Source organism: Neobacillus rhizophilus, from assembly GCF_018343535.1.
Lineage (GTDB): Bacteria > Bacillota > Bacilli > Bacillales > Cytobacillaceae > Neobacillus > Neobacillus rhizophilus.
This window is the reverse complement of the sequence record NZ_JAGYPF010000002.1, coordinates 664,817-780,159: the sequence shown is the minus strand read 5'-3', so window position 1 is coordinate 780,159 and position 115,343 is coordinate 664,817. Positions and strand designations below refer to the sequence as shown.

Annotated in this window: 103 protein-coding genes and 2 riboswitches (2 of these 105 running past the window's edge); of the genes, 22 read left to right on the top strand and 81 right to left on the bottom strand. The window is 44.1% G+C overall.

What is annotated here, in order from left to right:
- Nucleotides 1-438, top strand: partial view of a glycerol-3-phosphate acyltransferase gene (locus KHA99_RS11570; RefSeq protein ID WP_213117594.1) — the 3' portion only. The gene continues 132 nt to the left of window position 1, outside the view; the window shows 438 of its 570 coding nt (coding positions 133-570); its start codon lies beyond the left edge, outside the window; its stop codon occupies nt 436-438.
- A gap of 1 nt (nt 439) precedes the next feature.
- Here KHA99_RS11570 and KHA99_RS11565 read toward each other — a convergent pair whose 3' ends face one another.
- Nucleotides 440-670: a magnesium chelatase subunit ChlI family protein gene (locus KHA99_RS11565; protein ID WP_213117993.1), complete on the bottom strand. Its 231-nt coding sequence runs from the start codon at nt 668-670 to the stop codon at nt 440-442.
- Nucleotides 671-713: 43 nt separating this feature from the next.
- On the opposite strand from KHA99_RS11565, the gene KHA99_RS11560 reads away from it, so the two are divergent.
- The gene (locus KHA99_RS11560; RefSeq protein ID WP_213117593.1) at nt 714-974 is read left to right on the top strand and encodes a hypothetical protein; all 261 of its coding nucleotides are present in this window, start codon (nt 714-716) and stop codon (nt 972-974) included.
- A 57-nt stretch (nt 975-1,031) separates the two neighbouring features.
- Here KHA99_RS11560 and KHA99_RS11555 read toward each other — a convergent pair whose 3' ends face one another.
- Complete coding sequence (locus KHA99_RS11555) at nt 1,032-1,472, bottom strand: ferritin-like domain-containing protein (RefSeq protein WP_213117592.1); 441 nt, start codon at nt 1,470-1,472, stop codon at nt 1,032-1,034.
- Nucleotides 1,473-1,771: 299 nt separating this feature from the next.
- Here KHA99_RS11555 and KHA99_RS11550 point away from each other — a divergent pair, with 299 nt between their 5' ends.
- Together KHA99_RS11550 and KHA99_RS11545 are read left to right on the top strand one after the other, a co-directional pair.
- Complete coding sequence (locus tag KHA99_RS11550) at nt 1,772-2,377, top strand: DUF3267 domain-containing protein (RefSeq protein WP_213117591.1); 606 nt, start codon at nt 1,772-1,774, stop codon at nt 2,375-2,377.
- A gap of 228 nt (nt 2,378-2,605) precedes the next feature.
- Entirely contained in the window at nt 2,606-4,690 is a 2,085-nt protein-coding gene (locus KHA99_RS11545; RefSeq protein WP_213117992.1) for a molybdopterin-containing oxidoreductase family protein, read from the top strand.
- A gap of 203 nt (nt 4,691-4,893) precedes the next feature.
- Here KHA99_RS11545 and KHA99_RS11540 read toward each other — a convergent pair whose 3' ends face one another.
- Both KHA99_RS11540 and KHA99_RS11535 read right to left on the bottom strand, forming a co-directional pair.
- The gene (locus KHA99_RS11540) at nt 4,894-5,205 is read right to left on the bottom strand and encodes a hypothetical protein (RefSeq protein WP_213117590.1); all 312 of its coding nucleotides are present in this window, start codon (nt 5,203-5,205) and stop codon (nt 4,894-4,896) included.
- Between the two features lie 163 nt (nt 5,206-5,368).
- On the bottom strand, nt 5,369-6,202 hold the full coding sequence (locus KHA99_RS11535) for a YitT family protein (RefSeq protein WP_213117589.1): 834 nt from the start codon (nt 6,200-6,202) through the stop codon (nt 5,369-5,371).
- A gap of 332 nt (nt 6,203-6,534) precedes the next feature.
- Between KHA99_RS11535 and KHA99_RS11530 the strand changes: the two genes are divergently transcribed.
- On the top strand, nt 6,535-10,062 hold the full coding sequence (locus KHA99_RS11530; RefSeq protein WP_213117588.1) for a bifunctional 2',3'-cyclic-nucleotide 2'-phosphodiesterase/3'-nucleotidase: 3,528 nt from the start codon (nt 6,535-6,537) through the stop codon (nt 10,060-10,062).
- A 193-nt stretch (nt 10,063-10,255) separates the two neighbouring features.
- On the opposite strand, the gene KHA99_RS11525 is transcribed toward KHA99_RS11530, so the two are convergent.
- Entirely contained in the window at nt 10,256-12,211 is a 1,956-nt protein-coding gene (locus tag KHA99_RS11525; protein WP_213117587.1) for a bifunctional 2',3'-cyclic-nucleotide 2'-phosphodiesterase/3'-nucleotidase, read from the bottom strand.
- Nucleotides 12,212-12,392: 181 nt separating this feature from the next.
- Between KHA99_RS11525 and KHA99_RS11520 the strand changes: the two genes are divergently transcribed.
- The gene (locus KHA99_RS11520; RefSeq protein ID WP_213117586.1) at nt 12,393-12,812 is read left to right on the top strand and encodes a VanZ family protein; all 420 of its coding nucleotides are present in this window, start codon (nt 12,393-12,395) and stop codon (nt 12,810-12,812) included.
- A 67-nt stretch (nt 12,813-12,879) separates the two neighbouring features.
- Here the strand turns inward: KHA99_RS11520 and KHA99_RS11515 are convergent, their stop codons facing one another.
- From KHA99_RS11515 to KHA99_RS11505, 3 genes are all read right to left on the bottom strand, one after another.
- The gene (locus KHA99_RS11515) at nt 12,880-13,755 is read right to left on the bottom strand and encodes an ADP-ribosylglycohydrolase family protein (protein ID WP_213117585.1); all 876 of its coding nucleotides are present in this window, start codon (nt 13,753-13,755) and stop codon (nt 12,880-12,882) included.
- Between the two features lie 88 nt (nt 13,756-13,843).
- Nucleotides 13,844-14,284, bottom strand: a complete 441-nt coding sequence (locus KHA99_RS11510) for an NUDIX hydrolase (RefSeq protein WP_213117584.1) — start codon at nt 14,282-14,284, stop codon at nt 13,844-13,846.
- A 163-nt stretch (nt 14,285-14,447) separates the two neighbouring features.
- Complete coding sequence (locus KHA99_RS11505; RefSeq protein ID WP_249366598.1) at nt 14,448-14,912, bottom strand: hypothetical protein; 465 nt, start codon at nt 14,910-14,912, stop codon at nt 14,448-14,450.
- Nucleotides 14,913-15,181: 269 nt separating this feature from the next.
- On the opposite strand from KHA99_RS11505, the gene KHA99_RS11500 reads away from it, so the two are divergent.
- Nucleotides 15,182-16,480: an NCS2 family permease gene (locus tag KHA99_RS11500; protein WP_213117583.1), complete on the top strand. Its 1,299-nt coding sequence runs from the start codon at nt 15,182-15,184 to the stop codon at nt 16,478-16,480.
- 142 nt (nt 16,481-16,622) lie between these two features.
- Here KHA99_RS11500 and galE read toward each other — a convergent pair whose 3' ends face one another.
- The gene (gene galE / locus KHA99_RS11495; protein WP_213117582.1) at nt 16,623-17,594 is read right to left on the bottom strand and encodes a UDP-glucose 4-epimerase GalE; all 972 of its coding nucleotides are present in this window, start codon (nt 17,592-17,594) and stop codon (nt 16,623-16,625) included.
- A 221-nt stretch (nt 17,595-17,815) separates the two neighbouring features.
- Between galE and KHA99_RS30780 the strand changes: the two genes are divergently transcribed.
- The gene (locus tag KHA99_RS30780; protein ID WP_249366597.1) at nt 17,816-19,468 is read left to right on the top strand and encodes an N-acetylmuramoyl-L-alanine amidase; all 1,653 of its coding nucleotides are present in this window, start codon (nt 17,816-17,818) and stop codon (nt 19,466-19,468) included.
- On the opposite strand, the gene KHA99_RS11480 is transcribed toward KHA99_RS30780, so the two are convergent.
- On the bottom strand, nt 19,465-19,692 hold the full coding sequence (locus KHA99_RS11480) for a hypothetical protein (RefSeq protein WP_213117581.1): 228 nt from the start codon (nt 19,690-19,692) through the stop codon (nt 19,465-19,467). The genes KHA99_RS30780 and KHA99_RS11480 overlap by 4 nt on opposite strands.
- Nucleotides 19,693-19,821: 129 nt before the next feature.
- On the opposite strand from KHA99_RS11480, the gene KHA99_RS11475 reads away from it, so the two are divergent.
- From KHA99_RS11475 to KHA99_RS11465, 3 genes are all read left to right on the top strand, one after another.
- Entirely contained in the window at nt 19,822-20,631 is an 810-nt protein-coding gene (locus KHA99_RS11475; RefSeq protein WP_213117580.1) for an N-acetylmuramoyl-L-alanine amidase, read from the top strand.
- 315 nt (nt 20,632-20,946) lie between these two features.
- Nucleotides 20,947-21,450 (top strand): Lrp/AsnC family transcriptional regulator, encoded by a 504-nt coding sequence (locus tag KHA99_RS11470; RefSeq protein WP_213117579.1) that lies wholly within the window; start codon nt 20,947-20,949, stop codon nt 21,448-21,450.
- Nucleotides 21,447-22,634 carry an aminotransferase gene (locus KHA99_RS11465; protein WP_213117578.1) on the top strand — a complete coding sequence of 396 codons (1,188 nt, stop codon included), beginning with the start codon at nt 21,447-21,449 and terminating at the stop codon, nt 22,632-22,634. The genes KHA99_RS11470 and KHA99_RS11465 overlap by 4 nt, the downstream gene beginning before the upstream one ends.
- A gap of 247 nt (nt 22,635-22,881) precedes the next feature.
- Here the strand turns inward: KHA99_RS11465 and KHA99_RS11460 are convergent, their stop codons facing one another.
- Nucleotides 22,882-23,874: a zinc-binding dehydrogenase gene (locus KHA99_RS11460; protein ID WP_213117989.1), complete on the bottom strand. Its 993-nt coding sequence runs from the start codon at nt 23,872-23,874 to the stop codon at nt 22,882-22,884.
- Between the two features lie 125 nt (nt 23,875-23,999).
- A complete protein-coding gene (locus KHA99_RS11455; protein ID WP_213117577.1) occupies nt 24,000-24,968 on the bottom strand; it encodes a 2-hydroxyacid dehydrogenase in 969 nt (322 codons plus the stop codon).
- 207 nt (nt 24,969-25,175) lie between these two features.
- Between KHA99_RS11455 and KHA99_RS11450 the strand changes: the two genes are divergently transcribed.
- Both KHA99_RS11450 and srtD read left to right on the top strand, forming a co-directional pair.
- Nucleotides 25,176-25,886, top strand: coding sequence for a cell wall anchor protein (locus tag KHA99_RS11450; protein WP_213117576.1), 711 nt, complete (start codon nt 25,176-25,178; stop codon nt 25,884-25,886).
- Nucleotides 25,887-25,889: 3 nt separating this feature from the next.
- A complete protein-coding gene (gene srtD, locus KHA99_RS11445) occupies nt 25,890-26,525 on the top strand; it encodes a class D sortase, LPxTATN-specific (protein WP_213117575.1) in 636 nt (211 codons plus the stop codon).
- Nucleotides 26,526-26,716: 191 nt separating this feature from the next.
- On the opposite strand, the gene pgaD is transcribed toward srtD, so the two are convergent.
- On the bottom strand, nt 26,717-27,085 hold the full coding sequence (gene pgaD / locus KHA99_RS11440) for a poly-beta-1,6-N-acetyl-D-glucosamine biosynthesis protein PgaD (RefSeq protein ID WP_213117574.1): 369 nt from the start codon (nt 27,083-27,085) through the stop codon (nt 26,717-26,719).
- Nucleotides 27,086-27,103: 18 nt separating this feature from the next.
- The gene (gene pgaC / locus KHA99_RS11435) at nt 27,104-28,342 is read right to left on the bottom strand and encodes a poly-beta-1,6-N-acetyl-D-glucosamine synthase (RefSeq protein ID WP_249366596.1); all 1,239 of its coding nucleotides are present in this window, start codon (nt 28,340-28,342) and stop codon (nt 27,104-27,106) included.
- A gap of 290 nt (nt 28,343-28,632) precedes the next feature.
- Here pgaC and KHA99_RS11430 point away from each other — a divergent pair.
- Nucleotides 28,633-29,795 (top strand): IS3 family transposase gene (locus tag KHA99_RS11430; protein WP_213117572.1). Its coding sequence is split into 2 segments (ribosomal slippage): nt 28,633-28,912 and nt 28,912-29,795, totalling 1,164 coding nucleotides; the frame shifts between segments, so codons are not numbered across the junction.
- An 80-nt stretch (nt 29,796-29,875) separates the two neighbouring features.
- Here the strand turns inward: KHA99_RS11430 and KHA99_RS11425 are convergent.
- From KHA99_RS11425 to KHA99_RS11295, 27 genes are all read right to left on the bottom strand, one after another.
- Nucleotides 29,876-30,214: a PilZ domain-containing protein gene (locus KHA99_RS11425; RefSeq protein WP_213117571.1), complete on the bottom strand. Its 339-nt coding sequence runs from the start codon at nt 30,212-30,214 to the stop codon at nt 29,876-29,878.
- 170 nt (nt 30,215-30,384) lie between these two features.
- On the bottom strand, nt 30,385-31,095 hold the full coding sequence (locus tag KHA99_RS11420) for a FliA/WhiG family RNA polymerase sigma factor (protein ID WP_213117570.1): 711 nt from the start codon (nt 31,093-31,095) through the stop codon (nt 30,385-30,387).
- Between the two features lie 30 nt (nt 31,096-31,125).
- The gene (locus tag KHA99_RS11415) at nt 31,126-32,112 is read right to left on the bottom strand and encodes a MinD/ParA family protein (RefSeq protein WP_307852045.1); all 987 of its coding nucleotides are present in this window, start codon (nt 32,110-32,112) and stop codon (nt 31,126-31,128) included.
- A complete protein-coding gene (locus KHA99_RS11410) occupies nt 32,066-33,205 on the bottom strand; it encodes a flagellar biosynthesis protein FlhF (RefSeq protein ID WP_213117569.1) in 1,140 nt (379 codons plus the stop codon). The genes KHA99_RS11415 and KHA99_RS11410 overlap by 47 nt, the downstream gene beginning before the upstream one ends.
- Nucleotides 33,205-35,253, bottom strand: coding sequence for a flagellar biosynthesis protein FlhA (gene flhA / locus KHA99_RS11405; RefSeq protein ID WP_213117568.1), 2,049 nt, complete (start codon nt 35,251-35,253; stop codon nt 33,205-33,207). The genes KHA99_RS11410 and flhA overlap by 1 nt, the downstream gene beginning before the upstream one ends.
- A 17-nt stretch (nt 35,254-35,270) precedes the next feature.
- Nucleotides 35,271-36,368 (bottom strand): flagellar biosynthesis protein FlhB, encoded by a 1,098-nt coding sequence (gene flhB / locus KHA99_RS11400; protein ID WP_213117567.1) that lies wholly within the window; start codon nt 36,366-36,368, stop codon nt 35,271-35,273.
- A complete protein-coding gene (fliR, locus tag KHA99_RS11395; protein WP_213117566.1) occupies nt 36,365-37,147 on the bottom strand; it encodes a flagellar biosynthetic protein FliR in 783 nt (260 codons plus the stop codon). Before fliR ends, flhB begins: the two co-directional genes overlap by 4 nt.
- A 9-nt stretch (nt 37,148-37,156) precedes the next feature.
- Nucleotides 37,157-37,426 (bottom strand): flagellar biosynthesis protein FliQ, encoded by a 270-nt coding sequence (gene fliQ, locus KHA99_RS11390; protein ID WP_213117565.1) that lies wholly within the window; start codon nt 37,424-37,426, stop codon nt 37,157-37,159.
- 43 nt (nt 37,427-37,469) lie between these two features.
- Nucleotides 37,470-38,222, bottom strand: coding sequence for a flagellar type III secretion system pore protein FliP (gene fliP, locus KHA99_RS11385; protein ID WP_213117564.1), 753 nt, complete (start codon nt 38,220-38,222; stop codon nt 37,470-37,472).
- A 4-nt stretch (nt 38,223-38,226) separates the two neighbouring features.
- Nucleotides 38,227-38,850, bottom strand: coding sequence for a flagellar biosynthetic protein FliO (locus KHA99_RS11380; RefSeq protein ID WP_213117563.1), 624 nt, complete (start codon nt 38,848-38,850; stop codon nt 38,227-38,229).
- A 14-nt stretch (nt 38,851-38,864) separates the two neighbouring features.
- On the bottom strand, nt 38,865-39,206 hold the full coding sequence (gene fliN / locus KHA99_RS11375) for a flagellar motor switch protein FliN (protein ID WP_213117562.1): 342 nt from the start codon (nt 39,204-39,206) through the stop codon (nt 38,865-38,867).
- Between the two features lie 193 nt (nt 39,207-39,399).
- A complete protein-coding gene (gene fliJ, locus KHA99_RS11370) occupies nt 39,400-39,837 on the bottom strand; it encodes a flagellar export protein FliJ (RefSeq protein ID WP_213117561.1) in 438 nt (145 codons plus the stop codon).
- Complete coding sequence (gene fliI, locus KHA99_RS11365; protein WP_213117560.1) at nt 39,834-41,162, bottom strand: flagellar protein export ATPase FliI; 1,329 nt, start codon at nt 41,160-41,162, stop codon at nt 39,834-39,836. Before fliI ends, fliJ begins: the two co-directional genes overlap by 4 nt.
- 11 nt (nt 41,163-41,173) lie before the next feature.
- Nucleotides 41,174-41,956, bottom strand: a complete 783-nt coding sequence (locus tag KHA99_RS11360; RefSeq protein WP_213117559.1) for a FliH/SctL family protein — start codon at nt 41,954-41,956, stop codon at nt 41,174-41,176.
- Entirely contained in the window at nt 41,946-42,944 is a 999-nt protein-coding gene (gene fliG / locus KHA99_RS11355; RefSeq protein ID WP_213117558.1) for a flagellar motor switch protein FliG, read from the bottom strand. Before fliG ends, KHA99_RS11360 begins: the two co-directional genes overlap by 11 nt.
- Nucleotide 42,945: 1 nt before the next feature.
- Nucleotides 42,946-44,559, bottom strand: a complete 1,614-nt coding sequence (gene fliF, locus KHA99_RS11350) for a flagellar basal-body MS-ring/collar protein FliF (protein ID WP_213117557.1) — start codon at nt 44,557-44,559, stop codon at nt 42,946-42,948.
- A gap of 135 nt (nt 44,560-44,694) precedes the next feature.
- On the bottom strand, nt 44,695-44,991 hold the full coding sequence (gene fliE, locus KHA99_RS11345; RefSeq protein ID WP_213117556.1) for a flagellar hook-basal body complex protein FliE: 297 nt from the start codon (nt 44,989-44,991) through the stop codon (nt 44,695-44,697).
- Nucleotides 44,992-45,004: 13 nt separating this feature from the next.
- Nucleotides 45,005-45,451, bottom strand: a complete 447-nt coding sequence (flgC, locus tag KHA99_RS11340) for a flagellar basal body rod protein FlgC (protein WP_213117555.1) — start codon at nt 45,449-45,451, stop codon at nt 45,005-45,007.
- Nucleotides 45,452-45,461: 10 nt separating this feature from the next.
- Nucleotides 45,462-45,851 (bottom strand): flagellar basal body rod protein FlgB, encoded by a 390-nt coding sequence (gene flgB, locus KHA99_RS11335; protein WP_249366595.1) that lies wholly within the window; start codon nt 45,849-45,851, stop codon nt 45,462-45,464.
- A gap of 102 nt (nt 45,852-45,953) precedes the next feature.
- A riboswitch (cyclic di-GMP riboswitch) is annotated at nt 45,954-46,041 on the bottom strand.
- 117 nt (nt 46,042-46,158) lie between these two features.
- On the bottom strand, nt 46,159-46,536 hold the full coding sequence (gene fliS, locus KHA99_RS11330) for a flagellar export chaperone FliS (RefSeq protein WP_213117554.1): 378 nt from the start codon (nt 46,534-46,536) through the stop codon (nt 46,159-46,161).
- A 19-nt stretch (nt 46,537-46,555) separates the two neighbouring features.
- Complete coding sequence (locus KHA99_RS11325) at nt 46,556-46,909, bottom strand: flagellar protein FliT (RefSeq protein ID WP_213117553.1); 354 nt, start codon at nt 46,907-46,909, stop codon at nt 46,556-46,558.
- 3 nt (nt 46,910-46,912) lie between these two features.
- Nucleotides 46,913-48,466: a flagellar filament capping protein FliD gene (fliD, locus tag KHA99_RS11320; RefSeq protein WP_213117552.1), complete on the bottom strand. Its 1,554-nt coding sequence runs from the start codon at nt 48,464-48,466 to the stop codon at nt 46,913-46,915.
- A 238-nt stretch (nt 48,467-48,704) separates the two neighbouring features.
- Entirely contained in the window at nt 48,705-49,076 is a 372-nt protein-coding gene (gene fliN, locus KHA99_RS11315) for a flagellar motor switch protein FliN (protein ID WP_213117551.1), read from the bottom strand.
- 1 nt (nt 49,077) lies between these two features.
- Nucleotides 49,078-49,995, bottom strand: a complete 918-nt coding sequence (gene fliM, locus KHA99_RS11310) for a flagellar motor switch protein FliM (RefSeq protein WP_213117550.1) — start codon at nt 49,993-49,995, stop codon at nt 49,078-49,080.
- 78 nt (nt 49,996-50,073) lie between these two features.
- Nucleotides 50,074-50,892: a flagellar hook-basal body complex protein gene (locus tag KHA99_RS11305; protein ID WP_213117549.1), complete on the bottom strand. Its 819-nt coding sequence runs from the start codon at nt 50,890-50,892 to the stop codon at nt 50,074-50,076.
- A gap of 21 nt (nt 50,893-50,913) precedes the next feature.
- Nucleotides 50,914-51,339: a flagellar hook assembly protein FlgD gene (gene flgD, locus KHA99_RS11300; RefSeq protein ID WP_213117548.1), complete on the bottom strand. Its 426-nt coding sequence runs from the start codon at nt 51,337-51,339 to the stop codon at nt 50,914-50,916.
- A gap of 15 nt (nt 51,340-51,354) precedes the next feature.
- The gene (locus KHA99_RS11295) at nt 51,355-52,473 is read right to left on the bottom strand and encodes a flagellar hook-length control protein FliK (RefSeq protein WP_307852044.1); all 1,119 of its coding nucleotides are present in this window, start codon (nt 52,471-52,473) and stop codon (nt 51,355-51,357) included.
- Between the two features lie 148 nt (nt 52,474-52,621).
- Between KHA99_RS11295 and KHA99_RS11290 the strand changes: the two genes are divergently transcribed.
- Entirely contained in the window at nt 52,622-53,302 is a 681-nt protein-coding gene (locus KHA99_RS11290) for a glucosaminidase domain-containing protein (protein WP_213117547.1), read from the top strand.
- A 62-nt stretch (nt 53,303-53,364) separates the two neighbouring features.
- On the opposite strand, the gene KHA99_RS11285 is transcribed toward KHA99_RS11290, so the two are convergent.
- From KHA99_RS11285 to flgM, 6 genes are all read right to left on the bottom strand, one after another.
- Nucleotides 53,365-57,363, bottom strand: coding sequence for an OmpL47-type beta-barrel domain-containing protein (locus tag KHA99_RS11285; protein ID WP_213117546.1), 3,999 nt, complete (start codon nt 57,361-57,363; stop codon nt 53,365-53,367).
- A gap of 87 nt (nt 57,364-57,450) precedes the next feature.
- The gene (locus tag KHA99_RS31360; RefSeq protein WP_213117545.1) at nt 57,451-59,052 is read right to left on the bottom strand and encodes a flagellin N-terminal helical domain-containing protein; all 1,602 of its coding nucleotides are present in this window, start codon (nt 59,050-59,052) and stop codon (nt 57,451-57,453) included.
- Nucleotides 59,053-59,231: 179 nt separating this feature from the next.
- A complete protein-coding gene (gene flgL / locus KHA99_RS31355; protein WP_213117544.1) occupies nt 59,232-60,110 on the bottom strand; it encodes a flagellar hook-associated protein FlgL in 879 nt (292 codons plus the stop codon).
- Nucleotides 60,111-60,131: 21 nt separating this feature from the next.
- Entirely contained in the window at nt 60,132-61,577 is a 1,446-nt protein-coding gene (gene flgK / locus KHA99_RS11270; protein ID WP_213117543.1) for a flagellar hook-associated protein FlgK, read from the bottom strand.
- A gap of 14 nt (nt 61,578-61,591) precedes the next feature.
- Entirely contained in the window at nt 61,592-62,053 is a 462-nt protein-coding gene (locus KHA99_RS11265; RefSeq protein WP_213117542.1) for a flagellar protein FlgN, read from the bottom strand.
- Complete coding sequence (flgM, locus tag KHA99_RS11260) at nt 62,050-62,313, bottom strand: flagellar biosynthesis anti-sigma factor FlgM (protein ID WP_213117541.1); 264 nt, start codon at nt 62,311-62,313, stop codon at nt 62,050-62,052. Before flgM ends, KHA99_RS11265 begins: the two co-directional genes overlap by 4 nt.
- Nucleotides 62,314-62,503: 190 nt before the next feature.
- On the opposite strand from flgM, the gene KHA99_RS11255 reads away from it, so the two are divergent.
- The gene (locus tag KHA99_RS11255; protein ID WP_213117540.1) at nt 62,504-62,953 is read left to right on the top strand and encodes a PilZ domain-containing protein; all 450 of its coding nucleotides are present in this window, start codon (nt 62,504-62,506) and stop codon (nt 62,951-62,953) included.
- A 40-nt stretch (nt 62,954-62,993) separates the two neighbouring features.
- Here the strand turns inward: KHA99_RS11255 and KHA99_RS11250 are convergent, their stop codons facing one another.
- The 4 genes from KHA99_RS11250 to KHA99_RS11235 all read right to left on the bottom strand — a co-directional run bounded on the left by KHA99_RS11250 (nt 62,994) and on the right by KHA99_RS11235 (nt 65,991).
- Nucleotides 62,994-63,881: a flagellar hook-basal body protein gene (locus KHA99_RS11250; protein ID WP_213117539.1), complete on the bottom strand. Its 888-nt coding sequence runs from the start codon at nt 63,879-63,881 to the stop codon at nt 62,994-62,996.
- Nucleotides 63,882-64,250: 369 nt separating this feature from the next.
- Nucleotides 64,251-65,096: a flagellar hook-basal body protein gene (locus tag KHA99_RS11245; RefSeq protein ID WP_213117538.1), complete on the bottom strand. Its 846-nt coding sequence runs from the start codon at nt 65,094-65,096 to the stop codon at nt 64,251-64,253.
- A 24-nt stretch (nt 65,097-65,120) separates the two neighbouring features.
- Nucleotides 65,121-65,525: a flagellar basal body-associated FliL family protein gene (locus tag KHA99_RS11240; RefSeq protein WP_213117537.1), complete on the bottom strand. Its 405-nt coding sequence runs from the start codon at nt 65,523-65,525 to the stop codon at nt 65,121-65,123.
- A 25-nt stretch (nt 65,526-65,550) separates the two neighbouring features.
- A complete protein-coding gene (locus KHA99_RS11235; RefSeq protein ID WP_213117536.1) occupies nt 65,551-65,991 on the bottom strand; it encodes a YaaR family protein in 441 nt (146 codons plus the stop codon).
- A 103-nt stretch (nt 65,992-66,094) separates the two neighbouring features.
- Between KHA99_RS11235 and motA the strand changes: the two genes are divergently transcribed.
- The 3 genes from motA (at nt 66,095) to KHA99_RS11220 (ending at nt 69,088) form a co-directional block, all read left to right on the top strand.
- A complete protein-coding gene (gene motA / locus KHA99_RS11230) occupies nt 66,095-66,886 on the top strand; it encodes a flagellar motor stator protein MotA (protein WP_213117535.1) in 792 nt (263 codons plus the stop codon).
- 62 nt (nt 66,887-66,948) lie between these two features.
- Nucleotides 66,949-67,674, top strand: a complete 726-nt coding sequence (locus KHA99_RS11225) for an OmpA/MotB family protein (protein WP_213117534.1) — start codon at nt 66,949-66,951, stop codon at nt 67,672-67,674.
- An 80-nt stretch (nt 67,675-67,754) separates the two neighbouring features.
- Nucleotides 67,755-67,852, top strand: a riboswitch (cyclic di-GMP riboswitch).
- A gap of 333 nt (nt 67,853-68,185) precedes the next feature.
- Nucleotides 68,186-69,088: a DMT family transporter gene (locus KHA99_RS11220; RefSeq protein ID WP_213117533.1), complete on the top strand. Its 903-nt coding sequence runs from the start codon at nt 68,186-68,188 to the stop codon at nt 69,086-69,088.
- A gap of 91 nt (nt 69,089-69,179) precedes the next feature.
- Here the strand turns inward: KHA99_RS11220 and KHA99_RS11215 are convergent, their stop codons facing one another.
- The 17 genes from KHA99_RS11215 to KHA99_RS11135 form a co-directional block, all read right to left on the bottom strand.
- Entirely contained in the window at nt 69,180-69,998 is an 819-nt protein-coding gene (locus tag KHA99_RS11215) for a sulfite exporter TauE/SafE family protein (RefSeq protein ID WP_213117532.1), read from the bottom strand.
- A 23-nt stretch (nt 69,999-70,021) separates the two neighbouring features.
- Entirely contained in the window at nt 70,022-71,278 is a 1,257-nt protein-coding gene (locus KHA99_RS11210; protein ID WP_213117531.1) for an anaerobic sulfatase maturase, read from the bottom strand.
- Between the two features lie 40 nt (nt 71,279-71,318).
- The gene (locus KHA99_RS11205; RefSeq protein ID WP_213117530.1) at nt 71,319-72,827 is read right to left on the bottom strand and encodes a sulfatase family protein; all 1,509 of its coding nucleotides are present in this window, start codon (nt 72,825-72,827) and stop codon (nt 71,319-71,321) included.
- A 316-nt stretch (nt 72,828-73,143) separates the two neighbouring features.
- Nucleotides 73,144-75,768 carry a polysaccharide lyase 8 family protein gene (locus KHA99_RS11200; protein WP_213117529.1) on the bottom strand — a complete coding sequence of 875 codons (2,625 nt, stop codon included), beginning with the start codon at nt 75,766-75,768 and terminating at the stop codon, nt 73,144-73,146.
- Between the two features lie 69 nt (nt 75,769-75,837).
- On the bottom strand, nt 75,838-76,614 hold the full coding sequence (gene kduD, locus KHA99_RS11195) for a 2-dehydro-3-deoxy-D-gluconate 5-dehydrogenase KduD (protein WP_213117528.1): 777 nt from the start codon (nt 76,612-76,614) through the stop codon (nt 75,838-75,840).
- 100 nt (nt 76,615-76,714) lie between these two features.
- Nucleotides 76,715-77,545 carry a 5-dehydro-4-deoxy-D-glucuronate isomerase gene (gene kduI, locus KHA99_RS11190; RefSeq protein ID WP_213117527.1) on the bottom strand — a complete coding sequence of 277 codons (831 nt, stop codon included), beginning with the start codon at nt 77,543-77,545 and terminating at the stop codon, nt 76,715-76,717.
- 90 nt (nt 77,546-77,635) lie between these two features.
- Nucleotides 77,636-78,649 carry a sugar kinase gene (locus tag KHA99_RS11185; RefSeq protein ID WP_213117526.1) on the bottom strand — a complete coding sequence of 338 codons (1,014 nt, stop codon included), beginning with the start codon at nt 78,647-78,649 and terminating at the stop codon, nt 77,636-77,638.
- On the bottom strand, nt 78,646-79,299 hold the full coding sequence (locus KHA99_RS11180) for a bifunctional 4-hydroxy-2-oxoglutarate aldolase/2-dehydro-3-deoxy-phosphogluconate aldolase (RefSeq protein WP_213117525.1): 654 nt from the start codon (nt 79,297-79,299) through the stop codon (nt 78,646-78,648). Before KHA99_RS11180 ends, KHA99_RS11185 begins: the two co-directional genes overlap by 4 nt.
- Before the next feature lie 12 nt (nt 79,300-79,311).
- The gene (locus tag KHA99_RS11175) at nt 79,312-81,132 is read right to left on the bottom strand and encodes a heparinase II/III family protein (RefSeq protein ID WP_213117524.1); all 1,821 of its coding nucleotides are present in this window, start codon (nt 81,130-81,132) and stop codon (nt 79,312-79,314) included.
- A gap of 1 nt (nt 81,133) precedes the next feature.
- A complete protein-coding gene (locus KHA99_RS11170; protein ID WP_213117523.1) occupies nt 81,134-81,550 on the bottom strand; it encodes a PTS sugar transporter subunit IIA in 417 nt (138 codons plus the stop codon).
- A 33-nt stretch (nt 81,551-81,583) separates the two neighbouring features.
- Complete coding sequence (locus KHA99_RS11165; protein WP_213117522.1) at nt 81,584-82,195, bottom strand: YesL family protein; 612 nt, start codon at nt 82,193-82,195, stop codon at nt 81,584-81,586.
- Between the two features lie 199 nt (nt 82,196-82,394).
- A complete protein-coding gene (locus tag KHA99_RS11160) occupies nt 82,395-83,594 on the bottom strand; it encodes a glycoside hydrolase family 88 protein (RefSeq protein ID WP_213117521.1) in 1,200 nt (399 codons plus the stop codon).
- Complete coding sequence (locus KHA99_RS11155) at nt 83,591-85,024, bottom strand: sulfatase family protein (RefSeq protein ID WP_213117520.1); 1,434 nt, start codon at nt 85,022-85,024, stop codon at nt 83,591-83,593. Before KHA99_RS11155 ends, KHA99_RS11160 begins: the two co-directional genes overlap by 4 nt.
- Before the next feature lie 25 nt (nt 85,025-85,049).
- Nucleotides 85,050-88,463 (bottom strand): polysaccharide lyase family 8 super-sandwich domain-containing protein, encoded by a 3,414-nt coding sequence (locus tag KHA99_RS11150; RefSeq protein WP_213117519.1) that lies wholly within the window; start codon nt 88,461-88,463, stop codon nt 85,050-85,052.
- Between the two features lie 12 nt (nt 88,464-88,475).
- Nucleotides 88,476-89,348: a carbohydrate ABC transporter permease gene (locus KHA99_RS11145; protein ID WP_213117518.1), complete on the bottom strand. Its 873-nt coding sequence runs from the start codon at nt 89,346-89,348 to the stop codon at nt 88,476-88,478.
- 39 nt (nt 89,349-89,387) lie between these two features.
- Nucleotides 89,388-90,287: a carbohydrate ABC transporter permease gene (locus tag KHA99_RS11140; RefSeq protein ID WP_213117517.1), complete on the bottom strand. Its 900-nt coding sequence runs from the start codon at nt 90,285-90,287 to the stop codon at nt 89,388-89,390.
- A 77-nt stretch (nt 90,288-90,364) separates the two neighbouring features.
- The gene (locus tag KHA99_RS11135) at nt 90,365-91,666 is read right to left on the bottom strand and encodes an ABC transporter substrate-binding protein (RefSeq protein ID WP_213117516.1); all 1,302 of its coding nucleotides are present in this window, start codon (nt 91,664-91,666) and stop codon (nt 90,365-90,367) included.
- 446 nt (nt 91,667-92,112) lie between these two features.
- Between KHA99_RS11135 and KHA99_RS11130 the strand changes: the two genes are divergently transcribed.
- Nucleotides 92,113-93,285 (top strand): sensor histidine kinase, encoded by a 1,173-nt coding sequence (locus KHA99_RS11130; RefSeq protein ID WP_213117515.1) that lies wholly within the window; start codon nt 92,113-92,115, stop codon nt 93,283-93,285.
- Nucleotides 93,286-93,317: 32 nt separating this feature from the next.
- Nucleotides 93,318-94,001: a response regulator transcription factor gene (locus tag KHA99_RS11125; RefSeq protein ID WP_213117514.1), complete on the top strand. Its 684-nt coding sequence runs from the start codon at nt 93,318-93,320 to the stop codon at nt 93,999-94,001.
- Between the two features lie 51 nt (nt 94,002-94,052).
- Here KHA99_RS11125 and KHA99_RS11120 read toward each other — a convergent pair whose 3' ends face one another.
- From KHA99_RS11120 to KHA99_RS11085, 8 genes are all read right to left on the bottom strand, one after another.
- Nucleotides 94,053-97,280, bottom strand: coding sequence for a chondroitinase family polysaccharide lyase (locus KHA99_RS11120; RefSeq protein WP_213117513.1), 3,228 nt, complete (start codon nt 97,278-97,280; stop codon nt 94,053-94,055).
- Nucleotides 97,281-97,456: 176 nt separating this feature from the next.
- A complete protein-coding gene (locus tag KHA99_RS11115; protein WP_213117512.1) occupies nt 97,457-101,851 on the bottom strand; it encodes an endo-alpha-N-acetylgalactosaminidase family protein in 4,395 nt (1,464 codons plus the stop codon).
- 220 nt (nt 101,852-102,071) lie between these two features.
- Nucleotides 102,072-103,577 carry a UDP-glucose--hexose-1-phosphate uridylyltransferase gene (gene galT / locus KHA99_RS11110; protein WP_213117511.1) on the bottom strand — a complete coding sequence of 502 codons (1,506 nt, stop codon included), beginning with the start codon at nt 103,575-103,577 and terminating at the stop codon, nt 102,072-102,074.
- A 100-nt stretch (nt 103,578-103,677) separates the two neighbouring features.
- The gene (locus tag KHA99_RS11105) at nt 103,678-103,845 is read right to left on the bottom strand and encodes a DUF6903 family protein (RefSeq protein WP_213117510.1); all 168 of its coding nucleotides are present in this window, start codon (nt 103,843-103,845) and stop codon (nt 103,678-103,680) included.
- A complete protein-coding gene (gene gnpA, locus KHA99_RS11100) occupies nt 103,835-106,006 on the bottom strand; it encodes a 1,3-beta-galactosyl-N-acetylhexosamine phosphorylase (protein WP_213117509.1) in 2,172 nt (723 codons plus the stop codon). The genes KHA99_RS11105 and gnpA overlap by 11 nt, the downstream gene beginning before the upstream one ends.
- A 17-nt stretch (nt 106,007-106,023) precedes the next feature.
- A complete protein-coding gene (locus KHA99_RS11095) occupies nt 106,024-106,905 on the bottom strand; it encodes a carbohydrate ABC transporter permease (protein WP_249366594.1) in 882 nt (293 codons plus the stop codon).
- Between the two features lie 14 nt (nt 106,906-106,919).
- Nucleotides 106,920-107,810: a carbohydrate ABC transporter permease gene (locus KHA99_RS11090; RefSeq protein ID WP_213117508.1), complete on the bottom strand. Its 891-nt coding sequence runs from the start codon at nt 107,808-107,810 to the stop codon at nt 106,920-106,922.
- Nucleotides 107,811-107,887: 77 nt separating this feature from the next.
- Nucleotides 107,888-109,222 (bottom strand): carbohydrate ABC transporter substrate-binding protein, encoded by a 1,335-nt coding sequence (locus tag KHA99_RS11085; RefSeq protein ID WP_213117507.1) that lies wholly within the window; start codon nt 109,220-109,222, stop codon nt 107,888-107,890.
- A 170-nt stretch (nt 109,223-109,392) separates the two neighbouring features.
- Here KHA99_RS11085 and KHA99_RS11080 point away from each other — a divergent pair, with 170 nt between their 5' ends.
- On the top strand, nt 109,393-110,259 hold the full coding sequence (locus KHA99_RS11080) for an AraC family transcriptional regulator (RefSeq protein WP_213117506.1): 867 nt from the start codon (nt 109,393-109,395) through the stop codon (nt 110,257-110,259).
- Between the two features lie 64 nt (nt 110,260-110,323).
- Here KHA99_RS11080 and lacD read toward each other — a convergent pair whose 3' ends face one another.
- The 5 genes in view from lacD to KHA99_RS11055 are tightly spaced (at most 41 nt apart) and all read right to left on the bottom strand, a layout consistent with a single transcriptional unit that may run on beyond the window.
- Nucleotides 110,324-111,310 (bottom strand): tagatose-bisphosphate aldolase, encoded by a 987-nt coding sequence (lacD, locus tag KHA99_RS11075; protein WP_213117505.1) that lies wholly within the window; start codon nt 111,308-111,310, stop codon nt 110,324-110,326.
- A 12-nt stretch (nt 111,311-111,322) separates the two neighbouring features.
- Entirely contained in the window at nt 111,323-112,261 is a 939-nt protein-coding gene (lacC, locus tag KHA99_RS11070) for a tagatose-6-phosphate kinase (protein ID WP_213117504.1), read from the bottom strand.
- The gene (nagA, locus tag KHA99_RS11065) at nt 112,258-113,436 is read right to left on the bottom strand and encodes an N-acetylglucosamine-6-phosphate deacetylase (protein WP_213117503.1); all 1,179 of its coding nucleotides are present in this window, start codon (nt 113,434-113,436) and stop codon (nt 112,258-112,260) included. Before nagA ends, lacC begins: the two co-directional genes overlap by 4 nt.
- Nucleotides 113,437-113,477: 41 nt before the next feature.
- Nucleotides 113,478-114,647: an SIS domain-containing protein gene (locus KHA99_RS11060; protein ID WP_213117502.1), complete on the bottom strand. Its 1,170-nt coding sequence runs from the start codon at nt 114,645-114,647 to the stop codon at nt 113,478-113,480.
- A 13-nt stretch (nt 114,648-114,660) separates the two neighbouring features.
- Nucleotides 114,661-115,343 carry the 3' portion of an ROK family protein gene (locus tag KHA99_RS11055; RefSeq protein ID WP_213117501.1) on the bottom strand. It continues 220 nt past the right edge of the window, so only the last 683 of its 903 coding nucleotides appear in the window; its start codon lies off the right edge, out of view; it ends in the stop codon at nt 114,661-114,663.

The following is a 115,343-nucleotide window of genomic DNA, read 5'->3' as shown; positions in this document are numbered from 1 at the left end:
GCTGGGCGTGTTTATGGAAAAAAGGCCTTTGTTCTAACTTTTCTGGGAGACGCTTTGAAAGGCGCAGCAGTGGTACTTGCCGGGCGGTATCTGCTGCATTTTTCAGAGATAGTCCAAATGATAGGACTGGTGTTTGTCATTGTTGGTCATCTCAAACCGATTGTCCTTAGGTTTAAAGGCGGCATGGGGATTTCGACCTTTATCGGCGGAATCATTGCGTTCGAGCCGCTGCTAGCATCCGTAATTGTTCTCGCATTTCTCGTACTCTATCCTTTTTTTAAAAGCTTCACATTCGCAGGCTTGGGGTCGTTCCTTTTTATTCCTCTATTCTTGGTAATCAACACGAATAATTGGGTTATCCCTGCCATTGCCTCAGGCATAATATTGCTCCTAATCCTGGCCCATATAGTAAACATTAAGGAGCGGATAAAAAAATAGTTCATCGTTGCAATGTTCCGCTGTTCAAGTGAATGGCCACTAAGATGCTTTGGTCTGTGATACGGTGGCTTCTTTCGAGGTCGGAGATAGTGCGGGCGAGGCGGATGATTTTGATTTGGGCTCGGTTGCTGAGTCCTTTTTTGTTTAATAGATCATTTAGGGTTCGCTGCTGCTCCCCTGTCAGCGGGCTTGGTTTAAAGAGGACCTCATAAGGTTGTAAACTGTTCGTAATACATAAAAAGTCCTACTTGAAAATAATTATTTTATAAGGGGGGATGTTTCTGAAAGCAATAAGATTGCTTCAAAGGCTGGTTGGTGCAGTACTCTTGATTTTGGGTATATACCTTATTTTTGGAACGCAAGAGTTCTTTGGGACCATATTGATTATCTTGGCTTTCTTAATTTTCCCAAGCATTAAGAAAGAAAAATCCTCTGGCCATCATTATGATAGAGACTATTTACATGATACCGCTAATGATAACGATAATTATGGCAGTTCCGACAGTGGAGGCGATTCAGGTGGCGGCAGGGACTAATCATGAACCATCTAGCAAAATGACCCCGGTAAGGATACTGTTTACCGGGATCATTTTTTATTTTCTTTTTGAAAAAAAGTACAAAAACCACACCGCATGATTCTGTTCATCCGCGGCGGCCCTGCGAAAGACCTCCCTAATAAACGGGTCGTTTGCGGTATCGGAAATTTCTAGATAAAAATCGACCGTTTTTTGCTCATCCACCAGGGCAAACTCCAGCCCATTCAGGTAATTTCCGGGACATTCTTCAATAATTTTCGGCTGCGGATGCTGCCCCGTTAGTCTTCGGTATATTTCCACAAACTGCTGATAATGTTTGATTTCATCCTGGCGAATTTCCAGGATTTGATCTCGTTCTCCCTTGTTAGAAGCCAAATTGGCCAGCTTGGCATAACAATCGATGGCACTGTACTCCCCATTGATCGCCCTCTCCACTTCACCTATCAATTTATTGCCTTGCCGGTTTAATGCGTCAAGGTAATTGGAATAAGGATACATAGAAAAACCTCCCACCCATTCTTATTTAATATCCTATGGGTGGAAAGGTGATTGGTGAAAGGATAATAAATTTTTGAGGTTCCCTTCAAAACAGCAAATTCAACAAGATTTCCCGGGAAAACTGCAAAATTCGACTCTAAAAAGGGCCTTATTGATGTAATGGGCGGGGCCCCGACAGTTATTTGAGAGTAAAGAAACCAACTGTTTTCTTTTTGGAAAGGCTATTTTTCCAACAAACGGAAACTTTTCACATCAATAGACGTATATATTTTTAGGACTGTTAATGATGGAGGTATTTCGTGAAAATAAAAACCAAGTTGCCAGAATTTAATGAAGATGTACACCTTGAGCTTATTAACAACAATTGGGTTCCGCTGAAAGAACCTAAACATGTGGTAAGTGCTATTTTTTTGTCTCTTCCATTTATGATGATCAATGGACTTATCTCTAGTGGGATAATAAATCTTTTCTCTCCTATTTCATTGAGGGAATTTGGGCTGCTATCCGATTCTATATCATTAACCATCGACTTTGGAGTCATTTTATTAATAATATTACTTGTAATTTTTCATGAATTGCTTCATTTAATTTTTATCCCCAATTTTATTAACTCAGACAATACATTTATTGGGCTAACATGGTTTGGCGGGTTTGCAGCCACTGAAGAAGTGATGTCAAAATCAAGATTTATCCTGATTACAATAGCACCATTCTTAATCATTTCCGTTGTTTTGCCATTTATATTAGGTTTCTTCGGGCTATTAACTTCGACATTAAAGTTTTTGATTATAGTAAATTCATTGGCTTCATCTGTAGATATGCTGAATCTCCTACTGATAATCAAACAAGTTCCGAATAATAGTATTTTAATAAATAACGGGCACAAGACCTATTGGAATCATTAAACATACGGACTTCAAATTTTGAAGCCTTTTTTAGTTTTTAAAAAAACAGCCCATCCTTGATTTAAATCACATACTTATTTTGTCGCGGTGAGGTTGGCTGGATTTTGAATTTGGCGTTCTAAAACAGATTTCGTATTGGGTGATAGTATTTTTCTCTCCAACCACTCGTGACAATCAAGCACATTCTGCGATAGTATAAATCTATCAAACTCTTTAAGGAGAATGCTTATGCCTTCCTACGAAAGTCTCCCGCGAGATGGAATTTTTCATGCGGTCTGCCCGCTTGACTGTCCGGATCAGTGCGGCCTCCTGTTACACAAAAAAGACGGCAAGATTGTCAAAGTCGATGGCGACCCGGAACACCCCGTGACAAAAGGGCACATTTGCAATAAGGTTCGGAACATGGCGGAACGGATTCATGACGAAAAACGCCTGCAATATCCGCTGAAGCGCATCGGGGCAAAAGGCGAGGGACGGTTTTTGCGGATTAGCTGGGACGAAGCGCTGAGCAACATCACGGATCACTGGAAGCAACTAATTCAAACAGACGGCCCTGAGAGCATCCTTCCCTATAGCTTTTACGGAAATATGGGGCGGCTAGCAGCCGAAGGTATGGACCGCCGCTTTTGGAACAGGCTTGGTGCCTCACGGCTTGACCGGACCATCTGCAACTCGGCCGGGGCAGTCGGATACAAGTATACAATGGGCGGTAGCTTTGGCATTGACCCTGAGGAGACAATTCACACGAAGCTGTTCATTTTCTGGGGCATCAATGCGGTGAGCACGAACATGCACCAAGTGGCTTTGGCGCAAAAGGCCCGCCGCGAAAATGGAGCCAAGATTGTCGTCATCGATGTCCATAAAAACCAAACTGGTAGATTGGCGGATTGGTTTATTCCGATTTTGCCGGGCACGGACAGCGCCTTGGCCCTCGGCATCATGCACATTTTGTTTGACGAAAACATGGTCGATGAAGACTTTTTGAAAAAATATACGGTTGGGCACGAGGAACTGCGAGAGCATGTGAAGCAATATGACCCGGCTACGGTTTCTAAAATTACCGGGGTGCTAGCAGACGATATCTATGGCTTGGCACGAATGTATGGGTCTACGTCGCCTTCTTTTATTCGAATTGGAAATGGCCCGCAGCACCACGATAATGGCGGCATGTTCGTCCGGACAGTTTCCTGCCTGCCAGCGTTGACTGGCCAGTGGCTTGTGAAGGGCGGCGGCGCCATCAAAGGCAATTCGGGATACTTGGCCCATAACGCAGCAAGGCTGCAGCGGCCTGATTTTTTGAAAAATAAAAACACACGCAGTGTGAATATGAATTTGCTCGGCGATGCCTTGTTAACGCTTGATCCGCCTGTGAAGTCAATGTATGTATATGGTTCTAATCCGGCAGTTGTGGCTCCTTCAAGCGGGAAGGTGCGTGAAGGACTTGCACGTGAAGACTTGTTTATTGTGGTGCATGATTTATTTTTAACAGAAACGGCCAAGTACGCGGATATTGTGCTTCCGGCGACATCGTCGGTCGAAAATACCGATTTCTATACTTCGTACTGGCATCATTTTGTGCAGCTGCAGCAGCCGGTCATCGAACCGTTCGGCGTGGCGAAGTCGAATGTCGAGGTATTCCGACTGCTCGCTGAGCGAATGGGCTTTACGGAGACGGCGTTTACGGAGACGGAAGCGGAAATGATTACGTGTGCGCTTGATAACCCGCGAAATCCTTATATGGGAAATGTGAACTACGAGGTGCTGGCAGAGCGCCATTATGTGAAGGCTGATGTTAAGCCGCTGTTCCCGGGCAGGCTGCCGACGCCAAGCGGGAAAATCGAATTATACTCGGAGCGGATGAAGGAGGACGGGTACCCGCCGCTGCCAACCTACGTGCCGTTGGTGGAAGATGACGGTGAGTTCCCGTTTCAATTTGTCCCGGGACCGAATCATAATTTCTTAAACTCGACTTTTTCTAACAACGATAAGCATGTTTCCTTGGAAAAAGAGCCGCGTCTCTTTATGAATTGCAAGGATGCGACACGACTGGAGATTGAGGATGGTGAACATGTCCGGGTCTGGAACCATCGTGGTGAGGTAGAGCTGAAAGCCGCGGTCGGGGACAGCGTTCTTCCGGGAGTGGTTGTGACACAGGGTTTATGGGCTGATGAAGCTAAGAAATCGGGCGCAACCGTAAACACATCAACAAAGTACCTGGTTAACTCCCTCACACCTGACCGAATTGCCGATATGGGCGACGGCGCCACCTTCTTCTCAGGCCGAGTGGCAATCGAAAAACTGAATGGGATGTAAAAACACTCAAAATGTCCACGCACGGTGCCTGACACCATAAATGCCCCATCTTACAACTCTCTGTAAATTATAATAAAAGGAAGTTTTCCAAATTCTAAAGAATGAGGATACTTCCTTTTTTTGAAACGCTGATTTTTTGATAATCATGGGGTTCTCAAATGAATATTTTACTGATTGTATATGCAGATTTTTTATTGAAGGTCTTATAACTGAAGATGTATTTTAAGTTTCGCCAACTCCCGTTCATTTCTAGCTGCCTTTTCCCAAATATGGTCCTGGTCTGCTTGCATGTCGGTTAGCTTTGCATGGATTTCCGCAAATTGTTTTTGGTTTTCGGCACGCATTTCTGAAAGTTCCGCTTTTATCCCTAGCTGTTCACTTCGTAATTCTGACAGTTCTGCTTTTATTCCTTGCTGTTCCCCTCGTAATTCCGACAGTTCCGTTTTAATCCCGCCTACCATTCCAATTAAATTAGAAAGCATTTCTTCTAGCCTGTCAAATCGTTTCCCATCCATCACAATCACCTCCCTTTTCTAAAAAAATTATACTCCTATATACTTTGGATTACTATGCCAAAAACAGTAAACCTGTCGAACTATCACATATCATACAAAATTCTGTCAGTGTCCACCCCACGTGGACAAAACCCAATTTGTCCACGTGCGGCGCCTGACACCTCTACCCTGCTTTGTACCCCTTCCCCATCATTTCGTGGACGTTGTGGACGGTGACATAAGCGTTTGGGTCGATGCATGCAATGGTGTTTTTGAGTTGAACGATTTCTTGTTTGTTGATGACAATGTATAGGACCTCTTTTTTCTGGCCGGTATAGCCGCCGTGTCCTTCGAGGACGGTAAGGCCGCGTGACATTTTCTCGGTAATAGCGGCCAAAACTGCCTCAGGCGAGTTGGAAATGACTAAAACGGCAACCCGTTCATCAAGCCCTTCCACGATGAAATCAATCGCCTTCGCCCCGACGTACACAATCAACAATGTGAACATCGCTTTTTCCAAGCCGATGATGAATATCGATCCTGCGACCACGACAATGTCAATGATGAGCATCGCTTTTCCCATGCTCCATCCAAAAAATTGATTCGCCAGTCTTGCCAAAATGGTCGTGCCCCCAGACGTTCCGCCAGCGCGAAAAATAAAGCCTAAACCTGCTCCCACTAGCAATCCGGCAAACAACGAGGCAAGCAGGGTATCCTCCGTCAGCTTTCTTCCGATATCCTCTGTTAAAAATAAAAACCCTGAACAGGCTGCAAGCGAAACTAGTGTATAAACAAAAGCTCTTTTATCAAAAAATTTATATCCTATTAAAATTAGTACGGCATTTAATACGAAGTTCACAACACCTGGCGACCAGCCAAACAAATAGTGAGCCACAATGGTGATCCCTAAAATGCCGCCTTCGGAGAGATGGTTTGGGATGGTAAAATAATTCACCCCTATCGCAAAAATAAGGGCACCAAGAAAAATATATAGGATGTCCTTTGCCGTTTTTTTCATGAAAATACCGTCCTTCTCTTAAGTTCTATCTATAAGGATACAACATAATATCAAAATTGTTTATAGAGGGGGCGAAATTTCGAACTTAAGTATATTTAGACCTACAACTTTCTTCCCTTACGAAACTTGAAAAAGTTTTTTATGATGAAAAAGCTTGGGTGAAAAATAAGGAAAAACTACCTAAAAAAGGACATAAACCCTCAATTAAGAACGTATTTTTTGAATGATGCTAATTTTGTCCTTCAATAAGAACAAATTGGTACTTAGACTTTTTTTAGGGGGGATTCCATTTTTCCTGAAGTAAAATGATAGATTTTTAGGAGGCGACATGGTTGAAAAAGAGAGAAATAACTAAAGCAAAGAGACTTTTATCCGCAGCACTTGCCGTTTCACTTGTAACCGTTCCATTTTTTCCAACAGGGAAAGCTAATGCAGCCCCGAAAAACAGCAATGCTAATCCAATGGTAGAACTCCGTCTAATGGAAACGACGGATCTGCATACCAATCTACTAAACTATGACTATTACAAGAATGCCGAATACTTAAAGGTTGGACTGGCCAGTACCGCAGCGCTTGTGAAGGATGCCCGTGCAGAAGTAGATAACAGTCTATTGGTTGATAATGGGGACTTGATTCAAGGGACGCCGCTCGGTACCTACTTTGCAAAGGTAGAACCGTTAAAACGCGGCCAGGTTCACCCGGTCTTCAAAGCAATGAACCAAATGGGCTATGATATGGCCACATTGGGGAATCATGAGTTCAATTATGGCCTTGATTTTTTAGAAGAAGCATACAATGACGCGAATTTTCCATTTGTCAATGCGAACGTATACATTGATGACCATGACAATAATCCGGATAATGACGTAAACAAATTTACGCCTTACAGAATCATCAACAAAAAGGTCGTCGATGAGCAAGGCAAGAACCATGTGATCAAAGTTGGCTTCATCGGCTTCGTGCCGCCGCAAATCAACGAGTGGGACAAGGCGAATCTGGACGGCAAGGTTATTACAAAAAATATCGTGGACACAGCTAAAAGGTTTATTCCGCAAATGCGTGAAAAAGGCGCGGATGTCATCATTGCGATGACACACTCCGGATTCAACGGAAACAAGGCCAACACGGAAGATGTCATCTATGCCTTAAGTGAAGTGCCTGGCATCGATGCGATTACGTTCTCACATACGCATAAGTTGTTCCCGGCAAAGGACGTTAATTCTCTCGATGGATTGTTCAAAGGAGCTGACGGCCAACCGCTACCTGGTGTAGATAATGCAAAAGGAACCATTAACGGCGTTCCAGCTGTCCAAGCTGGTTATGGCGGCGGATCGTTGGGGATTATTGACCTTGATCTTGTGAAGGTGAAAGGAAAATGGTCAGTGGCTGATTCTCAGTCTGCCACACGTGAGATTTATTCGCCAACACAGGTAAAGCCGGTTCAATCCATCGTGGATGCGGTGAAGGCGGACCATGAAGCAACAATTAAATACGTTAATACTCCGATTGGAAAAACAACCGATGATATCTACAGCTATTTTGCACTAGTACAGGATGACCCTTCCATCCAAGTCGTCACCGATGCGCAAAAATGGTATGTGGAAAAATATATTGCAGGGAGCAAACCGGAATATAAGGACCTGCCAATCCTTTCAGTTGGTGCACCATTTAAGGCTGGCCGCAACGGAGTGGCCGAGTATACAGAAATTCAAAAAGGCGATTTAACCATTCGCAGTGCCGGCGACTTGTATTTGTACGATAATACGCTGAAGGCCATTAAGGTCAAAGGCTCTGTTGTCAAAGAGTGGATTGAAATGTCAGCAGGGAAGTTTAATACGATTGACCCATCGAAAGCAGGAGATCAACCTCTATTAAACTCAGGGTTTCCGGTTTATAACTTTGACGTTATTGACGGTGTTCAATATCAAATCAATGTAACTGAACCAGCTAGATATGATAAGGATGGAAATCTAGTTAACCCGGATTCAAGCCGTGTTGTCAACCTGACTTATAACGGTCAGCCTGTCGATCCAAATCAAGACTTTATCGTGGTTACGAATAACTATCGTGCCGGCGGCGGCGGTAACTTCCCAGGCGTAAAGGGAAGCGAACTGGTTGTAGATTCAGCAGATGAAAACCGTCAGATTTTGATGGATTATATTACGGAAAAGAAAGAAATTACGCCTACTGCTGATGGAAACTGGTCGATTGCCCCAATCGCCGGAAATGTGAATGTTACCTTTACATCTTCGCCTGAAGGAGCAAAATTCCTTAAGGAAGGCAGCAATATTTCCTATACCGGAAAAACCGACAAGGATGGCTTCGGCATTTATAAATTGAACTTAAGTGTGGAGCCTGTCAAGGTCCAGCTGCTTGGCATGAATGACCTACACGGACAATTGGATACGGATACAACAGTAAACGGCAAACTTGCGGGGAGCATGGAATACACAGCCGCGGCACTTCGAGAGCGTGAAGCAACCAACCCAAACACCCTGCTTGTCCATGCAGGAGATATGATTGGCGGCAGCCCGCTTATCTCTGCTCTTTTTCAAGATGAACCAACCGTCGAGGTCATGGAGTCATTGGGCTTTGATGTCGGCACCCTTGGCAACCACGAATTTGACGAGGGAATCGATGAGCTTCGCCGGATGATTAATGGCGGGGAGCATCCTGACGGAAAAGGAACGGCTGGATACGATGGGATGAATTTCCCGGTTATTGCGGCCAATGCTTATGACAAATCCACTGGCGAGTTAATCACAGCACCATATGCGGTGAAAGAAGTCGGCGGCGTGAAAATTGGCTTTATCGGCGTCATCACCCAAGAAACGCCGGAAATGATTGTCACAAAGGGCAACGAAAACCTACAAATTACCGATGAAGCAGAAGCCATTAACAAATATACGGCAGTGTTAAAAGAACAAGGCATTCGGGCCATCGTCGTTCTCGCACATAATCCAGCGGCACAGACTGGGTATACAGATAAGTTCGATGCTTCAAAAATTGCAGAGACTATTGATGATGAGGTCGATGTGATTTTCGCAGGACATAACCATGTTTATAACAATAGAATTGTAGATAACAAATTAATTGTTCAAGCCTACTCTTACGGTTCTGCTTTTTCCGATGTTGACCTTGAGCTAGATCCTGTATCTGGCGATGTCTTGAAGAAGGAAGCGGAAATCGTAACGGTTTTCCAATCTGATTATACTCCTGACCCTGCTGTGTCATCTATCATGAAAAAGTATGAGGATTTGGTGGCACCGTTAAAGGCCGAGGTGGTAGGCAATTCGTTGACTAGCCTGGTTAAGGGATACCCTTCTGCTGCAGATGTGATTGGTGACAACGGGCTAGGCAACCTGATTGCCGATGGCATGAAAGCAGTGATGAACTCAGACTTCGCCCTGATGAACGGCGGGGGTGTCCGTGCCGATCTTGACGCAGGAGAAGTGACGTTCGGCGATTTATTCGCGATTCAGCCATTCGGGAACGTACTAAATAAGGTTTACTTAAGCGGTGCTGATTTGGAAACAGTTTTGAACAATCAGATTACCGACCGCGGCCTCGACTTCCATATTGCTGGTTTCAAGTACACCTACACTTTTGACCCGGTATCGAAAACTGGAAAAGTTGTCGACCTCTTCCTGCCTGATGGAAGTAAGATTGACCCTAACAAGGAGTATTCGGTTGTCGTGAACAATTACATGTATGGAAATGCGAAATACGGAATTGGTGCTCTATCAACTGGCCTTGAGGTAGGTCCAGAGGATTTAGAGGCAACCGTTGAATTTGTCAAATCCCTTCCGAAACCATTTGAATATAAGGCTGAGGGACGGATTCAAAAAGTGACACAATAATTGTTTTTAGCAAAGCAGTCTTACCTCGGGTTAGACTGCTTTTTTTACGCCTCACTACGTAATTGCGAGGGTTTACTACATAAAATGGATTTCTCACCACAAAATTTTAATTTCTTACTACAAAATCCTTTGCCCTCACGACATTTTTTGGAATTATCATCCAATAAAAACCTTTTTGTCTACATTAAATGAATTAATTTGTTAAATCAATCGAATACTTCGCAAACCCGCCGCCCGATGGACCGATATATTGAATATTTTTGAATAGCTTTGTGTAGTCCTGCGCCCTTGGCGAGGATTCGAATAGAGGGACGACTGTGCCTTGGAATCTCGCAATAGACCAGTTCTGATCCGCAGACGGGTTAATCGTTTTGTTTTCGCGAATATAGTTCGTGATGATTTGGCGATTTTCATCCGGTGACTGAAGAATGACTTCACCCTGGCTAACCCCCGGAAAGGTTTTGCTGGATGCACGGTAATTATTTGTTGCGACAATGAACCTCTGATCCGCGGTAACCGGTTTTCCCTGATAAGTTAGGTTCACGATTCGGCTTGAGTTCGGATTAATCAGTTTCCCGTTATAATCATATTTCGCAGGCTTGGTCACATCCACCTGGTACTGAACACCGTCAATGATATCAAAATTATAGGACCGAAAATCTGGATTGACTAGCTGCTCCTCGCCTCCCGTTGCTGGATTTAACTGATTGAACTGCCCTGCACTCATTTCGAGCCATTCCTTTAGCTGGGCTCCGTTCACCAGTACAGCCTGGAGAGTATTCGGATACAAATACAAGTCAGCGACATTTTTGATAGCCAGTGTTCCTTCTGGGATATCCGTGTAATAGCTGGACCCGCCGCGTCCGCCGGCTTTAAATGGCGCTGTCGCCGAAAGGACCGGAATGCCTGCAAATTTGCTGTAGGTTGGATCCTTCAATTTTTCAACCAAATACTCCGTTTGCGCATTATTGACGATTTGCACGGATGGGTCGTCCTGAACAAGAGCGAAGTAGCTGAAAACCGGTGCGCTAGTCTCGCCAATCGGCTGGTTGACATAATCAATCGTGCCTATATGCTCCGGCAAAATCTCATTCATTAAGGCTTCGTCAGTTTCCACAAGCGAATTGCCTTTTTCATCGACAATCGGCCTAAGTGTACTCGTGCCGCCAGCGACCGCCCATTTTCCACGGATTTTTTGCAACTTAAGGTCAATGACACCCAAATGGCTCCCAAACGAACCCGCCATCGCGACTGGTTTACCGTAGATAGTTCCTTTTTCAAGATTTGTATTTGGCAAATTCGCATAGAGCGGACCCGGGAATAAGTTATGCGAATGACCGGTAAATACGGCGTCGATGCCCCTGATTTGTGTTAAGTAGTAGGCTGCATTTTCCATGTCAGGTGAATAGGGTTCAGCGCTGATTCCCGTGTGGGCAAGCGCCACAATCACGTCAGCCCCCTTCTTTTTCATTTCCGGGACAAGTTTTTTCGCCGATTCTACAATCGACTTGGTGGTAACCTTACCCTCTAAATTAGCTTTATCCCATTCCATGATTTGGGGCGGCACAAAGCCAATCACCCCTACTTTAATGACGTGATTTTGCCCCTCATCATCGATCACTTTTTTATTAAAAATAACATAAGGCTCAAAATAATGTTTACCCGTTGTTGCATCATAAACATTAGCGTTCACTACCGGCATTTTCGCCCCTTCAAAGGCACGGGTTAGAAAGTCCAACCCATAATTAAACTCATGGTTGCCGACAGTAATCGCATCGTATCCCAGCATATTAAAGGCCCTCGTGACTGGATGGACATCACCATCTTTTAGCCCTCTTACCTTTGCGACATAATCCCCCAGCGGATTCCCTTGTATATTATCGCCATTGTCAAAAAGCAATGAGTTTTTAACCTCGTTCCGGGCTTGTTTAATCAAAGAGGACGTCTTCACTAGCCCTACCTTGTTATCTTCTTTTGTCTGGTAATAATCATAGTTTGCTAAAAATACATGCAAATCAGTGGTTTCAAGCAGGCGTAACTGAACCGTAGGATCCTCCCTTACTGCGTTGGCTAATTTCGGAAAAATATGACCTGTGAGCTGCCAGGCTATTAAAAGCAGCAAGACAGCCACAAAAGATATCCTCTTCATTAAAGAAAAATCCTCCCCTTACCTGTCAAAAAATCATACAAACAAAAATAGTATTTGTATAATGTTTTAGAATATGAATTAAAGTGGAGAAATTTAAAGGAAACCTGGGCCATTAACAAGTCTAAGCGGGGTTTAAAATAAATTCCTGAAGACCAAAATGGTGGCTAGAGGAGGCACTTTTATGAGAGTTTTACTAATTCTACTTTGTGCGGGAGCCATTTTTGTTTCTACGTGTACATATAGCTTTGATCAATTAATACGGATTGGGGAGATTCGGTTTGAGTGGGACCTTCATCCAGACCTATCTGTGTTCCTAGAGCCATTGCCAGCCCACCTTAGTGGTGACTTTCTGCTTCAAAAAGCGGGACATTTCAGCGCTTTTTTCATCCTGACAATATTGCTGCAATCACGATTTCAAGCAAAAGGGGCTGCGATGATTCTCGCCATTTCCTACGGGGTATTCACCGAGATTCTACAATTATACTTTACCCGCGATGGAAGACTGTTTGATATTGGGTTTGATTCCGCCGGCGTTTTTATCGCGTTGTTTGTTAGAAGCTGTATACCTAGACAGCAATCCAGAGATATTCACTTTAAATAAAAAAGCTGGCCGCCCCCTAGGGTTTGACCAGCTTCTTTATTCTTGTTTAGATTGGCTCAGCCTATTTCTATTTGGCTAATTCATAGAGCTTTAAACCTAACTCTTCTAGATCTGACTTTACAAGCAATACATCACAGTATCCTCGTGGCAGCTCCTTATAGCCACAGGCTAAGCCCGCCAGTCCACCGGCGATTGCAGCAACTGTATCGGTATCATAACCTTCGTTGGCAGCACCAATCACCACGTCCAAGAAGGATTCGCAGTTGAGGAGCCAGTATAAAACCCAATGCATGGTGTTCACAACGAAACCATCCGGCGGAGGCGTGGGTATTTGCCCATTTAGAGCAGGTTCATAGATGGTTCCCTTGATTTCGGCTTGGATGGCCTCCTTCAGCCCTGCACCATGAAGGACTTGATAGGCGACTCGGTTATAGATGACACAAGCTTCATCGGCTAAGGAGTCGTAGTGCGTCATTTTTGATTGTTCTCTTGTCACCGTTTCTACTTTATCGAGGTCGCGATAGGCTAAGGCAACTGGCAGACAGCGCATTAAGGTGCCATTGCCTGCGGATTTGCCGCCTAGGTATTGGTTGTGTGCTTTTTCGGCAGCAACTGCCCAGCTGCCTTCACCATATGTACTTAATACCGCACGAATGATATTGCCGATATCTTTAGGGTTCGTCGCATACCATTTTAAAAATTCTTCCCCAATCAACTCGATCGGGCTTTCTGGGTTCTTTAGGATCCCCTTTGTAACAGCCACGGTCATCGCCGTATCGTCAGTGGTTTCCCCTTTTGCCAGATTCCAGACCCCGCCGCCGATAATCCCGGTCACCTTCCCATATTTTCTGCGAATTTCTTCCCTTGTTAAAAATTCTGTCGTGCCGCCCATTGCGTCCCCAATGGCCAGACCGAAAAGGGCACCTTTAATTTTGTCTAACATAACTTCACCTCTTCGTTGATCAAAAGATATGGTGCATGAGTGGGGCTCTTACGCCGCGGAAATGATGCATAAGAACCGTCCCCATGCATCATCCAAACTTGTTAATAATGCTAGCTACTAACGGGCTTGTCTTTTCTGGGAGATTTCCGATGTCAAAAAATCCAGCGTCTAATGTTTCATGGCCATCAATTTTGATATTTGCGTTTTTAATATCTTTTGATTTGTATGCAATCGTGATGGGATAGAATTGGTCGCCATTTGGTAGCTCGACAAAATACTGTTTTCCTGAAAAGACCCCGGCCAGCTCGAGTTGGCCAATTTCAACTCCGGTTTCTTCGAATACTTCGCGTCTCGCCGCTTCTTCCGCTGACTCACCTAATTCCAGCAGACCACCAGGCAGCCCCCACATTCCGTTGGGTCTTTTTTGGAGAAGAAGCCTTCCCTGATTATCGAGTGCACCCACACAGGCACCGACCAATATCAGCGGCCGTGTTCCAACAATTTTCCGTAAATCTTCTATGTATCCCATTTAAACCTCCAGTTAATTGTTTATATTTATTGTTATTAATTCGGGAAACATCTATTACATTCCTCCATACTAAAGGACAAACCTAAAAAGCAATACAGGCACAGACGGGACAATTGTCTGCCTGAGGCGGACACCGTCCACGTGCAGTGCCTGACACCCTCTATTACTGACCATTGTAATCCCAAAGAATACACCATTTTTCTTTTTCTTTGACGGCGAAGACCTCTTGTTTGAGTTCGAAGTTGCCGTATTTTCCTTTATAGGTTTGGGTGACCAGGATTTTGTAGATATTTTTGAAAGCAGGCCCTTCTTTCGACATTTCCCATTTATCCAGTTTCTCAGCACCATCAAGTGTATAGGTAAATGTTTCAACCCCGAAATGATTCATGAATACATGCGCGCGATCCTGAATATAGGCGCCTTTGCCAAATCTTTTCTTCATCTCGGAATGGAACAGCGCCCAGGAACTGGCGAAATCTCCCTGCTGCTCATATTGATAAAACTCATTCACCACAGCCACTGCCTGTTGGTCCGATGAAACAAAAACACATCTCACCAGCATCAAAACCGCAGCTATCAACAAAATCCCCATAAACAGCCCTTTTACCGGTACATTTCTTCTCCTCATGATGCACTCCTTTACGATGGAAAAGCCTATATACCAAAGAATATGTCTTAACACGTCCAAATAGTATCACTTTAGACCAGGCGCCGCCGGGACAAGTTTCCACCCTGGGCGGACATTTGTCCACGGCCGGTTACTGACACACTTATTGACAGCCCTATAATAATCATCAAAATGAATGGGAAATATAGAATTACCTATTGCAAGTTTATTTAAATGCGAATAATATTATAAAGTATTTATTCTATCGTTCGTGTTTTGGAGGAACTAAGATGTTTAGACTTACAGAAAATGGTACAAACTGGAGAACAGAAATGATTGCGGGGATAACTACTTTCTTTACGATGGTGTATATCGTCGTGGTAAACCCTGTTATTCTTGCCGATGCGGGTGTTCCGTTTGATCAGGTTTTCACTGCCACTATTTTAGCTACAGTTGTGGGCTGTCTATGGATGGCGCTGTTCGCCAACTACCCTATCGCCATCGCGCCAGGAATGGGGCTGAACGCCTATTTCGCCTATTCCGTCGTCGGTGGTCAGCACATCAGCTACACTACCGCCTTTGCTGCTGTTTTTGTGGCCGGGATTATTTTTGTCATCTTGTCATTAACTCCCCTCAGGGAAAAATTAATTGAAGCCATTCCGGAGAATCTGAAGCATGGAATTACCGCCGGGATTGGCCTTTTTGTCGCTTTTATTGGCCTGCGATTGACCAAAATTATCGTTGCAGACCCAGTTAATCTAGTCCGTCTCGGCAATCTACATTCAGCATCTGCTCTATTAACAATTTTAGGACTAGCCGTTACTCTTATCCTTATGGTTTTAAGAGTGAACGGGGCTTTATTTTTCGGGATGATTATCACTGGAATTGTTGCCTTTTTCACCGGACAGCTTTCCTTTGATAAAGGCTTCCTTTCCTTCCCTTCACTTCCAGAAGGGCTGATGGTCGCCAATCCGATCACAGCGCTTGGCGATGTCGTTCATCACAGCCTTTACGCGGTTGTTTTTTCTTTCATTTTAGTAACGATATTTGACACAACCGGAACGATGGTCGGGGTTGCAAACCAGGCGGGATTAATGAAGGATGACAAGTTGCCGCGGGCACGTCACGCTTTGCTATCGGACTCCGTGGCTACCGCCATCGGCGCAATGTTTGGGACGAGCCCAACCACGGCCTATATTGAGTCAACATCTGGGGTTGCTGCAGGCGGCCGGACTGGCTTGACCACTCTTACGGTTGCCATTCTGTTTATCCTATCCGCTTTCTTTGGACCGGTTGTCGGTGCCGTTTCGGGCATTTCCGCCATCACTTCACCGGCGCTCATTATCGTCGGCAGTCTGATGATGGGCAACATTGCAAAAATTCGCTGGAGCGAGCTTGAAGAATCGTTCCCTGCTTTCTTGACGATTTTGGCTATGCCGCTCACTTCGAGCATTTCAACTGGTATCGCCCTTGGTTTTATCAGCTATCCGCTGTTAAAATTGGTCAAAGGAAAAGGGCGTGACGTACACCCGCTTGTCTATGTTTTTGCGGTGCTGTTCTTTATCCAGCTTTCCTTTTTACAACATTAACAAAACACTTATACCTATATGCAAAAAGTCCAATCCGCAATCGAATGCGAATTGGACTTTTTTAATTTACTATGGGTAAAATTTCCTCATTATAAACGGGTCCTCTTAGAAATGATGCACAAGAACCGTCCCCATGCATCACTTAGTACCGCTGCTCTTGGTGCCAGTTCCAGGCGTCGGCGATGATCCGTTCTAGGTTGCGTTCTGCTTTCCAGCCGAGTTCGTTGTATATCTTATCTGAAGATGCGACGAGTCTTGCCGGGTCGCCGGCACGGCGGTCAGCCATTTCGACATTGGACTTCACACCTGTTACGCGTTCGCATGTTTCTATTACTTCTTTAACAGAGTAACCAAGCCCGTTTCCAAGATTGTAAATCTCGGCCGATTTCTTTTCAGATAACAGCGCCTCTAGAGCAAGAATATGGGCCGAAGCCAAATCGGTGACATGAATGTAATCGCGGATACATGTGCCGTCTTCCGTATCATAATCCGAACCGAACACCGAAATCTTTTCGCGCTGGCCTAACAGTTGCTGAAGAATAATCGGAATCAAGTGCGTTTCCGGATCATGGCTTTCCCCAATCACAGCCGATTCGTGAGCACCCGCCGCATTAAAATAGCGCAGTACAACATAATGTAAATCATAGGCTTTTGAAAAATCAGCCAAAATCTGCTCGATCATCAACTTTGAATGGCCATACGGATTGATTGGTGCCGTTGGCGTTGCTTCATCGATGATGTTCACATTCGGAATCCCGTAAGTAGCCGCTGTGGATGAAAAAATAAAGTTTTTAACATTGTGTTTCATCATAACCTTTAATAAAGTTAAAGTAGAAGCAACGTTATTTTGATAATATTTCATTGGGTCCACGACGGACTCGCCAACGAGGCTGTTTGCCGCAAAATGCATCACTGCTTTTATCGGATAACTATGGAATATCATATCTAAATCTTCTTCATTGCCAAGGTCGCCTTTGACAAAAATCGCCTGGTCGTCAACGGCTTCGCGATGGCCGGTAGACAGGTTGTCCAATACGACGACTTCATCTTTTTCAACTAATTCTTTCACAAGATGGCTGCCAATATAACCTGCGCCGCCTACAACAAGGATCATCATTCATTTCCCCTTATATAAGATTCACGTGACCTAAGTATTATACCATATTAAAAAAATGATGCTCCATTTTCGGTTTCACCGTATTTTTTCCAAAAGCTTTAGAAAAGGCACTTCTCGCCCAAAAGGCCGGATCCATAGGCAGAATGGACTAGGCCCGAACCAATTCCTCGTCTGGCCATAGGATATATATGATTAAATAATGAAATGGAGGAGATGAAATGAAGATTTATTTAGATCCGGGTCATGGCGGAAATGACCCCGGTGCTCAAGGAAATGGTCTGAATGAGAAGGATGTCACCTTGGATATTGCATTGAAGCTGCGCTCCATTTTAGTCAATGATTTTGAAAACGTACAAGTAAAAATGAGCCGTGAAAGTGACATTACAAAAAGTCTGGGTTCCCGGACAAGCGAGGCTAATAGTTGGGGCGCTGACTTTTACCTGTCCATCCACATCAATTCAGCGGGCGCTTCCGCTCAAGGCTATGAGGACTATATTTATAACGGCCTTTCGAGATCCTCAAGAACTGCCCGGATCCAAAGTATTATTCATGCAGAAGTGTTGAAGGTAAACGAGTTAATTGACCGCGGCACGCGGCAGGCCAATTACCATGTGTTGCGTGAGTCCAATATGGAAGCCGTATTAACGGAAAATGGCTTCATTTCTAATGCTCATGATTCTGCGTTAATGAAGCAGGATGCGTGGCGGCAGAAGGTGGCTCAAGGTCATGCGAACGGTCTTGCAGCAGCCTTTAATCTTGTTCGAAAAAACAATCCCGCTCCCGCTCCGCAGCCTTCTCCAGCTCCAACACCGGCTCCTGCACCGCAGCCTGCTCCAGCGCCTGCGCTGTCAAATCCCGGGTCCGGAACCCTTTTTAAAGTCTATTCCGGTTCGTTCAAGTCACGAGAAAATGCGGATGAACGCGTGGCCAAACTGCGGTCGATGGGATTTGATGCCTTTGTGGTAACTACGACAATTTCTAGTGGGACGTGGTACCGCGTTCAGGTTGGAGCATTTGCAAACCGTGAAAATGCCGAACAGCGCTTGAAAGTCGTGCAAATTGCAGGATTTAATGATTCCTTCATTATTATCGAAGGTGGCGGAGGAACTGCTGCAAGCCCGGCAGGAGGAACAAGCAGCACAACGGATAATTCCGAGGCGACTGACAACAATACTGCGGGTAACGCTCCTAGTCCAGATGTCGGCAGCGTCACAAATGAAGCGAGTGAATCTGCCCCATTAGGCACCACTGACCCGAATATCGGCACTTCTTTAGGGAGCGATTCTGAAACAAGCAGCGGCTCTGACACAGTCATTGAAACCCCGAGTCCCCTTGTTCAAGATTCATCTATTAACTCAATTTTTGGACCAACCTTCTTATCGCCAGAGCATATGAACCGATTTGTAAAAACAGTCAATCCAAGCGCCCCTGATTTGGGAAGCCTTTATTTAAAATATGGCGAATATTACGGAATTCGAGGGGATATCGCGTTTGCACAGGCCGTTCACGAGACAAACTTTTTCCGATTCACTGGCGTCGTCAAGCCGGGGCAGGACAACTTCGCCGGCATTGGAGCAACCGGGCCTAACAATCCAGGTGCCAGCTTCCAAACACCTGAAGAAGGGGTAATCGCTCATTTGCAGCACTTGTTCGCCTATGCGACCACGAATCAACTTCCAAACCAATACCCATTAGTGGACCCCCGATTCCACCTTGTCAACAGGGGTTCTGCCGCGACTTGGACCTCCTTAAATGGCAAGTGGGCAGTACCGGGAACCACCTATGGTCAATCTGTTTTAAACCTTTATAAACGGATGGTGAATTTCTCCATTCAAAATCTGGATAGTATTCAAAAGGAGATACAATATTAAGGAGAGTTCCCACTAATTAAACGTTTGGCGAAAAACAAGCAGTAGTTTCCCCTATTTTCATAGTTGGCATTATCTAATTTGGAAGCCATAAGAGTTGATTGATTTACTGATTTTTTCAAAAAAAAGCATATTTCCTCTTCAAACGTTTGATTAGATTTTGCTTTAGCCCTTTTTTTAAAAAGGGCTTTTCTTTTTTTAACTGATTCCAGAATAAATTGTTCCACAGCCTGTCCTTTGGGGGATTTTTTTCATAAATAAAAGGTGGAAAGGGTAAAAAGCTGGCTGACACCAGCCCGAACCTTGTCCACCTTTTTTTCATAAGATATAGGTGAAATAAGAATGGAGGTGATGAAATGAAGATATATCTTGACCCAGGCCACGGCGGCACCGACCCGGGCGCCCAGGGCAATGGCTTGAATGAGAAGGATGTGACGCTCGATATCTCGCTTAGACTGCGCAACATTTTAATCAATCAATATGAAAATGTTGAAGTAAAGATGAGCAGGGAAAGCGACATCTCGAAAAGCTTGAGCGCTCGGACAAATGAGGCAAATGCTTGGGGTGCCGACTATTATTTGTCGATTCACATAAATGCCGCTTCAAGCGCTGCGCAAGGATACGAGGATTATATATATAACGGCCTGTCAGATTCCTCGCAAACGGCAAAGTACCGCGAAATAATCCATGGGGAAGTCGTAAAAATGAACCAACTGATCGACCGCGGAATGAAAAAGGCCAACTTCCATGTGCTCCGCGAATCGACCATGCCGGCAATGCTGTCGGAAAACGGCTTTATTACGAATGCGCATGATGCTGGGCTAATGAAACAGGCAGCGTGGCGCCAGGATGTCGCTCAAGGCCATGCAAACGGGCTTGCCAAGGCTTTTAATTTGCAGCGTAAACCAGCCCCTTCCCCACCGCCTAGCACCGGCACGCTTTACAAAGTAATCGCCGGATCGTTCCAGTCCAAAGAAAATGCGGACAAGCAGGTCGCCCTGCTGAAGTCGAAAGGATTCGAAGCGTTTGTCGATACCGTTGTCATCAGCGGAACAACCTGGTACCGAGCTCAGGCTGGGGCCTTCTCCAGCCGTGAAAATGCCGAAGAGCGGATGAACACCATTAGAAATGCCGGATTTCCGAATGTGTTCATTTCAGTGGAATAAGCCAGTAATTTAATAGGAACAGTCAGCCCGCCTTTTGGAGCGGGTTTTTTTCATCGGTGTTTGCCATCACCAATACTGCCTCCATTGTTGCCTCCTGCATTAGTGTCTTTCCATTATTGCCTTAAATTGGTGCCTGACACCAGCCGTGGACATTTGTCCGCCCCACATGGACACTTTTTATTGTTCCGCAGTTTTTTTGTGCTAGCACAATATATTTGTTGTATAACAGTATTTGGGAGTGACTTTCATGCTGAGAAGGATTAAAATCATAGATAGGATTTTTTTTAGTTTAGCTAGTTTAGGAGGTACTCCGTTATGAAGCTTAATAGTGAAGAAATTGAAATTCTGAAAATCATTGAAGAGAACCACAAAATTTCAGCGGCGACAATCGCGTCCATGGTCATGAGCAACGAGGAAAAGGTCCGTGAAACGATTAAGAAGCTGGAACAACAAAAAATCATCATGAGCTACCCAACTTTGATCAACTGGAGCAAGGTTGAGGGGCAGGAACATACTATTGCCATGATTGAGGTAAAGGTAACACCGAAGCGCGGGGTAGGATTTGACGAAGTGGCTCAAAGAATCTCCCGCTTTCCGGAGGTATCCTCCTTGTATTTGATGTCAGGTGCCTACGATTTATCGATTACCGTTGAAGGAAGAACCATGCACGAAGTTGCTTCCTTTGTTTCTGAAAAATTGTCGCCAATCGAAAGTGTTGTTTCCACCACCACCCATTTCATGCTGAAAAAATACAAGCATGATGGCGTTCGTTTTGACAGCGGCGATGAAAAAGATCGCAGAATGGTGGTCACACCATGACTAATGGCGTTTCGAACTATCTTTCATATACAGCTAAAGAACTTAAGCCGTCACCAATTCGAAAATTTTTCGATTTGGCAGCCAGCATGGAAGGCGTCATTTCGCTAGGTGTTGGGGAACCAGACTTCATCACTCCTTGGAACGTGCGTGAAGCAACGATTCTTTCCATCGAGCAAGGCTTCACATCCTATACGGCAAACGCCGGCTTATTGGAGCTGCGTGAGGAAATTTCAGCCTATCTACAGAGAGGCTTTAACGTGGACTACAATCCCGTTAACCAAATCATCGTCACCGTCGGGGCGAGCGAGGCAATCGACCTTGCCTTTCGGGCGATTGTAAACCCTGGCGATGAAGTCCTTATCGTGGAACCGTCGTTCGTTTCTTACGCTCCATTGGTGGCGTTAGCAGGCGGAACACCGATTCCTGTATCCACTTCACCTGCTAACGGTTTTAAAATTACGGCTGAACAAATCGAAGCAGCCATTACAGAAAAAACAAAAGCCATTTTAATTTGTTCGCCAAACAATCCAACGGGAACTGCGTTAACTCGTAAGGAACTTGAGGAAATTGCTAGAACAGTTGAAAAGCATGATTTAATTGTCGTGATGGATGAAATTTATGCGGAACTGACCTATGATGAGGAGTTTACTAGCTTTGCCGCCATTGATGGCATGTATGATCGGACGATTTTAATTAACGGTTTTTCCAAAGGCTTTGCGATGACAGGCTGGAGGCTGGGATTCTTGGCTGCTCCTGCTGAATTTGTCGGGCATATGCTAAAAATTCACCAATACACTACCATGTGCGCGCCGCATATGCTTCAGCACGGAGCCATTGAGGCACTGCGCAACAGCTACCATGAGGTTGAATCTATGCGTAATAGCTATCGCCGACGCCGGAATTATGTGGTCGATACCCTGAACAATATCGGGCTGGACTGCCATGTTCCTGGTGGAGCCTTTTATGTATTTCCATCGATTAAGGCAACCGGCCTGAGCTCCGAGCAGTTTGCCGAGAAACTGCTGATGGAGGAAAAAGTGGCCGTTGTACCTGGCAATGCCTTCGGGGAAAGCGGCGAAGGGTATATCCGCTGTTCATACGCTACCTCGATGGAACAGCTGCAAGAAGCTTTGAAACGGATGCAGCGGTTTGTGGAGCGCCGAGTCGGTGCTGTCGTGAAATAATTATAAAGGTTCGGGCGGGTTCTCATGGGACCTGCCCTTTTTTGTTGTTGTCGAACTTTAATTTGCCGAAATTAACCAGATATTCGCTGGTTTTCGGAGTTTATTCGCCAAACTGGACAGGATATTCGCCGATTTTTAAAAGTTATTCGCCAAACGCCTTTAGAAGTGTTCACAACAGGTATTATTTTTTCAAAAAAAATGCCCGACACCGCCCTCTAAGGCTGGTATCAGGCACTTTCCCAAAACATTATCCAATATAAAAGCCAATTTTCCCTAACTGTTCTGCTTTTTCCATCCGCTCGAAGGCCGCGCCGAATTCCTCTAATGAGTACATGCGGTCAACCACCGGTTTAATTTCATGCCTCGTAACGAATTCCAGCATTTCCTTGTATTCCTCGCCGCTGCCCAAAGTGGAGCCAAACAATTTGTACTGGCCATAGAAAAAATCGCGCAGGTTGAATTCAACGACATCACCCGCCGAAGCACCAAAAGTCACAATCGTTCCGCCCGGGCGGAGCTGCTTTAATGACTTATTAAAGGTTGCCGCACCGACGCACTCGATGACAAGGTCCATTTTTTCGCCATTAAGCGCCTGCTCCCAGTCTTCGTTGCTGTCAAACGCCTGATCCGCACCAAGTTCGAGGGCCTTCGCACATTTTTCCGAAGAACGGGAAGTCACGTATACAGTCGCGCCTGCCGCTTTGGCAAACTGCAGCAATAAAGTCGCGACGCCGCTGCCGATGCCGGGGATAAGCACCTTCATTCCTTCGTGAACCTGACCCTGTGTAAATAAAGCCCGGTAGGCTGTCAGCGCCGCCAATGATAGCACACCAGCTTCCTCCCAGCTTAAATAGCCAGGTTTCAAAACAACATTATCGGCCGGGACGACCACCTGCTCAGCAAAGGTTCCGTGGAACGGGAGTCCAAGAATTTCAAACCCTGCTGGCGGGGCATCGCTCTTTTCCTTCCAGCCAAGGCTTGGATTGATCAGCACCTCATCGCCCACCTTGACGCCAACAACACCCTCACCGACTCCATCAACCACGCCGGCGCCGTCCGATCCGATGATAAGCGGCGGGTCCGTCGGTTTATGACGCACAAGCACGAACAAATCCCGGTGATTTAGGCCTGCTGTTTTTAGCTTGACCCGAACCTCACCAAATCCCGGCTTCAACTCTTCCATATCACGAACAGCCAGTCCCTCAAAACCAGCCCTAACCGCATGCACAACTGCCTTCATTTTCCTCACTCCAATCCAAATTTTTTTATAAAAATATGTACTAAATCCATAATACTCTGAAAATGATTTTTTTAAAATATTAAGAAAGGGAGGATCTTTAAAACAGCGACCCTCCTTTTTTAAAATTAAATCCCGACAACGTTCGCTTTTCCCACATTCCCATTTAACACATGAATTAAATTGTCAGCCGCCATATGTGCCATTCCCAGGCGTGTCTGGACGCTGGCACTGCCAATGTGCGGGAGCGCTACTACGTTCGGCAGGGTTAACAAAGGGTTATACAGCGAAACCGGCTCCTGCTCAAAAACATCAAGGCCGGCGCCCCAAATGACGCCGTTTTTCAAGGCATCGGACAAGGCATCCTCGTCGACAATCCCACCACGGGCAGTGTTAATGAGAATCGCGTTCTTTTTCATCAGGGCTAATTCTTCCTTACCAATGAGATGATGCACCTCTGCGCTGTATGGAAGCATCAGACAGACATAATCCGACTGCTGCAGCAAGCCTTTGAGGTCTGTGTACTCGATACCAAGCTCTGCCTCTTTTTCCGGCTTTCTCGTTCGGCTATGGTAAAGGACCTTCATATCAAAACCTTTCGCCCTTTTTACGAGGGCTTCGCCAATCCGTCCCAAACCAATAATGCCGATGGTCGCGCCGTATATGTCCTGGCCGGTCATCTGCATGAGTGACCATGACCCCCACTTGCCGTTATGTAATATGTCCGAAGCCTCCACAACCCTTCGCGCAGTGGCCATCAGTAGGGCAAACGTCAAATCGGCAGTCGTTTCCGTAAGAACGCCGGGTGTATAACCCACCTTGACACCCTTTTCAGCCGCAGCCTGGACATCAATGTGGTTATAGCCAACCGAGCAGGTGCTAACCATCTTAAGCTTTTTTGCCCTCTCGAAAACCTCTTTGTCAATTGTGTCCGTGATAAAACAATAAAGGCCATCGACGTCTGCTACTTCCTTCAATAAGATCTCCCTTGGGACAGGGGTTTCTTCTTCTCCCCACATTCTTACCTCATACTGACTTGAAAGCCTTCTATAGAGTTCTTCCGGCAGTTTCTTCGTCACATAAACCGTTTGCTTCAACCTTCACGCCACCTTTCAAGAGAATCGTATTTATTCCATTCTACTTCAAAATAAATTAATAGAACAAATATAAGAGTAGGGGACGGGTTTTCAACACTCATCCGCTGAAATGTTAATTCTTACAAAAAATTAATATAGGACAAATGGATTATTTTGGCGAAATATGTTATTATTTATCATAATGTTTTGTAAAGGAATGATAGGATAATGGTACATAATGTTTGGAAAAAAGGAACAATTGTTGCGGCTTTAGGACTTTCTTTGTCTGCATTTAGCCCTATTGCATTGAACGAAGCATCTGCTGCTACAACAAACTCCGCTCAAAAATTGGTAGATTCATTGAAGGCATTAGGTTTGAATCAAGTAGACTATTTATATGCTTATCTGCAATCTGTTAACCTTACAGACAGCGAATTCAATGATATTGTGAAGAATGCTGAACAAGCTGCAGCAAAATTACAGTCGGTTTCATCACCTGAAAATCTTTCAGATGCTGACCGTGCAGAGGTTGGCCGCTTATTTTTAGACAGCGCCCAAAAAGCCCATTTACAAGTTGCATTTGTTGATAAAAACGGTAACGCCATTGACCTTAGCAAGCTTAGCCTAGAAAATGCCAAGACTTTAAACATTCAGGTTAAAGACCTTAATGGCAACCTATTAGCCGTTATTGATCCAAAATTATCTGATTTCACTGCATCTGCTTTAAACACGAAGCTTGTTGCACTGAAAACAGCAGTCGAAGCGAAGAAAAGCCTTGAAGCGTCTGGAAAGTTTGTTCCAATGCCGGCTTCTCAATTACCAGAAACAGCTACAGATCTTCCACTTGGCATGGCGATTGGCGGTCTCTTAATTGTTTTAGGCGGAATTGCTTTTGTACCTGCTGTGAGAACGATCCGCAGAATGGAGAGTCAAGCTTAAGCCATGAAATCTTCCAGGAAGAAAAAGAAAAATAGAGTGAAATGGATTTTACTTGGAATTCCCGCATTACTCATCATCGCAGGGGCAGCAACGATTGGATTCTTCGGCTGGGAAATGACAAAGGAAACGGCTCTATTAGCTAAAACCGTCATCAAGCCTTACAAGCCTGAGCAAAGCGCCAGGAAATTTAACACTGAGGCGTGGCCAACCCTGCCGGAACCGGGCTCAAAATTAGGAGAACTATCCATTTCTTCTCTTAATTTAAGTTATCCTGTTGTTCAAGGAACACATGACAACGAACTGAAAATGGGGGTTGGCCATATGGCGGGGAGTACTCTTCCTGGCCAGGGCGGCCACGTGATTTTAAGCGGCCACCGGGACACTGTTTTTAGAAAACTGGAAAACTTAAAAGTCGGGGATGACATTACATTCACGACCCCATACGGCGATTTTATCTACGAAACAACCGAGTTTAAAATCGTTGACGCGGCAGATGAAACCATAGCGGTTCCAACCGATTACGAAACACTAACGTTAACGACGTGCTATCCATTTCATTTTATCGGAAACGCACCACAGCGCTTTATCGTTTATACGAAACTAAAAACGAATCCACTTTTACAAAGTGCGCATTCATAGAGAAAAAGACCGTTTCAGCATTGAACGGTCCTTTTCTTTTCTTCAGTTTAAATAAATAAAGCTCTTCTTCGCATTAAGCTTAGCAGAATGGGTCCCAGACCCTCAGTACATTAATGGCAAAAACAGCCTCTCCCTATTTCCATAAGAGCTATATTTGCAGTTTTAGAAATAGCAACTCGATGAAGCTAAAATTAACGAACCTCAACAAACTTATCATTTTGAACCCGTTCAATCTCTTCCTCTGTTAATTGGAAATAGGAAGCAATCTCATGATTACGGGTGGGCTGTGGAAAAGCCCTTCTTCTTAATGAACCATATTTCCGTTTATTATAGGTACTCCACCATAATAATGACAGCGTAATTAATCCACTGTACAAAATGGTAAAGTTAACAATGGCATTAGCATTGGAAATACTCAGCCAATAAAATCTTAAACTAAAATCTGATCCAAGATGGATCACAAAATAATAAAGAAATAACAAAAGAAAAAGCCAGCCAAAAATGGTCAATAGAATATCAAGGCACTCTCTAGCTTTAGACCTATTAAGTTTAATAATCATGGGCTTCTCCTTTCTTTTTTATAAGTGGAGTCCACGATCTGGACTCTCCCAGGTAGCAAACTCATCTTTACTTTCTTTTAAAATTTTGATTCCTTTAGGCAATGCCACGATGACTAACAATGCATTTATATGCCAATAAATGATCGGATACCAAATGCCCCACAACAAATAGAGTAAAATCCCTTTCTCGTACCTGCTTTCAATAAAAAGAGCAACTAGAAATTGCAGCAAACAAATAATCGAGAGATAATTTCCAATCCACATGATAGGAACTAAATTATTTTGCAGAAAAATAGCTTTGTATAAAAAAATAATTGCCGAAATAAACCAAATAACGGACCATAGAATACTTAACACTTGTTCAATATAGATTGGATAAAGCCTTCTCTGCCGCCAGTCTAAAAAGATGTCTCGATGACGCAAAATGACTTCAATTCCACCCTGTGTCCATCTCAATCGTTGCTTACAAATCCCCTTGATTGTCTCAGGGACCAGCATCCAACAAAGAGCCCTTGGTTCATAACGGACATCCCAAAACCTCCTTTGCAGCTTCCAAGTTACCCCTATATCATCAGTGATTAGATCGGTATCCCACATTCCAGCGTCCAACAATGCTTTTTTTCTAAAAACAACAAAAACACCGGAAACAGTCATTACTTTCCCTATTATTCTCTGAGTCCTTTTAATCAGCCCGATAATACTGGAATATTCAACTAGTTGAACTTTAGAAAGCAGACTTGTCCGATTTCTAATACGAGGATTACCAGTTACGGCGCCGACCCTCTCCCCATTATGCGGGGTGATAAAATGAGGGATAATATATTTTAGGGCATCCTTATCCAGGATCGCATCGCTATCAATGGTTGCAATGAGTTCCCCTTTTGAAGCTAGAACTCCCTGTTTTAAGGCATTAGCCTTTCCTTTATTGTCGACAACATTTACGACACGTAATTTTGAATTCAAATGTAATAATGATTTTAAAATTTCAAGTGTTCGATCATTACTGCCATCATTGATGACGATTACCTCATAATGGGGATAATTCAAATGTGAAACGTAGTTTATGGTTTCTTCAATTGTTTTTTCCTCGTTATAAGCAGGGATTAATAAAGACACAAATGGTAATTCCTCATCACGATAATCTGGAAACTCCTGATTTCGCTCTTTCTTTACAAAAAAGATTAAACTGCCAATAATCCACAATACTCCCATAGCTAATGGATAATAAAATAGGAAAAGAACTAGTACCGTTTTCAACGTATCACGCCCTAATGGTAAGTAAAATTCAATAGATATAGTGCCATAGATATAGATAAAGACCCTTTCATATAGTTCTATCGACATATTTCTACTTATTATTATAGAAAATTACCACCATAAGAGCAATTTGCAACTTTCGACACATTTCTACGTTCTCTCTTATTTTTTAGCAAGTTTAACGCAGTAAAGCGCCGGGTTGTTTTGAAGAGACCTAGTTAAATAAGACAAAGGAAAAAGCACCCCCTGGATCGTATTTAAATAATACGTAACTCAGGAGGTGTTTTCTTATGGGGAAGAAAAATGCTTACTCAGAAGAAGTTAAAATGGCTGTTATTGAGATGAAATTAAGTGGTGAGTATTCAAACCGTGAGATTATGGACAAATTTGGAATAACAAATGTTACTCAGGTCAAAAGGTGGATGCAGTGGTATCGTGAAGGACAAAAATATCGTTTGGCACAGGGGATTGGTAAACAGTACAGTTATGGGAAGGGTCCCGAAGAATTATCTGATATGGAAAAATTAAAGAGAGAAAATGAGTATTTAAAGGCACAATTAGAAATTTTAAAAAAGTACCAAGAAATCGAGAGGAGTTGGTTCCAGAAGCTGTAGTTACCTTAGTTGAAAAATTAAAGGAAAAATATTCTGTAACCTTTCTTTGTAGGTGCCTAGGTATCCCGAAATCAACTTACTATAGATGGAGGAATCAAGGTCCAAAAGGTAAAACTGAACTCGAAATACAAATCACTGAAATTTGTAAACGTCATAAATTTTTAATTGGTCATCGGACAGTTAAAGCCTGGTTATTACGTGATTATAAAAGGAAAGTTAACCGAAATACTGTCCAACGTATTATGCAAAAATATAATCTCCAATGCCAGGTGAAGCCTAAACGTAAGAATAATATAGCTGGAGAAATTAAGATAGTAGTCCCTAACCATTTAAATAGAAATTTTACTTCTTCTAAACCAAATGAAAAATGGGTTACAGATATTACTTATCTGCCATTCGGCCAATCTATGTTGTATTTAAGTACAATCATGGATTTATTTAATAATGAAATAATCGCATACCGAATTAGTACCAGCCAAGATGTGTCTTTAGTGGTAAACACATTAAAAGACGCTGTAGAAGGCCGTGATACGAGTGGCTTAATATTACATAGCGATCAGGGAGCTCAGTATACGTCCCATTCATTTCAAAGAATAGCAAAAGAAAAAGGCATTACCACAAGCATGTCCAGGAAAGGCAATTGCTTGGATAATGCCGTTATTGAATCCTTCCACTCCACCATAAAGTCGGAAGAATTCTACTCTCAAGGAAGAGAGTTTCTTACAAATTCTATTGTAATCGAAAGAGTTGAGAAGTTCATCAATCATTATAATCAAACACGACTTCAGGCAAAATTAAACTACCTGTCCCCTATTGAGTTTAGGGAACAGGCAGCATAAATTGGTGCTTTTTCGTTGTCTCATTTTAATAGGTCAGTTCAGTTTTGACCCGGCGCTTTACTGTGTTGATGACTTGGGGCTTAGGCCCCTAGCAGTTTGTTTAGGTAGGTACGCGTAGTTTCTGGTGTGTTGAAGTGGACGCCATATTGGCATAATTCGTTTGACAGTTCTTCTTTCCAAATGACGGTTCCCGGGAGGAGGATTTTGTCTTCTAATACATCTGAGTTAAGGGAGTAAATGACTTCTTGGTCATTCCTTAAGTGTAAGTTTGAAATAAATCTTAAGCCTCCAGGGCCAACGTTCTCGACGATGACGATGACATTTTCCAATTTTGCTTCAACATTAATAAGAGTCAGTTCAGATTCCAACGGAAAATGGATGTTGACCCTGAAATCCTTCTCTTTCATTTTTAAAGCCATTGTAACCTAATCCCCTTACTTACGATTTTTATATAAAAAATTCTATGAATAATACTAATAACGGCTGTTTTCCAATCCCCGTTGAGCCTTTTTTTCTATTTTTTATATAAAAATCGATGCATGGGGACGGTTCTTGTGCCTCAGTGAGGCACAAGAACCGTCCCCATGCATCAGTTATACTCCTTTTCAAAAGCCAGTTTTAGCTTTTTTATTATTCTTAAGTGGAGTTGGGAGATTCGTGATTTGTGCAGGCCGAGGATTCTGCCAACTTCGCTCATGCTTAAGTTTTCTTCGTAAATAAGGGACAGGATTATTTTTTCCTTTTCTGGCAGCTCATCGATGAGGGAGGAGAGGATTTGGCTGCGCTCTTTCTCTTCTACCTGCTTTGCCTGGTCCACAACGGAATTATCGGAAAGAAAATCCCTTTTGAGAACAGTTTCCTCACCGCTCTCGACTGGCTCATCCAATGAGGTTTGTTTTTCAAAGGTGGCCTGGGTAAGAATATCCTTGCACTCTTTCTCACTCATCTTTAAAAATTCGCTGACTTCTTTGAGGGTAGGCTGCCTGAACAACGTTTGTTCTAATGTTTCGAAGGCTTTCATAACTTCTTTTTCTTTTTTCCGCAATGTCCGTGACAGCGGGTCGTTTCGGCGCAGTCCGTCATAAATTTCGCCGCGAATCCGCTGGGTCGCGTAGGTTTCAAACTTGATATTATCACGCTGGCTGTATCTGCGGAAGGCATCCAATAAACCCATCATTCCAAACGAAACAAGCTCGTCCTCCTCAACATGGCGGGGCAGGCTTCTTTTCATAGCTTTGACAATTTTATAAACTAATGGCAGATAGCGATTAAATAACTCTTCTTCATGCTGTTGCTTCAACGGTACCTCCTCCTCTCCCCTAGATACTGTTTATTTTTTTACCACAAATTGAGACATCTTTTGGATAAACCCTTTGATTCCGGTGGATGCTTGGCGGTAACCGCCATCTCCATGCAAATAAATATTCACCATGTCCTTCATCCACTTAGCCGCCTGGGACTTCGGATAGTTCAGGTAAAATGGCGTCTGCTCGAGAACGGATTGAAATACAAGGGAATCATTCGGCATTAACCCAAGAATCTCAATCTCTTTATTTAAAAATCGTTTCGTCACTGTCCGTACCCTGCCGGCAATCGCGATTCCTTCCTTGGAATTGGCGACACGGTTGACCACTAACCGAACGTTGAGACTTGCGTCCTGGTGATGCAGAATTTTAATCACTGAATAAGCGTCGGTAATGGCGGTCGGTTCCGGTGTTGTTACTAGGATAATTTCATCCGCCGCGAGATGGATGCGCTGCGACTCCTTGGAAAGTCCCGCTCCTGTATCAAACAGGATAATATCAGCGTACCCCTGCAGTTTTCCAAGTTCGGCAAATAAATAATTGGCATCATCATCGTTTAAATCCAAAATTCTCTCAAATCCGCTGCCGCCGGAAATCAATTCAAGACCATTTGGGCCTTTTTCAAGGATTTCCCAGATGCCTTTTTTCTCCTTCACTAGATCAATGAGATGGTGTCTTGGAGTCATGCCCAGTAAAATTTCCAGGTTGGCCATGCCAATATCAAAATCAATTAGGACCACCTTTTGTCCGGATTCGCTCAGGCTGAGGGCAAAGTTTAATGCAAAATTGGATTTGCCAACCCCGCCTTTGCCGCTTGTGACGGATATGACCTTTGTTGCTTTTTCGTGTTGTGGAACTGCATCTGTTATTGGTGTTATTTCGCGCCGGGCAAGAATTGCCGCTTCGGAAGCTGCTCCACCACGGGCCTTTATCGCCGCTTCAGCAGCTGGTTCCTGCTCCCTGCCATTAAAACGCTGATACAATTCTCTCAGTCTCTGCGCCTGATCCTGCACGTTCATCTACTCCCATTATCTTTTTCGCCATATATTGCGCCTCTGCAAGCATGATGTCCTCGGGAACCCCCTGTCCCAAACTCAGGAAAGATATAGGATAGGGATAGTGATACACCAGATTTAACGCTGCCCCGAAGCAAGTGCTTTCATCCCACTTCGTCAGGATGACTTTGTCGATCTGCAGTGATTTCATTCTTTCCACAATCTGCTTCATATCTTTCCACCTTGAGGTCATGCTGAGCACAAGGTGATTTTCTTGCTTGGGCGCACTGGAGAGAAGCTCAATCATTTGCTCAATATATTGCTCCTCCAGATAATTCCTGCCTGCCGAGTCCATAAAAATCATCTGGCAATGCTCTAGACGCTCCATTGCAAGCTTCACGTGCTCAGGACTATCAGCGACCTCAATCGGCACATTTAAGATATTTGCGTAGGTCCGGAGCTGCTCCACTGCAGCAATCCGAAACGTATCTGCGGTTAATAGCCCAACTTTTTTGCGCTGATATAACACCTGCCTGGAAGCGAGCTTCGCAATCGTGGTCGTTTTCCCGACGCCCGTTGGGCCTAACAGAGTAATCATGTTGACCTCTGAATCAAGCCCAACAGGTGCGATGCCGTCCTGAAACAGTCGCGTTATGGTATCTTGGACCATTTCCCCCACTTGTTGTTCGCTTAGTTCCTCTAATGAAGGGGATCGGCCGATGATTTTCTTTTCAATAAAACGAATGACTTCCTCGTCAACCTCCTGCTCCTCTAACCGGGCCAACCATTTCTGAAGCTTTTTCCCCGAAGGTTTGGCCGCCATAGGCGCTTCATTTTTTGAAAAGTTCTCCAGCAGCTTCTCCACGTTCTCCAGCCGTTTCAGCACTTCCGATTCCGCTTGCAGCTGTTTTGTCACCGACAGCTCCTCAGCCTTCTCTTTCACCGCCTCCGAAGCCGCAATCACTTCAAACTGCTTTCGTTGAAAAAGACCGAAAATCCCGCCCGTTTTGATTTCCTTTGTGTTTAGAATGACGGCATTCTCGCCCAGCTCCTGGCGAATCAGTTGAATCGCCTGCGGCAGGGAATCAACTATATATCTCTTAATCTTCATTAGGCAACCACTCCAGCATGTTGAAAATGAACGACACCAATATTTTGTACTTCGACATCAGATTCCAGCTCGTTGAACGAGATAACGGGAATATCGGCATTAATCCGCTCGACAATTTGTTTAAGATACATCCGGATCGCCGGCGAAGTCAGGATAATCGGCTGAATCCCTACGTTAACCACCTGTTGTACAGTGTCATTAATGGCATGAACAAGCTGCTGAATTGTTTGTGGATCCAGCGTCAAATACACTCCTTGCTCCGTTTCCTGAACATTCTCGGAAATGACCTTTTCCAAATTGGCATTAACCGTAATGACTTGAATCATTTTATTGACGGCCAATTGGCTGGTAATTTGCCGTGCGAGTCCTTGTCTCACATATTCGGCCAAATAGTCCGGATTTTTTGTAAAAACGGCCCAATCAGCAAGTGTTTCTAGAATAACAGGCAGATTCCGGATCGAGATTTTTTCTTTTAACAGCTTTTGCAAAACCTTTTGAATCTGTCCGACCGATAATAACTGTGGAACCAATTCCTCCACCAAGGATGGGTAATGTTCCTTCGCCTTATCAAGGAGCTGCTTTGTCTCTTCTCTTCCTAAAATTTCATGCGCATACCGCTTGATTGTTTCCGCAAGATGGGTAGTAATAACGGATGAAGCATCGACAACAGTAAATCCAAAAATCTCCGCCTTCTTCTTCATCTCTTCCTGAATCCATAAAGCCGGGAGTCCAAACGTCGGCTCGGTTGTTTCAATTCCGGCAATACCATGATCCTCATCCTCCGGCGCCAGCATCAGGTAATGGTTGAGGAAAATTTCCCCTCTAGCAATCTCGTTTCCTTTTAATTTGATGACATACTCATTCGACTCCAAATTGACATTATCGCGGATCCGGATAATCGGAATGACCAGTCCCAATTCCAAGGCAACCTGTTTTCGAATCGCAATCACGCGGTCCAAAATGTCCCCGCCCTGGGAGGTGTCGGCTAATGGAATCAATCCTAAACCAAACTCAAATTCAAGTGAATCGACATGCAGCAGGTTAAGCACATTCTCTGGGCTATTTTCTTCTGCAGGGGGAGCCTCATTAATCTCCTCCAGTGCCTCTTCCTCTTTTTCTTTTGCCTTTTGCATTTTATAAGCAGCAAACGCGAGCAGACCGGCAATGCTCCAGGTTAATAAGATGCCGATTGGCGTCACCAGCCCAAATAAGGCGATACAGCCAGCGACCACATAGATCAGTTTTGGATAGGCAAATAGCTGCCGGGTCAAGTCGTCGCCGAGGTTGCCGTCGGAGGCTGCGCGGGTCACAATAATACCGGTTGCTGTTGAAATGAGCAGGGCAGGAATTTGGCTGACAAGACCGTCCCCGACAGAAAGCAGGGTAAACGTGCTTGCGGCCTGAGCAAAATCCATCCCCATCATCGTCATCCCGATGATGAAACCGCCAATAACGTTGATAAACAGAATAATGATTCCGGCGATGGCATCGCCTTTAACGAATTTACTCGCACCGTCCATAGCTCCGTAGAAATCCGCTTCCCTGCCGACCTTTTCCCGTCTCGCCCGGGCATCCTTCTCGCTGATGAGTCCGGCGTTTAAATCGGCATCGATACTCATCTGCTTACCAGGCATCGCGTCCAAGGTGAAACGAGCCGCCACCTCTGCGACCCGCTCGGAGCCTTTCGTTATAACGAGGAATTGAATAATAATCAGAATCAAAAAGATGATAAAACCAATGACAGGATTCCCACCGATGACGAATTCCCCAAAGGTCGCTACGACCTGGCCCGCATGACCGTGCGAAAGAATAGCCCTTGTGGTCGATACATTCAACGCCAAGCGAAAAAGAGTCGTGATCAGTAAGAGAGAAGGAAAAATAGAGAAATCTAAAGGCTCTTTTGTATTCATTCCCACCAATAAAATCGTAATCGACAGCGATATATTGATAATCAGCAAAATATCCAACAGAACCGGCGGCAAGGGAATGACCATCATAACGACAATCAGCAATACCGCAAGGAGAACGGAAATATCTTTAAATTTCATCTTTTCACCTTCTTTCTTCAAAATTTTCCTTTTAACCGATATACATAGGCCAAAATCTCTGCCACCGCTTTAAATAAGTCCTCCGGGATTTCCTGGCCGATTTCTACATTTGCATATAACGCTCGCGCCAAAGGCTTATTCTCTGTCATGATGACGCCATTTTCTTTAGCGATTTCTTTGATTTTTTGTGCCATGAAATCCACACCCTTAGCCAAGACTATCGGCGCGGATGATTTGGAAGCATCATAGGAAATGGCAATCGCATAATGAGTCGGATTGGTGATGACGACATCCGCAGTTGGTACGTCCTGAATCATCCGGTTCATCGACATCTCCCGCTGGAGCTCTCTGATTTTCCCTTTTACCAACGGGTCCCCTTCGCTCTTTTTATGCTCATCCTTGATTTCCTTGATCGACATTCGCAGCTTCTTATCATGGTCAAATTTTTGAAAAATAAAATCAGCCACTCCGATGACGACATACAAAACAGAGGTAATCAGTCCCAGTTTGACGATAAAGGTAAACAGGTAGGAAATCATTTGTGCAGCTCCCATTTGTGAAAGCTGCAGGATGGTTCCTATTTCTTTTTTTAAAAGCCAGTAGGAAACGCCACCCATCAAGGTGATTTTCAGGATATTTTTCAGCAGCTCCACCAGCGTGCGCATCGAGAATATCCGTTTCGCCCCTTCGATGGGGTTTAACTTTTTCAGGTTGAATTTAAGGTTTTCTGTTGTAAATAAAAAGCCGATTTGGATGTAGTTTGAAAATAACGCCGCCACGAACGAGACGAGCAAAACCGGCAAGACAATTTTAAAACAGAGCATTGTTAGGTCTGCAAACAGCTTATGGGTACCAGCCGGTGACAGCTCTCCTATTAAATAGGAAGTAAAAAGTTTGCGGAACAGAAAAAGCAGCTGAGTCCCAAGATATTTTCCGTAAATAAGAAGAAATAAGAAAAAGGCAGCAAGCATCAAAGACGAAGAAAGCTCTATACTTTTGGCCACTTGACCCTTATTTCTCGCTTCCCTTCTTTTTTGCGGGGTTGCTTTTTCCGTTTTTTCCTCTGAGAAAAATTGCAAATCTACTGTCAGGTAAAATGAACCCTTGGCCTTCATGATGACGCCCCCATGATGCGAATCATCTGGCTGAGTGATTCCACCATTTCTGAAAACAATGTATTGAGCAATAGGAAAAAGCTCGGCAGTGCGATGAGCAGAACAAGAAAATGAACTCCTATTTTCAAGGAAAACCCGACCACCATCAAATTGATTTGCGGGGACGTTTTCCCGATGATCCCCAACACCAAATCCACCAAAAATAGAGTGAAGACGATGGGGGCCGCCAGTAAAAAGGCAATCACAAACGAGTTTTTGAAAGTTTCCAGCATGAACGTTGAGATTCTTCCGTCCGTAAACGCTGGCACAAGCGCTTCAACCGGAATCCAGCGGTAGCTTTCCAATACTCCTTGGAGCAGCAGGTGATGGCCATTCATCGACAGGAGAAACAGGGTCGCCAGCACATTTTTCAGCCTGCCTGTTAAGTTGGCATTTGTACCCGATTGCGGATCAAAAACCGCGCCCATGGAAAAACCCGCCTGCAGGTCAATAAGAGTGCCTGCCAATTGGATGGCGTAAAAGAGAATCGATGCGATGAAGCCGAGACCCAAACCTACTAAACTTTCTTTTATAAGCAGCACAATATAGCCGCCTGAAAAAGCCAGTGGGGCATGTGACGGTTCCACAGAAATGAATACAATGACCGCCAGGAAAAATGAGAGTCCAATCTTAAAGGGTGCCGGAATTGTTCTCATCATAAACACTGGTACCGTGATGAAAAAACAGCTGACACGTGCCAGGATAAGCAGAAAGTCGGGAATTTGATTCAACCAGTCCATGCTGCTGCACTACCCTGTAAAATGAGACAGATTGCCCAAGATATTTTGCGTAAAGTCTAATAAATGCTGGAGCATCCACGGCCCAAACAGCAGCAACCCGACAAACACAGCGATGATTTTTGGAACAAACACTAGAGTTTGCTCCTGAATCTGGGTTACCGACTGGAAAATGCTAATGACAAGGCCGACTACCAACGCGATTCCCAAAACGGGTGCAGCAACTAATAGAGTGGTATAAACGCTTTGCCTGGATACTTCAAAGACCATTTCCGGTGTCATGATGAAAACCTCTCTTTTTTAAAACTAGCGGGGGGCTGACCCCCTAAAAGCTGGTGAGTAAGGACTTTACGATAAGATGCCAGCCGTCTACTAAGATAAATAACAGAATTTTAAATGGCAATGAAATCAGTACGGGCGGGAGCATCATCATGCCCATCGCCATTAAAATACTGGAAACAATCATATCAATGATTAAAAAAGGCAGAAAGATCATGAAGCCCATTTGAAAGGCTGTTTTTAACTCGCTGATGGCGAACGCCGGCACTAGTACATGCAAGGGAATATCCTGAATCGTTTTCGGTTTTTCCGCTTTTGTATAATCCAAAAAGAGATTCAGATCCTTTTCCCTCGTTTGTTTCGCCATAAATTCCTTCAGCGGCTTGCTGGCGGTTTCGAAGGCCTGCTCCTGCGTGATTTTTCCATCCATCAACGGCTGCAAAGCATGCTGGTTGATGTCCGAAAAAATCGGCCCCATTACAAACATCGTCAGAAACAGCGCCAGACCAACAATGACCTGATTGGGCGGCATTTGCTGCGTTCCCAAGGAGGTCCGGACAAATGACAGCACAATCACAATCCTCGTGAACGACGTCATCAGCAGCAAAATGGCCGGGGCCACCGAAAGAACCGTTAATAAGAGAATTATTTTAATCGACGAGGCCACAGCCCGGGGTTCTGATGATGTATTGATCCCAGGGATGGGGGAATTGAGTGCAGCAAAGCTGACATCTTGAAAAACAAATAAGAAAATAGGTATGAGTACGAGTATTTTTTTTGCCAACTGAATCTCCGCCATTTGTTTAATCTTTTAGTTTGTTAATTGGAATGCTCGTTTGTTTCACTTGATTGATTTGCGAGAGAAGGGTTTGCTCCCAGTCTTCTGTTTTCTGAGTTGACTTTGCGCCATCCCTTTTAAAAATTGTTCTAAAGTTAATGGGCTGTTTTTTGTGTGCTGTCTGTTCAACAAGGGACTGCATGATAAGGTCCTGTTCCTCTCCCGGTTCGATTGTCTGGAGGAGACGGACCTCGTTTCCGATGCCTAAAATGTATAAGGTTTTCCCAATCATGACCATTTGCACGGACTTGCTGCCGCCTAATGGGTATCCGCCAAGCGAATAGATGGGGCCTTTCGATAATATAGGTTTCGATTTCGATTTTAAAAATTTTAAACATAACAGCAGCAAAATGATGATGGCTGCAAATGAAAATATAAATTTTATAAAGGATGGGACAAGGGACGGCTGCTCCGGCATTGAGGCCGAATGGTTCCCTTGCACGGTATTAGTTTGCTGATCCTTGGAATAGGCATCATATACGGTGCCGCTTCCTGCTCCGAACACGACTTGATGACTATTTAATGAAGAAAAGAGGAACACCACTGCAAAGGTAAGGCTGATTTTTTTAAAAAAGGAAACAATTTGCAACGTAGCCACCTCCTCTAATCGTGCATTCTTTCTTCACGTTCCTGCTTAGAAACGATATCGGTAATTCGGATGGCAAACTTCTCATCGACGACCACTACCTCGGCCTCAGCAACAGCGGATCCGTTGATGACTACATCCACATGTTCCCCGGCCAGCTTGTCTACCGGGATAATCACGCCTGGTTTAATCTTCAGGATGTCCTTCACCTTCATATGGGTCTTGCCTAGTTCAACGATGAGCTGCAGGTTTACATCTTCAATCGAATTTAGTTCATTTCCTGTTCCGGAGGACTTTGCTTCATCAAAAAGAGGGGCAAATTGGACTGCTTTGATCTGTTTGATTTGTTTTTCGTTCATTGGATTGCACTCCCTCTTGGTTTATTCGTTGTTTAATAGAGCTGAAACTCTTAATAACGATCTATTCGCAAGGTAAAATTAGAATCTATTGGCGAATTTCTGCTTTCTATTGGCGGATTGAACGGTTCTATTGGCGAATCATCGCTTTCTATTGGCGAATTCAACACTTCTATTGGCGAATCCGAAAAGTCACTCAGACTCGATTGTGAAAATACCGAATAACCGCCATCTCATCTAACATATTTTGCTCGTCCCGTTTGATTTTCTCAGAATATTCATCAAAAGACTTTTCCCGCCAGGTTGACCAAACCTTTTCTTCCTGATTTTTCGATAGCAGCAGCTGGTTTTTCAGATTGAAATCCCTCGTCAAATCCGCTACCTTTCTCTTAACCCGTTCGATTTGCTTATCCAAGAAATATAGGTATTGTTCTCTTTCCAGCATTTCCGTCACTCGAAGTGAAGCCTTCTGCTCGAAATCTTGCAAATAACTTTCTTTCCGCTCCACAAGCTCGAGCAGTTCTCCCTCGGCGATTTCCTTCTTTTTCCGAACCATATTCATCTCATTTAGAGCCGATTCCTTTTCTTTTTCCTTCATATTTAATATCTTTTCAAACCGAAATTGGAAACTCATTTAGCCATTCCTCCAAATTGTTGAATCATCGCCGCGACTGCATCATCTAAATGAGAGGTTTCGTTGACGCCCTGCTTCAAAAAGCCGTCAATCCAAACCTTGTACTTAATGGACAAATCAATTTCGGCATTCGTTCCTTGTTTATAGGCACCGATTTTAATTAAATCCTCTGCTTCTTTATAAATGGCCATATGCTGTTTAAGAATTTCTGCGCTCCGAAGATGCTCCGCGTCCCCGATATCCTTCATCACACGGCTGATACTGTTCAGCACATTAATCGAGGGGAAGTGTCCCTGCTGTGCCAGCTTACGGTCCAGTACAATATGTCCGTCCAAAATTCCTCTTGTCGTATCAGCAATCGGTTCGTTCATGTCATCGCCGTCCACCAGCACCGTGTAAAAAGCGGTAATTTCCCCGCGTGGTCCGGTTCCGGCCCGTTCCAAAAGCTTCGGCAGCATCGCAAAAACCGAAGGGGTATACCCTTTGGTTGTTGGCGGCTCGCCAATTGCCAGTCCGATTTCCCGCTGCGCCATTGCATACCGGGTGACCGAGTCTAGCATCAGGTTGACACTCAAGCCCTGATCCCGGAAAAATTCCGCGATGGTTGTAGCGATGATGGCACCTTTGATTCTGACCAATGCAGGCTGGTCGCTCGTGGCCACAACCACGACTGATTTTTCCAAACCTTCCTTACCAAGGTCCCGTTCGATAAAATCAAGTACCTCCCGGCCGCGTTCGCCGATTAGGCCGATGACATTGACATCTGCACTGGTGTTCCGGGCAATCATCCCGAGCAAAGTACTTTTCCCAACGCCGCTCCCGGCAAAAATGCCGACCCGCTGACCTTTCCCAATTGTGAGCAATCCGTCAATCGCGCGGACCCCGACACTCAAAGGCGTATGTATTCTCGGCCGCTTTAACGGATTTGGAGGATTATTGTTGGTGTCGACCTCGACCAAACCGGACGGAAGCGGACTTTCATCCATCGGCTTGCCTAAACCGTCCAATACCTTGCCCAATAATTCCATGCCCACCTTGACGGTAAGCGGCTTCCCGGTTGAGACCACTTCACAGCCAGGACCGATGGAAACAAGTTCACCCAAAGGCATAAGCAGAACCCGGTTTCCTTTAAAGCCGACGACTTCCGCTTCTAACGGCTTCTCCGCGGAAGAAGGATAAATAAGGCAGACATCGCCAAGTTTCACATCTGGTCCCTGGGATTCAATCGTCAAGCCGATGACCTGTGTGACTTTTCCATTAAACTTGATTGGGTTGATGGTCTGCAGTGTTTGCAAATATTTTTCAATTTTCAAGAGCTTGTTCATTCGAATCATCCCTAAATGTGATCTGCAGCTGCCTGTTCATATGTATCATCCCTCAGCGTTTTTAGCAGTGCCTGTTTGATTTCCTTCAGCTGGACATCAATCCGGGCATCGATGCTTCCGTATGATGTGCGGATCACGCAACCGCCTTCTTCAATGGAATGCTCCGGCAGGATTTTCACCTCTACCTGCCCTTCCACAGATTCGAGAATTTGATTGCGCTGGTTTTGTACAAACTCATAATCATCCGGGCTGACACAAATTGAAATTGACGACCGTTCATTCGAATACAATAAACTCTGCTTAATCAGGTGCAGGAGCACCTCCGGGTTTGCGGCCAATTCCTTTTGAATTACCTTAGCCGCTGTTTGAATGGATAAATCAATGACAAACGGCTCGGACTCCTTAATAATGGCCTTTTTCTCTTCATACGCTTTTTCGAGCACTTCCTGGGCCAGCTCGATTCTCCCGGCATAGTCGTGATGGGCTTGCTGTATGCCTTCTTCATAGCCCTGCTGGAATCCCTGCTGCTTGATTTCCTCCATCTGTGCTGTCACTTTTTCCTGCTCTAATAGCTTCCACTTCTCCAGCTCTTCGGCCGCTTGTTCTTTTTCAATTGCCGCCTTCATTTGGGCTTGGAGGACGATTTCCGCCGCCTGCTGTTCCGCTTCTTGTAAAAGCTCCTCAGCACTTTGATCAGAATGGGGGAAATAAGTATCCTTCCCTTTATGTAGAGATAAGTATTTCGTTTCAATGACGGGCGAGATGAATGTAGCTTTAAAAAGATTAGATGACAATTTCCTCCACCCCTCGCTCTATAATGATGGATCCTTCTTCTTCGAGCCTGCGAATGATGCGGACAATCCGTCCCTGCGCTTCCTCCGCTTCCTTTAAGCGGACAGGACGGTCGAATTGGCTTTGTTCCTCGAGCGCCTCGGCACGTCGTTTGGAGATATTTTTAAAAATAGCTTCTTTGAGGTCTTCGCTGGCAATTTTCAATGCCAAGTATAAATCTTCCCCGTCCACATCTCGTAAAATCCGTTGAATCGAATGATTGTCGAGTAGAGCGATATCTTCAAATACAAACATTTTCCCTTTGATTTCTTCGGCCAGCACCGCATTTTGCCTGCTCAACGATTCTAAAATATGCTTTTCAGTGCTTCGATCCACACCTGTCAGGATATTGACAATGTTGTCAATCCCGTTGTTGACCGAATAATCCTGCGAGGTCGTTGTCGAAAGCTTTTCCTGAAGCACTTCCTCCACCTGCCGGACCACTTCAGGCGAAACTGTGTCCATCAAAGCAATTTTTGTGGCGATTTCCGCTTGCTTTTCCGGTGAAAAAGAAGACAGAATCGCAGAGGCCTTTTTCGGCTCCAAATAAGAAAGAACGAGTGCGATGGTTTGGGAATTTTCATATTGCAAAAGGTTGAGGATTTGAACAGGCTCCGCCTTTTGCGCAAAGTAAAAAGGCTTCTTTCGATTCTTTTCGGAGGAGCGGTTCAGCATCTCCTTCGCCTTTTCTTCGCCAAAGGAGAGTGCGAGCACATCCTTGGCAAAGTGCTCACCGCCTGTCGAAACGACCTTCCGCTCCGATGCCATATGGTAAAATTCATTGAGGACATCTTCCTTCACTTTGGCATCGATCCATTGAAGATGGGCAATCTCCTTTGTAATCAATTCCACTTCGTCCTCCTTCAGCTGTTTCAAAATCGCTGAAGACCCCTCTTTCCCTAAAGCAACCAAAAGAATCGCCACTTTTTGAATTCCCGTTAACTTCCGCATATTATCCCTCCTTTTCTTCCTTTAACCAGTACCGTAATAGGTCGACAAATTCATCCGTATTTTTACCGGCCAATTGATTTAATTCGTTTTGCACTGATTCCTTTTTGTTGATAATAGGCTCGAATTCGGTAAGCTTTTTCATTTCTAAAAATTCTGAGGCTGACTCCATGTCCTCTTTCTTTCTCCTTCTAAGCAGGGCGGCAAGAATCAAACCACCGACCAAAAGGAGACCTAATGCTGCTGCTCCAATCCAGATATAATTCATATAAGTTGCCTTTTGACTTAAATCCGTCTTGGCAGGTGTCAAATCCTTTTTACCGGCAAATTCTCTGGGGAATACGGTGATGCGATTGTTGATATCAGCATCCGTTAGCCCTTTATTGTCCTTAATCGCTGTCCGTACTACGTTGGCAATAATATTTCGGATATTATCCTGTGTATCTGCTGTTAAGGATGCCGGAACTTTCGGATTCGGCGGTTCCACACCGACGTTAATGGTCAAATCGTCAATCGTATACGGACTTTCGACCATTTCCTTTGTAATCCGGTTGAATTCATAGTTGACGCGATTAACTTTTTCCTGGTAGTCATTTTTTCCGCCGCTGCCTTCAGCCGCATAGGCAGGCACATCGCCTTCACCGGTGCCGTCTACACCGCTCGGAACGGCCCCCTCGCCGCTGTAGGATTTCGTGACCTCTTCAACACTGACGGCCATTCCCTTATCTGAATTCGGGAGCGGTTCGACTAAGTTTTGCTGCGTCTTCACCTGGTCGAAATTCAGCTTCACAAAGGTCTGGACCAACACCTTATCCTGCCCGAGCATCGTGCCGAGCATCTGCTGGATGCTGCGCTGAATGTCCGCCTCTACCTTTTGCTTGATCTCCCGTTGGCTTTCATAGCTGTCTACCCCGGCAAAGGCATTATCGCCGGATTGCGGTAAGGACAGAAGCTGGCCATTTTCGTCGGTGATAACGATGTTTTCTTCGGGCAGATTCGGAATGCTCTTCGATGCTAAATGGTAAAGGGCTTTAATCTGCTGTTTTTCCAATTGATAGCCCGGCTCGAGGTCAACGATAATCGAGGCACTTGCTTTCCCTTCCTCCTCCGGTCGAATAAACACGCTGTCCTTCGGAAGAGTAATCATGACCTCGGCATTTTTGACGCCGTTGATTTTCGTCATCAAATTGGCCAGCTGTCCTTGAATGACTTCCCTCTCAATGGCATCAAGTTCCCTGTCGGTGACGCCAAATTTCAAATCCTTTGTCTGTTCTGAAAAACTAATTGGACCGCTTTTGGGATACCCGTCTGCCGCCAGGTTGACGATTAGGTCTGCTGCCTGATCTTTTGGAACGAGAATTTGCGTACCATTATTAGTCACTTCAATATCGGTAGCCCCTTGCTTTTCTAAGACAGCCTTAATCTCCCCAATTTCCTTTTGGCTCAAGCTATTGGCATACAAAGGAACGAGGTTTGGCTTGGAAAAATAAAAAATTCCAATGCTCAGCAGGGCCACTACTAGAATAAACGTACCAATATACAATGTTTTATTTTTCTTGCTCGCGTTTTTCCAAAACTGCGAGAGTTTTTCCTTGAAATCATTTAATTTCTGATTCATAAGCCCTCCGCTATGCTAGCCAAGAATCGGCTGCACCTAAAAACCTGCATTCTTTACATGACTTCCTGATAAGGTGATGCACAAGAACCGTCCCTTTGCTTCTGAAAAGTGATGCACAAGAACCGTCCCTATGCCTCATACTTGCATTCTCATGATTTCTTGGTAGGCTTCGACTACTTTATCCCTTACTTGGGTGGTCAGCTGCAGGGCGATTTGTGCTTTTTGTGCAGCTATGGTGACGTCGTGGATATTTTTTATTTCACCTGTGGCTATTTTTTCGGACATGTTTTCCGATTGGACAATCGTGTCATTTGCTTTCTGTAAGGCCTCGCTTAACGAGTTCGCAAAAGAGGCGCTTGATGCAGCAGGCTGAGTATTTTGCGTTTTTCCCACCAAAGAGGTTTGCGCCGGAAACAGCTGATCAATTCTCATTCTTTAACACTCCTTATCTACCAATATCTAAAGCTTTAAGTGACATACTTTTTCCGACATTAAAGGCTGTGATGTTGGATTCATAAGCGCGGGAGGCACTCATCAGGTCGACCATTTCTTTCGTAATGTCGACATTGGGCATCATCACGTAGCCGTCATTATTAGCGTCCGGATGGGTCGGATCGTAAACCGGCCGAAATGGAGTTTTATCTTCTACAATTCTCGTAACCTTTACCCCATTTGAATTCATTTCATTTTGCAAGAATTGGCGGAACGGGGTTCCTCCCGTCCCAGTCGCTTGCACCTCGACCATCTTCCGCCGGTAAGGCATCCAGACCCCATCCACCAATTGGCCCCGGGTAGTCGTGGCATTGGCGATGTTGGAGGAGATTGTATCCATTTTTAACCGCTGGGCAGTTAGGGCTGAAGAACTAATATTTAAGGGTTGGAACATCGACATTATGAATCACCTACCTGCTCTTAATCGCTGTTTTGAGTAAATTGAATTCTTCGCTTATCTGGTATGATAATGTTTGGTACCAAATCGAGTTTTGGGTCAACTCCGTCATCTCACTATCCATATCCACCCCATTGCCGCTATTTTGCATCACAGTAGGTTCCTGGGTAATCAAAGGCTGGCTCGAAACAGCTAGGCCGATTGGAATATGCTTGGCATTCGTTCTCTTTCCGTCAAAGCCAGCACCGGAAAGTTCTTGTTTTAAAATGTCTTCAAAAATAACTTTTTGGGGTTTATAGTTTGGGGTGTTCACATTGGCGATATTGTTGGAAATGGCATTATGTCTTAACACAGAGGCATCTAAAGCTCGTTGGACGAGATTAATATTTTGAAGCATCGACATGGGTCAGCTCTCCTATCAAATATTCAGAATATTTAAATTTCATATTTTAGGACATAAAAAAGACCATTCCGAAGAATAGTCTAATAGGGTAAACTTTGACTCTTCGGCAACTGGCTGGCGTAATCCCTTCGGATCCTTAGCCCCTATAGCTTTGCGTCGCTGGGTTTCCCCAGGTTTGCTATTATCGGATTGCATTTGTCGATTTTTGGAAATTTTATTGTCGAATTTTTCCTACAAAATAATAATACAATGGTTTTAGTAATCTGACAACAAAATTAATTAAAAAGGCCTACTTAACTTAAATTAGTTAAGCAGGCCGTACTATTTTCAGAGCTTCTTTCCAGGTATCTTGCAGTTCTATTAACATTTTTTCGACTTCAACTAACAGTTGCTCTTCCTTTTTGATATTCGCCTCTATTAACTTTTCCTTCATGTAATCATAAAGTACTATGAAAGATTTTGAGATTTCGATATCCATATTCAAGGTAACCATTAATTCGGTTACAATTTTTTGAGCCCGCTGTATTCGGTCATTAGCCCTTTGCCAGTCTTTTTTTTCCATCGCCATCCTTGCCTGAAGGATAAATTTAATCGCCCCGGTATATAACAAAAGGGGCAGTTCTTCTTTTTTCGCATATAGTACTTGATTATTTTCGTATGATTGATAGGCATTGTTCAGAGCCAAAAGTCTCACACCTTTCCCCTTATTTTCGCTTATCGTAAAAAATCCCGCTTACCGAAGCAGCAACCGGTTCTCCGTACTGCTGTTTAATGGTTTTCTCTTTTTGGAGAGAGCCAATCGCCGCAAGAATCTTTTGCTTGGCACTAGTTAATTTTTCCTGAAGCTTTCGTTCTAACGGCTGAATCCTCATGAGCTCTCCCTTGATGGCTTCGCTCATGAGGATGGCACCGTTTCGTTGATCCAGCTCGGTTACTTTCTCGATACACAGGCCACGTTCTTGAAGCAGCTGTTCAATAAGCTCTACTTCATTTGCTTCTAGAAGATTGATTGTCAGCTGATAGTAATCTTTTAAAAACTGCTCTTTTTGTTTCTCCATCGATTACATTCCACCACCCATTTGCTGCATCAGCCAGCTGCTTTGCGTATTCGATTTCTGGATGGCTTGCTCCATCGCGGTGAACTGCTTCCAGTAATAGCTTTCCTTTGTCTGCAGGCGTTTCTCCCAGGAATCAATTTGCTCATCCAGCTGCTTTAACGCCTTTGAAAGGTAAGTGTCACTCGAATAACCGGCCGTCTTCGTGATGTCCTTCATCGTTTCGTTCAGCTGGTCATACAACCGCCAGGCGACCCCGCTGTTTTGAAACTCTTCGGCATTGTTCACCGTGTTGTTGGATGAAGCCCCTGTGTCGTATTTTTTTGAAAAAAGCTGGGCGACTTGGTCTAGATTATTTTCCAGTGCCGCTTTTAATTTTGTTTCATCAATGACGAGTTTGCCATTATCCCGGTAGTTGGTACTTGAGGTGATACCAATTTCCGCGAGCGTATCGAAGCCGCTGTTCATTTTGGCCGGGTCCTTGTCACTGACTTTGGAATAGAGGATGGACCGCATTTTGTCGAGGGCAGAGGCAATCTTCTGGTCATTTGCCAATAGGCCGCTCTTTGCTTTTTCCTCCCACAATTCAATTTCCTTGTCCTTCATATCCTTCTTCTGGTCATCTAGTAGTGGGGAATAATCCTTATAGCGCTTTTCTCCCAATTTATCGTGAAGAGTTTTGATCGTATCGTTGTATTTATCAACAAAGCCTTTGATTGTGTCAAAAATCGCGTCGACATCCGGTTTCTTCATAATCGTGACATTGCTTCCGGCAGGAAGCTCGGTTTTTAAGTTAAACTGGATGCCATCATAGGTGAATTGATTGCTTTTGATGGTGATGGTTGTACCGTTGATGGTCACCTCGCCGGGTGTTGATGAGACGGGTGAGATTCCGACGGCACCGCTTGCGTTTCCTGTTTGGAAGTCATTCAGGCTTCCGCTTACCGTACCTGCTGCAATCTTTAAAACGTTAGAGCTGTCGGATACATTGGCAATGCTGATATCCTTCTGATCATCTTTTGAGGTAAAAATAATTGCGTTATCGCCGCTGGAATAAGTGGCCGTCACCCCAGTTTTTGCGGATAATGAATTGATTTTTGCAATCGAGCTTTGGATTGTATCCTGTGCAGTAAGGCTGATAGATTCATTGTTTAGGGTAAAACTAAACCCCGATCCTAGTTCGGCTTTATCATTGGCTACTCCTGCCTGTGCGAATTTGACAGAGGATGGCGTACCCGGCTGATAGAGTTTGGCAGAGGAAATTACATATTCGCTTCTGCTTGGGGTACCTGTTAGAGATGCTCCAACTTTAGCATCGTCTGAGGATGACAACTTGCTTTTTTGAAAAGTGGATTCCAGCCTTAGCGCTTCCATCGAAGACCGCAAATCGAGAAATTTGGTATTCACATCGCGATACGCATCCATTTTCCATTCCGTCATTGTCTTTTTTTGGATTACCTTGTTTAAGGGGATTTTTTCCGCGTTCATTAATTTGGTCACAAGCGCCTCAGTATCCATCCCCGATGCCAGACCGGATAAGCGAAAATCATTTGATATCATTTGGAAATCCTCCGTACCATCGTTTCATTGCTTTTAATAAAAATAACGGCAGGTTTTGGGGGAACGTTTAGTTCTTTTTGAAAAACTTTGGAGAGGGGAGGGCCCGGGTACAATAGATTCGTAGATAAATTGGGAAATTCGTAGATATATTTAAAAAATTCGTAGATATAGATAAAAAACTCGCAGATATATTTTTAGAATAAAGAAAAAAAGAAAGGCCGCTTAAGCCTTTCATAGGTTAATTGATCGTTTTATTTAAGATTTCGGTGATTCTAATCCCAAAATAATCGTCGATGACGACCACTTCGCCTTTGGCGACAATTTTTCCGTTGATCAAGACATCAACCGGCTCGCCGGAGACACGGTCCAGTTCGATAATCGAGCCTTGCGTGAGTTCAAGAATTTCGTTAATTTTCTTTTTCGTCCTGCCCAGCTCGACCACAAGCTCCAACGAAATATCCATGAGCAAATCCAAATTAACGGAGTCGTCCGTTTCCCGCTTTTGCGGTTCATCCGGCAAGTCTTGAAAAATAAACGGCTTCGTTTCCTTCTCAGTATCACCTAATAGAGCTTCCAATTCTTCTCTTGAAATTTTCCCCTCGTTACTCATTTTATTTTCCCTCTTTTTCTAAAACAGTTTCGATTTCGGCTGCTAGCCGTGTCTTCTTCACACCAGGTTTGACAAAGAATTTCACTTCTTTGCCTACCTTCGCCTTTAACGGTTCATCATACAATTGATTCAACTGGATGACATCCCCGACGTTTAGCGATAAAAACTCTTCAATCGAAATCTTCGAGCGCCCCAGTTCAACGCTTAAAGGGATTTCCAGTTCTTCAATTTTTGACTTTAACAGCTTGGATTCCTGCGTGCTTTTCGCGTGGCTTCGGGTCGAGAACAATTGATAGGATGATAGCTTTGGTAAAAACGGCTCCAAAATGATATACGGAATACAAATGTGCATTCGTTCCGTCACATCCCCGATTTTAATCGTAAAGGCAATCACAATCACGGTTTCATTCGGGATCGCGACCTGTAAAAACTGTGGATTCGTTTCAATCTCAAACACCTTCAAATCGACGTTCATGAGATCTTTCCACGATTTCCGCAAGTTTTCTACAAAGCCCTCGAACAGCTTATGAAGAATTTTATTCTCAATTTGCGTTAACGTCATTTTATCCTCGGGGGAAGCCGAAAGCTCCCGGCCGCCGAGCAGACGATTGAGGATGGCATAAGCCATTTGCGGCTTTAATTCCATAATCATCCGCCCTTTTTCGGACGTTTCAAAAACGTTTAAAATTGTATAGGCCGGCAGTTCCTTGATGAATTCCTCGTAAAGCATTTGATTGACCGACACCACATCCACCTGCACGATGGTTCTTAATTGAGTCGAAATCGCGGACGCCAGCTGATAAGCGAAATTATCATGGATTCTTGTCAGCACGCGAACCTGCTCCATCGATAGACGAAGCGCTTTTTTAAAATCATAGACTTTGACGTCTTGGCTGTTTTGAATGATTTTTTCTTTCATTGCTTAGGTTCCACCACCATAAAATGATGCGAAGGGAAAGCAGTAATACTTTCCCTCCCTTATAAAAATTCGAAACTATTATCGTTTTAAATTCACTAACTCTTCCAAAATGGAGTCGGACACGGTAATCACCTTGGCGTTCGCCTGGAAACCACGCTGCGCGGTAATCATTTCGGTAATCTCTTCGGACAGGTCCACGTTCGACATTTCCAGCTGACCGGATACAATTTGCCCAGCATGGTTATCTGAACGCTTCGCAATTAGATTATTGATATTGGTTTCTGTATCGGAATTTCCTGTTAATTCATACAGGGAACCGCCCACTTTTTTCAAGCCGCCTGGATTGGAAACGACAACCGTACCTAAAGTGGCAATCTCATCGGCTGTTCCAGCAGGGGTGACCCCTTTAATAACCCCATTATAATCAATGGTGTAGGAAACATAAACATCTGAATCTATCTGGATGGGATTTCCAGTTGAGTCAAGTACCTTGTAGCCTTGAGGATTCACAAGGTTGCCGTCGCCATCCCGGTCAAAGTTACCGGCGCGTGTTAAGTACTTTGCCCCGCTGTCGCTTTGAACCACGAAAAATCCATCCCCATCAATGTATAAGTCAGATGATAGATTTGTAGTCGTTGGACTTCCAGCCATGTGGATTGTATCAATCGACGCCGTTTTCACGCCTAACCCGATTTGCACCGGATTCGTTCCGCCCGATCCGCCAACCGGATCCGGAGACGAGCTGCCGCGGACGGTTTGGCTAAGCACATCCTGAAACATGATGCGGCTTTTCTTATAGCCAACCGTGTTCACGTTGGCAATATTGTTACCAATGACATCTAATTTGTTTTGGAACGCCTTCATACCAGATACACTTGAATTTAAAGAACGAAGCATGTTAACTACCTCCAGAGTTTGTTAGTTTTGAATTTTAGCAGAAATTATAGAGTCGACTGGAATCTCTTGATCATTTAGTTGATAAAAAAATTGGCTGCCTTTTTTGATGACACCATTAACGATGCCGCTATCTTGCTGACCGATTTCAGGATTGAGCCAGGATGCTTCCTTGCCAATCATATGGGAATAGTAGCTGATATCTTTCGTGTTGGAATTGGCAAATTGGGCAAATGCCTGATTCAAGTTGGACATCTGTTCAAGGGTACTAAATTGGGCCAGCTGGGAAATAAATTCCCGGTCCTCCATCGGCTGGGTCGGATCCTGATTCTGCAATTGGGTGGTCAGCAGTTTCAGGAAAGCATCCTTACCTAATGAATTTGTGGCATGGTTTGTCTGTTTGGTACTGAGCGAATTCGAGAATGGTGTGGTTGTATTTACGGATGTCATGTTCCTCATCTCCTTTTATGCAAGAATATTAATCGTCGTATCGGACTCTCTATGCAAATATGTGTCAATCGTGTTATGGCTTTGATAAAACTCATCACGATTCACTTTCTTTTTGGACTGGCGCTGCTGCGATTGGTCCTGCTGCGAGCGGTTGTCCTGCTGGGAAAACTGATTCTGCAACGTTTGCCCGCTTTGAGCGACTTCGATTTTATCCACTTGAAACCCTTGCTGCTGCAAGGAAGCCTTCAACAAGGACATTTGCGAATCTAGCATTTCTTTTCCATGGGCGGTATCCGCCAGAAATTGCGCCGTTACCTGCCCCTTTTGAATAACAATTTTTATATCAATCTCCCCAAGATGCTCCGGCGTCAGTGAAAATTTCGCTTCGATAATGTCAGAGCCCTTATGTAGATGGGTAGGGTTCTTTAATAAGCCCATCACCTCGGCGGCAAGCTGTTCTTTGGTAACCTTCGTTAAGTGGGAGGGTTCATCCTTTACCGCTGTCATGTCTGATTCTCCCGGGCGGTGTAAGGATTGAAAAATCACTTCTTTTCCGTCAAATGGCTGATTTTTGAAATCAACATCGGACTCAAGTTTAGAAGCAGGTCGATTTTGCTGTGTCTCGCCCGCATTCTGTAGCTGGTGAACTTGCTCCCGCACAAATTGGATTGGCTGTTGAAGCGGGTTTTGCACCTGAACTGAGTTTTGATTCGATTTAAGCTGTTCCTGAAATGACTTTATTAATTCTTGAGCTTTCTTCTGGCCAAATATTCCTTCTAGCTCCGTCTGCAGCGCCGGTAATGCTTGCTTCCCTTCGTTGTGGGCATCATCCGCAATCGTCGTTTGAAGAGGAGCAAGTGCAGGATTTGTCTTTTCAAAAAATGAACTGATAAAAGCAAGCAAATCATCTCGAGTTTGCTGTTCGCTGTCTTGGTCCAGTTCCTGATTTGATGCGTCAGGCTGCTCTAAGACCTGGTCAACCATCGAAATGAGATTCTGGGGTGAATCTGTCCCATTTTTCAATGCATTCAACAGCTCCATAAACGAACTTGGCTGTTGATTTTCCGGCTTACTGCTGCTAGCTTTCTCTGATAATTTGTGGCTAGTGGAACTCATCGAAGTGGATGGAATCACAAATTATTCTCCTTTCCGGCGAAAGTAATATAATCATAAACAAAAAAATTTGTATTTTCTATCATTTTAATTTTTATAAAAATAGAGTAATATATATTAAAAACGGTTATTGTTTCCAATTTCCAAATTAATTACAGAGGTATGAATCATGAGTTATAGTCCAGTTTCTTCCGAATGGTTTAAAAACATGGCCTTGCTTTCGATTTCGAAAAGCCTTGCCGGGAAGGGCATCAGCAGTGATGCAAGCCTTTTTCCGACAGGTGATATTTTTACGAACTTGTTGCAGGCTGTCCTAAGCGATCAGACAGAGCAGACGAGCTATGTGCCTGTGAATACAAGCAGCTCCTTGCTATCGAACAACACTGCAATTTTTAATGACATAAAGGATTATTCACATGTACTTGATAGTAATACAACATTAGGTTTTACTGATGTTTCAATCGATAAGTTAAATAGTGTCCTTAAAGGCAAATTAAGCAATATGGGTGAATTTTTTGTTGAAGCAGGGAGAAAGCATAATATCAATCCTAACCTGCTAGCATCCATCGCCGTCCACGAAACAGGCAACGGCAAGTCCCGTGCGGCCAATGATAAAAATAACATTGCCGGCATGATGGGCAAAAATGGCCTCCGCCAGTACGAATCCGTCGCGGAAAGCATTGGTGACATGGCCCGGAACTTAAGGCAAAATTATTTGGACAAGGGCTATGACACCATTGCAAAAATTGGTGCCAAATACGCTCCCGTCGGTGCCGCTAACGACCCAACCGGGTTGAATAATCACTGGGTTAAGGGGGTTAACAACTATTTCTATTCGTTTCTTTCATAAGCAGGTTGAGGATGTCCTAGAAGAAAGCTTCTTGGGACATCCTCTTTTTTATAGCTATTTTTTTAAAATAAAAGCGAGAACAGCGAGTTATTGCCGCAGCTCTTTTTTTGTGGATTAATTACTTCAACGGTTGTACTTCCTTTTACAAGATATCCGCCAACTTTAGCACGGAACACCAACAGCTCTTCTTTCTCGTCCCAAACAAAGTCTTCTCGGTCAAACTTAAATTGGCCATTTTTTGCTTGGTTTTCTAAGCCCTTGCTGCCGCTTAGAGCATGGACGTTGTTGATGGTGACGGTTGATAAGTCTACATTTGCAAAGCTGTATCCTTTAGGTAATGTAGCCCTTACGGTAAATTCGCCTTTGTTGCCGTTGATTACCTTTGGAGTAACTTCAATAGTGGCTTCGATGTATACAGAAACCGTTTTTTCTACGACCGTCTTTAATCCCGCATTATCGATGGCGGTAATTCTAATAGTTTGGTCGCCAGGCTTGTTAAATGTGATTTTTCCTGTTGTGTTCTTGACCCCATTGACTTCAACGATTGTTTCTTTAATGCCTGAGAGGTTGTCTGTTGCTTTATAGTTAAGTTCCAAGCTTGATCCCAGCGCATATTCTGTTGGAAAATCAACTTTTATAGTTGGAGCCGTCTTATCGATTTTAACTGCTTCAGTCTTCGTTCCTTCGACATTGCCTGCATTATCGACGCTATAGAAGGAAATAGTATGGATACCTTCTTTTTCAACAGCAAGGCCAGTACCTTCAGCGAATTCAGAGCCATCAATAGAATAGTTTGTTGACTTGACGCCGCTTAGATTGTCAGTTGCTGTTAACCCTACATTCACAGTGTCTGTATACCATTTATCTTCAACATTACTAACGGTTGTTGGAGCAGTTTTATCTGTTTTCACTTCAACCGTATGACTTTCTTCAACATTTCCAGCATTGTCGACACTATAGAAAGTGATTGTATTGGTTCCTTCTTGATTGAGAACAAGGTTTGTTCCTTCTGTAAAATCAGAGCCATTGATAGAGTAGTAGGTTGCTTTTACTCCGCTTAGATTATCGGTTGCAGTAAGCTCCACATTTACTCCGTCTTTATACCATTTGTCCTCGACGTTGCTCACTGTTGTTGGGGCAGTTTTATCCACTTTAACCTCAACAGTTTGTTTTTCCTCAACGTTTCCGGCATTGTCCACGCTGTAGAAAGCAATTGTGTTGATGCCTTCTTTGTCCACCACAAAGCTTGTTCCTTCTGCAAACTCAGAACCGTTGATAGAGTAATAAGTTGCTTTTACGCCACTTAATTCATCAGTTGCAGTTAATTCTACATTCACGGTGTCTGTATACCATTTATCCTCTACATCGCTTACTGTCGTTGGAGCGGTTTTATCCACCTTTACCTCAACAGTTTGTTTTTCCTCGATGTTTCCGGCATTATCTTCGCTGTAGAAAGTAATCGTGTTGATACCTTCTTTATCAAGCACAAAGTTAGTTCCTTCTGCAAACTCAGAACCATTGATAGAGTAGTAGGTTGCTTTTACTCCGCTTAAATCATCGGTTGCGGTAAGCTCAACATTAACGTCATTTGTAAACCATTTATCTTCGACATTGCTGACTGTTGTTGGGGCGGTTTTATCCACCTTTACCTCAACGGAATGTTTTTCCTCGATGTTTCCAGCGTTGTCTACACTGTAAAAAGTAATCTTGTTGACACCTTCTTTATCAAGCACAATACTGGTGCCTTCCTGGAAGTCGGAACCATTTACGGAATAGTAAGTGGAATGTACGCCGGACAGATTATCAACAGCTGTTAATTCAACTGCGACACCCTGGCTGTACCAGTCGCCAGTTGTATTAGCAGTTGTTTTCGGTGCTTCTTTATCAATCTTGACTTCGACTGTTCTTACGGCCTCAACATTCCCAACCTTATCAACGCTGTAAAAAGAAACGGTGTGGACGCCTTCTTTTTCAAGAGGGAAACTTGTTCCTTCCTTAAATTCGGATCCGTCAACAGAATAATAGGTGGCTTTTACGCCAGACAGATTGTCTGTGGCTGTTAACTCGGCTTGAACGTCCTTGTTATACCAATAAGCGCTAGTATTGATAACGGTTTGCGGTGCCTCTTTATCGACCTTAACCTCTACCGTTTTCACTTTTTCCACATTGCCAGCGTTATCAACGCTGAAGAAAGAAACGGTGTGCACTCCTTCTTTATCAAGAACAACGCTTGTGCCTTCTACATATTCTCCAAGATCAATAGAATAGAAGGTAGTCTTGACACCACTTAGGTCGTCAGTTGCATTAAGGGTTACCTTAACATCATCTTTTGACCAATCTAGATTGGTGTCGGCAGTTGTAACAGGCGGTGTGACATCGGAAGGTTTATCGATGTCTACTGTAACGGTTGCATAATCAATTGATTCCGTTCCATCCGCTGTTACTGGGACGATTTGGTACTCGTGGGTGCCTTGTTCTTCAGGTGTTTCTAGTTTAAAGTTTGAATCTGTAGTCGTTCCAACTAGGACGCGTTCTCCATTAACTACTTCGTAGATGTTGTACTTGTCTGCATCAGGGACTTGGTCCCAGGAGAGGTTTACAGAATCACCATTCACACTTGGTTCGTTCGCTTTAGGAGCTTCTAGTACAGGAGCAACATCGAATGCTACTACATTGGAAAAGGGTGATGAACCAAACCGTTCAGACTTTGCAATGACAGTATATTCATGTTTTCCTTGTTCTAAATTATTTACGTAATGAGAATTACTTTTTGTAGTTTTTATTAAGGTAGGAACACCTTTTATTAATTCATAAACTTCATATTCATTTGCATTCGGGACATCTGGCCACCCGATTAACGCACTATTATAGGTATCCTTTAATAATATAACTTTTGGAGCTTGCATATCCGGATATACAACCGATACATTATATGTCTTAGGTACTGATTCCCCAAACCGATTACTTACAGACACAATTTCAAAAGTGTAATCGCCCTCAGGGAGGTTACTTAAATAGTATGAGCGGCTTTGAGTAGTGGCAAGTAATTTCTTTTGGCCGCCTTCAATTTGATAGACTTTATAACTATCTGCATATTTTATTGATGACCACATCAAAGATAAATCATTTCCATTATAAAAGTAAGAATAGATTTGGTCTGGTGGTAGTATTTGTGGATAAACAATCTTTGCTGTTGTTTTACTTCCTTCTCGTGATTCTCCAAATTTAGAACTATAAGAGGTCACTTCAAAATTTAGTTCGCCTTCTGGTAAATTTGATAAATATTGATTTGTAGTATTTGTAGTAGCAACTAGTTTTCTTTTCCCGTCCACTACTTGATATATATTGTAGGAAGTAGCATAAAGTGCTTTTGCCCAACTCAAGCTAACATTATTAATGTCATCAATATAAGTTGATAGGTTACTAGGTGCTAACATTTCGGGATAAACAACATTTACCGAGATCGTACCCGCTAATGATTCACCGAATTTGGCATTATAAGAGGTTATTTCGTAATCATGTTTTCCTTCTAATACATTGATGAAACTTTGACTTATTTGGGCCGTTGTAGCAAGCAATTCTCTTTGCCCATTTTTTATTTCATAAACCTTATAGGCTGTTGCGAATTCAACTGGATTCCATTTTAGTGATACATCATTACCGTTAACGATGTTGAAGCTTAATCCATTGGGCGGCTGCATATCAGGATAATTAATATCAATTATTAAGGGAGATGATAATACAGACTCTCCCGTACTATTAACTGCTGAGACACCGTAATAATGTGTTCCCTCTAAAACTCCTGAAATGTAGCTGTTATTGTACTTAGTTTGATTGATATAAATCTTATTTTCTCCAACTACTTCATAAACACGATATTGAGTGGCGCCACTTACTGCGTCCCAATTTAAAATGACATTATCATATCCATCAAGAGAGTATTTTAGATTTACTGGTGCAGTTAGGTTACTTGCTGCAAAAGCAGAAGTAATCGGTGAAATTAATTGCAGTAATAAGACCGCTAATACAAACAAAGAAAACTTCTTCTTGATTTTTCGCATAACTTCTCCTCCTTTATCTTAGGTATAGGTAGCTTAAAAAGAAGTCCCTTAATGCAAGAGACTTCTTTTAAATTGAAAAACTAGTGATTAACCACGAAGAAGCTGTAAAACACCTTGTGGCTGTTGGTTAGCTTGTGCAAGCATTGACTGAGCTGCTTGAGAAAGGATGTTATTTTTTGTAAACTGCATCATTTCATTGGCCATATCAACATCTCTTAATCGGGATTCTGCAGCAGTTAAGTTTTCTGATGAAGTTCCCAGGCTATTGATTGTGTGCTCCAAGCGGTTTTGAATAGCACCTAATTTTGAACGCTCAGAGGAAACATTGCTGATTGCTCCATCTAAAACCTTGAGTGCATTTTCGGCACTAAATTCATTCAATAGTGAAATATTTACACCGTCTTTTTTCAAGCCTAATGCAACCGAATCCATTGCATTGATACCTATCTCTAATGTTTGATCTGCATTGGCACCAACGTGAATCGAAACCGTATTGTTAGCAGAACCTACTGTAATAGTAGAAATATCCCCACCGGCAATTGTATCTTTAAATGATAATTGAAGATTGGAAACTTTAACTACAGAGTTAGAACGAACAGCAATTCTTCCATCTCCATCTCCTTTAGTTGCACCATTTGAACCTACATCAACCTGTGCTATAAAATCACCTTTATTTCCAGCAACTTGAAGTTGCTCTAATGCACCATTGTTTCCACCGCTCATTGTGGTATTGAAAGAAGAACGAGAAATACCGTCCGATGATGTCGCTTTAATGCTAATTGAACTAATATCATTAGCAGCACCTAATTGACCAGTAATAACTAGTGAATCAACTGAAGTTGCAGCTCCGTCAAGACCCTTTGCTAAAGCATCAACACCTGTTACCGCTGTTTCCACTTTAACATCCGCAGCACCTAATGTATTTTTAATAGACGACATAAAATCATCTAGCGTGCTTTCCGCTGTAACAACATAAACAGAAGTTTTTACTTCTCCTCCTACTACTGCAGAAAGACTGATTTCATCTCCTACTTGTAGACCATAATTAGCAGTGGCATCCCCAAGGTCTGTCATTTTAGTTCCGCCGTTTGAAGATGCAGCAGTTCCGGTATTGTAATCTTTTAATACTCCAGTCTGCCAAATTGATTCTCTATCTCCTGTTAATGGACCTGACATTGTCACAGTAGTCGTCCCTGCTGCAGCTGTTGCAGAAGCTACCACATTATCAACCGCACCACCAGTTGATTGTGCAAATTTAGCAGTTTTAGAGATATCACCGTTTAGGATTTTAAAGCTGTTGAATTCGGTGTCGCTTGCAACGCGATCGATTTCGTCGATTAGTTGGTTTACCTCTGTTTGGATGTTTTGTTTATCTTGAGTTGTAGAAGTTCCGTTAGCTGCTTGGTTAGCTAGTTCACGAACACGTTGAAGAATACTGTGAGTTTCGTTCATGGCACCTTCTGCAGTTTGGATTAGGGAGATACCATCTTGAGCATTGCGGGAAGCTTGGTCCAAACCACGGATTTGTGCTCTCATTTTTTCAGAGATTGCCAGACCAGTTGCATCGTCAGCTGCACGGTTAATACGTAATCCTGAAGATAGCTTTTCTAAGTTCTTGGAAGCTGCGCTTGAGTTTGCACTTAATTGATGATAAGCATTTAGTGCTGAAATGTTATGGTTAATTCTCATCTCTTTTTTCCTCCTAGTGTTTAGGTAAATTGGTTTATTGCCTTTCTACTATTCTTTAACGACATTTTTTGCGGAGTGGAGAGAGGATGAAGAGTGATTTTTTATTATTTTTTTACTTATTTGGGTAAATTTTTCGAAAAAAAAGATGCTCCCGGTCCCCGGAAACACCTCAAAAACTATTATCTTAAAAAATCCACCAGAGTAGGCTGGATTGATTTGGCGCCCGAAGACAGGGCGGCGTTTAGGATTGTTTGCTGATTGGTTAAATCGGTGATGACTTTCGCCAAGTCGACTTCCTCATTTTTAGAAAGGATGCTCTTGGTGGTGATTTCCGTTTCGTCCAATCGGTTAACCATCATTTCCAAGCGATTGACATTAGTACCGACTATGGAACGATGGGCCAAAAGATTGTTTAACTGCTTATCCAGAGTGCCTAGCAGCTGTTCCGGATTGTTACCTAGCTCTAATTCACCGGCAATTTTTTCGATGGTTGCTGTTATGTTGAGTCCATCGGCTTGAAAATTAAAAATTTCCGTCCCTTTAACATTGACGTTCATATAGATGCCTTGACCGACGTTCCATGACAGGGAGTTCTGATTGATATTGACAAACTTGCCATCCTGAAACGGGGCGGTGTCGGTATCGGTTCCGGCAAATAAAAAGCGGTCGCCGATTTTGGCATTGGCGATATCGCCGATTTCTCCGATGAGCGCCTTTAAACCGATTGCGATGGATTGCTTAGCTTCCTGGTTATTGACACCGTTAGCGCCTTGCACCGTCAACTCGCGCGCTTTTTGCATCACCTGTGTCAAGTCGTCCAAGGATTTGTCTGTTGCTTCCAGCCAGTCCAACCCGTCTTCGGCATTCCGTTTAAACTGCCCCGTTTCCACTAGCGCCGAGCGATAGGACATGATTTGAATTGATTTCACCGGATCATCTGAAGTCTTGTTGACCGCCTTGCCCGAAGCAATCTGTTCTTGATACTGACTCAAGGTACGGTAATTCTGTTGAATATTCCTAATCATTTGCGTACTTAACATTTTTTGCGTCACACGCACTTTACTCACCTCCACCTATGACTAAACTCCTACACGACCCGTTCCATTAATTAATTTATCTAAAACCTCGTCCATGACCGATATGTATCGTGATGCCGCATTATAGGATTGCTGGAACCGGACCATATTGGTCATTTCTTCATCAATCGAAACTCCTGATACTGACTGGCGGCGGTTATCTGCCTGCTGCACTAACATGTCAGCGTTATTTTCCATCTGCAGTGCCTCTTGCGTTTTAATGCCAATCTCGCCTGCCAGCGTCCGGTAAAATTGATTCAAAGTAGTAGATTGATTGGAAAAAGAAAGAACCTTAAATTTTAAGTCGTTTAACTGATTGGCGTTTTGAGCATCACCCGCACTCGCCACTTGCGCCGCGGCTATTTTATTTAAGGAAGCCGTAATCAGTGGGTTAACCATTATGTCGTCGGCTGTTGTTGGGACGGAGCCATTTTTCGATACAAAAAACGGAATCCTCTCCAGAGCGGCGTTAGGATCGATTTTTCGATTTTTGATATCATCCAAATTCATGGCATTGGCACCGGCATGGATGCTGTTTACTTCTGAACTGAATACCGTCACCATTTCATTGATTTTTGCCATATAAGAAGGAATATCCTGCGTTAAAGAATCCACCATGCCGGCCAGCTCGCCAGATTTCAAGGAAATGTTCTGCCCGTTCAGCAATGGCTGGTTATTCGAGCTGTCAAAGGATAATGTGCTGCTTTGGTCACCATTGACCAAATACTCTTGGCCTATAAAAATATCAACCATTCCGCCCGCCGCAGGCTTCACTTCAATGTCAGCCAATTTCGAAAGCTGGTCAATCATCAAATCGCGTTTGTCCATTAAATCGTTAGGCTCTTGTCCGGAAGCGACCATTTTTGCAATTTGCGTATTTAACCCACTGACCTGTTTGGCCAAATTATTCATTTCTGTCATTTTCGTAGAAATGTTATTCTTTAAATCTTGGCTTAAATGATCGATAGAATTGGCGATTTGATTGAAACGGTCCGCCAGCGCGGTGCCGTTGGAAAGAACCACAGCTCGTGCTGATAAGCTGTCCGGCTCCTTCGACAAATCCTCCCAAGACTGCCAAAAGCGATCAAAGACCGCCTGCAGGCCATTTTCGGAAGGTTCGTTTAACGTCTGTTCGATTTTCGACAGCGTGTCCTGTTTCACGCTCCAATACCCAAGCTGCTCGTTTTGCGTCCGGAACTGTCCGTCCAAAAAAGAATCCCGGATCCGGGTGATTTCCTTCGTATCCACGCCGGTTCCCAGCTGATACGGTCCTTTTCCCGAATTCATGCCAGGGTAGGTAAGCGGATTGGATGCTTCGGTGATGGCTTTTTGTCTGGTGTAGCCTTCGGTGTTGGCGTTAGCGATATTATGCCCGGTTACACTTAATGCCGTGGATGATGCAAAAATCGCCCGTTTGCCAATTTCAATTCCATGAAATGTTGAAGTCATCTCGCACCCTCCCCTTACACTTTTGCATCGAAAAAGCTTCTCGATGTGTTGGCCTGCATGTAATTTTTCGCTGAATAAGTCAGCGGCTGTTCTTGTTTTTGTGTAAATAATGACAGCATGCTGTTGATGTAGTCTAATGACGACTCGACCAGCTGCCGGTTTAACTCATGCTGTTTCTCTAAATCTGTTAATTTTGCTTTAAGTTGGGTTTGATAGGTTGAAAGATCCGCGAATGGATGCTCTGCGATTAACTCACTTAAAGTCTCCCTCTGAAGAGAAATTACTTCCTGCTGGCGCCGGTCCTCTAGGTGGCTGATTTCTTTAATCAAAGCGGATTCCTTTGGAAAAATAGTAAGCAGCAGCTCCGGGTCACCTTTAATCAGAGCCGCCTGCTTTTCATTCCCGACTTCGAGCAGTTTTTCATAGACAGTAATCATTTCTTGGAGGACTGTTTTTAACGGCTCAACCGATTTCATTGATCTGTCCCTCTATCCCAGGAATCCAGTAATTTCTCAGTAATTTTCTTGCTGTCCACCTTGTAGGTGCCGCTCTCAATTTGCTTTTTTAATTCTTCGATTCTCTTTTCACGTTCCGCGCTAATTTTTTCCTGTGCTGCCGGTGAAAGTTCTACCTTATCCACCTGAGCCTTTTTATTCACATCCTGCTGCGGCGTCTTATTAACCTGATTTTTATACGATTGATAAGCCTGTAAACGGCTAAAATCATTAATCTTCATACGACCGGCTCCTTTCCGGGGTGAAGCATGGGGACGGTTCTCGTGCATCATTGAGACACGAGAACCGTCCCCATGCCTCATTCTTTATAATTTATTAACGGCCATTTCTTCAAAAGTGTTTAGCCTCTTTTCAGATTTGGTTTTGAATGGTAAATTTTTATTATTGAGAAAATATTAAGGGGAATCATAGTTGAGTACGACACATATTATCCTTAGCCTAAGTATAGTGGTATTGGTTATTATTTTATATGCAGGAAGAACTTTTTTCCAAAAAGAAAAACATGTTGTTCCGAAAAAACCGAATCGGCGGACGGCATTCCGGCTTAGCTTGCTGAATCAGGATTGCTGGTTCTATCCCGCTTCTTCGGGGGAACCGGAATACAGAGGGCTGATTCGCGATATCAGCATTACCGGGATGAAACTGCATTCTTTGGTTGATTTAGGTGAAATTGATGAAATAACGGTCGAGTTTGGCTTCTTGCAGGAATCCTTCACGCTGACCGGCCAGATCCGCAGAAGAAAAATTTTGGAAAATGATTTTTATGAATACGGGGTACATTTTCATCCGCTAGATGAAAAAACGGAACAAAAGCTATTTAAGGTCCTCTGGGAGAAAAGTAAAGAGAAAATCGTGATTTAACTGGAAAAGAGCCGCAAAAACGGCTCTTTTTTTCTAAGTATTAACTTCTGATGATTCCATTGGCAATTCCCATCATTTGGTCGGCGAAGGAAATCGACCGGGAATTAAACTGGAAACCTCGCTGTGTTGTCAGCATGTCCGTGATTTCTTTGCTCAAATCAACATTGGATGCTTCAAGATAGCCCTGGCGAATTTGCGCAGCCGGATTTCTCAACACCTCATTTGCTCCACCTGTAAACCGATAGACATTTCCACCTTGTTGGATTAATTGCTGAGGATTCACAAAGTCCACTACCGCTATCTGCTGGTTCGTTGGCGAAATGACGCCATTTTCATTAACTGAAAATGCTGCTCCTTCCGGGATTTCCACCGGGGCGCCATTACGGTCCATAAGGTAGCATCCGTCCGCATTCACCAAGCGGTAAGTGCCATTGCCTGTCGGGCTCTGCTGAAAGGATCCGTTACGGGAATAGAACACCTCGTTCCCTTTCCCCACTTGAAAAAATCCTTTTCCATCGATCATAAAATCCAAAGGGTTGTTGGTGGCTTTGGCCGCACCCTGTTCCAAATTCAACTGCGCCGCTGTGACATGTACCCCAAAGCCTGTGCGGATCCCGTTTGGGGTCAATCTGCCGACTTCGCGATTGGTAGCCTTCTGATTATCGATGGAAATCGCCAAGTTTTCTTCGAAGGATGCCTCTCTTTTCTTGAATCCGGCAGTTTCAGCATTGGCCATATTATTGGCGATCGTATCTAACTTTTTCTGATAGGCATTTAAGCCACTTGTGGCGATATAAAGCGATGTATTCATGAGATTCATCTCCTTTGCTTGTGTGTCCATGAGTGGCAAGGATGAAGGAAGTTTATCTTGATTGCCGCGGCCGGTTTTGGCCTCCACCCCGATGAAGGACATTTTCTTGCTTGCCACGGCCCCGTTTGTCCTTCATAGCCCAGATGAAGGGCATTTCCCTACTTGCCGCGACCAGTTTTGTCCTTCATAACCTCGATGAAGGACATTTCACTGCTTGCCGCGACCAGTTTTGTCCTTCATAACCTCGATGAAGGACATTTTCCCGATTGCCACGACTCGTTTTGTCCTTCATACCTCCGATGAAGGACATTTCCCTACTTGCCGTGACCTGTTTTGGCCTTCATACCTTCGATGAAGGACATTTCCCTACTTGCCGCGGACTGTGTTGGCCTTCATAACCTCGATGAAGGACATTTCCCTGCTTGCCGCAACATGCTATGTCCTTCATCAAACAATCGACAAAACCCCATAAGAAACCAGTGTAAATTATACTCTACCAATCGAATTCAACAGCTCCAGAGATTTGTCATAAGCCTGCAAGACCTTCTGATTAGCTTCGTAAATACGGACGTTTTCCATCATGTTCGTCATTGTCATCGTAGGGTCGACATTCGATTTTTCAATCATCTTATGGCGAAGTTGCACACCGGCCGGCAATTCGTTCAATAACGGCGGCGGGTTTCCGCCTCCCTCCAGCTTGAACAGACCGTTTCCTTCCTTGATCAGGTCATTAGGATTTTGGATCAAAACAAGCCCAATCCGATCCAGAACCGTCCTCCTAGAAAGGTCATCAGGATAAAGAATAACCTCCCCGTCCGCACTAATAGAAACATCGCCGCCAGCCAATTCCGCACTCGTCCGAACTGGATGGCCATTAGGGTTTAGCACCGCATATCCCTCCGTTGTGCGAAGCTGACCCGCCTCATCCACGGTGAACCTACCGTTCCGGGTATAGCGAACCTCACCCGCACCGTTCATGACAGCAAAAAATATCCCAGGCTTTTGTCCATCTTCCATGGCCAAAGCACGGTCATCAATGGCCACATCCAGTGGATTGTCCGTGGTCACAAGGTCCCCCTGCATAAAGCTTGAGATATTTTCCTGCGCATAGACCCCCTGCTGCAACGACCCGATTAAGGAGAAACCTGTCGGATTCGAGACATTCCCAGAGTCATGAATCCGCTCAAGCAGGACCTCTGGGAAGGAGCGCAAAGTCGTATCCACTTTTTTATACCCGGGTGTTTCAATATTGGCTAAGTTATTCGTCAATGCCTCCTGCCTTCTTTGCAAGGCAATCATGCCGGACGCCGCTGTGTCAATCCCTCTAAGCATCGTCATACTCCCTTTTAAAAAAATTTACTGGATTAATAGTTCCGTCGTATAAACGTTCTTAATTTTCCCATCAGAGAACCGCTCGTTAAGCTTGTCTTTGATTTTTCCCTCGAAGGCCGTGATATCCTTAAAATCGTCTTTATTTGATTTAGAAAGAATCTTGATAATGTCGCTTTCGATGATTGGCTTTATTTTTTCTGATTGCTTCAACGTTTTCTTGGAATCCATTTCAATCGAAAACTGAACTTGAATTAAGTTTTCCGAATTAAGGTTGGTGCTGATTTGCTTCGTTTGAATGGTCTGATTAGCAAGCTGGTCAAGCGTCTTATCCTGTGAGCTTACAGGATTATTTTTTTGATATTGATAGTAAAAAAGACCGCTCGCGATGATTAACACAAGAACTACACTTAGCGTTAGGATTTTTTTCATCATTTTCATCCTTTTGGTGTCAAAATTACAGATAGAGGTCGATTAACAAGCCTTTGATTTCCCCTATCTTATCAAGCAATTGAATATTTGCATCCTCTTTTTCTAAAATTTTCTTCGACAGCTCCAACAGATTTCTATCAATCTCTTTAATAATTTTTAGCCTCCTCCCCCTATTCATTGCCGTGAAAGAATCCGTTATTTCTAAAGAGAGGCCATTTTTTACAACTTCCTGCAAAAAGGATTGAATTAATTTTTTATATTTTTGAAGATCAGCGGCCGTTCGTGACTGAACCAATCGCTCCCCTTGCTTTTGAATCCCGTCTAAAAGGGAGCTAAGCTGCTCTTTTACCAAATTGGTTTTTGAATCTGTCAAAATCTGCTGAAATGAGGATGATTCAGCTTGCTTCGTTTCTTTTTGAAAAAACATTTTATCGTTTGTAACACCAAATCCGGGACTGACTTTCAAGAGAATACACCTTCCAAACGCTTAAGTTTGTGATTGTCGATATTTGTAAAACTAAATTACAATAAATTATTAATTTTAGCAATCATTAGAAAAGGAGAAATTTATGACGACATTTATCGGTTTGATTCTGGCTATCGTTTCTATCGGTGTAGGAATGGTATTAAAAGGCGCGTCGTTTGAAGCGTTGGCGAACCCCGCCGCCTTTATAATTATTTTTGGCGGAACAATCTCTGCCTTGTTTGTCGCATTTCCCATGAGTGAAATAAAAAAAATTCCGATGCTGTTGAAAATTGCTTTTGTTGAGCCAAAGCTGCCGAGCCAAGACGAAGTCATCGAGTTGATGGTGGAGTGGTCGATGGTCGCTAGACGCGAAGGCGTACTGGCTTTGGAGGAAATCGCCGAGTCCGTCGAGGATCCTTTTTTAAAAAATGGCCTTGAAATGATTATTGACGGCAGTGACCGGGACCAAATGGAGGAAATCTTGTTCAGCGAGCTAGAAGCAGAGTCCGAACGGCACAAGGCTGGCAGCCTCGTCTTCAGCCAGGCGGGGACGTACGCGCCGACACTAGGCGTTTTGGGTGCTGTGGTTGGTTTAATTGCGGCACTCGGAAATCTCCAGGACATGGACAAACTCGGACACTCGATTGCCGCCGCCTTTATCGCGACGCTGCTAGGGATTTTTTCTGGATATGTCCTCTGGCATCCGATTTCCAATAAACTGAAGCGTATTGCTAAAAAAGAGCAAGACCTGAAACTGATGATGATGGAGGGACTTCTTGCCATCCAGGAAGGGATAACACCTAAATTGATTGAACGAAAGCTGGCTGTTTATTTGCCAACAAAGGCACGTTTGAAACAGGAGGAAATGGTCGTAAAAGAGGTCGAAAGTTTGTAAGGCCGGGAGTAGCGTTATGATTGCGGCCAGCAACGGAAGTGTATGAAAGGAGGAATTAGACAGTGAAGAAGCGGAGACTGCAAGACAGTGATGAGCATATGGACGAAAGCTGGTTAATTCCTTACGCGGACCTTTTGACCCTGCTGCTTGCTTTGTTTATCGTCCTGTTTGCTTCGAGCAGTATCAATTCGGAAAAGCTGCAGCAAATCATGATTTCGATGAATTCGGCTTTGAACGGTAAAGGAAGCAGTTTAATTTTAAAAGAAAATGCCAGTTCGCCTGCGGTGAAGCCGCTTGAAAAAACTGCCGGCGAGGAAAAGAAACAGGAAGAGAATGAAAAATTGCACAGCCTGATGGAGAATATCCAAAGCTATATCGAGGCACGCGGGTTGGAAAAGGTCATCACCGTTCAGGACGAGCCCAAGGGAATCAAGCTTTCCCTAAAGGATGTCATTTTGTTTGAGTCCGGCAGCGCCGAATTGAAGGGAAATTCCCCTGCAATTCTGGGTGGCTTGCTGGATTTGATTAAGGGTGTACAAAACCCTATCAGCATTGAGGGCCACACTGATAATGTCCCGATTACCGGGGGCACATTCAGGTCGAACTGGGAATTGTCGTCTGCCCGCGCTTTGTCCGTTCTTTACTTTTTCGAGCAAATTGGCATCCCGTCCAATAAACTGCAATTTGCTGGCTTTGGTGAGCAAAAGCCGCTGTATCCGAATGACACGGTGGAGCACCGCCAAGCTAACCGAAGGGTAGATATCATGATTCTGAAAGTCCAGGAATAATTTTTTCCCAATATAAAAAACAGGAAAACACTTGCTGGGACAAGTTGTTCATCGTCAAAATAGTAGTAATTCCATAAATCGTACGATAAAGGCAAACCCATTGAAAAATGGCGACGCAAAGCTATAGGGGCTAAGGTCATTGGAAATTCTCCAATAATCATGCTTGCCAGCTTCCGAATACGGCTCCTGCGATTTATGAAAATAAAAAATAGGAGTGATGGGAATGAATACAATGTTATCTAAATTCAAAAAAGAATGGCACCTGTTCAGGGTACGCTACCATGAACTTTTGCTCGAAGATTGTCTTGACCATGAATTGCAATGCAAGCTAGAAAGAAAGATTACCTATCATAAAATGAAATTAAATAGTTGTTATTGATAAAGCATTGAAGTTTTCCTTGAGGCGTTCGGTCATGGAAAATATAGGACTTCGATTTTCTGGCAATATCTGCGATAATGGTAATAGATTTGTGAGAGTTCATTCAAAACACCATCAAGGAAGGAAGCAGCAATGAAACAGTCTATCAGTTCAAAAACAATCAGCCTTTCGCTCACTATTTCCATTATCGCGATATCGTTTTCGGCCATCTTTGTAAAATGGTCCGATGCGCCGGCTTCGATTTTAAGTATGTACCGAATGTTGTTTGCCAGTTTGTTATTAGCCCCGATGGTCTGGGTAAAGCGCCGGGAGCTAAAAAAAATAAGTTCCAAAAATGGTGCCATGCTCTTTTTCTCCGGAGTTTTTCTGGCCCTTCATTTTGCCCTTTGGTTCGGCTCGTTAAAGTTTACAACAGTCGCAAGCTCGACCATCATTCTCGCCCTTCAGCCGCTCATTTCACTTGTTGGCGGATTTTTTCTTTTTAAAGAAAGAACGACCGCTTCCGCGCTGGCCACAATGGGCATTGCGATTGTCGGAGCGATGATGATTGGCTGGGGAGATTTCGGTTTAAGCGCCGATGCCATCCACGGCGATATTCTCTCTTTTTTCAGCGTCATCGCGGTGGTGGGCTATTTATTCATTGGGCAGACGATTGTGAAAAATATGTCCCACTGGATTTACAGCTTTTGCGTGTTTCTCTGTGCCGGGATTGTACTTGTTATTTATAATCTTTGGACCGGTGTGCCATTTACGGGGTATCCGGCAAAGGAATGGGGAATCTTCCTCCTGCTTGCCATTGTGCCAAGCCTTAGCCATGTGATTAATAACTGGCTATTAAACTATGTAAACGCCACAACCATTTCAATGAGTATTCTCGGCGAACCGGTCGGCAGTACGATTTTGGCTATCTTTATACTAGGCGAACGGCTTTCCGGATGGCAAATATTCGGCGGACTACTTGTCCTTCTCGGCGTCTTCCTCTTCATGAGCAAAAAACAAAAAGCCGCCCCGCCAATGCAGAAAGCAGCTGTTTGATGCATGGGGACGGTTCTTATGCCTCAGATGCATGGGGACGGTTCTTATGCCTCAAAATTTTGATGCATGAGACCCGTCCCCATGCTTTTTTTTAAGAAAAATACATCCGAACGCCAATAAATATTAATAGTACAGACAGCATTTGAATGATTACCTTGCCTGGGATTTTTTGAGAAAGCAGTACACCAATTTGTGAGCCCACGATGACACCGATGCCGCCAAAGATTACAGACGTCCAATCGACATGACCGTAGAATAGCTGCGCAATCACACCAATCGTTGAATATAGACAGAGTGAAAAAATGGATGTCGCAGCGGCATTGTGTGCAGGTACTTTAAATACATAAATCAAGATGGGTACGAGAAGCCAGCCGCCGCCAATTCCTAGGTAACTGGATAAAATGCCGATGACTAAACCGAGCGGGATCAGCCATTTTTCGAACAAACGGCCATCTTCTTTATCTACCTCCCCATTTCCGCTAGAATCACCTGGCGCTATGTATGCATCCCCATCAGAAGGCTGATGTCTTTTTAATTTTTCCGGGAGATTTTTGGTAAATAAAAAGATACCCAATCCAACCAACAGGGTAGCAAATATCACATAGAAATAACTAGATGAATAAAGTTGGAGCAGCCAGACCCCAAGAAAGGAACCAGGCAAGGCACCAATAGCGAGCGTAAGCCCCGTTCGATATTGAATCTTCTCTTGCTTGGCGTAACCAACCACACCAGACAAAGAATTAATTAACACGATTATAAGTCCTGAACCCGCAGCGATCGCAGGCTCCATTTTAAATAACAGCAGCAGTGCCGGCACGAAAATAAATCCGCCCCCGGCACCGACAATCGTTCCATAACCTCCAGCCAGGATCCCAATCAGTAAAAGCAAGAAGCCAGTTGTTAGATCCATTTTCATTCCCCCAATTAGGAAAGTTACACCATTTGAACAAACTTTTCACAGCATTTTTTGAATTTCTTCCCGCTGCCGCACAGGCAGAAGTCATTTCGCTCGGGCTTTGGACGGCCGGCTTTAAGATGATTTCGAAGCCACTGTAGTTTGATATTCTCAGCCAATCTTTCCATTCGTTCATGCCCATGCTTATAGACTTTCATATAGCTTTCACAGAAATAATCTGGATTCACCGTCTCATCGGCTTGGCTCCAAGCACGATTTCTTGGACAGCCGCCATGGCATAGCTTTAAGAACTCACAGCTTTTGCATTTATCGGGCAAAGCAGGCTTCAATCCAAGAAAATCATCATATTTCGGACTATTTAGGATATCCTCTAGCGAATCCCTGCCAACATTCCCAAGCTTATAATCATCATTAATATAAAAATCGCACGGATAGGCGTCGCCATTTTGTTCTAGAATCATCGTTTTCGGGCACGTCTGACGGTGGATACATAATTCCGCCTCCTGATGCAAATAGGCACTCAATATGTTATCAAAGAAGCGGACGGACCTGTTCGGGTTGCCGTCGTTATACCAGATGTCGAATGCCTCACATAAAAACTGACCGTATTGTTTCGGAGTAACCAAATATTGCCCCGGTTTATTCGGCTCCTGCGCCCGAAAATCCATACACGGGATAAACTGCACATGGTTAAAGCCCTCTTGCTGATAGAATTCCATCAGCTCTTTCGCTTTCCCCACATTGTCTTGATGAATGACCGTCAGGATATTAAAATCGACCTGATTATTCCGTAAATGGTCAATTCCCCGCATGACCCGGTCAAAGCTTCCCTTCCCGTGGCCAGTCACCCTTCTCGCATCATTGATTTCATTTGGGCCATCAAGACTGACACCGATGAGGAAATTGTACTGTTTAAAAAATCTTGCCCATTCCTCGGTAATCAGCGTCGCATTTGTTTGCAGTGAGTTGCTGATGATGGTATTCTTCGGGGCGTATTTTGCCTGTAAAAAAACAACCTGTTTAAAAAAATCCAAGCCGGCTAACAGGGGTTCCCCTCCCTGCCAGGCAAAGGAGGCGACCCCGTTGGTTAGCGCCATATATTCCTTGATGAATTTTTCAAGGATGGCTGGATCGATCTTGTCAATTTTCCCAGGCTGGCCGCCGCAGCTACTATAATAGCAATAATCACAAGCCAGATTGCACGCCTCGGAAACGGTTTTCCACATGACACCGATATGGCTATGTTGCTGGGAAGTTAAACAGGATTGTACCATTATATTAATCTCCTTCATGTGTGAATGTATGGTCTAGTCCCTATGCATGTGAAATTCTTGGCATCGGCATCTGCTCTTTATGCAGTTCTGCCCAGGCATATTTTAATAGAAGCTCTTTTTTCAAATCTTGATAGTCAGGATGGTCCCATAAATTGTTTAATTCCTTTGGGTCCTCCTGCAGGTCAAACATTTCTCCATAGGTTTGCCGATAGTAGATCGTTATTTTATATCGTTCATCCACGTATGTTTTTTGATGAATGGTCGTTGGTTCATGGCGGAATTCGCACAGAATATGATCTCTTGCGTTTTCCTGGCTGCCAAACCAGACATCCTTTTGGTTTTCACCGGACATAATTGGCGGAATAGGAAGACCGGCTAATGATAAAAAGGTCGGCGCCAAATCAACCAGCGATTGCAGGGCTTGAGATTCTTTTTGTGCTGGCACTTGCCCCGGATAGCGGACAATAAACGGCAGCTTGATTAAATCTTCATAATGGAACCCGCCTTTATACTGCAGCCCATGCTGACCAAAGAAATGGCCATGATCTGTTGTAAAAACAACGATGGTTTGATCGGCAATTCCCATTTCATCAAGCATATCTAGAATCTTACCAATATACTTATCCATGAAACTAACCATGCCATAATAGTTCGCCACTAATTTTCTCCGGTCGTCTTCCGGCAATAAATGGGAGTGGTAGCCGTGAATGCCAAAGCCTGTTTGCGACAGGTAGGAAAAATCGGGATTCTCCTCCTGAGTCTTTTGAAAATGCGGCGGATTCTTCTCATGTTCTCCCAGGTGCAATTCCGGAATCGTCAGCTGATCAGGGTCATACATCGAAGCCCATGGTTCAGGAACTAAATAAGGTGGATGCGGGTCGGGAAAGCTCGCCCAAAGAAAGAAATTGTCGCCCTGCTGCTGATAGGTTTCCAGAAGCTCATTCGTTTTCTCTGCAATGAATGTATTATAGTGATATTCTTCGGGAATCCCCCACTGATAGGTGATGGACGGGTCCATCGTCCCGGTTGGCGGCATATAATACTGCTTCCAGTCATGATAGCCCTTCTCTTCAAGCCAGGCGACATAATGCTGGCCTACTAAGTATTCATTTGTGTGATTGCGAAGCAGTTCGATTTTTTCAAAACCATAGAATGGTTGATTGTAAGATTTCCAGAATTCAATGTCCTGAAGGAGCGGCAGCGATTCCAAGGATGGGTATTCATCCGTTGTGCGTGTCGGCTGAAAATGGGCTTTTCCAACGAGTGCGGTCCGATAGCCATTTTCAACAAAAACATCGCCGACTGTTAGATGATCCTCGCTTAGTTTCGTCCCCAATGTCCAGGCTCCGTGCTGGCTTGGATAGGTGCCGGTAATAATCGAGGACCTTGCTGGAGTGCAGGTAGGGTTTGGACAATAGGCTCGTTGAAACGTTGTCCCTTCCTTTGCCAGCCGGTCGAGGTTGGGGGTTGAAATTTCCGGATTAAAGGCACCGATTGTATCATAGTGCTGCTGGTCGCTGGTGATTAGTAAAATGTTTGGCTTTTTCATGACGTGTGCTCCTCTATTGTTTTGAAAAACTATTACTCTATTAAGGGATATGGTGGTCCAAGGACATTTTTGATGCTTTTAGGTGCTGGATTGTCCTTAGGATGCCGGGCTAGGGACATTTTGAGCTCCTTTTTAGGGCGTATTGTCCGTAGAGGCCCACTCTACGGACAGTTTTGCCCCTTTTTGCGGCTGTTTTGTCCGTAGAACCACTAACCTCGGACAATTCTACCTCTTTTCGCTGCTGTTTTGTCCGAAGCACCACTAACTTCGGACAGTTCCTCCTAATTTTCCCGCCGTGTTGTCCGAAGAACAAACATTACTCTTTAATCTTGAACTTAATTTCAAAGCTTTTCCCATTAGAATTCTTGGAGTCAATATGAATCAAAGCTTTTTTACTTGATACAGTGGCTTTCACACCCTTGCTGGCCTCTACAACTACCGGCCTCGATAGGTCAACTTCGAGCTTCATTTTTTCCAAGCTGAGCGTCGGGTCGGAGACCGCAACGGTTACCGTATCGCCATCCTTCTTTACAAGAATCGATGCTGGATTATAGGAGGTTACATTGCTAACCGTTCTCTTTTTATCACCAAAAAAGTTAAATCCTTTAATTCCAAGCTTCGTTTGTTCTACAGCATGGACATCCTCGGTGTTAGCTAAAATTTTCACACCTGGATTACTCGCATACTGTTCTGTTTCGTTTTCATCAAAGTTCGGTAAAATCACATAAGCGTATTTAGCATTTTGCGGATTTTCTCCGTGATCCATTCCTAATGTAAAGAAGTTCTTAGTAATCTTAGTATCCGGATTGCTGGTACGAATTTTTCTAAGGCTTTCCGTTACCGTGTTTGTTGAAACCTGGATTTTGGAAAGCTCAGGGAAGTAATAACCTACCTTTGTTCCTTCAGCATTCGTATTGAAATGAATCCATTTTAAATCATATTGACCATTAGCTGGATTCTCTAATTTTTGATTTTCATAGGTTCCCCCAGCTACTGAACTCGTTTCGTTTTTATCGAACATCCGGTTATCGATGGTGGAAATAACCTCTCTCCCCAGCTGATCCTGAATGCCAGAACCTAACAAGACGATTTCATCATCAAACATAAAGGCTGATTTATTGGCATTGGCATTTTTATAAACGACAAAATCTTCCGGAAGCAGCCCTGCTTGTTTATCCCGATAGCCAATCTCATCACCAAGCTGAATACCGGATACTCCATATTTCCCAAGCTTAACTCCTCCAGAGTAATGATTTGTTCCTACTGGAAAATAAACATAATCATTTTGCGATACAGAGGATGCATAGAAATTTAATGGATGATTCGTATTTTCATAGAAAAGCTTTCCATCATACAGCTCGGGAATGGTTTTTCTCTCCTCTACAGGCACAGTGGTCCCTGGAAGCTTATAAGGATCAATGGCTGCCAAATAATCAGCCCCAAATGACTTCGTCTGATCCCTTCCTGATAAATATAAGTAATACGCGCCATCACCTTGGAACCATGGCATTAAATTTTCGCCGCTCATATACTCATACTTGCTGATTCGGTCGGAGCTTCTTGAAAAAGCAAACGCATAGGAATCCCGCAAATGGACCGTTTTATCCATTAAATTAAACGCATAATGATTTTCTTCCGCAATCGCGTTTTTAGCCTCAATTTGGCTATCTGCCATGATGTTGTTAAAGGTAATAATGGCATTATAGGAGGTGAAAGAGTTTGGATTAATCCCTCCTTTGGACGTTTGCGCAATATATTTGATGTAGGATTTTAAACGCTTACTGTCTTCCTCATTTAATTTGTTCGATAAATCTAGCATTGCCTCCACGATGCTTGTTACATCCTGATACCCTGTCCCCGTTCTTGAAACTGCTCGACCTTTGACAATTTCCATCATATACCCTTCAAAGATAACGGGAGAAAACCCTTGATATAACCAATTCTGAACGGTTGGAACCAATATTTCTTCCGGATTGTAAGAACTGCCGTTTAAAATATTCATGGTTTGCATAATCCGATTTAAGAGAACTTTTCCATAAGAACCGGTATAAGCAACTCGGTGGTGCTGGATAAATGAGCCGTCCTCATAAAATCCATCCGTATTTCCATTCACAATATGATTAGGGTCGATCGTTTGAAAGACAGTCAGGATATTGGCTACTGCCTTTGAAACCCGCTGCCCATCTCCAGTAAGTGCCCCTTGGATGATTCGGTTGGTGGCGATATCGGCAAGGTTGGCGCCTGTGTGTTGACGGGCGGTTAAGTCAATATCCCCGTCCTTTCCATTTCTTAAATAAAGGTCCATGGACTTAACATAGTTATCGATTAATTCCGGTTTAGAAGCTCTAATCTCATCCTCTAACAAAAGCAGGATTTTCGTAACATTGATCGGGGCGCCTATTTCCCATTCATACCAGTTCCCGTAGTAACCCTTTTCCTGGTCGGCGAAGTGATTGGCATACAGCCAATCCAACCCATCAATGACCTTATTAATCAATTCCTTATTTTCGTAAAAATTATTCCCGGCTTGGCTAGGGTCTTTATAGGTCTTGGCAGCCAGCGCCATTTGGTATAAATATAAATAGGAGTTGCTTAAATTTTTGGGATCTTCTCCAAGAACGACGCCTTTGAACAGACCTTGTGCCCTTCCCTCTATTTGAAGGAAATCCCCGAGTCTAGTATTGGCTGTATTGTGGACAGAATTGATTTTACTGACTAGTGATGGGTTCGTATTCAAACTTTCATTGCCAACCAGATACTCTTTAAAGTTTACCTTTAATTGATTAAGGCCGTTTACAGTCTCTCCTGGGTTTGTCTCGGTGACAGCAGATGCCGACGTTTCAGAAGCCTGAACGGAGTTGTTGGAATCTATCGCCGGAACTGTTAAAAAGGTCGTTAATGTCACGGATGTTGCTAAAATTTTCTTTAGATTTTTCCCCATAAATACACCATCCTAAAAAAAAAATTTTTTGAGACACAGATTTTAATAACCCAAGTGGAAGGTAGAGTTTTACCTCGCCAGCCAGCCGCCATCGACCGCCAAAACATGCCCATTCATATAATCAGAGGCCTTGCTGGCCAAAAAGACAACCGTGCCCATCAGGTCGGACGGGTCTGCCCAGCGCGCTGCCGGAATGCGTGACAGGATTTCAGCGTTTCGCTTTTCATCTGTACGAATTGGGGCAGTATTATCTGTCGCAATATAGCCTGGTGCAATCGCATTGATTTGGATATTATGTTCGGCCAATTCATTGGCAAAGGCCTTTGTCAGTCCCGCAACTGCATGTTTACTGGCAGTATAAGGAGGGACAAACTTGCCTCCTTGGAAAGAAAGCATCGAGGCAATATTGATGATTTTTCCCCTCTTCTGCTCTACCATTACTTTGGCTGCCTCCTGGCTTAACAGGTACAACGAATTCAAATTGACCTCCATGACGGTATCCCAATCCTCTTCCTTGTACTCAACCAGCGGTGAACGAAGGATGGTGCCGGCATTGTTGACCAAAATATCCACTTTCCCATATACCTTCAGACACTCAGGCACGACTTGCTTGACCGCTTCCCGGTCACTTAAATCCGCTTGAAAAAATTCAGCTCTTCGGCCCGTTTCTTCAATTAAGGCTCGAGTTTCCTCACAATCTCCGCTTCTTGCAACAACCAAAAGATCGGCACCGGCCTTGGCAAGCGCAACAGCATATGCCTGCCCCAAACCTTTATTGGCCCCTGTAACAATTGCTACTTTCCCAGCAAGACTAAAGTAATCCAGTGAAAATGATGTAAGAGTCATTCTACTTACCTCCAAAATGATATTTTTCTAGAATGTAACGCCTAAGCCCCGCAAAGCTAGCGCGCTTGTCGGGGCTCATGAAGCATCTTCTGTGTTTTAATTAGCGCAAATCTTCCATTTTTACATGGTCCATGTCGCTATACGTGATGTTTTCGCCGCACATGCCCCAAATAAAGGTATAATTGCTTGTTGCTGTACCTGTATGGATGGACCAGCTTGGCGAGATTGTCGCCTGTTCGTTTTTCATGACTATGTGTCTTGTTTCATCCGGTTTCCCCATGAAATGGAAAACGCGGGTTTCCGGTTCCATATCAAAGTATAAATAGACTTCCATGCGGCGCTCATGGGTATGGCATGGCATTGTATTCCACACGCTTCCCGGCGCAAGCATCGTCAGTCCCATTTGCAGCTGGCAGCTCTGACAAACGTTAGGGTGCACATATTGATAGATTTTCCGCTCGTTTAACGTTTCTGGAGCTCCCATTTGGAGCGGGTCAATTTTGTTGATATCAATTTTTACAGTCGGATACGTGTGATGAGCCGGTGCAGAGTTTATATAAAACTTCGCCGGATTGGCCGCATCCTTGGAGCGGAATAACACTTCCTTAGTACCTTTTCCGACATAAAGTCCGTCACGCTGCTCCATTTCGTATTCTGTGCCGTCAAGGACAACGGAGCCTTCGCCGCCGATATTGATGATTCCAAGCTCACGGCGCTCTAAGAAATACTCGACTCCCAATTCTTTGTCCAGCTTAATTGTTAATTCCTGATCAGCAGGAGTAACTCCGCCAAAAATCATCCGGTCCACATGGGTATAGGTTAAATGGACCTGACCTGGTTCAAATAATGTTTCGACAAGGAATTCTCTTCTTAATTCCTCGGTTGTGTATTTTTTCATATCCTCCGGATGGTGTGCATAACGTGTTTCCATGATTCTTATCTCCTTTTTTTGTGATTTTTTAAGATGGTTACTTCAATTCGCCGATAGGGTGTAAAATTACAACCTCCCAGCCAAAGAATCTTACCGTTTAATTGCGCCCGATTCCGCGGCGGCAAACTGAAGCACTTCTTCCCAAGAAAACGGACTACAGTCCCCCTCAACAGTGTGCTTTAATGCAGAGGCAGCTGTTCCGAAAGAAATGATCTGCTGTGCAGGCAGTCCTTCCAAAATGCCCGCCAAAATTCCTGCTGCAAACGAATCACCCCCTCCAACACGGTCAATAATCGGCTCAATCCGATGCACTTTCGATTGAAACAGCTCCCCATTAACAAACAAGTTTCCTTGCAATCGATTGCTTGATGCGGAAATCACAGTGCGGAAGGTGGAACACAAATATTCAAGATTGGGATAAAGCTCGTGTATCCTCTGATAATATATTTTTAGTCTTTCCTCGGCTGGCAGCTCCGGGTCAACCGGGGGAAGCCCAAGCAAATGCACAGCGTCCAATTCGCCACAGAAACAAATGTCGATATACGGCATCAGCTGTTTAAATGCTTCAGCTGCCTCCCGCTGCGACCACAGCTTAGAACGATAGTTAAAATCAAAACTGACTTTAATCCCCATTTCCTTTGCTTTTTGAAAAATACTCAAGACAAGCTGGCGTAAAGAGGCAGACAGGGCGAGGGTAATTCCCGTAACATGGAGTAAGGAGGCTCCAGCCAGGATCCTCTCAATCTCTACCTCTTCGCCTTCAAGCCCCGAAAAACTCGAGTACTTTCGGTCATAGGTCACCTGTGCACTTCGCTCGCCTGCCCCGGTTTCGATATAGTAGGCTCCCAGCCGTTCTCCGCCTTCTATGAGGTAATCGGTTTGGACTCCATGGGATTTCAGATGCCGTTCAACTGCTACGCCTAACGGGTTGGAAGGAATCTTGGTTACAAAATAGGCGTGATAACCAAAATGGGCCAAGGAAACAGCCACATTTGCCTCTGCTCCACCGTAATGCACGTTTAGTTGGTCTGCCTGCTTTAAAAGAACTCCCTCCCGTGTCGATAAACGAAGCATGATTTCTCCCAATGTAACAACCTTCTTCATCCTAATCCCCCGCGTGCTCGCTGGACTCTCACTACATATTGACTGGCAATCTCCGTAATTTTTTCATAATCTCCCGTTTTTGCCGGTGCAATCAGATTCCCTCCTACACCAACAGCGGCACAGCCATTTTGAATCCATTGTTCTACATTATTGAGATTGACTCCGCCGGTCGGCATGATATTCACCTGTGGCAGCGGAGCTTTGACAGCTTTCACAAAGCCCGGCCCCAACGTATCACCCGGGAATAATTTAATCAGGTCCACTCCATGCTCCAGCGCATTCTTTATTTCAGTAATCGTCATACAGCCCGGCATATAAGGAACTTGATATAAATGACAAAGCTTAGCGGTCTGTTCATCAAAGCAAGGACTGACGACAAATTTGGCGCCCGCCATAATCGCGATTCTCGCAGTAACCTCATCCAATACCGTCCCTGCCCCGATGATCACCTCCGGGCGCTCCGAAAAATAAGAAGCCAATTCCTTAATGACCACCTCGGCATCCTTGATGGTAAAGGTAATTTCAATAACGTTTATTCCGCCTGCCACACAGGCCTCAGAAATGGCAATCGCTTCTTCTTTGCTGTCTGCTCTAATAACAGCGACGACACCAGACTCCATCACGCCGCTTAAAACCTTATACTTTTTCATGGCCGCCCCTCCTTAAAAAAACGTCACTTTCTTGCCGTCATGCAAAACCGTCAGCTTATGATAAAGGTGCACATCATTGTGCTTGTAAACCCGTTCCCCTTTTACAGTGTCATTGGCCGCAAAATAAATATCATAGGCTGCGGAATCTGACTCAAGCCGGAACCCTAGAAACTGTTCATCTGCTGGCGGCTCATCACTTGCGCATTGCTCAATGCGATGCTTAGTCACCACGAGCGGCTCAGCTGAAAAAATCGCTGTGCTGATGCCGCGATGCTCAAAATCCTTTTCCTCCATTAATGTCGTTCGATTGCCAAGACGGTTATAAATGTCCGAAAAAATGCTGGCCTGGTCGTACTCATTGGCATTTTCCAAAAAATATGTATAGGCTTTATTCCGTTTACCGCTTAATTCCCAATAGCCATCCTGTTTACTTGCCTTCATCTCCGGATTCACTTGAAAGAATCGTTTCATCGTGTGGAAGCCATCGCTGTCAACATGGTCGATGACAATCGCAATCCCTTCCTTTTTGATAAAAACAACCGTCCGTTGCACCAAATAGGCTGTATGGGAAAAGGTACTCTCCATCACGATAAAATCAGCTGTTTCTTTGACACGGTTCCCCAGAGCTTTCCCGACATAGTGATAGGACCAAGAGTCTTTGACCGACATGAAGGGAACATCGTCAACAAGGACGGTACTGTGGCTTTGGGCTGATTTTAAAAAGTTTCGGACCGGCCCTTCCTGATAAGTGAATCTTCCCGAATCACATAGGACTCTCTCCCCGTTCAAGAACAAATTCAGATGGCCTAAACTCGCATGCGCGTGCCCGCTGCCATGGCGTCCATTCCAAACGCTTACAAAATCCTTTTCAGTCTTGTAGATGAAATTACCGCTATCTTCACCGATAAACAGCTCAGGCAAATTGGGTTGCTGAAACTCTTTTAATCTATCAAGCACATCCTGAACAAATACATAATCGCTGTCATGCTGCGGAACGACATAGCCATTTGGATAAATCATGTAATAGGCAGCATGAACGGCCTGCTCGATGAGACCCTTTAAATCAAAGGAAATCGGTATACCTAACGCTTGGGCAGTCCTGTATATATCAACTAATGCAAACAAAACCTCAAAGTGATACAGCGGAGACTGCTCCCAATGGACACCGTCGCCATGAAACTGGATGTCACATTGACGTTCAAGCTCTTCCCATGCCCACTTGACGATTTCCTCATGAACCAAGTCTTCACAAATCATGACTGCCTGCAAAATGCCGGCAATTTGCAAATTGCCCCAGTTGCTTAACGTATAGCGGTCAAGGTACTGATTTTTCAAAAACAGTACTTGCTGCTTAATGGAGTCAAAAATGGCCTGGAGCTCATCATCACGTAATTCCACATAGATAAGCTGGAGGCTCTTCACCCAGCTTGAGCAGCGGATCCCTGTATCAATTGTCCGCCAAGAGGTCCGGAGCTTTTCTTCAGAAAATGGATTCCGCTCGATCCAGTCAAAAACGAGCCGCTTCCAGCACGCTAGGTATTTCTCGTCCTTTGAATCGGAATAAGCCTTCGCTAAGTCAATTAGATATTCATGCCGATTTAACATGAAAATCCATTCCTCATCGGCATTCATCGCTCGGTTCCAATCAATCTTTTGAAAGGAATAGGGAATATAGCAAGCCTCCATATCCAATGGTTTTTTAAATACAAAAATGTTGGAACATAAAAGATTGCTATTTAAATAGGAAGCTTTTCGTTCACGCTCGTTCAGAAAGGGCATTTGCTGTTTGGATGAGTATTTTGCAAGGTTTGCTTTTAATCGAGTAAGATCCAATTCAAACACCTCCCGCCAATGAGAGATAATGAATCATGTCTTTGCACTCAGCTATTGACTGTTGAATGACAGCCGGAGCATCATCTTCTGAAACTTCTTGAAATTGAAACTTCATCGTTAACTCAGTCACCACACTTAACGGCATGCCTGAAATAAGGAATTGTTCGGGTGAAAAATGATGTTCAAGTAGGACCCTTGCGGCAATCTGGTGCGGGGCGCCGCCTGTTAAATCTGCAAAGACCAGCACCTGAGGATGATTTTTCAAAAACTCGGTTAACTCTGCTTCATACTGTTCGTGAGTCATCCCTTCAGAAAGCTCTAAGATAGATAGATTCGGATTGTCCCCCATTAAATAGCGGAGAGCGGATTGGACACCGGATGGGAAACCGCCATGTCCCGTCACTAAAATCTGATACATGATTGCCCCTTCTTTCATGATGAAATCGAAATGTTAAACAGCAGCTGTTTGACCATTGGTTTGAACTTTTTTCTCAGTATGAAACCCCTTTGATACCAAGGCATAAATCAGGTAGGCAGCAACGCTAAAGACTAACATTGAAGCCGCTGGAAAGTAAAAAACAATTCCCACCGCTCCGGCGATGATCACAAGGGAAAGAAGTGTGAAATGAAGCTTGCCAATCGAAAGCAGCATGGCATTCTTGATCGCGTCTTTCCAAGATACCCGGTAATGAACGATGACGGGAAAAATCGTAATCAATGCAAACAGGTATACGATGGTTAATAGGAAGAAAAACGCAAATAGTGCGTATTTTAGGTTCGAATTCAGTTGATTGGTGATGATAAAATCTCCGATTAGCAAACAGGTAAAAATGAGCCAAAAAAAGCCAAGAACGAAGCTTTGTTTAAAGTTTCCTTTAAAGTGACGGAAATAAGCGGAAATGACGCGAATGTCCTTATGCTTCTGCCATTCCCGGACCACCCCAAACATGGCGGTTGTGGAGGGAAAAATCGTCAGGATGGGAAGGCACATCACCAGCCAAAGCGCATTCAGCAAAAACGCGTTCATGATAAACTCCATTGTTTTATAAAGCTTGCCATCCATCCTAACATTTCCCCTTTCAAATCATTGCATTTTACTTGCTGTTGATTTCCGCTCCAGGGGCTCGCTTTCCGCGGGCGGTTCGGGGAGCCTCCTCGGCGCTTTAGCGCCTGCGGGGTCTCCCCTGTCCCGTACTCCCGCAGGAGTCGAGCCCCTTCCGCTCCAATCAACAAAGTGTCACAATATATTTAATCACTTAGATTTACCAGTACATCTTCCAATCCTTCACAAGTCTGATTAACGCTTCAAAATAGTAATAGTCGCCCCAGATGCAGCTTTCATCTACGCCGCGGCCGCCGGCTTTGTAGTAGACCGCATGCTTGAGGATTCCATTTGCTTCACTGTCGATCTCGGTCCGATAGTTTTCATATAGTGACTGCACCATTTTTAAGGCAGCATTTTCATAGATTTGTTTTTCCGGGTCGGTTAACGGCATGTGCTTTGCCATCTCGAGCAGGCCGCAGATTGTAATCGCTGCAGCTGAGCTATCCCGCTCCTGGTCACCTTCTGTAAAAATTAAATCCCAGTAGCAAATCTCATCTTCCGGCAAACGGTTTAAATAATAGTTTGTCAGTTTCTTCGCTAACTCAACTAAACTCCAATCACTTGTGTAGTGGTAGCTGAGCGGAAACCCATAGATGCCCCAAGCTTGCCCGCGCGCCCAGCAGGAGTCATCCGCAAAGCCTTGGTGAGTATTGCCGTACAATGGGGCGCCTGTCTCCGGATCCATGTAATAAGTATGGAAAGTGGAGGCGTCTTCACGGACAATATATTTGGCTGCCTGCTTGACATGCGACTGTGCCATTTCCCGATAATGTGGTTTTCCAGTTACCTCCGATGCCCAATAAAGCAACGGGAGGTTCAGGTTGCAGTCAATGATCATCCGGCCGCGCTGCTTCGGATCGTTAAGGTCGCCCCAGGCCTGGATAATCCCGGCTTTATCGTAATAACGGGTAATTAGCAAATCTGCTGCTTTTAAGGCGATTTCCTTTGCTTCTTCATTGCCAGTCAACTTATAGGCACTGACACAGCTTAATGTGTAGAGGAAGCCCAGGTCATGATGGTCGACTTCAATTCGTTTTTCGAGCCGTTCTTTAAAACTCTGAATCTGCTTTTCGGCCACTTTCCGGTATTTCTCTTCCCCGGTATACTCATAAGCGAGCCACAGCATCCCGGTCCAAAAGCTCGTTGTCCATTCCACGTTTTCAATTGGTTTGTAGACAAGGTTCTCACTGTTAGAATCGGGAAACTTGTCTATGAACAAGTCTAGGCTCTGGTCAATTTTGGCCAACACATGCTGAATGGCTTTTTCCACAAAAGCGCGGTCGACTGCCGGAGTTTTCGTAAAACGTTCGATATTTTTAATGTCTTCCTTGCGTACTTCGGCTGCATATACGGTCATTTCATAACACCTCTAAGTTTGTTGTAAAAAGGATCATTTAAGTCTTTCAGCCAGCGGCACAACTTTCCTTCAAGCTCCACTGCGACCGGATGGCCGGATGGGTCTTCAAAATGTTCAGGGTGAAGCTGGTATTGATCGTTTTTCAAATCGTAAAGCAAACGGACCAATTCATCACCAGGAGCATAGCCATGGTGAATCACATAGGTAAACTCATGTGTGCGAATCGCTCTCCAGCCAAATTCCCGATTATCCAGTCCCGCTTCACGAAATGCTTCAATCGCTTCCTTGCGGCCCGGATAGGCGCTGATATACGCTTCCTCCGGTCCGCCGCTCTGGCGGTTCAGGATATACCCGGATAAATCCGCCCCCTCTACCGAACTAGGAATCTCTAAATCCAGCAGCCTCAAAAGGGTCGGCATAATATCAACGGTGTTCAGCAGGAGATCCGTTCTTGTTTGCGGAATCACCCCTGGCCAGCGAACGCAAAAAGGAACGCCGATTGATTCCTCATACCACACATGCTTCGCCATCAAGCCATGTGACCCCATCATTTCACCATGGTCCGATGTCAACACAACAATCGTGTTTTCCTCCAAATTTTCTTCCTTTAAAAATTGCAAAATTCTTCCGAACTGGTCATCGATGCCTGAGATGGCAGCGAAATAGTTTAATTGCTTATCCTTTAATTCCTCGATGCCGCCATCCACTGGTTCTCCGGTATGCACCAAGAAGGTAGACTGGTTTACGTTTTCCCTTAAGGTTATTTGCTCCCTGTCGTACAGCTTCCGGTATTTTTCTGGCACCTGATCAAACGGGCTGTGCGGCGGATTCCACGATAAGAATAAGGCAAACGGCTGCTCTTTATCCCGGTGTTGAAGATACTTAAGGGTCTGGTCCGTTTCATGCTCAACCGACCATTGACTGACTTTTATTTTTTCCGGACTGTCCTGCCAGTAATGCGGCGCGAGATGCTCATCCCATGCCCCGTAGGAATACCAGTAATGGAAGCCGTGCCGTTTCGGTCCCGGCGCAGTATAGGCATCCCAGCCGGAGGCCCCGGATTCCGGCTGGTCAGTGACGTTTAATTCCGGCAAATCAAGATGCCACTTGCCAATATAGGCTGTCTGGTAGCCGTTCTCCGAGAGCACATCGCTGATACAAGTTTCAGCCGGATTCAACATGACATCCGCCCCGACCTTACAATTGGTATAGACCCCCGTGCTGTTTGGGTACCTGCCCGTCATTAGTGAGGCCCGATGAGGAGAGCACAATGGAGAGCAGGTGACGGCATGGGAAAAAATCGTCCCCTCCTGTGCAAAAGCATCGATATTTGGCGTAATCACCTGGTCCTCCTCTTCATAGCCGACAGCCTGACGGCGCCATTGATCGGCAAAAATATAGATGAGATTCGGTCTTTGTTGACTCTCCATTTGTCTCGCTCCTTTTTTCTTACGTTTATCTAATTGAATGTGGACTGTTTCCTTTTACACTTGGAATCATTTTTAATTTAACAGTGAAGGTTTTGCCATGGGCCTGGTTGACATTAACTTTCAACTTAATCGAAGGCTTCGTTTGGATAACCTCAACCTGTTCATCGGCTTCGAGGACCTCAAAGGCTTTGCCATCAAAATCAATGTCAATCGTGCCGGTATTTTGCATCGTTGGGTCGGAAACGGCCAGCGTCAGCACTCCATCCTTCTCCTGCATCATAATTGACGCCTTTTGATAAACAGTTAACGGCCCAACAGTTTGTTTTTCATCCAGCCAGAAGTTTGCCCCGATGATATTTTCCTTCAGCTCCTGCACCGCTTGAACGGCCGTGTCATTTCGTAAAATTGAAATCTCCGGCTGGGCGGCATATTGGCTTGTTTGTTCCTGTGTTAAGCTCGGCAATAGCACGTAGGAATACGTGTCATTTGCAGGATTCACTCCATGATCAAACCACATCGTGGCGTAGGAACGCGTAATTGGTTTCGCCGGTTCGCCGTAATTGATGTCCTTCCATGCGCCTGTCCGCTGTTCTTTTTTCAAGGTAAGAGTTTTTCCACCCGGGAAGTAATAGCCAATATCAGAGCCCGGCACATTTCCTTCTAGATACGCCCACTTGGCCTCAGTAGTATGGTTTTGACCATCGCTTAAGTCTGGTTTTTCCCCATTAATGATCAGTTCGTTTGAGCCGTTGTCACGGATTTTTCGATTTTCAACAATCGTCTCAATCGTTCTGTTATCCCCGCTTGTGATTCCTGTACCAAGCGCGACAATTTCGTTATCGAACATAAACCATGATTTTTTGGCTGTTAACGAACTATTCCAAGCTTTGTAAGACATGCCTGCTGTACCAAATCGGTCCAGCGTGGATCCCCCAACCCAAGACTCAGGTGAATTATGCTCCCCGCTGCCGTCTGCCCGCTTCATCGTATCAACGGTCGTCCCAGGCATCCGGTACGGGTCAACGGTAGGCCAGAAATCATCGCTGTACTGGGCAAGATCGGCATTGTACAAATAGGTCATCCCTTCGCCTGTGTACCAGCCTTTGCGGTTTTCATCATTCATATCTTCATAGTTTTGGATCCGGTTTGAATACATGCTGATGCCAAAAGCGTAGCCAGGTTTTCTGTTCACCACACGGTCCATCGACGCGAAGGTCTTATGGTAATCAAGCCCTCCCCTAGGCTTGATGTCTTGATTTTCCAACAGTTCTTTGGCCAGGACCATGTCCTTGAAATTACTGGAGCTTGAAAGATAATCTAGGTACGTATCTTCCTGAAGCCAGGATTTGGCCATACTCTTATATTTCGCTGCATACGGTTCCGGTGCAAATTGCGCCATCCGGATCACTACTTTGGTAATCGTTTGCCCGGCCTGATGGTCCTGAAGGAAACTGCGGGAAATCGCTCTTCCTCTGACCATATCCATCAAAGCGCCTTTATACATGAATGGTTCAAAAGCGTTTTCAATCCAGTCATAGACATTAGACACTTTAGGGTCCGTTACAGCCCAGGTCGAACCGCTTAATAAATCAAGCATATCGGTCAACCCTTCGATTAACACATTTCCATAAGAACCGGTATAGGCGACATCCTCATGCTGGACAAACGAGCCGTCTTCATAAAAACCATCGCCGGACGTCACGTTTTCAAAGGTTTGGCTCAGTGCGTCCCGCGCTGCTGCGATTTTCGCACTATCCTTCACAAGTACACCGCGTACACCGACTACCTTACTGACATCTATACGGTTGGCGCCGACTGCTTCGCGGTAATTACCAGGAGTCGTCGCTCCTGATTTAGTCGGATCGGGCTGAAAATGATCAATCACGTTCAAATAGAGGTGAATGGTTTCCTGGTCCAAATAATCATATAAAATTACCATGATGCTGTTTAATTCATTCGGCACGCCGATTTCCCAGTGCCACCAGTTGCTATACTGCTGAATATTCTCGTTATAGCGGTTTTGATAAAGCCACTCTAAGGCATCCTCAATATCCTTTAACAATTGCGGGTTGCGATAAAGGGCCGAATTTTCATTGGCAAATGCCTTGGCCATGGTCGTCAGATTCCGGTAACTGTCACGAATATCTGCGGAATTATCATTGCTTCTGTACTCATACCAAAGGAAAGAACGGTCTTTGTTCTTAACCATTGTCCTCCATAAGGACTGCGCCGATTTCGTTTGGCTGGCTACCATTTGCTTCATTCGTTCATTCGAACCATCGTAGTAGTCGAGACTGGTCATTTGGTTTTCCCACTTATGACGAAGCTGATCGTACTCGTCGAGGATAGCGGCTGTAACAGTGAGCTGACTTTCACTTTTGATTTTCCCATCACTTGTCGCAACGGAAATGACTGCTGTTCCCGGGGAATTAGCTTCCACGATACCATTCTTTACTGAAGCGACCTCTTCATTGGAAGATGTCCAGACAAGCTGGCCGGCGTCTGCATTTCCCGGAGTAACCTGCGTTTGCAGCAGGCGTAGCTGCCCTGCCGATAATGATAGTTCTTTTGGAGACAGTTCCAATTGTTCAATCGCTGGCCGTTCAAGGGCATCATTTCTTAAAACCTTAACCGTACTAGTGGCAGTCAGGTCATTATCCGTTACGGCCATAATCACGGTTTCACCGGCTTTTACTCCGGTTACCGTGCCGTTGTTATCCACTGTGGCAACAGAATTATCGCTTGAAAACCAAGAAATCTTCGAGCTGGCGTCAGCGGGTTCCATTTTGGCATTCAAAACCGCTGTCTCCTGCTCTTTAATCGTCACATCCTTATTTTCAATCGCAATCGATGTAGCCGGGTCAATCAACTGTAGGGAAACATCATCAAACATGACGGTTCCTGTTCCTGTTTCAAAGAAAAGCTGGACTCGGATGCTATCGCAATTTTGCGGAGGCTTTACCTCCATCTTGATTTGTGACCAATCATGAGTCCCAGTTAGCCGAGTTGAGTAAAGGAGGTCAAGCTGCTGCCCTTTCTCAAAGGTGGTCACCCTCATCCGTGCCCCCTGGCCGCTGACGATATTATCCGTCTTCAGCCACGTGCTTAATAGATAGGTTTTTCCACCTTTTACAGGGACATCCTGATTTACAGATGCTCGTGCGGTTTCGGCGGCTGTAATTTTCAGCCCATATTTTCCAGTGTGGCGTGCATCCTCGGAAATCGACACAATTGGTTTACCTGTCGGCTTCCACACACTCCAGTTGGCTGCTCCTAATTGGTCCCATCCGGACGCAGCCTTCTGGGTCTCTTCAAATCCTGTGTTTACTAAACGATTAGCGGTATCATCAGCAAAAATCAATGGTACATTAACGGACATGGTAATGAGTAAAGACAGTATGATCAGAACAGACAATCCTTTTGCAGGCTTTTTGTTCATCAGTTCGCTCCTTTATCCTTTGATTCCCGTGTTGGCAACTCCCTTGATGAAATGATCCTGTGCTAAGAAATAAACAATGATGGTTGGCACAACAGCCGATACCGCTGCCGCCATTAGCAGGGAATATTCCGTGTTATATTCGGTGATAAAATGCTGGATGCCAAGCTGCAATGTGTATAAATGATCCGATGTCAGATAGATTAACGGTCCCAAGAAATCATTCCAGGAATGCATGAATGAAAAAATAACGAGTGTGGCGATGGCAGGTTTGGACAATGGCAGGATAATCCGCCAGTAGATGCCAAACTCACTCAAGCCGTCGATTCTTGCTGCTTCTAGCAATTCATCCGGGATCGATAGGAAGAACTGGCGGAACAGGAAAACGCCAAATGGATTAAAGGCGCCAAGAATAATAAGTGCCCAGTGAGAATTAACAAGTCCAAGCTGCTTCATCAGCATAAATTGCGGAATCATCATGACCTGATAAGGAATCATCATCGTGGCCACATAGATAAAAAATAACCGGTTGCTTTCCGGGAATTTAATTTTCGCAAACGCATAACCGGCCAGTGAACTGTTGATAATCACCAAAATCGTGGTGATGACGGCAATTTTCAACGTATTTAAGTAATAAATATGGAAGGGAACAGCCGTCCAAACTTCCTTGTAATTTTCCCAGCGGAAGGTTTCCGGGATCCACTTGATGGGAAATCCGAAAATCTCCGTTTCCAGTTTCAAAGAAGCAGACAGCATCCAAACAAACGGAAGGACCATCGTCAAGGAAACTAAAATAACCACGATGTACTTGATGGCTTGGCCAACCGCGAATTTTTTCTTCTTTTTTACTTCTGGTGTATAGACTTGAGCTTCAGTGGCAATATTCATACAATACTTCCGCTCCTTTCTGTCGGTTTAGTAAATAGGTTAATAGTTCACCCATTTTTTCTGCCCACTAAATTGGATGATAGAGATGATTAGAATCACCAAGAACAATACATAAGCCATCGCTGAGGCGTACCCGTACTCAAATTGTTTAAAGGCTGTATTGTAAATGTCGTAGACGAGCACATGGGTCGACCGGCCCGGTCCTCCACCTGTCAGCACATAGATTAAATCAAATACTTTAAACGAGTTAATTACACCAATGATCGTGGTAAAGAACAATACAGGAGATAACGATGGCAGCGTGATATGGAAAAACTTCGTAATCGGTCCCGCGCCATCCAATTCGGCTGCTTCATAAAGATAATCTGGGATGTTTTGCAGTCCCGCTAAAAATAGAATCATATAATAGCCAACTGAATGCCAAATATAGACGATTGATACGGAGATTAATGCCCAGGATGGCGATGATAGCCAGCCGGGAGGTGAGTCAATCCCCAGCTTCATTAATGTTCCGTTAATTGGACCCATTGACGGGTTAAAGATGAGCTGCCAGACAGCTGCAACAGCAATCGTCGCTGTTACATATGGAAGGAAAACAGCCGTCCGGAACACTTTGACAAAGCGGATGCCCCGGTTTAAGGCAATCGCGATTAGCACTGAAATTAATAACGTAATCGGGACAGAGATTAACATGAACAGGATGCTATTAATAAATGAAATTTTGAAATTAGTATCCTTCAGCAATTGTTTGTAGTTGTCGAGCCCTATAAATTCGATATTCCCAAAGCCATTCCAAGAGGTGAAGCTCATACAGAAGGAGGCAATCACGGGAACGAAGATAAATACAAGGAAGCCAATTATATTTGGCAGAAGAAAGGTATAAGCGGTGATTCGATTTCGCCTAATCGCTTTCGATTTTACAGCTTTACCAGGCTTCATACTGTTTCATCCTTTCTTTTAAAAAAATTGGCACTGCTGTATGAAAGACCTTAGAGCAGTGCCAAGTTCGATGCTAATTACTTTTCTCCATACTTACTTGCCCATTCGTCTTTTACGCGTTTCGTGATGTCTTTGATGGTGTCATCAACTGATTTTTGGCCAATTAATGCAAGCTCTCCCTCTTGCTTGAAGATTTGTTCAACGACAACGTTTTTCACACCTGGTAACATTGGGTATTCTGGATATTCTTTTGTTTCCAAGAAATAATGAAGGTTCTTTGGCTTTTGTGAACCGTCGCCAAGATAAGCCGCTTCCACATCCTTGTCCATATATCCAGTTAAATAGCCTGCTCCGGCAAGAAGCTCTGCCCCTTCTTTACCTGTCATGTACTTCAGGAATTCAAATGCTTCTTTCGGATGCTTCGTATTTTTGTTCATCATGATCGAAACTGGCAATGCCAATGAAGTATTCTTGGCAACGCCTTCTGGATGCGGAATTGGCACAACATCCCAATCAAACTTTAAGGTTCCTTCTTTTTCCCCCTGACGAAGCTGGGCAACATGCCAATCGCCAATGATGTTCATCGCAATATTCCCTTTTTGGAAGGCGGCATTATAATGCGCCCCAGTTGATACTTGCTCAGACCATTTCATGATGGAGCCGTCTTTTTCAAGGTCAACCCTTGTTTGCAAGGCATCCTTAAATGGTTTTAAGTCTTTATCAATAATGGATGCTCCCGTTTGAACAGCGCCCATGTACCAAGTTTGCGGCCATTGCTGCAGGTAAGCGCCGTATACTTTGTTTTCTCCGCTGCCGCTTGTCATCTTCTTGGCTACTTCGCGGAACTCATCCCATGTCATATCATCGCTTGGATATGGAACGCCTTTTTGATCGAATAAAGTCTTGTTATAGTAGAGCATCCAATTGGACTTACGGTAAGGAAGGCTGAGTACTTTTCCATCATATTTATAGGTGTCATACATCGACCCGTATCCGGAAACATCCACGCCGCTGTCTTTAATGTACTTATCTAGCGGTGCCAGAATTCCTGTGTCTACCATGTTATCCATTTGACCAGTAAATAGGTCATAGCCTTCTCCGCCAGAAAGCTGCATGCGGATTTTTTCATAATATTGCTGCTGAGGGAAGGTTTCGAATGTAATGTCGACATTCGGATGATCCTTTTTGAAATTTTCATAGCCTTGTTTAAAAATAGCTTCATCTGCAGGGAAAACGGCCATTTTCAAACTTACTTTTTCATTGGAACTCTTCTCTTCTTTTGGTTTTGCGCTGCTCTTTTCTGTTTCCCCATTGGAACAGCCAACAATCAAACTAAAACATAAAAGCAATAATACCACTAAACTAAAACGTTTTTTCATACATTGTCCCCCTTAAAATTTTTAATAGTTTGTTATATACTCAGTGTAAGGGTTTACACTTTTCGAAATAAGTCGAAAATTTTCTTCCCCTTTTTTTGCAGCCGGGAGTGACGATCATGATTTTTCTATGCTTGATTTTTATGGTTTTTTTAATCTTTTTTATCTATAAATACCTTAGCAGCAGATCCATATTCTTTTTATGTACGTTGACCATCGGGTGGATTTTGGCCTATATTTCATTCACCCTTTATCTATCAAAATTTAATTACTATAATATTGTGAACCAGTTCATTGATTTTGGCCCGGGAACCTGGAATCGTCTTGTCCTGGGAAACTTTGATGTTCATACGTTAATTCGGCTGTTTAACCTGGGAATTATCTTATTTTATTTTTCCTTCCTAAGTTTTTCTATTTCGTTTATCAGCAGTCTCAGGAGTCACCCTAGATTGCGTTTCATTTACCTGGGTCTAGGGATTGTCGGGATCGTTCAGTTTCTTTTTTACGATCCAAGTCTTAATCTGATGCTTCAGGATTTGGCCTTTAAGGCAGGTAAAATGGATCTTTATGAGCAATGGAGCCATACGGGCGATATTGTCTTTCAAGTGATGAATGATACGTATCTGGTTCTTAGCCTTTCCTTATTTTTGTACCATTACATCCGTTATTACCAATTAAGGTCGATTCGGGACCATACATTCTATATCACTATTAGTTTGCTCCCATTAACCTTTGTACACCTGTTTATTTTTTACTGGGCACCTGCCAACTTTGTCAGAATCACCTTCAGTAAAAGTTTTATCAATTATGTCCAGCCTTCGATTAACTTGTTTTTAATGGAATATCGCTTTTTCCCGCTGCTGGCAATTGGGGCAATCGGCATCATGCTCTATAATATTTACAAATTCAAAGCGAACGAAGCGCGCTATTCCAACATCAATATCATTACCAAGAAGAAAATTGACACCGCCTCACTCGGGATTCGAGCCTTCACCCATGCGATCAAAAATCATCTGCTGGCGATCCGCTCCGAGGCTGAATATTTACAGGAAAAATTTGCAGATGATGAAGATGCGCTGTACAGCCTTAAACTGATAACCGAATCGTGCGAGCAGTCGTTCCAAAGCATTAATCAGGCGAATGATAAACTGAAGCAGATTACGTTAAACATTAAGGCCGTTCCGCTCGATGCCCCTATCGAAAAGGCCATTCAACGGTTTCGTTCCAATTTGACGAATGTTGAAATCCATTTTGAAAAAACAAATTCCAACATCCTTGTCTACATGGATGAAGATTACATCAATGAAGTGCTCAATAATATCCTTAAAAATTCAGTGGAAGCACTGTCTAATGCCGGCGGGTCCATTTGGGTCAGCGTAAACTATGTGGATCAGTGGGGCACCATTTCGATTCGGGATAACGGCCCGGGAATCGAAGCTGAACACGTGGAAGAAATTTTCACCCCTTTCTTCTCTACAAAACCAAGCATCACCAATTGGGGAATCGGCCTATCATTCTGCCACAAGGTGATCACAGCACACAGCGGTAAAATTGAGGTTAAAAGTGAAGTAGGTAAATATACACAGTTTGATATTCTATTGCCACTGGTAAAAAGGGTATAAAATATACCCCGTATCTGGGGGGAGGTATTTTCGTGGAAAATATTCATATTTTAATAGCAGACGACATGGAGGCCCATCGCAGAAGGCTTGAAAGAATTATCAACAGCGTGGACAACCTTTCAATCGCAGCTTCTGCCAAAAGCGGCTATGAGGCTGTGGCCTATGCGGCGATTAAGAAACCGGATATTGTCTTGATGGACATTGAAATGGAGAGTCAAATGGCTGGGGTTAAGGCAGCTTCAGAGATTCATAAGATTTTACCCGATACAAAAATCATTATGCTGACGGTTCACCAGGATAATAATATTGTCTTTGCCGCCTTTCAAACCGGCATTGTCGACTATTTAATGAAAGCGGCCCCAAAGGAAGAAATCATTGAAGCGATTTATTCGGCATATAATAACCAATCGCCCATCCGGCCGATCATCGCTGAAAAAATTCGTACGGAGTTTGCCCGCATCAAAAAGTCAGAAGATCAATTAACGTACTTTTTTAAAATCATTGCCAACCTAACTCAATCCGAACTCGAGATATTAAAGTTGCTTTGCAGTGGTTTAAAGCGTAAGGAAATTGCTGACATCCGCGCCGTCGAAGTAGAAACCATCAAAAAGCAAATCAGCAGCCTGTTGAAAAAATTCGACAAAAACAGCACCAAAGAAGTCATCACCGAAGTCAACGAACTACGACTGTTTGACTTGATTAAGGATATCTCATGATGGATGGGGACGGTTCTTCTGCTTCTGAATCAGAAGAACCGTCCCCTCGTCTTATTTTGGCTTCAGGACAACTTCTAGTGGCTCTGCATCTTTGCAATCTAATTCTATTACGGTGCGGCCATTCTCTGATGAGAGAATTCTGATGCGGGAATCTGTTGAAGCAAGCGTCCATTCCCCATTAATAGTCAGCTTCATCGGGCGCATGATACTTTCAGCATGGCGCCATGTACGGGAATAGATGCTGACTTCCTTTTGTACCCCATTCTCATCATATTGGTCCGCTTCGGTGCCCTCGTATAAACGTAAATCAGGGTCAACCGCGCTCAAGACTAAATTTTCTCCATCCATCTTCGTCATGACCATCGATGGTGTATCGACGGCTTGAACGATTCCTTGGTTGATAGAGTCACTTGCTTCAAATAATGCGTACCCTGTAATCCCAGTAGCACGGTCTTGGACGATATGGGCCATCCGATTTTGCTGGAGGACCGCGTAAGGGACTTTGCCCGGGTCTTCCATGGAGGAAGCAAACTCGGCCATTTGGTTTCCATTCGTATTCACCAGCACTGCATATTGGTATTTTCCATCCTTTGGTGCTTTCCCATGATCAATCCAAGCGGTTGAAAAATTCCCTGACGTGTCTGACCCGTCCTTCTGGTTCTTGGACTGTTGCAAAGACCTTTTAATGGAAATGGTTTGTCCAGACGGTACATAAAAACCATTATGCTTATTGTCAATCAGCCAGGAATCCTGTGTGAGGGCGAGCTGATTTTTATAAGGGAATTCTGAAATGGCCCCTGTTTTCGATATCCACACCGGTTCGGCTTCTGTTTCCATATAGTTTTGGAACAGTGTCGTTTCAGTAGGATATTCACTGTTATTATTTTCAATATCTGATCCAAGAGCCACAATTCGATTGTCAAAGAAGAAATAGGATTTCCGGGCACGATGGGAACTATCATATTTTGGATGCTCATGAAGCTTCATTGCGAACATACCGTTCTGACCTTGAAGGCTCAGGCTTCCGGAATAAGTTTCATCAGAAATCAGCATTTCCTCAAAGCCGCTGAAACGGTCGACGTTCCGGACATCGGATCGCAATTTTTCAAACGGCAGATGAATCGTCGTTGTCCCCGGCCAGCGGTTCCAATCCCAGCCTTCCTGCACATAGCCGCTGTCTTGATGATTTGAGGCACCCATGATTTGCATTTGCCCGTAGGACATATAACGGCCATATAAATTGGCATCCTGATAAGTTTCATTCCCCCATAAATAGCGGCTATAGCCCTTCACACCGACAAGCCAGTTGTCCCGTCTTTGAATGCCAAGATTGGCGTAATTCATCGACCAAAATCCGGTTGGGGCTGCCTCTGCCGTAATACCCTGCTGCTTAAACTGCTTAGACCATGTATCATCCTTGTCGATGAGCCTTAAATAAGCGGCCGCCACTTCATGGTCAATCGGCTCTTTTCCGTCTGGAGATCCCGCCAACGCCATATACCGGAATGGAGGAAGTGTCAACGCACCCTTTCCATCCGGATGTCGCCCGGCGACACTGATTAGCCACTGGGTTTTGTTTGAATACAGGCGCATCGACATCAATGCCTTTTTCAATGTTTCATGGGCATCCTCGGTAACTCTAAAAGAACCTCCTGATAATACATACATAATCGGTGTAACCCCGGTGAAGGCATCCTTTGCATAGGCTGGGTAATGATTGTCATGGTGATAGGCTGAGCCGTCCTTCTTAAAGGCAGGGTCTAATCCATTTGCCGGAACAAGTCCTTGCGACAGCCAAGAGGTGAAGCTTTCCATATCTCTAATTTTTTCCTTCGAATCCTCCTGGACAAGGATACTGGCCAGCATTCCATTTAAGGTGGTGTTTAAGATGTCGATATTGCTGACAACCTCTTCTTTAGGTGTATAGATCTTTCCCGCTCCGCTTAACCAGAACAGGGCTTTTTGTGTGCGCTCCAGAAGACCGGCTTCTTTTAAAACATCCCGCATCAGGAATGCAGACGAATAAAACCCGCGGATATTGTAGCCTAGATGGTGCATTGTTCCTTGCCCGCTCCCGTCTGCCCAGCCCTGGTCCGCCAAATGGTCGGCCAAATCGATATACATCTGTTTCAGTTCGTTTTTGGTCGCCTCGTCCTCAGCAGAAAGATAAGTGTTTGCGACTAAATCCATGAAGTCGGTGAAAGCTCTTAGATCGGCTGTATTGCTAAGCTCTTTAAAGGCAGGCTTTATGGCCGCCGGTGCCTGATCAAAATGCGGCATAAACAGGGAAGCACCGTGTATTCCATATTCATCACGGGATATTCCGAATGACTTGTTGCGGCTGCGAATGTCAGCTAGCAGCGTATCTGTTACCTTTTGCTTTTTAAAAACTAACTCTGTGAATTTTGTTTCGATTTGGCGGATACCGGCCAAGTTCTCTTCGGTTACTTCGGTTTGAGGTTCTGGAGGTGTAAGCTTGGAATACTGCAAAAGACCAAGCCAATGGGCGTTTGCCGCTTCCATCACGTCCGGATTCACAAAGGGAACCTGAGCATCCGGGGTATGGTGCCGCGGGTCAATTGGAGTTGATAGCATCATGGAGTCAAAATACAATGTCCCGGATTCGGATTTAGGTGCAACAACTGTCATGCGGTTCATGTGCGGGTGCGGTGTTCCTTGCATATCACGTTCAAATGATACCCAGACGGTCCGCCATCCTGTAAAGTTCAGGTTCATGTCAAACCAGCTGTCAACGTGATTGCCCCGGCCAAATTGAAAGGTGGCAGTGTCGTTGACGGGCTTTTCATTATAGACCCAGACAACAAAGGACTTGATTGATTGGTCTTGATTGTTGGGGACAAATGGTGTAAATCCAATTTTCTCATTGACGATTAGCCTGGATCCGCTCGTGTAGTTCCATTTCAGCGAATTTTTGCCGTCCTTAGAGTGGTGGCCATCCAGCTCGAGAGCCGCACCCTTGTCTGTCATAAACGTCTTCGGGATGCCGTTTTCAAACAAGAAAAGCGGGATTCCAAGAGCTTTTGCATCACTTTCTAGCTGCGTGGCACGAGTTGATAGGTCCTCCTCGCCTGCTGACGTACTAGAGGCTGCCAATGCCGTTTTTGGGCTGATTGTATCAGGTGGTACAATGGTTAATGGCACCGTCAAAGCCGCTGTTAATGTTAATGCGGCAAACCGTTTCCCATAATGCTTGTCCCCTTTTTTAGGATACTGTTTCCCTTGCTGAAAATCTTGCTGCTTGTGTTTTGAATCTCTCATCTACTTCCATCTCCTTCCCCTTCTATAAACTAAAACGCTTACAATTACCATTCTAGGGAGATCCTGAGAGATGGCGATAGTCTAAAACTTTTTACCCCTGCCACTTCACCGTATTACCATAAATAGGCCAAACAGCTCAGCTTGTTAACGTTTAAAGCTGGGCTGTTTGGCCTTTTTTAGTTACGTTCGATTCGAAGGTTGTCTAGCATGAATGTTCCGGCTCCAGTATCTCCGTTAAGGCTTGCTCCGTCACTGAAAATCCCAATATAGGTTTGCCCGTTTTCAGAGCCTGTGATAGTAAACTCAACCCTTTTGGTATCTGTTGACGCGGAAAGGGCTTGATTTACATACAATCCCTTTGCCTCTCCAATATTACGGACATCGACTTCTTGATCACCGGAGATAAATCGATAGGCACCTGCTGTCGTCTGGTAGTCAAAAGAAACGGTGTAGGTTACTCCTGGCTCAAAACGGAAGTGCTGTGGAATCGTTCGATACAATAACCCTTTGTTTCCTGTATTGACCTTCACAGACCAATTTCCGGAAAGAACATCATCCACTAATTTTTTGCCTGCCCAGCCTTTTTGAGTATACGGAGCGTGCAATTCCGCTAAATGAATTCGATTGTCCTCAACACCTTCCGTATTGCCAATGACAAACGGGTAAATTCCTTGGGCAACGGATTCAAAATTCTGCTCAAACACATTTGGAGATACTTCATTATTCAAGGTTTTTTGAACAATTCTGATATCATCAAACTTAGTTACACCTTCACCTGCTTCTCGGCTGAGAACCAATTCTGCCTTTTTAGATGTAGCGGTAAAGCTTACTTGCATTCTCTGCATTTTGCTGTTGTAGCCATCATTCGTAGCATGGGAATCAGCCTTGACATAATTCTTTTGCAGGCTGCGCAGCGTATAATTGCTGACATCCTTTACTCCGCCATATATAGCAATACCGGCTTTCACATCACTGTTGTTCTCTACATAAACCTCTGCCACATAATCCTTGCCCGGTTCTAGGTCAGTGAGCACTCTTGACACCGTAGTAACCTTCGAGGGACTATCGATATTTAAATAATAGTCGCCGCTGCTGAGATTGCGAGCATCTCCGGTTTGGCTCGTACGGATCACGCTTACCGCCTCTTTATCTCCGGCAATCTTTGTGTGTTCATCCTTCACGGTTCCTGAATTAAAGCCTGAATCATAGATATGTGCACCCTTGCTCCAGTCATCAACCTGCAATCCCTTTTCCTTTTTATCAGGTACGACCACATAAGGTGTGGCGGCTTCTGCCGTTAATGTAATCTGGTTATTAACAACCTTGACTTTTTCCACATCCGTGCGGCCTTGGTCAGTCAATTTATAGACATACACTTTTGATGACCCTTTATACTCGTCAGGAAGGGTCCAAGTAGTGGTACCACCCTTCAAATTCCAGTGATATAGTTTTTCGGAATTAGGAGTTGGGTTCTTGAAATCTTGTTCAGCCCATGGAAGCAAATAGCTATTTTCATCAAGGACAACATTTCCGTTAAGCGTAATCACACGTTCCCGTGAATTATCCTTTCTAGTAACAACCACCACGTCTCCGTTGCTTGGATCCTGTAATTTAATTTCCTTCTCCAAGTTGGTTTTGCTTCTGTCGCCTTCCACTGTGGTCCAATCCATCACATAATATTTTTGTAAAAATTTTGTTGGCAGATTGGTATCAAAGGTCATTCGGATAAAATGGTCAAAGTTTTTATCCGATTGCCAGCCCTCAAATCCGGCTAATTCAAAGCCGCCTAACAGCGGGTGGTCAGCTGTACCGCCTGCTTCCGGCCAATTCAGCACCCAGGAATCCCTTTGGTGATTGCTGATGAAGCGGAGAACTTCTGAGTTGATTCCCTTGCTGGCCGGGCCGCCATAGTTCTTATCCGTTGCCCAGTGCTGCCAGGTGGAATAATTAGCCACGGACGTTCCAAACTCCGTTGTGAGCCTCCAGCCACGGTTATGGAATTGCTCGGAGATCCGATTCGATTCCCATTGATCTTGATACCATACGTCTAAATAAATGAAATCCAGCCCCGGGGCAGCTGCCTTTAATTCGTCTAGCCTAGTAGCCCGTGTACCTGAGTACAAATCCTTCAATTTATTAATCGTGTAAGACTGATCCAGCCAGCCCCATCCTTTAGAATTAGGACCGTCAATAAAATCTTCACTAAATGCTTTGGCTTCAGGATAGGTTTCTTGTGCATTAATATGGACACCTAGTTCCGCATTGTACTTATGGCCTTCGCGGATTAGGGTCTGCAGGTCTGCCGCTCCCCCCATCCGTTCACCGACATTGCCGTAATCCGGATGTGCACTGTCATGCCCTTCATTGCCATATCCTTTTAATAGCACAGCTTGACCCAATCCATCAGTGGCCAGGGCCGCCTTCTTGATATTATCCAATGTTTTTATGAATGGCTGTTGTACTTGCGAACCAAAATTCATCGCAATACGAGTACCAACAAGATTATTGACATTCTCTGATCCAGGAATATTCTGCATAATGTCACGGTAAGCAATTGCCCCGTCCTGCCAGTCGATTTCCTTATCCTTATTCAAATCCTCAGCAATAGCAATTTTAATCGTTGGTTTACCAGCTTGCTGCTCCGGCATAAATGATCTTTGATAGTAAAGCATGCTTGAACCAATTCCCAGTGCTTTCGTTCCATCTTCATTCTGATAACGATTAGCCCTTAGGTTCTGGTAACCATTTACTTCCGAACTAGACCATACACCTGCACTTAATTGGTCAGTTGACAAGAACGCTGCGTAATATCCAGAAGAAGTCCCGACTCCTTCCATCATGGAATCGACTGTAACTTCGATATCCCCAGGTTTAGTAACGTCACTGCTAAGATTCGTTAATTTCGCTTTTGAATTGGTTTGCGCTGAATTAACGGAAATAAAGTTCAAATCAGCAAACTCTACAGATTCAATTTTTGCACTTTTGGTGTTCGAGATTTCTTCAAAGGTATAAATGACTTTATTTTTTTGAACCTTTAAAGAGACTTTAAAAACAGCGTCAAGATTTTCATATTCATCAACGACCTTTAACGTGTACATGGCTTCGCTTTTGCTCTTCTTTTCAAAAGCAACTTCAGGATAGTATAAAACGCCGTTGACTTTTAATCCGTAAACAGGTGATGTTTGACCGTTCATGACCTTGTCGCCCACGCGGTATTCAATGACCCTCGGGAATACTTGATCAATCACAACATCCATATAATTGGAACGTAATGTATCTTCTATTGGTGGAGTATTTGGTGCTTTAGGGGGAACATATTCTTTAATTTTGATGTTGGAAATCGTGATGTCGGCAGCCCCGCGGCTTTTTTCAAATCCTAGTAAGCCGGCTTTGTCGACTCCGCCTGTCAATGACCAAGTATTAACCTTTTTATCGTTAATGTAGAGAGTGGCCTGGTCATCCATGAATTTAAGGCGCAGATGATATGTTTTACCTGCTTCTAACGGCGTATCTGTGGTCATTGCCGTCCAATTGTTCGCTGGTCCAAAAATCTCTTGAAAATACAAATTGTTCGCGTCTCCCGTTCCTACATAGGTGTAGGCAGAAGGGCTTTGAACCCGATAGATGAGACCGAAACGATTCATCGCATTGGTACCCGGAGTGATATCTGCTTCGAAAACACCATTCTTGATCCCTTGCATAGGATTGTAGACAATTCGATTCTTTTGCGTAGAGGTGACCTTGAATGTCGCAGAACCATCTTCATTATAATTAACGGATGCATCGCCTGAGATAACCTTGAAGTCCCCTTCTTGCAGCTGGTTATCGGAAATATCAACGAGCTTCCCGTCATCGGGGACTTGCCCCCCATCACCAGGGTCTGTACCGCCACCACCTGGAACTGTGCCGCCATCATTAGGAGCAACACCCAGTTCCATCAGCACAATACTGTTTTTTCCGCCATAACTGCCAAGCTTCACTGCTTCCTTCCCTGTATACAGGTTTTTGACAGCGTCAGCTAAAGTGACAGTTCCAAATATATCTTTACCATCCAAAGTTACATTGAATTGTGTTCCAGCATAATCAATTTTGATAGAATGCGCAATTCCTGGTTCAGGAAGAGGAACGCTTGGTCTTGTCTGCAGCCATGTTCCGCTGCCCTGATATTTGTATTCATAGAACCAGCCCAAAGAGTCATAGCCTACAAAGACAAAGTTATTCTGATCAATATAGTGAGGATAGAAACCAAATCTCGTATCTTCCCCTTTCGTCTCTGGAATAAAGATATATTCCATCGTTCCTGATTCTTGTGCAGCAGTATCTTTTTCTTGAAAAATAGCCGCCTTTGCTCCATTGTCATTCCCCGAACCTGAACCCAGCCTTGCATAGGCCTTTCCATTCTGAACGGCAACCTCATTGACCTCATTTCCTCCGTTTGAGACCGTAACCCATGGATTGGTTATTTCTGCTGACACCTTTAATGGCGGGATAAACCCCGTCAAGAAGGTTGGCAAAAACAACAAAAACGCAATCAGGATATGGGTTGCCCTTTTGTAAAACTTCCTGCCCAATGTTTCTCCTCCTTTGAAAATACGATTTTAATAGAAGGCGGTATCCCTATTAGCCAAAAACGCCAACAGATACCGCCTACTACTGTAATCAGCTTACTTTTATTAAACCGCTTTCACAATAAAGATATTGTCCATATTTTTAGAAATATTGCTTTTTTAGTTAAATGCAGAAAAAAAGCGGACATCACTAGCCAATGCCGCCTTTTCACCGAAAATTCCCCTATGATACTTCGACAATATGCGAGAAAGTCCTGACAAAACGCTGAAAGCCTTCTCTTCCATCCTCATTTCGTTTAAAGACAGAAGCATCTTCCAGACATTTTAAAAACTTCTTTCCTGCCTCTTCTCGGATGAAAGATTGAACATTGACTGCATTGACAGTCTCCCTGTATCGGTCCTTTAACCCCCTAGCCCAATCTAGATGATTGTCAGCCACTTCTTCAGACTTCCCAAGAAGGTAATTTTCCACTTCGTTGAGCTCCCGTTTTAAACGCGCCGGTAAAACGGCCAGACCCATGACTTCAATTAAACCGATATTTTCTTTTTTGATATGGTGTACATCAGTATGGGGATGAAAGATTCCAAGCGGATGCTCCTCATTCGTCCGATTGTTCCGAAGAACCAAATCTAATTCAAACACTTCCCCCTTCTTCCTCGCAATCGGGGTAATGGTATTATGCAAAGTCTCACCCGTTCTTGAAATGATTCCGAGGGTTTCATCGGAATAATTTTGCCATTCATTTAAAATCTTGGCCCCTGCTTCCACGAGGGGATGAATTTGCTTACAACGCAAACGAATCACAGACATCGGCCATTTAACCACAGAACAAATAACATCGTGAAATCCTGCCATTTCAAAGTGCCAGTCCGCTTCAGCCTTTGCCATCGCAAATTCGTACCGGCCGCCTTGGTAATGTTCATGGGAAAGGATCGAGCCGCCCACTATCGGCAAATCCGCATTCGAGCCAAGAAAATAATGAGGAAACTGTTCCACAAACGTTAATAAACGTAAAAACGTATCCGGGCTGATTTTCATATCCGTATGCTTTTCAGAAAGCAAAATACAATGCTCTTGATAGTAAACATACGGCGAAAATTGTAAATACCAATTCTCCCCCAGTAAGTTCACCCGAATCATCCGGTGATTTGAACGGGCGGGATGCCCGATCCTTCCAGCATACCCTTCATTCTCGATACAAAGCAGGCATTTAGGATAATCGCCGCTTTTAACCTTCTGTTCAAGTTCAATATTTCTCGGGTCTTTCTCCGGCTTCGATACATTAATCGTAATATCTAACTCTCCATAATCTGTACTGACCTTATATTCAATGTTTTTTCGAATCCGCTCCATTTGGATATAGTTACTATTCTTGCTTAGCTCATAAAAATAATCAGTTGCCAGTTGCGGGCTTTTCAGATAGTGATCATGAAAAAGCTGATTAACCGTGGAGGGTCTGGCCATGACACAGTTCATGATTTTGCCGGCAAAAATTTCTTTTTCATCAAAAAGAGCGTCTATGATTCTATGTGAACACGCGTAGTCAATCAGGTGTTCAAGTAAATCAGGAATGTTAACATCCCTCTCCTCGACTATATCTACTTCTTGAAATTCATCGAGATGAAAAAGAGACAAAAGTTGATTGCGGGCATATATTTCATCCTGCGGATCCAGTAATTGAGCTGCAGCTGATTGATAGATTAATTGTTGAATTAAATGATGAATCAATTTGTTCACCTCTTAGCTTCACAAGCCGTTTTTTCCAAATAAATTTGGGGCGTTCTACCGCCCCACCAAGTCTCAATCATAAAGTTGTCCCTGTTTTAGGTCATACATATCTCCGATTGTAGTCATATAGCAGCCCCAAGAGACCGGCCAATCCAATTAACATCAGGCCAAGTTCCAATTTTCCAGGTGTTTTTTGACCGATTATAATCAGCGCCAGGCAAAGGAAAAATACAACCAGTTTAACCACCACCAACACCTTATCCTTCATTTGGAAAAGCCTCCCACCGGATTTCACTCGGTACTAATGTCACCGTTTTGCTCTTACCCTCGCCATCATAGACAACCGTTGTTTGCTCCTCCATCGAATTATTAACGATGGCCATTTTTCTAATCGATGGGTAGGCGTGGACTTCACAATAGATGTTGTCTGCATGCCATTTTTTGAAATCCGCCTCTTTATTTGCCGCATAGTATAATGCCCGCATTAATAATCGGGAATTCTCCTCACTGTAAGGAAGCCCCGCAATATAAACGGTTCGGCCTGCGCCAAACGGATGTGCTGAAAGATGGATTTCCCCATTGGAATACTCAATTATTTCCGTGTGCTCGGTCAACGCATAAATATTTTTCATACTTTCACCAAAATCAAAAGTGGTGGTGTCAGCAGAAATAAAATGCTCCTTGACTGGCTGTACAAAATATTTGTCTATTGATAAACTGAAGCCCAGTTCCTTGTCTACACCTAAAGCCGTTGCCAATTGGAAATAGTGGCCTTCATGCTGACAAGCAGTTGGTTCGCCAATCCCAATGAAACCGCCGCCGTTATAAATCCAGGAGCGAATGGCTGAAACGAGCTTTTCATTTTTCCAGTATTCCCCGCCGGAAAAAGCCGTCCCTTCATCACCAGCATTAATGATGACATCGACATCTTCAGGCACCCCGTCGGAAATCACATCATCGAAGCTAATAAACGATACATCCACAGCTGCTCCGCTTAAGGATTCGAGGACACCTAAATACGAATAAATTTGTTTATACCATAAGGCATGCGCCACCATGTGGGTTTGCCAGGTTCTCAGTTTGCCCCACGAATTCAGGATGGCAACCTTCAAACCACTGTAAGGTTTCACCCCTTTAATCGTGTCATAAATTTCCCGGAATTCATCGGTTACCTTTTCAATATAAGCCACAAATTCCGGGAATTTATAAGCTAAACTCAAGTAACCGCCATAGCCGATGCGGTCCACTGGATTTCGCAAAATCGCCCGACGTGCCGTCAACCAGTTTTCATTGGCTTCAAGCACCGGGTTGTTCCCATCATAAAAGGTATCCGGGAAAAAATATGGCAGGAAGCGTCCTTCGGTATATCGGACATGCGGAATGTCCGCTATCATCCGAAGCGTCGCGCCGCCGCCCACACTCCCGACAACCGCATCTAAGCCAATCTTTTCAAAATATTTTCCATACGGCTCAGTGCCAATCCAGTTGTCGCCAAGGAACATCATGGCTTCCTTTCCGCTCTCATGGACAAGATCAACCAGTTTTTTCGCTTCCTCGGCGACAAATTTTTGGATAAAATCCATATAATCCAAAAAGGCTGGAGTTGGAACGCGAAATGAGGTATTGTAGTACCCTTGGTCCACAATGTCTTCCGGGCGTAACCGGTAGCCTTTTTCTTTTTCAAAGGCATCCAATGCAGCGACAGACACACTTGCCCCATACCCAAACCAATCCACAAATTTCTCTTTGCCGAGATTATTGAACACAAGCGTAAAATGATAGAAAAACGTGGTGAATCGGACGACATCCGTATCTGGATTATCCCTCAGCCATTGTGTTAAAAAGCTTCTCATATATTCATTGGACTGCGGCCCCCTGACATCAAACGGGATGTCGTGCGGCTTGTCGCCCCAATTGTTGGTGATATGATTGTACATATGGGTTGGATCCCAAATCGCAAAAACTAAGAAGGATACCGTATACTCATGCCAAGGAATCGCCTTCTTCACCCTGACACAATTGTTTTCTTCATCTACTTCCCAATTATCTGGTTCCACAATTTCTCCGGTTGTCCGATCGATGACCTCCCAGTATTTCTTTGGATCATGGATGTAATCCGGCTGTACTTGTTCGGTAAAATAGCCTTTCATAAAATCAATTTCCACTGTTTCTGATACTGCAGTGTTAAACATGCTCATCAAATATAGCTGCTGGCATTCTTCTATGCGGTTCTCGGCAAAGTCATTATGTCCCCTGGCCACAAAATAAGTCGTATAAATTTTGGCATCTAACTGCTTAATATCGTCATCCAATTTCGTTCCGTCACTATCGCGAATGGCATCCGCTCCCCAGCGTTCCATCAATTCTTTTGTTTCGTTTAGAAAATTTCCCTCACTTGGCAGGGTAACGCGCCCTCTAGTCTTATTCATTGTAAATCCTCCTCACCCTAGTCCTTTAATCCTCCAAGGGTCATCCCTTGTGTTAATTTCTTTTGCACAATGATATATAAAATTAAGGTTGGCAGCATGACGAGCACCATTCCCGCATACATTTGACCATAATTTGCAGCCGATTTCTGTGCGGCCATCAAGTTCATCAGACCGACAGGCAGTGTCTTGTTTGGACCCGGAATCAAGGTCAAGGCAATAATGTATTCATTCCAAAAGGCCAGAAAATTAAATAAGATTACTGCAACAATACTTGGCCGGGCCATTGGAATCATGATTCGAATCATCGTTTTAAAATAACCGGCACCATCTACCAGCGCCGCTTCCTCATATGTAGACGGCAAGGTTTGAAAATAACTGGATAATAGATACACGGTAAACGGCAAGGCAGTAGCCGCATAGACCACGGCTAAAACAAAAAGATTGTCGAGCAGGAATCCGCCGCCGAACTGGTCCTGCAAAAAGGTATCTCCACCCAACAGCATCAAGAAAATGGGAACAACAATATAGTTCACATTGATAAATAGGCCCGCTTTAAATAAAGAATTCATCAACTTGCTGCCTCTAAACGTGTATCTTGCCAGCACATACGCAGCCGGCAGGGCCACTACTAACAAGATCAACAGTGCCAAGGCGGTAACCATCATGGAGTTCAGCATATATGTGCCCATGTTCGCTTTTTGGAAAGCATCGATAAAATTTTGAAAATAAAACCCTTCCGGCACTGCCCAAGGGCTTCCGTAAAATTCTTTGTTTTGTTTTACCGAAGCTAGGAACACCCAGGCAACCGGAACTATAATAGAAACTGATAATGTAATCAGTGCTACATAAATAAATAAGCGATAGACTTTTTCAGCATTCATTCCTGTTTGTTTTTTCATGATTTATGGACCCCCTAATACTCAAGCACGTCCCGATTAGTGATACGGCTGATGATAGCCGATAGTGCGAATGAGAATAAGAAGATGACCACACCAATCGCCATACCGTAGCCATAGGAAGAGTTGGTATAAGCTTGTTTATACATATAGCTTAAAAATACTTCCGTCGCCCCATCAGGCCCGCCGCCGGTCATCGCCTGTACGAGAAGAAAGCTTAAATTAATCGTACTGATAATAAAGAAGGTTAAGGTAGTTCGAATGTTATTCCATATAAGCGGCAGGGTAATGCTGAAGAATTGCCTGATTCGTCCGGCCCCTTCTAATGCCGACGCTTCATAAAAGCTCTCTGGGATATTCGCAATACTGGCCATATACATTACCATGTAATAACCAATTGCCTGCCAAATGAGCGCACCGCCGATACTGTAGATGGCAATCTTTTGGTCGCCGAGCCACATTTTTTGCAGATGATCGAGATTGAACAAGGCAAACAGGTTATTTAGCAAGCCTGTTGCGGGGTCATAAACAGCCGAGAAAATCCCCGCGATGACCACGATTGATAGAATGTTAGGGATATAGAAAATAATTCGGAAGAAGCCGTTTCCCTTCATCTTTTCTCTTGTTAATAGCGTTGCAAACAAGATCGCCAGAACCATCGTGATGAGTGTGACAAAAACAATCAAGACGATACTATTTTGAAGAGAGCGAATGAAGTTAATATCTCCCCAAAGAATTTTGAAGTTATCCAGGCCGACAAACACCTTATTGTTGGAAAATCCGCCCCACTTATATAAGGACATCCTGAATACCTCAACCGTAGGCACAATCATAAAGATGGCTAACAAAATGAGTGCCGGCACGGTACAAACAAAGATAAATATCCTTTTTTCCAATGTCTTGCTCATGGCAATCACCTCTATTAATAAAGATAACGGTGAGGAAGGCTGCTCACCGTTATTTAGTGAAACTCTATGAAACTCGTTTACTTTAATGCAGCACGCAATTTGTCACTTGCTTTTTCAACGGCATCCTGCCACTCTTTTACCGTCTTATCGCCGGAAACAATACTGTCAATGGTTCTGAATAGAGCATCTGCCATGCTGACACCCTCTACCGATTCTGTTGCCGCAAATCCGCCCATACCAGCCTTTGCCCCATTATCATAAATGCTGTAGAAAAGTTGATTGTCGCCGCTTAAATTCTTGGAAATTCCTTCAATTGGCTGAATCGCGTCAGCTTCTGCAAAAATAGCAGCGGCTTTATCAGAATACACAAATGTTAAGAAATCCTTTGCTGCATCTTTATTCTTCGCTTGAGCAGGAATCCACATTTGTTCAAAGAACGTGAAAGCATAACGGTCGCCGCTGTCTTCAATAGCCGGAAGTGCCGTCATTCCCCATTCGAAGCCATCCGCTCTCGGTGCATCTTTCATTTCACCGACAACCCATGTACCATTCGGCATGAAAAGGGCTTTGTTATCAAGTATTAATTGTTGGTTTTTCTTATAGTCTTTGTCATTAGCATTGGCAACGGTGGTTGGCTCTGTATATTTTGCCAGCTTACCAACTATGTCAAATGCCTTCGTTGCTTCTTTCGATTCCCAAATGCCGTCTTTATAGGTCATGGCTTTATTGTAAAAATCTGATCCCCCTGCTTCTAATAGCAGAGAATAGAGAAAGGCATCAAAGTAGCCTGTAGTAGGGTAAGTGAACAAAGAGATTCCTTCCGCTTTCGCTTTATCTCCAAGCGCCCACATTTCATCCCAGGTCTTTGGTACTTCCCAGCCTTTTTCTTTCAATAAAGCGGCATTATAGAACAATCCTGTTGGGCTATAAAACATTGGCGCCATATAGGTTTTGCCGTCATTATAAGGATTCGTAGCAAGAGTATCAGTAAAGCCCGGCACCAGCTTATCCTTTACTTTGACATCCTCGCCATAAACGTTCTTATTAAAAACATCAGTAATATCTTCTAACGCCTTATCTTTGATCAACGTTTCAGTAAGTGCTAGTTTTCTTCCAGTTGCAAGCAGGACTACATCTGGATAGTTTCCCGCTTTCATGTTCGGACTGATCACTTCTTCGAGGTTTTTATCTGCTGTTAATTTGACATTCACATTAGGATTAGCTTCTTCGTAAGCATCAATTACCTTTGTCCACATGTCTTTCCCATAAGCAGACTCCAGTGCAGCCACATGAAGTGTTTGTTTCTTTGAATCCTTACCGTCCTCAGTATTGCTAGCGCTATTACTTTGGCAGGCTATTAAACTTAAAGATAACAAAGCTGACATACCAGCCAACAGAACTTTCTTTTTCATCTTGCTCATCCTCCTTTTTTACTATTTATAGGAAAAGTATATAAAAATAAAAAGCGCTTCCACAATAAACATCTTGTTCTCTTTTTTAGATATCTTGCTTTTCATTGTAATAATTCACTAAAAAATTTATACTATTATGTAATAGGCTCCATTGAGAAGGAGTGATTGATTTGTCCAATGAAGTATATGAAATTCCGCAGTCGATGCGAGGCCGTCTCCCGGTGAAACTTCTCTATGTAACAAAAGCAAAATATGACAAGGATTGGCACAGCACCAATCATACTCACCATTTTACCGAGCTTTTGTATATTACCAAGGGGAAAGGGACGTTTGTTTTCTCTAAAGAAGAGATTCCTGTAAAAGAGCATGATGTGATTGTCATTAATCCTAATGTCGAGCACACGGAAAAATCCTGTCCTGAACATCCGCTTGAATACGTCGCTTTGGGAATTTTAGGGCTCGCTTTCTCTTCACCGGATGACCCGGGGGCCCAGGTGACCTTTCTCAATTTCAAACAGGACCAGGAAATCTATCTTTTTTTCCTTCAGCAATTAATGGAGGAAGTGGAAAAACAGAAGGAAGATTATGAGTTAATCATTCAGAACATCGTGGAAATGATATTGCTCCGAATGATGAGAAAAAAAGTATTCCACTTGGAGAAAACTTCTTCGAAGAAAATCAGTAAAGATGTCGCGTTCATTAAGAACTACATAAAACTGTACTTTCGCGAGGACATTAATCTCGATACACTGGCAGAAGTCGGCCATATGAATAAATACTACCTTGCCCATTCCTTCAAGAAATCAGTCGGCGTTTCTCCCATTGAATATCTGATTCAAACCCGCATCAGAGAAAGCAAAATCCTGCTGGAAACGACCAACTACCCAATTTCCGACATTGCAACAATTACCGGCTTTTCATCCCAGTCCTTCTTTGCCCAATCCTTTAAGCGGGTAACCAACCAATCACCCACACAATACCGTAATGCCAAAAACGCAATGAAAAACAAAGGAAAAAAATCAAAAAGTAAAAAGTGAAACATGGGGACGGTTCTATTGCTTCAAGCAAAAGAACCGTCCCCATGCGCTTTAGAATACATTATTATGAAATTTTTTCAAACCAAGGTCTCGCTGTTTCTTTCAAGACCGCGTTTAGTTCTTGAATGTTTTTTCGGCCTGCATCTTGGAGCCAGGAACGGCCGGATTCTTCGCCTTGTTCGGCAAATGGGGCAACACCGTTCTTCCAGGTAGCCCGGCCGCATAAGACACCGTTAAAGGTAGACCCGGATGCCTTGGCAAATTTCAATGTTTCCTGGAACAATTGGGCACTTACACCGGCGCTTAAGAAGATAAACGGAAGGTCCGTTGCTTCGCTTTGCTCCTTGAAATAGCCGGCTGCCTCTTCCTTCGAATAAGCGACTTCCTCGTCCGTATACCCTTCCACAAAGTTCATATCAACAGGCACTTCTACCTTTAAGACGTCCACCTGGTACTGCGGCTTTGAGAATTCTCTCATCGCCTCAATGACTTTATGCGGCTTCACTTTCGCATACTCCAAGCTTTTCACATCATCGTTTTTAGCATCGTAGGTAACAATCTCAAGGAAGAACGGAATATCCTCTGCGACACACTCAGAGCCTACACGCTCCATATAAACATGCTTGTATTCATTAATTTTTGGATCTTCATCCACATCATAATACAGCAGGAATTTTACTGCATCCGCGCCCGCTTCCTTCAGGCGCCGTACCGACCAGTCCGCCAATAAATCAGGCAAGCGGCCCACAGCGGTCGCATCGTAGCCTGTTTTTTCATAGGCCACTAATAAGCCCGCTTCCGGATGACGGACTTTAGCGGCAGGGAGGCCATATTCCGGGTCTAATAGAATCGAAGTTGCATAGGGTGTCAGTTCTTCAGAAACTAATTGTTTAAAGCGGACAATACCCTCATCGCCAACTGGACTTTTGCTGCCGGAGGCAATCATTTTCTTCAAGGAACCGCGCTGGTCAATTGCCAATGCACCAATGATCCCATTTTCATCTGACAAACGTTTTAGGGCATCTTGTTTATTTTTTGTTAGCTTAAACATGGTCAATCACCTCTAGTAATCTATTTTTTCCACTTGAACCAATTCGAAAAATTGGCTGAAATTAGCTGTATTAATATGGCCTGTGGCTGCTTCCATTGTATTTAACATTCCTGTGGTCATCGCCGTTTTCAGCACAACCAGGGCGGGCTGCTTGTGTTTCAGAGCGACAGCAAGCCCAGCTACCGTTGCATCACCGGAACCGACTGGATTCACCACATCAATCGGAGGGATGGTAACCCGGTAAAAATCTGAACCGTGCTTAACAAAGGCCCCAGCCCCTCCCATAGATACAACAATCCACTCGATCCCCTGAAACATGTCGTCTTCTAACGCCTGCGACAGGCTGCTAATGCTTTGTTCCACTTCCCTGCCGAGTAGCTGCGTTAGCTCCGTGATATTGGGCTTAATGGCAAATGGCTTTACATTATGTAATAGAACTTGCCGCAGCGACTCCCCTGATGTATCCACAATGACTGGAATCCCCTTGTCCCGGCCCATCTCTACCATCTGCCGGTAAAAGGTAGAAGGCAGACCTTTCGGTAAACTGCCCGAAATGGTCACTAAGGAAACACTAGACAGCAGGGTTTCGTATTTTGCTAGAAAGGCAGACCCATCTTCATTCGTCAAGGTGGGGCCTGCTTCCAAAATTTCCGTCTGCTTGCCGTCATGGAGAATCGCAATGCAGTTTCTTGATTCTTGGTTTATTTTTAAAAAATTGTTTTCAATCTCGTTTTTCGTCAATTCCTGAACGATGTATTCGCCAATCATTCCGCCCAGCACGCCGGTCGCCAGCACGCCCTCGCCCAGCTGCTTGATGACGCGGGTCACATTTAAGCCCTTGCCGCCTGCAGTTTTGCTGGCAGCTTCGACCCGGTTTACATCATCGAGCTTGAAATGTGGGATTGGATAAGAAATATCAACAGATGGGTTCATCGTGACCGTTAAAATCATCGAACTCCCTCTTCCTGCGTAAAGTTTTCGGCCTTGTACCGGCAAACACCGTCAATGTACGTAGCCAGAAGCTCCATTTCTGGCGTCAGCACAATAAAATCGGCTGCAAGACCGCTTGCGATTTTGCCGCATTCCTCGTCCAGTTGAATGCTTTTCGCAGGTGCGGTACTTGCCATATAGATAGCTTCCTCAGGGGTTGCAATCCCCCAGTCGACAACATTTTTGACCGCATCAATTAATCGCAAAATACTTCCAGCCAAACTTCCACTTTCTAGGCGTGCGGCCCCTTCCTTCACTATGACTGGAAATTCACCGAGCTGATAACGGCCATCCGGCATCCCGCCTGCCATCATGCAATCAGTAACCAGAACCGTATCCTTCCTGCCCCGGGCATTCATTAAAATATTGGCGGCTGCAGGATGGACATGGTGACCATCACAAATAATTTCCGCAAACACATCCGGCAGAGCCATCGCCGCACCTGCCATCCCCGGCTCACGATGATGCAAGCCGCTCATGCCGTTAAAGGTATGAACAAAGATCGATGCACCCTTTTCAACCGCCTGCTTTGCCTCTTCATAGGTGGCATCACTATGCGCTAACGCCACCGTTACCTGATCCTTCACGGCATGTTCGATGAATTGGAGTGCCCCATTCCGTTCAGGAGCAAGCGCAATTTTTTTGATGAAACGATTCGATTTGGCTTGCCAGGTTTCAAGCTTTTCAACTGAAGGGTCACAGAAATATTTTGTGTTTTGAGCGCCTTTATGTTTTTCTGTAAAAAATGGACCTTCTAAAAAGATTCCTCTGATTTTCGCTCCTTGAACGCTTGAATAATGTTCGCCAATCATCGTGACCACATCGTTCAATGCCTCCGTGGAAGAGGTCAGTGTGGTTGGCAAAAACGAGGTCACACCGCACGAGAGCAGCCCCTCGGAAATTGCCTTTAACCCCTCTAGGTCCTTGTCCATGACATCGTGGTTTTGGAAGCCATGAATATGCGTATCAACCAAACCCGGAGCAATCCAATAGCCGGAATAATCGATGACTGTCGCAGATGGATTCGGCAGTTCATGATGGTAATAAAAGAATTTCCCCTCTTTGATTTCCAGATAACCAGGGCCTGCCACCCCATCCTCAAGAAAAAACTGATCTGCATAAATAAATAGCTCCATACCTGCACCTCTATGAATAATGGATGCGGATGACATCCTTCTTAATTTTTGTACTCGTGAATAGTTACTCCCTTAACCACCCGATTAACGGTTCCGCTCGGTGATGGCGTATCCGGTGTATTCCCTACTTTTATGGAAGATAGCAGAGCGATAGTCTGCCCAACCATCACAAATGGCAGTGACAGGTAAGCATCCGGTACAATGCCCGCTTCACGGTCAAATAAGAAGCTGTCACCCGAATAATTGCTGTCCCCGTCGACGCTGATCGCACAAATGAGGCTCGCAACCTGGTCCTGCTTCAATTCATTTAACATATCCAAATCGTACCGGCGGGTATAAGGCTGGTTGGACACAAACGTGAATATGACAGCTTGATCATTCACAAATGACTTCGGACCGTGACGGAATCCAAGCGATGAATCAAAAGCGGTAGCAATTTTTCCAGCAGTCAGTTCAAGAATTTTCAACTGTGCTTCCCTCGCCAAGCCTTCAAAGCCGCCTGATCCAAGATAAATAATCCGCTCAAAATCGACTCCAACCATTTTTTCAATTTCCGCTTCTCTGCAGATAACACTTTCACCCATGACGCGGATGGTTTTGACAATCTGTCCTTTTTCTTCATCTGATAAGGAATCAAAAATTAGCAGAGCCGTTAAGGCCATACAGGTGTAGCTTCCCGTCATCGCAAAGCCCTGGTCATTGGATTTTTCCGGCATTAATAATAGAAGATTCTCGTCATCCCCTGCTGCCCGCTGGGCCAGTTGCCCATCCTTTGAGCAGGTAATCGTGATTTGATAGAGATTCGTGACGATTTGCTGTGCAAGCTCAACGGTCGCCACACTTTCCGGACTGTTGCCGCTTCTAGCAAAAGAAACCAGCAAAGTCGGGATATCGGCTTTCAAAAATTGATAAGGGTTGGAGACAATCGCTGTCGTTGGAACACTCTGCACATCCCACTGTTTTTCATCGACTTTTCCTTTTAAATATGGAGTAACGGTGTCGCCAACATAGGCGGAAGTTCCAGCCCCTGTAAAAATAACCCGAACACGCGCATGCTTTTCTGTTATGTTCTGCAAAAACGTTTGGATTTTTTCAATTTTCTCATTATAAAGTGTAAACGTTTCTGCCCATAATTCAGGCTGCTGTTTAATTTCCGCTGTGGTAATTTCCGCACCTAACGGCTTTAATTTTTCCAAACTTAACGTAAACATTCTCGACACTCCCCTAATTTTCTTCAAATACCCTGAGGCCCGCACCGACGATGCCGTTATCCTGCTTGATGGTACTGACGGACATCCGGTTTAACACATGCTGTTGTTCAGAAATTTGATAGGATTTTAGTTTTTCTTTTATGATTTCAAGTAAAAAAGGATTATTGGCGATCACGCTGCCGCCAAACACGATTTGATGCGGATCTAATAGACAGGAAATCGAATAGAGACCCTGGGCCCAATAATCCGTTACTTCATCGATGATTGGCTGATACTCAGGCACTCCAGCTTGATAGCGCTCAAAAACATCTTTAGTTGATAGGGTCTCCTCCAGCACTGTTTCAGCTAGTTTTGCAATTGCCGGCCCAGCAGCCGCTTTTTCCAATCGCCCCCATTTCGGACCGCGTGCCTTTGATAGAATCGGAATTAATCCAAACTCTCCGGCAAAACCCGCCCCCCGGAAAAAGGAACCTTGATGAAGGATCGCACAGGAGATGCCCGTGCTAATCGTTACATAAACAAACGTTTCATTTTTGTTGCCGCCGGCAGCCTTCCACTCGGCAAAGGCGGCCGTATAGACATCATTGTCAATTTCAATTCGCTCGAGTCCAAATTGGTCCCTAAGGCGGTCAGAGACAGGAAACTGGGCCCATGGCAGATTATTTTGAAAAACAGCAATACCGTTTTCCCTGTCTA

Excerpts from the sequence above, each read along its gene's own strand:
- KHA99_RS11560 (WP_213117593.1), top strand. The coding sequence starts at position 714 with ATGTTTCTGAAAGCAATAAGATTGCTTCAAAGGCTGGTTGGTGCAGTA.
- KHA99_RS11555 (WP_213117592.1), bottom strand. The coding sequence starts at position 1,472 with ATGTATCCTTATTCCAATTACCTTGACGCATTAAACCGGCAAGGCAAT.
- KHA99_RS11545 (WP_213117992.1), top strand. The coding sequence starts at position 2,606 with ATGCCTTCCTACGAAAGTCTCCCGCGAGATGGAATTTTTCATGCGGTC.
- KHA99_RS11540 (WP_213117590.1), bottom strand. The coding sequence starts at position 5,205 with ATGGATGGGAAACGATTTGACAGGCTAGAAGAAATGCTTTCTAATTTA.
- KHA99_RS11535 (WP_213117589.1), bottom strand. The coding sequence starts at position 6,202 with ATGAAAAAAACGGCAAAGGACATCCTATATATTTTTCTTGGTGCCCTT.
- KHA99_RS11525 (WP_213117587.1), bottom strand. The coding sequence starts at position 12,211 with ATGAAGAGGATATCTTTTGTGGCTGTCTTGCTGCTTTTAATAGCCTGG.
- KHA99_RS11520 (WP_213117586.1), top strand. The coding sequence starts at position 12,393 with ATGAGAGTTTTACTAATTCTACTTTGTGCGGGAGCCATTTTTGTTTCT.
- KHA99_RS11515 (WP_213117585.1), bottom strand. The coding sequence starts at position 13,755 with ATGTTAGACAAAATTAAAGGTGCCCTTTTCGGTCTGGCCATTGGGGAC.
- KHA99_RS11510 (WP_213117584.1), bottom strand. The coding sequence starts at position 14,284 with ATGGGATACATAGAAGATTTACGGAAAATTGTTGGAACACGGCCGCTG.
- KHA99_RS11505 (WP_249366598.1), bottom strand. The coding sequence starts at position 14,912 with ATGAGGAGAAGAAATGTACCGGTAAAAGGGCTGTTTATGGGGATTTTG.
- KHA99_RS11500 (WP_213117583.1), top strand. The coding sequence starts at position 15,182 with ATGTTTAGACTTACAGAAAATGGTACAAACTGGAGAACAGAAATGATT.
- galE (WP_213117582.1), bottom strand. The coding sequence starts at position 17,594 with ATGATCCTTGTTGTAGGCGGCGCAGGTTATATTGGCAGCCATCTTGTG.
- KHA99_RS30780 (WP_249366597.1), top strand. The coding sequence starts at position 17,816 with ATGAAGATTTATTTAGATCCGGGTCATGGCGGAAATGACCCCGGTGCT.
- KHA99_RS11475 (WP_213117580.1), top strand. The coding sequence starts at position 19,822 with ATGAAGATATATCTTGACCCAGGCCACGGCGGCACCGACCCGGGCGCC.
- KHA99_RS11470 (WP_213117579.1), top strand. The coding sequence starts at position 20,947 with ATGAAGCTTAATAGTGAAGAAATTGAAATTCTGAAAATCATTGAAGAG.
- KHA99_RS11465 (WP_213117578.1), top strand. The coding sequence starts at position 21,447 with ATGACTAATGGCGTTTCGAACTATCTTTCATATACAGCTAAAGAACTT.
- KHA99_RS11460 (WP_213117989.1), bottom strand. The coding sequence starts at position 23,874 with ATGAAGGCAGTTGTGCATGCGGTTAGGGCTGGTTTTGAGGGACTGGCT.
- KHA99_RS11450 (WP_213117576.1), top strand. The coding sequence starts at position 25,176 with ATGGTACATAATGTTTGGAAAAAAGGAACAATTGTTGCGGCTTTAGGA.
- srtD (WP_213117575.1), top strand. The coding sequence starts at position 25,890 with ATGAAATCTTCCAGGAAGAAAAAGAAAAATAGAGTGAAATGGATTTTA.
- pgaD (WP_213117574.1), bottom strand. The coding sequence starts at position 27,085 with ATGATTATTAAACTTAATAGGTCTAAAGCTAGAGAGTGCCTTGATATT.
- KHA99_RS11425 (WP_213117571.1), bottom strand. The coding sequence starts at position 30,214 with ATGGCTTTAAAAATGAAAGAGAAGGATTTCAGGGTCAACATCCATTTT.
- KHA99_RS11410 (WP_213117569.1), bottom strand. The coding sequence starts at position 33,205 with ATGAAGATTAAGAGATATATAGTTGATTCCCTGCCGCAGGCGATTCAA.
- flhA (WP_213117568.1), bottom strand. The coding sequence starts at position 35,253 with ATGAAATTTAAAGATATTTCCGTTCTCCTTGCGGTATTGCTGATTGTC.
- flhB (WP_213117567.1), bottom strand. The coding sequence starts at position 36,368 with ATGAAGGCCAAGGGTTCATTTTACCTGACAGTAGATTTGCAATTTTTC.
- fliR (WP_213117566.1), bottom strand. The coding sequence starts at position 37,147 with ATGGACTGGTTGAATCAAATTCCCGACTTTCTGCTTATCCTGGCACGT.
- fliQ (WP_213117565.1), bottom strand. The coding sequence starts at position 37,426 with ATGACACCGGAAATGGTCTTTGAAGTATCCAGGCAAAGCGTTTATACC.
- fliP (WP_213117564.1), bottom strand. The coding sequence starts at position 38,222 with ATGGCGGAGATTCAGTTGGCAAAAAAAATACTCGTACTCATACCTATT.
- fliN (WP_213117562.1), bottom strand. The coding sequence starts at position 39,206 with ATGAACGAAAAACAAATCAAACAGATCAAAGCAGTCCAATTTGCCCCT.
- fliJ (WP_213117561.1), bottom strand. The coding sequence starts at position 39,837 with ATGAGTTTCCAATTTCGGTTTGAAAAGATATTAAATATGAAGGAAAAA.
- fliI (WP_213117560.1), bottom strand. The coding sequence starts at position 41,162 with ATGAACAAGCTCTTGAAAATTGAAAAATATTTGCAAACACTGCAGACC.
- fliG (WP_213117558.1), bottom strand. The coding sequence starts at position 42,944 with ATGCGGAAGTTAACGGGAATTCAAAAAGTGGCGATTCTTTTGGTTGCT.
- fliF (WP_213117557.1), bottom strand. The coding sequence starts at position 44,559 with ATGAATCAGAAATTAAATGATTTCAAGGAAAAACTCTCGCAGTTTTGG.
- fliE (WP_213117556.1), bottom strand. The coding sequence starts at position 44,991 with ATGAGAATTGATCAGCTGTTTCCGGCGCAAACCTCTTTGGTGGGAAAA.
- flgC (WP_213117555.1), bottom strand. The coding sequence starts at position 45,451 with ATGTCGATGTTCCAACCCTTAAATATTAGTTCTTCAGCCCTAACTGCC.
- flgB (WP_249366595.1), bottom strand. The coding sequence starts at position 45,851 with ATGTCGATGCTTCAAAATATTAATCTCGTCCAACGAGCTTTAGATGCC.
- KHA99_RS11325 (WP_213117553.1), bottom strand. The coding sequence starts at position 46,909 with ATGGAGAAACAAAAAGAGCAGTTTTTAAAAGATTACTATCAGCTGACA.
- fliD (WP_213117552.1), bottom strand. The coding sequence starts at position 48,466 with ATGATATCAAATGATTTTCGCTTATCCGGTCTGGCATCGGGGATGGAT.
- fliN (WP_213117551.1), bottom strand. The coding sequence starts at position 49,076 with ATGAGTAACGAGGGGAAAATTTCAAGAGAAGAATTGGAAGCTCTATTA.
- fliM (WP_213117550.1), bottom strand. The coding sequence starts at position 49,995 with ATGAAAGAAAAAATCATTCAAAACAGCCAAGACGTCAAAGTCTATGAT.
- KHA99_RS11305 (WP_213117549.1), bottom strand. The coding sequence starts at position 50,892 with ATGCTTCGTTCTTTAAATTCAAGTGTATCTGGTATGAAGGCGTTCCAA.
- flgD (WP_213117548.1), bottom strand. The coding sequence starts at position 51,339 with ATGACATCCGTAAATACAACCACACCATTCTCGAATTCGCTCAGTACC.
- KHA99_RS11290 (WP_213117547.1), top strand. The coding sequence starts at position 52,622 with ATGAGTTATAGTCCAGTTTCTTCCGAATGGTTTAAAAACATGGCCTTG.
- KHA99_RS11285 (WP_213117546.1), bottom strand. The coding sequence starts at position 57,363 with ATGCGAAAAATCAAGAAGAAGTTTTCTTTGTTTGTATTAGCGGTCTTA.
- KHA99_RS31360 (WP_213117545.1), bottom strand. The coding sequence starts at position 59,052 with ATGAGAATTAACCATAACATTTCAGCACTAAATGCTTATCATCAATTA.
- flgK (WP_213117543.1), bottom strand. The coding sequence starts at position 61,577 with ATGACTTCAACATTTCATGGAATTGAAATTGGCAAACGGGCGATTTTT.
- KHA99_RS11265 (WP_213117542.1), bottom strand. The coding sequence starts at position 62,053 with ATGAAATCGGTTGAGCCGTTAAAAACAGTCCTCCAAGAAATGATTACT.
- flgM (WP_213117541.1), bottom strand. The coding sequence starts at position 62,313 with ATGAAGATTAATGATTTTAGCCGTTTACAGGCTTATCAATCGTATAAA.
- KHA99_RS11245 (WP_213117538.1), bottom strand. The coding sequence starts at position 65,096 with ATGCTTAGAGGGATTGACACAGCGGCGTCCGGCATGATTGCCTTGCAA.
- KHA99_RS11240 (WP_213117537.1), bottom strand. The coding sequence starts at position 65,525 with ATGAAAAAAATCCTAACGCTAAGTGTAGTTCTTGTGTTAATCATCGCG.
- motA (WP_213117535.1), top strand. The coding sequence starts at position 66,095 with ATGACGACATTTATCGGTTTGATTCTGGCTATCGTTTCTATCGGTGTA.
- KHA99_RS11220 (WP_213117533.1), top strand. The coding sequence starts at position 68,186 with ATGAAACAGTCTATCAGTTCAAAAACAATCAGCCTTTCGCTCACTATT.
- KHA99_RS11215 (WP_213117532.1), bottom strand. The coding sequence starts at position 69,998 with ATGGATCTAACAACTGGCTTCTTGCTTTTACTGATTGGGATCCTGGCT.
- KHA99_RS11210 (WP_213117531.1), bottom strand. The coding sequence starts at position 71,278 with ATGGTACAATCCTGTTTAACTTCCCAGCAACATAGCCATATCGGTGTC.
- KHA99_RS11205 (WP_213117530.1), bottom strand. The coding sequence starts at position 72,827 with ATGAAAAAGCCAAACATTTTACTAATCACCAGCGACCAGCAGCACTAT.
- KHA99_RS11200 (WP_213117529.1), bottom strand. The coding sequence starts at position 75,768 with ATGGGGAAAAATCTAAAGAAAATTTTAGCAACATCCGTGACATTAACG.
- kduD (WP_213117528.1), bottom strand. The coding sequence starts at position 76,614 with ATGACTCTTACATCATTTTCACTGGATTACTTTAGTCTTGCTGGGAAA.
- kduI (WP_213117527.1), bottom strand. The coding sequence starts at position 77,545 with ATGGAAACACGTTATGCACACCATCCGGAGGATATGAAAAAATACACA.
- KHA99_RS11185 (WP_213117526.1), bottom strand. The coding sequence starts at position 78,649 with ATGAAGAAGGTTGTTACATTGGGAGAAATCATGCTTCGTTTATCGACA.
- KHA99_RS11180 (WP_213117525.1), bottom strand. The coding sequence starts at position 79,299 with ATGAAAAAGTATAAGGTTTTAAGCGGCGTGATGGAGTCTGGTGTCGTC.
- KHA99_RS11170 (WP_213117523.1), bottom strand. The coding sequence starts at position 81,550 with ATGTATCAGATTTTAGTGACGGGACATGGCGGTTTCCCATCCGGTGTC.
- KHA99_RS11165 (WP_213117522.1), bottom strand. The coding sequence starts at position 82,195 with ATGGATGGCAAGCTTTATAAAACAATGGAGTTTATCATGAACGCGTTT.
- KHA99_RS11160 (WP_213117521.1), bottom strand. The coding sequence starts at position 83,594 with ATGACCGTATATGCAGCCGAAGTACGCAAGGAAGACATTAAAAATATC.
- KHA99_RS11155 (WP_213117520.1), bottom strand. The coding sequence starts at position 85,024 with ATGGAGAGTCAACAAAGACCGAATCTCATCTATATTTTTGCCGATCAA.
- KHA99_RS11150 (WP_213117519.1), bottom strand. The coding sequence starts at position 88,463 with ATGAACAAAAAGCCTGCAAAAGGATTGTCTGTTCTGATCATACTGTCT.
- KHA99_RS11145 (WP_213117518.1), bottom strand. The coding sequence starts at position 89,348 with ATGAATATTGCCACTGAAGCTCAAGTCTATACACCAGAAGTAAAAAAG.
- KHA99_RS11140 (WP_213117517.1), bottom strand. The coding sequence starts at position 90,287 with ATGAAGCCTGGTAAAGCTGTAAAATCGAAAGCGATTAGGCGAAATCGA.
- KHA99_RS11135 (WP_213117516.1), bottom strand. The coding sequence starts at position 91,666 with ATGAAAAAACGTTTTAGTTTAGTGGTATTATTGCTTTTATGTTTTAGT.
- KHA99_RS11120 (WP_213117513.1), bottom strand. The coding sequence starts at position 97,280 with ATGAGAGATTCAAAACACAAGCAGCAAGATTTTCAGCAAGGGAAACAG.
- KHA99_RS11105 (WP_213117510.1), bottom strand. The coding sequence starts at position 103,845 with ATGAAGGATAAGGTGTTGGTGGTGGTTAAACTGGTTGTATTTTTCCTT.
- gnpA (WP_213117509.1), bottom strand. The coding sequence starts at position 106,006 with ATGAATAAGACTAGAGGGCGCGTTACCCTGCCAAGTGAGGGAAATTTT.
- KHA99_RS11095 (WP_249366594.1), bottom strand. The coding sequence starts at position 106,905 with ATGAAAAAACAAACAGGAATGAATGCTGAAAAAGTCTATCGCTTATTT.
- KHA99_RS11090 (WP_213117508.1), bottom strand. The coding sequence starts at position 107,810 with ATGAGCAAGACATTGGAAAAAAGGATATTTATCTTTGTTTGTACCGTG.
- KHA99_RS11085 (WP_213117507.1), bottom strand. The coding sequence starts at position 109,222 with ATGAAAAAGAAAGTTCTGTTGGCTGGTATGTCAGCTTTGTTATCTTTA.
- lacD (WP_213117505.1), bottom strand. The coding sequence starts at position 111,310 with ATGTTTAAGCTAACAAAAAATAAACAAGATGCCCTAAAACGTTTGTCA.
- lacC (WP_213117504.1), bottom strand. The coding sequence starts at position 112,261 with ATGATTTTAACGGTCACGATGAACCCATCTGTTGATATTTCTTATCCA.
- nagA (WP_213117503.1), bottom strand. The coding sequence starts at position 113,436 with ATGGAGCTATTTATTTATGCAGATCAGTTTTTTCTTGAGGATGGGGTG.
- KHA99_RS11060 (WP_213117502.1), bottom strand. The coding sequence starts at position 114,647 with ATGTTTACGTTAAGTTTGGAAAAATTAAAGCCGTTAGGTGCGGAAATT.